A 103,567-nucleotide genomic window follows, 5' to 3' on the forward strand; every position below is an offset into this window, starting at 1 on the left:
CTGCACCACGGCGTAGTGGTTGCGGGTGGTGGTACGGGTGAACAGGTCGTACGACAGCCCCAGCGCCCGCAGGTCCTCGGCGATCACCCGGTTGTACCGGTCGGCCAGCTCGCGCGGGGTGACCCCCTCGGCGTCGGCCTGCACCTGGATCGGGGTGCCGTGCTCGTCGGTGCCGGAGACCATGAGCACGTCGTGACCGGCCATTCGCATGTACCGGGCGAAGACGTCGGAGGGAACGCCGAATCCGGATACGTGGCCGATGTGGCGCGGACCGTTGGCGTAGGGCCAGGCGACCGCGGCGAGAACGTGACTCATGAGCAGCAAGCCTAGCCCGGCGCCGGTTCGAGGTCCCGGCGGAGCCGCCGCCCCGCCGGGCTCCGTCAGCTGTGCACGACGGTGTAGACCTCGCGCCGGCGCAGCCCGTACTCGGCGGCCACCTCGGTGATGGCGTCCCGCCGGGACAGCCCGGCCGCCTCCCGCGCGGCCACCGCGGCGCGCAGCGTGTCGTCGTCGGGCCGGGCCGCAGCGGCCGGCGGCGCACCCGCCACGACCAGGGTGATCTCGCCGCGCGGCTCACCCGCCGCGGCCCACTCGGCCAGGTCGCCCAGCGGCCGGCGGACCACCTCCTCGTAGGTCTTGGTCAGCTCGCGGCAGAGCGCGGCCGGCCGGTCCGGGCCGAACGCGGCGGCCAGGTCGGCCAGCGCACGGGCGATCCGGTGCGGGGCCTCGAAGAGGACCAGGGTGCGCTCCTCGGCGGCGAGGGCCCGCAACCGGGACCGGCGGGCGGCCGGCGTACGGGGCAGGAATCCTTCGAAGCAGAACCGGTCGCAGGGCAGCCCGGAGAGCGCCAGTGCGGTGGTCACCGCGCTCGGCCCGGGGGCCGCGGTGACCGGGAAGCCGGCATCGAGGGCGGCCCGGACCAGCCGGTAGCCGGGGTCGGAGACGCTGGGCATGCCACCGTCGGTCACCAGCGCGACGGTGTAGCCGGCGGCGAGCACCTCGACCAGCTCCGGGGTACGCCGTTCCTCGTTCCCCTCGAAGTAGGAGACGATCCGGCCGGCCACGGTGACGCCGAGGTCCCGGGCCAGCCGGGTGAGCCGCCGGGTGTCCTCGGCGGCGACCACGTCGGCGGTGGCGAGCACCTCGCGGAACCGGGCCGACGCGTCGGCCGGGTTGCCCAGTGGGGCGCCGAGCAGCACGACCCGTCCGACCTCGGACATTTCACCCACGGAGTGCGCTCCTTCATCGACAGCCGTACCAATCTCGGGGACGACGGGCGCCACCGGGCACCTTCGCAGCCTACGATCGCCGGGTGACGAGTGCCTCGACAGCACAGAGCGCGGACGCCGGCCGGGCCGGATCGGACCGGACGGCCGCCGGTCAGCCGACCACCGATCAGGCCGCCGAGGCCGCGACCGGCGGCGGGGCCCCGGCCGTCGTCCGGCGGCGGCTCGCCACCGTCGACGCCCGCCTCGACGGGCACGCCTGGCTGGCCACCGCAGTCGTGGTGGCGATCGCGGCAATCCTGCGCCTTGTCGGGCTGAGCGGCCCCAAGGGCAAGATCTTCGACGAGATCTACTACGCCCGGGACGCCTACGGGCTGATCGACAAGGGCGTCGAGTGGAACTACAAGGACAACGGCCCGTCGTATGTGGTGCACCCGCCGCTGGGCAAGTGGCTGATCGGGTTCGGTGAGTGGGCCTTCGGCTACCAGGACGCGGAGACGAAGATCTCCGTGCCGGGGCACCTGACCACCACCGCCCCCGAGTTCGGCTGGCGGATCGCGGCGGCCGTCGCCGGCACCCTCTCGGTGCTGCTGCTGGTCCGGATCGCCCGGCGGATGTTCCGCTCCACCGCGCTGGGCTGCGCGGCCGGCCTGCTGCTCGCCCTGGACGGCTTCCACCTGGTGCTCTCCCGCACCGCGCTGCTCGACATCTTCCTGCTGCTGTTCGTGCTGGCCGCGTTCGGCGCGCTGGTGCTGGACCGGGACGCCCGGCGCCGCCGCTGGGCGCGGGCGCTGGAGGCGGGGCTCGACCCGTCGACACCGGGGCGGGCCGGCCGGCCGCCGTCGGGCTGGCGGAACTGGCCGTGGTGGCGGCTGGCCGCCGGGGTGCTGCTCGGCTGCGCCTGCGCGGTCAAGTGGAGCGGCGTGTACTTCGTGCCGGCCTTCGCGCTGCTGGTGATCTTCTGGGAGGTCGGCGTCCGCCGCTCGGCGGGGGTACGCCACCCGTGGCGGGACGCCCTGCTGGACGAGCTGCCCTGGCTGCTGCTGGCCGGGGTGCTGATGGTGGCCACCTACGTCGCCACGTGGTCGGGCTGGCTGTTCACCGACGACGGCTACTACCGGCTCGCCAGCCGCTACCCGAACACGCCGGGGCTGAGCGACACCCCGGTGATCGGGCCGCTGATCAACCTGTGGGAATACCACAAGGCCGCGTACGGCTTCCACACCCAGCTCGACGAGCCGCACAAGTACCAGTCCTGGCCGTGGCAGTGGCTGCTGCTGGGCCGGCCGGTGGCCTTCTACTGGTCCGGCGACGGCAACTGCGGCGCGCCGCAGTGCGCGAGTGAGATCCTGCTGCTGGGCACCCCGCTGCTCTGGTGGTCGTTCCTGCCCGCGCTGGCGGCGCTGGCCTGGTTCGGACTGGCCCGGCGGGACTGGCGGGCCGGGGCGATCCTGCTGAGCGTGGCCGCCGGCCTGCTGCCCTGGTTCTGGTTCGCGCTGGACGGCCGGACGATGTTCTCCTTCTACGCCGCGCCGGCGCTGCCGTTCCTGGTGCTGGCGGTGACCTACGTACTGGGCGCGATCGTCTCGCCGGCACCGGCCGCCGCCCCGAGCTCGGGGGCGCCACCGGGCGGGTCGGACGTCGCCGACCGCCGGCTGGTGGGCGGGATCATCGCGGGCGCGTACGTGCTGCTGGTGGGCCTCTGCTTCGCCTACTTCTACCCGGTTTTCGTGGGCCGCCTGATCACGTACGCCGACTGGTCGGCCCGGATGTGGCTGGACGGGCGCTGGATCTGACGCCCGGCGCTACCGGCGGTGGGCTGGAGAACACAAAGAAGCGCGCCCCGATCGCCTGCCACGGGGGAAGCGGGCGATTGGGGCGCGCAGAAGAAGCTTAACCACCCCGGATCAGCGGCACAACTGGTCGTCTCCGGTCAGATTCCCGACCGGCGAGCCCCCACGAGGATGATTCGCCCGCAGGTGGCGCCGACGGGCATGGCGCGAAGACCTTACGAGAGCATTACGGCTTCGTTCCGCGCCCGGCCGAGGGGCGCCCGCCCGGCCGACCCGCCGAGGGGAGCGCTTTCCGGACCGCGCGGGCCCGCAGCCGGTGTTGATCTCCGGAGTTTTCGTCATCGTTGACGGCCTTTAGGCCAGGACTCCCTTTTTTGTCCGTTAAAACCGCTACACAACCTGTAGTCCGGATATGCGAATGATGAAATATTCGTCGTCGACCAGTCTCACCGGATGCCCGGCCGCGCCGGCCCGACCAGCCACGGGAGGAGGTGATGTCCCGGCGATGATCGACAACCCACGACGAGCTGGATGATCATCCGGGTGCCACCACCCGGATGATCATCCAAAGTGGATCTCACTACACTTCGGCCGGTGATCAACAAGAGCAGATCGGCAGCTGTCCTCATCGGACTGCTGGCGACGACCGCGCTGATCGGTCCGGCGCCCGCCCGGGCCGGCGACGACACCCCCGAAACCCCCGCCGAGCCGCCCAAGGTCGAGCTGGTCCTCGACGTCAGCGGCTCGATGCGGGCCCGCGACATCGACGGGCGCAGCCGGATCTCGGTCGCCCAGCAGGCGTTCAACGAGGTCGTGGACGCGCTGCCGGACGAGACCCAGCTCGGCATCCGGGTGCTCGGGGCCACCTACCGGGGCAAGGACAAGAAGCAGGGCTGCCTGGACACCCAGCAGATCGTGCCGGTCGGCCCGGTGGACCGTACGCAGGCCAAGGCGGCCGTGGCCACCCTCCGGCCGACCGGCTTCACCCCGGTCGGGCTGGCGCTCCGCTCCGCCGCACAGGACCTCGGGACCGGCAGCACCGCCCGCCGGATCGTGCTGATCACCGACGGCGAGGACACGTGCGCCCCGCCCGACCCCTGCGAGGTGGCCCGCGAGCTGGCCGCCCAGGGCACCAAGCTGGTCGTCGACACCCTCGGCCTGGCCCCCGACGAGAAGGTGCGCCGGCAACTGCTCTGCATCGCCGGCGCGACCGGCGGCACCTACACGGCGGCACAGAGCGCGGACGAGCTGGCCGGCCGGATCAAGCAGCTCGTGGACCGGGCCCGGGATACCTACACCGCCACCCCGACGGTGGTCGGCGGGTCGGCCGAGTGTGCCAACGCGCCGCTGCTCGGCCCCGGCGTCTACACCGACCGGGAGGCGTTCTCCGAGCACCGCTGGTACCGGGTGCCGGTGCGTCCCGGCCAGGAGCTGCGAGCCTCGGTCAGCGTCGCACTGGACCGGCCGGTCAACCCCGACTACGGCGTACTGCTGCGGGCCACCGCCCCGGACGGACGGGAACTCGTCCGGGGCGTGGATGCCGGCAGCGGGCGTACCGACGTGATCTCCACCGGCCTGCGCTGGTCCGCGGCCGAGGACACCCCCACCCCGAGCCCCAGCGGTACGCAGACCGCCGAGACGGTGTGCCTGGTGGTCAGCAACTCCTTCGCCGCCCGCCCCGGCACCCAGGTCACCCCCGGCATGCCGGTGGAGCTGACCGTCGACGTGGTCGCCGCGTCCCCCGCCCCGGACGGGCCGGACCTCGGCCGCGGCTGGGCCCTGCTGCTCCTGCTCACCCTGGCCGGGCTGGTCACCGGGCTGGTCGCCGGGCTGCTCACCCGCTGGTGGGTCGCCACCTGGAGGGAGAACTGAGGATGCGTACCCTGATCCGCTCCGCGGCGGCGCTGGCCGCCGTCGGGCTGACCCTCAGCCCGGCCGCCGCCTCGGCCGAGCCCACCCCGTCGCCGGGTGCTGCCACGGTCACCAAGGCTGGCACCTCGTTCCTGACCGCCACCGCCATCGCCGCCGGCCAGCCGGTCCAGGTCGGCGCGTCGACCGGCGACCACCTCTACTGGTCGTTCCGCGCGGAGGTCGGGCAGACCCACGAGATCGGCGCCAACGTCGCCTTCCCGAAGGGCCGCACCGGCCCGTCCACCTGGACCGTCGAGGTCTTCGACGGGCTGCGCCGCCGGCAGGCCTGCACGGCCGGCGCGCAGACCCCGACCGCCGACGCGACCGCGACCGGCGTCACCCTCGGCTGCACGCTGCGCCGGGTCCGGCCCTGGGCCGAGCCGTGGTCCGGCGACCCGCTGCCGGGCACCTACTACGTCCGGCTCTCCGTGACCGAGCTGCCCGAGCCCGACCTGGGCCTGCCGATCGACGTGGACCTGCTGGTCAGCGTCGACGGCGATGGCGGCGCGTCCGGCGACGACGGGAAGCTGGCGGCACCGCTGGTGCCCAACACCCGGGCCGGGACGCTGCTCACCGCCGAGCCGGCACCCGAGCCGGTCGCCGAGGAGGGGCTCAGCCTCACCGGCTGGCTCCCCGAGGCCGGCTCGCGCTGGGTCTGGACCACCGCCGGTGGCGTGCTCGCCGCGGTGGCGGGCGTGGTCGGCTTCGCGCTCACCCGGCGACCCCGCCGACCCTGACCCGCAGCCGGTGGCCGCCGCGGACCCGAACGCGGCGGCTACCGGAGGCGACGGTCAGGTGGTGCGCGGGCTCCGCGGCACCCAACCGATGAACCGGTCCTGAAGCGACGACACCGGCACGGCCCGCAGGTCCCGCGTGGCGGCGGCCAGGCAGGAGCCGAGGTAGACGGTCAACGAGGCACGGTCCACCCGGTATTCGGCCAGCAGCCGGCTCCGCTTGGTGGTGCACGGCCAGTCGTCGCCGCAGGAGTTGCAGGTCCAGTCGGGGGTCACCGGCGTGTGCTCGTCCGGCTGCGGTCCCGACGCCTCCGCACCAGGCGTCATCGGCTGTTCCTTCCCATGTGGACGTATTTGCTCCTGAGAGATTCCCCGCCCCGTTAACTCCCCTACAGCGTCCCGGGACGCTCCGCCGTTACATCGCTGCGGTACGTTCACCGTCGATGGCCGCCGTCAACTTCTCCGAGGGGGCAGAAGTCCCTCCCTACCTGCGCCAACGCGCATCGGGGGCGAACGATGCGTGACCTCCTGCCATCGGCGGTCGCGGTGGCCGTGGCCGGCCCCGGGGACTGGTCCGGCACACTGCTCCCCGCCGAGTCGGCCTGCCTCAGCGACCACGCGGTGGAGAGCCGGCGCCGGGACTTCACCGCCGGCCGGATGTGCGCCCGCCGGGCCCTGGCCGGACTCGGGCTGCCGGCCGCCCCGGTCCCGTCGGCGCCCGACCGGTCCCCGGTGTGGCCGGCCGGGGTGGTCGGCACCATCACCCACACCCGGGGTTACTGCGCGGCGGCCGCCGCCCGGGCCACCGACGTCCGCTCGGTGGGCATGGACGCCGAGCGCCACCGGGAGCTCAACCCGGGGGTACGCCGGGCGATCTGCCTGCCCGAGGAGGAGGCGGACCTGGCCCGGCTGCCGGCCGGCGTTCCCTGGCCGACCGTGCTGTTCAGCATCAAGGAGACCGTCTACAAGGTCTGGCACCCGGTCGTCGGGACCTGGCTGGACTTCCACGACGCCCGGGTCACGATCGACCCCGAGGCCAGGACGTTCACCGCCCGGATCGCCCCGGCGCGGCTCGCCGCGGCCCCGGCCACCGATCCACCGGCATCGGTCACCGGCCGGTTCGCGGTGGACGCCGAACTGGTCCGCAGCGCCGCCGTTCTGGGACCCCGGTGACGTCCTGACGGACAACTTGGCGGCGGCTTGTACCGTCTTCCCGACTGAAGAGCTTCGAAGGCGCCAAGGAGACCGGTGAGCCACCCTCAGCCTCCGTTCGGGCCGCAGGACCCGAACCAGCAGCCCCCGGAACCGCCGACCCAGCCGTTCCCCACCGCGCCGATGCCACCGGTGCCGGACAACCCGTACGCGCCCCCGCCCGCGCCGGACAGCCCGTGGGCACAACAGCCGCCGGTCTCCGGAGCACCGCAGCCGCCGGTCTCCGGGGCACCGCAACCGCCGATGCCGGGGGCACCGTACCCGCCGCCGACCGCCCCGCAACCGCCGACCACGCCGTTCCCGCCGGTCGCGGGCACGCCGCAACCGCCGTACCCGCCGACCTCCGGGACGCCCTACCCGCCGCAGCCGCCGAGCTCCGGGACGCCGTACCCGCCGGCCGGGGCGTACCCGGCGGGTGGGGCATACCCGCCGGCGCCCGGCCAGCCGTTCGGCGCGCCGCCCGCCAAGCAGTCCAATAAGAACGTCTGGATTATCGTCGGCATCATCGCGGCGGTCCTGTTGCTGCTCTGCTGCGGCGGCGGCATCTTCGCGATCTACAGCGGCGCCAAGAAGGCCCAGGACGCGGTAGAGAGCCTGCCCACCCCGGCGGTGTCCTACGACGCGCCCACGCGTGGGGCGGAGCCGACGCCGGAGGCCGGGCAGACCGACGGCGAGACGTTCAACATGAAGCCGGGCGACACGCTGATCATCAACGACGACGACGGCACGGTCGAGATCACCGTCAGCAACTTCCGGACCAAGGACAAGGCCTGCCAGACGTACATGCCGGGGCCGAAGAACGGCATGTACCTGATCGCCGACGTGACCGCCGAGGTCACCAAGGGCACCGGTTCGATCAACCCGTTCTACTTCAAGTGGATCGGCGCCGACGGCAGCGAGGCGAACGGCGTGGCCGGGGCGCTCTCCGGGTGCGGCAAGCTGCTCGGCTCGGGCAACGACCTGGCAAGCGGCAGCAAGCGCACCGGCCAGCTCGTCTTCGACGTCAAGGACAAGAACGGCACCCTGGAGTACGAGCACCGGCTGGAGACGGCCGGCTCCTGGAAGCCCTGAGCCACGACGCCCCGCACGGGGGCCGTTTCCCGTCCCGGGAGCGGCCCCCGTCGCCGTTCTCCCGCGGCACGTCCAGCCGGGCGGGAGCCAGCCCGTCGAGCACGACCGCCGTCTCGTCGGCAATCCGGCGCACCAGGGCCCGACCAGCGCGGGTGCCGTCGATCGCGGTCACGCCGGCACCCCGGTCAGCTCGTCCACGCACCGCAGGGCCCGCGCCATAGCCGCCGGCGTCGCCGGCAGCAGCGGCGGACGGACCGCCGGCGTCGGGATGCGTCCTCGGGCGTGCAGTACCGCCTTGATCACCGACGGGTTGGGTTCGGCGAAGAGCGCCGCCGAGAGGGTGGCGAGCCGGTGGCCGAGCGGCCGGGCGCGGGCGACGTCCCCGGCCTGCCAGGCCGCGATCAGCGCGGCGTAGTCGGCGGTGGCGACGTGCGCCGAGGCGAGGATGCCGCCGTGTCCGCCGAGGGCGAGCAGCGGCGAGATGTACGCGTCCTCGCCGCCGAGCACCGCGCAGCCCGGCGGTAAGTCGGCGAGGAAGGCGACGGTGTCCGCGTCGATGCCGCCGACCGCGTGCTTGATCCCCACCACCCCGGGCAGTCCGGCCAGCCGGTGCAGCACACCGGCGGAAAGCTGCTGCCCGGTGCGGTACGGGACGTGGTAGACGACCAGCGGCAGCGGCGACGCCTCGGCCAGCCGGGCGAGGTGGGCGAGCACCGCCTCCTCGCCGGGCCGCACGAACGGTGGCACCAGGCAAAGCGCCGCCGTGACCTCGGGCCGTTCGGCGAGCGCCCGCAGCGCGTCGATGGTGTGCGCGCCGACGAGGAGGCCCGCTCGGCGCTCCCGGCAGACCGCGGCGACGGCGTCGACCACGCGACGCTGTTCGGCGTCATCGAGCGCGTGCGGCTCGCCGGTGGTGCCCAGGGCGACTAGGCCGGCGGCCCCGGCTGCCAGCACCTCGTCGGCGAGGGCGGTCAGCACGTCGACGGCGACGACGCCTCGCTCGTCGAACGGCGTGATCAGCGGTACGTACAGTCCCGTCGGTCTCATGCCTCCAGCCTGCGACCGCAGACAGTGAAGAACCAGTTCCGGTTACTCAACGGATACGTAAGCTGAGCTTATGCTCGACGTCCGTCGCCTGCGCCTGCTGCGTGACCTGGCCCGGCTCGGCACGATCGCCGCCGTCGCCGAGGCGCACACCTACACGCCGTCGGCCGTCTCCCAGCAGCTCGCCACGCTGCAACGGGAGGCCGGCGTCCAGCTGCTGGAACGCGCCGGCCGCCGGGTCAACCTCACCCCGACCGGAGAGACGCTGGTCCGGCACACCGAGGTTGTCCTCGCCGCTCTCGAGGCGGCCGACGCCACCCTCGCTGCCGCCCGCGGCGGGCTCTCCGGCACGGTACGCATCGGCGCGTATCCGAGCGCCGTGCGTACTCTGCTGCTGCCGGCCCTGGTCGCGCTGGCCCGCGACCATCCCGCGCTCGACCTGATGGTCACCGAGCTGGACCCGGTCGCCGTGCCCGATGCGCTGCGCGACCGCCGCCTCGACGTGGCCCTCGTGCACGACTACGACATCGTGCCGGTCGAGCCGGACCCGGCGCTGGACTCGGCGCCGCTCCTCGACGAGCTGGTGTTCCTCGCCCTACCGGCCGGAATGGACCGCGACCCGGACGGCGACCCGATGCACTCGGTGCGCGACGCGGAGTGGATCGTGGGTAGCCAGGGAACGCTGTGCCACTCGCTTGCCCTGCACGCCTGCGAGCTGGCCGGCTTCCACCCGACCGTGCGCCACCACGCCGACGACTTCGCCGCCATGCTCGCCCTGGTGGCCGCCGGCCAGGGCGTCGGGCTGGTGCCCCAGCTCGCCGTCGGACATCCGCCCACCGAGGTCCGCCTCGTACCCCTCGCCATCAAACGACGTACCCGGGTCGCGTACCGGAGGGGCGCGGGCGGCCACCCGGCGGTGGCTGCCTGCGTCGCGGCGCTGCGGGCCGTCAGCCACGCGTGACGAACAGGCGGCCGGCGGGGCAGTGGGGTGCGTCCGATTCGAGCATGATGGCCGAATGACTTCCCCCGCTCGTCTCGCGCTGGTCGGAGATCACCTGCTCGATGCCGCGGAACAGGCTCCGGTCGCCCGCGCCGTCGCCGGGCTCGGGCCGGACGTCGAGGCAACCTGGATCCCGACCACCAGGGTCGACGAGTCCCTGGCGGGCTTCGACGGGGTGTGGCTGACCGCCAGTCCCTACCAGAGCGAGACCGGGATTACGGCTGCCGCCGGCATCGCCCGCCGGGCCGGCATCCCCCTGCTGGGCACCTGCGGCGGGATGCAGTTGGCGGTCACCGAGTTCGCCACCGAGGTGGCCGGCCTGGCGGAGGAGGAGGTGCTGGTTCCGCTGTCGTGTTCCGTCGGCGGCGACGAATGCGTGGTCAGCGCGACCAAGGGCTCTCTCTTCGCACGGGCGCTGGGAGCGGAACGGACCACGGAGCGGTACCACTGCTCGTACGGGTTGAACCCGGCGACGACGCAGCGGTTGACCGAGCACGGACTGCGGTTCACCGGGTTCGACGAAGACCAGGTCGTACGGGTGGCGGAGCTGCCGGGACACCCGTTCTTCCTCGGCACCCTGTTCCAGCCCGAACTGGCGGACGGCGCCGAGGCGCACCCGATCATCCGGGCGTGGGCCGCCGCAGCCGCGGCGCGGAGGCGTGGTTAGCCGGCAATTTCCCACTGGGGTAGGGCAGCAGTGCCTGGTCGAGTGAGGCGATGATGCCGGCGGCATCCGTGCACCGCCAGACCAGCTCGCCGGTCCGCATCGTTCGCCCCGGGGCATGCAAGGTCGGGAAGGGGCCCTTCGAACGATTCGCCGTCCAGGCGCCCGGCAGCTCGATCGACCAGCCGCCGTCGAGCTTCACCCGCATCCCCTCAGTCTCCCGGCACGGTTCCGTCCGTGAAGCGGGGGAACCACTCTGCCTACTCTTGCCGCCATGCGCCACCTTCGAGACCTGGCCGTCCGCCTCGCCCTCGGCGAAGCGGTCGGTGACGAGCTGCCGATGGCTGCGGCGACGGCCCTGTGCGAAGGGGCCGACTCGCCGGCGTTGCGGGAGCTGGCCGGCCTGTCCAAGGGCGAGTCACGTGAGGCGGTGGACCTGTTCCGGGTGGCGATGGAGGAGCTGGGCGAGCCGGTCCCGGACGGGCGCCGAGCCCGGCTACACCGCATGCGGGAAGCGGCGGCGACCGTCCTCGACGGCGCCGGCGACCCGGAGGAACTGGCCCACGAGATCCACTGGCAGGCGTGCTACTCCGGGTCGCCCGAACTGCGCCGGGTGGGCGACCGCTTCCTGGAGCTGTACGCCGGCTGGGGTGTCACGCATGCCGACGCGGAGGCGTCGGAGGCGGCCATGCGGGCGGCGGCGGAGTCGTTCCTCCAGGCCCACCCGGCCTGAGTCTGGCCCACCGCGGCGCGCAGCCGGCTGGCATGCCACTCCGGTCGAAGCGCGAACGCAGATGATGTCCGATCGGCCGCTGCCGATTGTTTCGTCCGCAAGCACACTGGGTCGGTGACGCACCAACCCCCGCAGGACCCCGGGTACCGGCAACTGCCGCCACCCCCGCCCTACCAGGCGCCAACCGCCCAGTTCGAGGCAATCCCACCTGACCCGAAGGCGCAGGATCCGGCTGCTGCCGGGAACGAGCAACGAGGCTGGCTAACGACCCCGGGTCCGACCGAGGTCGTTCCTGACAACGGGCCGAAGCGACGCGTCACTTCCGGGCAGAAGGTCGCCTTGGGCTTCCTCGGACTGGCCCTGCTGTGCTGCTGCGGTGGCGGCCTGGCCGCCATCGGCAGTCCCGGCGACGACAAGCCAGCCGCGAAGCCGTCCGCTTCGGCGGAGCGGGCCATGGCTGACCCTGCTGTCTCCGACTCGCTGAGCCCCACGCCCACGACCGGGTCGCCGAGCCCGGCGGCCACCACCAGGTCGCCGAATCCCAGGGCTACGACCAGCAAGCCCAGCCCGACGCCGAAGCCGACGCGGAGCAGCCCCAAACCGGCGCCGACGCCGACCCCCAGTACGTCCCGCACGACCAAGCCGACGACGCCACCAATTCAAGTCGGCGTCCGTCCCGGCGCTTCCTGCAGTCCCGAGGGCGCTTACGGGCTCACCGACAAGGGCCGGCTGATGCGGTGCCAGAGGTCGGCCAAGGACGGCCGGCTGCACTGGAGCGCCGCTTGAGTTCACAGCAGCGGAATTTCCTCCGCGGAGGCCGCCCCCGTCCGGGCGGCCCAATCCCACCGCCGTACCCGTCAGTGGCCTCACCCTGCACCGCCGGCTCCGGGCGGCCTGACCGGCCGGCAGCTCACCGGCCCTGCCCGCGACCGCTACGCGATCGCCCGGCATTCCAGGCAGGGATAGCGGCATCCGCGACCGGGACCGCGAAGAATGCCGGACACCGGTAGCGTGCGCATCGTGCGCGAGGAAACGGGCGGGCAGCAGGTGTCTGGGTCGGCCGGCCAGCCGTCCGGCACGGGCGAGGCGCCCGTGATCGACCTGGACGCGCCGTCCAGGCAGGCGCAGCCGCCGCTTTCCCACCAGGATCCGCTACGGCACCCCTGGCGCAGTTTCCGATCGGCGCATGTCCCGCTGCCACTGGTCCTGGCGCTGCTTGCCGGCGCGGGAGCCGTGGCTGGCGTCGGCACCTATCAGTGGCAGGCGCGGCAACAGCGCTTGGCGGATGAGTCGGTCGCCGCGGTGCTGGTGCTCGGGAAGGGCGAGGTGGCGGGCGGCGAGCGCGAGGGTTCACTGGTCCGGGCGGAATCATCGGTCATCGTGGTGAACCATGGCCCCTTGCCGGTGGAGGTCACCGACATCCACGCGTCGAAGGGCGACCTCGGCCTCTCCTCGGTCAGATCAGATGTGGTGCGGCCAGGAGCACAACCGTTCAGCGTGCGGCTGACGCTCGATTGCACGGCCAGAGTGTCGAACGAACCGGTCCCGGTCGTGATATCGGTCCGCACGGAAGACGGCACGTCCCGTCAGGTCACCTCCAGAATGGCAGCCACACCCTGGCAGTTCGCCTTCGGCGGGATGTGCCCGCATCCCCCGCGCTGAGCCACTCCGCGTGACGATCACCTGTCGAGGTCAGAGTTGCCGCCCGTGACGCACGAACAGCTGAAGGACCACTTCGCGAAGCAGGGCTACCGCCGGTTCGACCTGCTCGGCGAGGGCATGGAAGGGATCGTTTTCGCCCTCGGCGACGGGCAGGTCGGCAAGCTGTGGTTCCGCCGGCAGCCAGCCGAGTTGCGGTTCATCAAGGACTTCTATGAGCACCTCGGGTCGCAGGGCCTTCCCTTCGCCCTACCCCGGATGGTCGACGTGGACGAGCTGCACGGCTGCGGGGTGACCATCGAGCGGGAGCTGGCCGGCCGCAACTTGAGGGAGGCCGTGGGGGCGGGCGCCGTCTCGGTCGACGCGGCGGCCACCTGCACGCTGACGGTGGTCACGGCGCTCGCGGAGACGACGGGCAGCGAGTCGGCCCGCCGGCTGACCGTGCTCGACGAGCCCGCGTCGATGTGGCAGGGCCACGACACCTGGGCCGCTGCCCTACGCGCCCTCGTGGACCGACGGGTCGCCGGTTCCCACCCCTACCTGCGGAACGCCGTCGACCGGTTCGACGAGAAGGTCGCCCGCGTCCGCCACCTGATCGACGGCCTCCGTCCGTCCCGCACCGTCACCATCCACGGCGATCTTGTACCGGCAAACGTCCTGGTCACGCCGGCCGGCGAGCCGGCGGCCCTGCTCGACTGGGGCTTCCTGTCCACGGAGGCGGACCCGGCCTTCGAGGCGAGCATCGCCGCGGGCGTCTTCGACATGTACGGGCCGGCCGCCCGCAGCCTGGACGACGAATGGGTCGAGACCCTGTGCCGGCTGTTCGGCCACACCACTCACGAGCTGCTCTTCTATCGCGCGGTCTACGCGCTGCTGACCAGCAACTCCTACGACGCGGAGGGAAAGGACGGGCATTTCGCCTGGTGCGCTGCGGCGCTCAACCGGCAGGACATCACTGAGTCTCTGTGGTGTGCCTGGTAAGCAACGGCAAGTCGGCCCTGCCCCGGTGTGATCCAGTAGTGCGGTGACGCGGATTCAGGGATCGGCTAGCCTCATGCTCTCGGACCCACCGTTTGACAAGGAAAAGCGTGAAGATTGCACGGGGAATTCGTGGGACCGCCGTAGCAGTTGTGTCGCTGCTCAGCATCTCCTTCACTTCGGCGAGCGCTGCCAGCAGGCAGGAGCCTCCGCCCGGGCCGACTCAGGCGGCAGCCGCTGGCAGCGACGTTCTCATCGAGGACGGCGGAAGGGACCGGATCGCCGCGCAGGCGCCGGGGAACGCGGCGGCGAATCCGACGCCCCGTAAGGTCACCGCCCGGCAGAGCACGGCGGCCGCGACACAGACGACGGAGGCGCCACAGACGACGGCGGCGCGTTCCGCTGTCCGGGCCAAGCCCAGGTTCGACATGGATGGTGACGGCAAGGACGAACTGGTCGTCGGCGGTTTCGCGAGTCCCGGTGGGATGGCCCTGCACGTCCTGTACTCCGGCCTATCCCGTCAGGACATCTTGACCGCGCCCGCCACCTCCGAGCCCCGGCACCGGTTCTCTTTCCCCTTCACCGCCGGCGATTTCAACGGCGACGGCGTCCAGGACCTCGCGGTCGCCAGCCAGCGGATGCTCTCCCAAGGTGTCTTCGAGCACGGGATCTTCGTCTACTACGGCGGCTCCAGCGGGCTTGACCGCGCCAACGTGAAATATCTGGCGGGGCCGCATGCCCTTGCATTCGCCGCAGGTGACCTCAACAACGACGGCAGGGATGAACTCGCCGTCAGCGACGGCGGCGCGACCGAGGACCGCGACGGCCCGTTCAGGGGTTCGGTGACCGTGCTGTCGGGCACGGAGAACGGCCTCACCAAGGACGGCTCGGTGACTGTTCGCCAGGTTGTGCCCCGCTGGTCAGGCTTGGTGAAGGAGCATTTCGGCACCGCCTTGGCGATGGGTGACTTCACCGGCGACGGCTACGACGACCTTGTGGTGAGCGGGTCCAGGCTCGGTGCGACCGAATTCGACTGGCACGGCATGGTGACGCTCTTCCCCGGCTCGGTCAACGGACCGAGCACCGCCAAGGTCACCAAAATTGAAGGCGCCATCGACACGTACGAGAGCCTTCCGGTCGACCTGATGGTAATGTCGGACATGGACCAGGATGGACGCGATGACCTCATCCTCGGGATGCCCCGGTACGCAGGCGGAAAGGTCGTCTATCTTCGCGGCGTGAACTCCGGCCTTGGATGGGCAGGGCACCGGGTGCTCGACCAGAACACCCCGGGGGTTCCCGGTGAACCGGACCTGGACAACGGCTCGGCCAACGGTCATTTCGGCTCCGCACTCGCGACCGGCGACGCCACCGGCGACGGCATACCGGACCTGTTGGTCGGTGCCATGGGGATGAACGTGGGAACGGTGGCGGACGCGGGCTCGGTGACGTTGATTCCCGGCACGCCGGAGGGCCCGACCGGGGCTAGCTCGGTCGCCTACACCCAGCGGGCTTCGGCCTCGATCCGCAAGCCCAAACCGCCGGCCGAGTTCGAGGACTCGACCCCGGCTGTCGGCGATCGCCCGGAACCCAACGACTACCTCGGGTCCTCGGTGGCGATCCTCGACCTGGACGGGACCGGTCCACTGGAAATGTTCGTCGAGTCGAAGTACGAGGACTTGTTTCAGCAACCGCCCGGCGAGCCGTCCGGCCTCATCACCACCCTGCAACTACTCCAACGCCAGAAGCTGCCAAACAGCTCTTCACCGCCGCCCGGGTCTCGCCTGGTGGCCGTGAAGCAGCAGCGCCCAGCGGACTTCTCGGATACCGAATTCCGGATTGTCCGCCTCACCTACGGCCTGCTGAGCGGTTGAGCAGCGGCGGGCCCCTCGGGTCCTGACCACGGCGTGGCGGCCGGCGCACCAGGGTGTCCGGCCGCCCTCGGGTCTGGTGGCTTGGTCGCGGCCCCGAGCCCCACAGCAACCGCCTGCTGGTGCCAGAGCCCATCAACTGGGAGGTAGGTAGGCGGCATCACGGTGGTCGCGGGCTCACTCTTCTGCCTTAAGCCGGAAGTAGAGGTATTCGGAATTGTCCGGGCCGCCACCTCGGCGCTTCCCATCAGGCTTCCAGCCATGCTTCGCATAAAAGGCCTGGGCCCGCGTGTTGCGTTCCCAGACTTCGAGCAAGCCAGTGCGAAGAGATGCGTCCGCCAGAAAACTCACAAAGGCAGAGTGCAAGGCGCTCCCGATGCCACTGCGCCACCTGTTGGGGACCACGTGGATCTGGTAGAGCTGGCCCACTACCCGCGCGTCCACGTCGGATGACAGCGGAGGTCCCATGGCAGCGATACCCACGACCTGATCGTCAGTGACCGCGCACAGCACCCGCTTCTCCGACGACTGCAGCGATGTGGTCCACCCCGACCGCTGCTGCTGCTCGACGGCCGGATCCCTGATGACGTCGAGCGCGATGCCTCCGGCACCGTAGTAGGCGGCGCGGGCCTGGCTGTGCACAGCTACGACGAAGTCGAGATCCGCGAGCGTGGCCTCACGCACTAAGAGTGAGCCGTTCATGCTGGCCAGCCCTTCTGGAGTTGCAGCCCTGGTGCCGAGCAACAGCAGCGCTGCCCAACCGGCGAAGTCAACTGCGACCGACCCGGATGATGCTTCCAGACCCCGACCGCTCTCGGCCATCCCCCGCCACCGATGACGGCACCCGTGCAGACGCCGATTCCGGCCGGGCGCCGCGAGCGCGGCGACGCCCGGCCGCCTTCGAGGTAGCGGTCAGTGGGCGTGATGGTAGTGGTGCACCACGGCGTGGCCCTTGCCCCGCGAGATCAACCACCGGTTGATCGGGGTGGTGAGCAGGAACGCGACCAGCAGTGACGCGGCCAGCGCGGTCCAGAACAGCAGGCTGGTCAGGCCGGCATCCATGGCGCCGGGCACGGCCACCATGAACGCGTTGTCCAGCAACTCCATCACGGCGATGGAGATCGTGTCAGCGGCCAGGGCGACCTTCAGCGCGGTACGAACGCCGACCCCGGCGCGCAGCACCCCGCGCATGGTCAGCCCGTAGCCGAAGACGAAAGCCAAGGCGATCGACAGCACCACGGTGGCGGCGTTGTGCAATCCCAGGCTGGTGCCGATGACCATGCCGAGCACCTCACCGATCGCGCAGCCGGTGAGGCAGTGCAGCGTCGCCGCCGCGGCCATCGCCCACGTCGCAGTCGTCTTCTCGCGCTGGCCGTGGTGAGCGTGTGGCTGCACCGCTGCCACCGCGGGGCTCACGCCCGCCGGGTCGTGCTGCTGGTGATTGTGAAGATCCATGTCCGCACCTCCCTGAGTCGACCTCACGATACCCCTAGGGGGTATGGGGATCAAGGTGTGCGCTGCCACTCGGCCGGACTGCTGTCGTCAGACGAGGCGCTGGAGACGCACCTTGGGCCGCTCGTTCCGCAGAGGCTGATGCTTGCGCTGGCGTACCTGCTCGTCCCAGACCTCCTGGTCGTAGTCCGGGTCCGGCGGGATCCACCGGCGGCGGCACCCGGGCATGCGTCACCCGGGAGCCCCGCGCCGGAGGGCCAGAGCAGTTCTACCTGAAGCTGGGCTTTCGGCCGACAGGCGAGCTGAGTGGTGGCCAGACTGTCGGCGTCCTGGACCTTTGAAGATCCGGGTTGGCCGCCGGCGGTGGCTCCCTCCCAGATTGAGGCTCTGCAGGGGCTCCAGGATCTACTGCGTGACGTGATCGCGGACATGGAGGAGCAGGGCGAGGAGGTGCCGCAGCCGTTCGCTGAACGTAGCTACTCAGGCAAGTTCAACCTTCGGGTGGGAGAGCCTGCACCGCGAACTTGCTACCCAGGCCGCCGAAGAAGGGATGAGCCTCAACCAGTACGTCCTGCGCAAGCTCACGGCAGCCTGATCAAGACGCCGAGCCCGGCTCCAGCCGGAAGCTGGGCCGGGTCGTTTTGTCAAAGCTTCACCAGGCTAGCCGGCGATCTCGTCGGAACGCCTTGCCTGGTCGATGGTGTTACTGGTGGAGCTGAGGGGATTTGAACCCCTGACCCCCTCGATGCGAACGAGGTGCGCTACCGGTCTGCGCCACAGCCCCTCCGCTGGCGTACCAGCGTCGGTCCCACCCGGCGTGCACCGGGCGGGCCGGCGACAAGGCTAACAGGTCACCGACCCCCGGCGCGAATCGCCCCACGGGACGAGGAGATCTTGGCAGGAAAAGGCCCTCAGAGGGGCCGAAACCTACCAAGATCTCGAAGCCACCGGGCCGCGAGGGCGAGCTAGGCCGGGGCGTATGTCAGGTTGAGCACCCCGCTCTTGAAGGTCTCCTGGCTCACCAGCCGCAGCGGGTACGTCGGCGTCTCCTCGAACAGCCGCTGCCCGCGTCCCACGGCGATCGGGTGGACCAGCAGTCGCAGCTCGTCCAGCAGCCCGTTGGCCAGCAGCCACCGGACGGTGGTGGGGCTGCCCGACATGGCGATCTCCCCGTCGGTCTGCTCCTTGACCTCCCGCAGCCGGGCGGCGACCTGCGACGAGTCGCCCGACAGCAGGGTCGAGTTCTGCCAGGTCGCCTCGGTGAGGGTGTTGGACAGCACGTACTTCGGCACCGAGTTGATGAAGTTCGCGAAGTCGGCGTCGAAGCCGTCGCCGGAGTGGTTCGGCCAGTATTCCGCCCACTCCTGGTACTGCCGGCGCCCCATCAGGAACGCCCTAGCCTGATCCACCCCACGGCTGACGGCGGCACCCATGTCGTCGTCGAAGTAGGGGAAGTGCCACTGGTCGGGCCGCTCCACGACGCCGTCCAGCGAGATGAAGAAGTTGGAAACGATCTTGGCCATGATGTGCGCTCCTGTGCGTCGGTGGCGGCCGGCCCAGCGCCGGCCTTCACCATCCCGTCGGACGGCCCCCGCCGGATTCGACAACCCGGTCCAAGATTTTCCGCTCCAGGTCGGGGAAGTTGCGGTGTCCCGGCCACCGGACACCGCAACGTCCCCGAAGTGGGGCCGACCATCACCCCGAAGTGGGGCCGACCATCGCCCCGAAGTGGGGCCGAGCAGGGTCGCCGAGGTGGCGTCAGGAGGGATCAGGCGCTGTGCGAGCCGCGGCCGGCCTCGTAGGCGCGGCCCCGGAGGCCGCCCGCCCGGCGGTAGGAGACCGAGCCGCCGCTGGCCGCCGGCGGCAGGTCCGTCGGACGGTCCAGCCCCATCGCCGTACGCCGGACCGCCTCACGTTGGGCGGCAAGGCGCCGCTGCGCCTCCCGGCGGGCCGCGGCGCGCCTCGCCTGCTCGCGGCGTACCTCGGCCTGACGGGCGGCCAGCCAGGCCGCCTCCCGGGCCTCCCGGCGCCGCCGCCGCTGGTCGGCCAGCGCGAGCTTCCGCAGGTGTACGACGTACGTCACGAGCAGGGTGCCGGTCACCGAGAAGCTGATCCAGAACCCGGGGCCGACCGCCACCACGCCGATCAGCTCGACGAAGTTGAGCAGCAGCAGCGCGGCCAGCACCCGGCGCCGGCGGTAGATCGCCGGGGTGTGCCGGCGGCGCTTCGGGGGGTGCCGCCGGCGGGACTTGGCCGGGGCGGGCGGCACCGACCGGAGGCGGCTCGACCGGCGCGGAGCGGGCGGCGCGGAGACCGGCTTGGTCAGACTCCCCGTGTCGGCATCCTCACTGAGGGTGACGACGAGGTGTCGGGGTGGGTGGATGGGCCGCCGCCCGGGCACGGTGCGCTGCCGCCGGCGGCGCTGGAGCACCCGCGCCGTCGACTGCGCCCGCTCCGCCACCAACCGCTCGGTGGCGTCGTACCGACGGACCAGCGCCGGCGCGAGGGCGAGCAGGCCGGCGGCGGCGAGGACGGCGAGGAGCACCGAGGTCGGCACCCTCACCCCTCCCGTCACCAGATTCGAGGCGAGCGCCACTCGACCGCACCTTGTTCCGCCGTACGTCGTTCACGACGCAGATCGTGCGAGGCCCGCCGCGCTTGCCCACAGCTTGCAGTTACTTGAGGTTACGGGCCGCCGACCGAGTTGACCGTGCGCCGCGCCGGGCGCGCCGGGTGGGACGCTTCACCCGCGGCTGTCACGTACGCGGTGCCAGCGGACCAGCAGCCCGCCCTCGGCCGCCACTTCCTCGCTGGTCATCGCGTATCCGATGTGGTCCCGCCAGGCGCCGTCGATGTGCATGTAGCGGACGTGGTACGCCTCCTCGCGGAAGCCCAGCTTCTCCACCACCCGCCGGGACGGCAAGTTCTCCGGCCGGATGTTCACCTCGATCCGGTGCAGCCCGCCGGGCCCGAACGCGTGGTCCACGGCCAGCGCCACCGCCGTGGGGATCACGCCGCGACCGGCCACCCGGGAGTCCACCCAGTAGCCGACGTAGCCGGAGCAGAACGCGCGGCGCACGATGCTGCCCACGTTGAGGTGGCCGACCAGCCGCTCCTGCCCGTCCTCGCGCAGGCAGACCGCGAACGGCATGCCCTCGCCGATCCGCGCCGAACGGCGCTGGTCGGCATGGACCAGGCGGAACGCGGCCGGCGAGTTCATCTCGTCCCAACTTCCCGGCAGGTGGGACTCCCACGGGGACAGCCAGGCCCGATTGGCGCGCCGGATCTCCGACCAGACGGCCGCGTCGGAACGCCGGTAGGGCCGCAGCACCACCGGACCGTCCACCAGCACCGCCGGCCACCCGGGCGACCGCCGAAACAGGCTCACCGGGCTAGCCTTGCGCTCGCGACCGCGGGGCTCGCAAGCTCACTCCTCGCGCTCACCTACGGCGATCCAGCAGGAGGACGTCCACCGTGGAGCCCGCGGCGGCGGTGGTGACCCGCTCGCCGAGGACCAGCAGGCCGTTCGCCTCGGCCAGGCCGGAGAGGGTGAACGGCCCGCCGGCCAGCGGCTGGACCGTGTAGCCGCCGCCCCGCCGCTCGGCCACGTGCGCGGGGCGGAACTCGCGCAGCCCACCCGGGGACGAGACCGTCTCCAGCAGGTGGGCCCGGACGCTCGGCCGGAACACCAGCTCGGCGCCGGCGAGCAGCTGGATGGCCGGGCGGGCCAGCACCTCGAAGCCGATCAGCGCCGCGCCGGGCTCACCGGGAAGACAGACCACCGGCACCTCCTCGGCGCCGACCGTACCGAATCCGAGGGCCGTTCCGGGATAGAGGGCCACCTCTGTGAAGGTCACCGGCCCGGCGCGGCCGCCCTCGCGGCGGGACAGGATCCGGCGGACCATGTCGCCGGGGCCGGTGCCGGTGCCGCCGGTGGTGATGATCAGGTCGGCCCGCAGGGTCTGGTCCTCCAGCAGGCCGCGCAGCCCTTCCGGGTCGTCGTCGCAGATCCCCACCCGGTAGGCGAGCGCGCCCGCCTCGGCCGCGGCGGCGGTCAGCGCGTGCGAGTTGGTGTCCACCACCTGGCCGGGCTGGCTGCCCCGGCCGACGTCGACCAGTTCGTCGCCGGTGGCCACGATGACCACCCGCGGGCTGGGTCGGACCACCACGTGCCCGATGCCGGTGGCGGCGAAGACGGCGACCAGGGCCGGCGAGACGTACGTGCCGGCGCGGGCGAGCAGGGTGCCGGCGGGCAGTTCCGCACCGGCGCGGCGGACGCCGTACCCGCGCTTGGGGGCGCGGAAGATCTCCACGGCGGCCATGCCCTGGTCGGTCCATTCCACCGGGACCACCACGTCGGCGCCGATGGGCAGCGGCGCACCGGCCGCCACCGAGAAACACGAGCCGGGGGTCAGCCGGACCGGCCGCCAGCTCGCCGCGCCCAGGTCGCCGACCACGTTCAGCCGGATGCTGCGCCCACCACGCGTACCGGAGGGGGCCGGGACGTAGCCCGGCCCCCGGCTTCCTCCGGAGATGTCCTCCCAGCGCGCGGCGTACCCGTCCACCGCCGCCTGGTCGAAGGCGGGGAACGAGTGCGGCGCGACGACATCCTCGGCGAGGACGTTGCCGTAGGCCTGGGTGAGGTCGAGGTCGAGCGGAGGCAGCGCGCGTAACCTGCGCAGCACGCTGCCCAGGTAGTCAGCGAGCGGCGTCAGCTCGTTCGCGGCCGCCTCGGCGTCGGCCGTCGCGGTCATGTATTGGGACCGCCCGACGCGTTGCGCACGCCCTCCAGGATCGCCGCGGTGACGGTCTCGTCGCCCTGGTTGACGAACTCGGCCAGCCACTTGCGGAACTCGGCGCCCAGGTCCTCCCGCTCGGCGGCGATCTGAACGACGGTCTGGAGATAGCCGAGCGGCATGCCGGTGTCGTAGCGGGTGCCCCGGTAGACGATGGCGTGCACCGGCACTCCCTCGTTGCGCAGGATCTCCATCGCGTCGGTCAGCTGGATCTCGCCGCCGCTGCCCGGCTCGGTACGCCGGATCGCGTCGAAGATCCGCCCCGGGAGCACGTACCGGCCGAGGACGGCGAGGTTGCTCGGGGCGTCCTCCGGCTTGGGCTTCTCCACCATGCCGGTGACCTTGACGATGTCGGCGATGTCGTTGTACTCCGGCTCGGCCGGCTCGACCGAGGCGATGCCGTACCGCTTGGTCTCGGCCGGGTCGACCTCGAAGAACGCCAGCACGATGCCGCCGGTGCGGGCCTGAAGCTCCAGCATGGCCGGCAGCAGCGGCTCGTCCATCTTGACGAACTCGTCGCCGAGCAGCACCGCGAAGGGCTGGTCGCCGACGTGGGACTCGGCGTACCCGACGGCGTGACCGAGGCCGAGCTGCTCGGGCTGCCGGCAGGTGTAGATCTCGGCCAGGTCCTCGGTGCGCTTGACGGCGGCCAGCAGCTCGGGCTTGTTCGCCAGCCGCTCCTCCAGGTCGGGCCGGCGGTCGAAGTGGTCCACCATGGCGGTCTTGCCGCGCCCGGTGATCAGCAGGACGTCGTTGAGCCCGGCCTGGGTGGCCTCCTCGACGATGTACTGCAACACCGGCCGGTCCACGACCGGCAGCAGCTCCTTCGGGACCGCCTTGGTGGCCGGCAGGAACCGGGTGGCCAGGCCGGCCGCCGGGATCACGGCCTTGACCGCACGGGGGCGACCGGTCGCGGCCGCTGAGGGGTTCGCTGAGTGCTCCGACATGTCGCGAGACTATCGGCCACGGCTCTGCCGCGGCGGGTGAGGACCGGAAGACGCGCCGCCCTGCCCTCCGCCGGAGGTGTCCGGGGTGCCGGCCCGGGGCAGTCCGTCGGGCGGGCTGACCGCGGCGACCACCACGGGGATCTCCCGGGTGGGTGGCGGGTCGGGCGGCTGGGCCAGCCGGTAGCCGTCCCGGCCGGCCGCCTTGGCCGCGTAGAGGGCGTCGTCGGCGGCGTCGAGCACCTGCTGCCCGCCGGCGGCGTGGTCGGGGTAGACGGCGATGCCGATGGAGACGGTCACCGCCACCCGGACCGGCTCGCCGCCGTGCCCGTCCACCGGCACTGGCTGGTCCCGGACCACCGCGCCGAGCCGCTCGGCGACGATGGTCGCGCCCCGGGCGTCCGTCTCCGGCAGCAGCACCACGAACTCCTCGCCGCCCTGCCGGAACGCCAGGTCCACCTCGCGGATCTCGCCGCGTACCCGGCGGGCGAACTCCACCAGGACGGCGTCCCCGGCGGCGTGCCCCCAGGTGTCGTTGACGTCCTTGAACCGGTCCAGGTCGAGCGCGAGGACGCTGAGCATCCGGCCGAACCGGTTGGCCCGTTCCACCTCCCGCCGGATCGACTCGCGCAGGTAGCGGTAGTTCCACAACCCGGTGAGCGGGTCGGTCAGGGAGAGCCGCTGGGTCTCCTCGTGCACCCGGACGTTCTCCACCGCCACCGCCGCGTGGGCCGCGAAGGTCCGCAGGGTGACCAGATCGTCGTCGGCGAACTCCTCGGCCCCCAGCCGGTCGTAGAGGGCCAGCACGCCGAGCGCGCCGGAACCCGCCGGAGCCGCGTCGTCGTCGGCCGGCGGGTGCCCGGGCCGGTCCGGGTCGCCGCGCCCGGCCAGCTCCGCCGCCCCGGGCGCGGCGAAGGGCACCGCGATGTACGTCTCGCAGGTCGGTTCCCCGGTCGGCGGGTCCGCCGGCTCCCACCGGCCGCACAGCGGCTCCCCGGTCGCGGCCACCGTGCCGACCACCCCCGTGCCGGCCGGTACCCGCAGCGTCGCCGGGTCGGACCCGTCGTCGCCGGGCCGGCGCCCGTCCAGCCCCTCGACGCACTGGCCGACGAGCACGCCGTCGCCGTCGAGCAGCAGCACCGCACCGGCCCGGGCGCCGGTCGCGGCGATCGCGCTGTGCAGGATCACCCGCAGGATGCGTTGCAGGTCGTGGGTGCTGGCCAGGGTGTCGCCGAGCACCGCCAGGTGCCCGCGCAACTGGTCCCGGCTGCTGGTCAGGGCAGCCACGTAGCTGCCGGTCTCCCTGGTCATCCGGTTGAACGCGCCGGCCAGCCGCCCGATCTCGTCCCGGCTGCGTACCGGCACCCGGGCGGTCAGGTCGCCGTGCGCCACCCGGTCCACCGCGCCGGCCAGCTCCATCAGGGGCCGCGTGGTCACCCGGGCCAGCCGCCAGGCGGCCAGCACGGCCAGCAGGGCGGCCAGCACCACCGCGCCGACCAGGGCGACGTGCAGGCCCGGCGGGCGCTCCGCGGGCACCGAGAGCACCAGCGGCAGCGGCTGCCCCGGGGACGGGCCGACCCGGCGCACGTACCGCCCGTCGACGGTCTCCGTGACCCGGTCCCCGTCGACCGTGCGGGCGGCGGCGAGCACCGCGGCGCGTACCTCCCGGGTCTCGGTGGTGAGGGTGACCGGGTCGGTGCCGGCGGGATCGTCGAGGAGGGTGACCGCGACCCCGGTCACCGCGGCGAGCCGCGCGACGAAGGCCGGGTCGACGGGCTGCGCGGCGGTGACCGTGCCCAGGTCGGCGCCGGCCGGGTCACGGAGCTGGACCTCGGCGGCGAGGGCGCGGACCGGGCCGGCGGCGGGCGGCTCGCTGGAGCACTCCTGCCAGGGCCGCGCCGGGCCGCCGGGGGTGGCGTAGCTGGTCGTGCCGGCGCTGTCGACGGTCAGCACGGCGGCGGCCAGGCCGCGGCCCACCACCTGGTCGGCCGCGCGGTGGCGGGCGGCGGGGTCGGTGACCAGCGCGACCGCGTCGGCCGCGGCGCGCAACTGCTGGCAGAGGGCGTCCACCGAGGTACGCACCCCGGCGGCGGCCAGGCCAAGCCGCTCGGTGGCGCGGCTGTCATCGACCGCTGCCATCGTGGCCCCGACGAAGAAGGCGCCGAGCAGGACGGGGCCGAGCACCACCGCGAGGAAGGCCGCCGTCAACCGCCCGCGTAGCGTCAAGCTTCCTCCCGGAAGTTCTGCGCCCCTTGCTGCGATGCTGACACAGAGCGACGGGGAGACAAGCGTTGCGTCAGGAGTGTTGCGTGCCGGAATTTTCGGATGAAGTGGATGCGACGCATGCTGCGAAGCGGGAGTTGCGGGTCACCCTGCTCGCCCACCGCCGGTCGCTGCCGGCGCCGGCCCGGGCGGCAGCGGCGGCGCGCGTCCAGGCCGAGCTGACCTCCCTGGTAGGCCGGCTCCGCCCGGCCTGGATGACCGCCTACGTGCCGGTCGGCTCGGAGCCGGGCGGGAGCGATCTGCCGGCGGTGCTGCGCGCGGCGCTGCCGCCCGAGGCGGAGCTGCTGCTCCCGGTGCTCCGCGACGACCTGGACCTGGACTGGGCCAGCTACACCGACCCGGGGTCGCTGCGGGCCGCCGGGCGGGGCCTGCGGGAGCCGGCCGGGCCCCGCCGCGGCCCGGACGCGGTGGCCGAGGCCGCTCTGGTGATCGTCCCGGCCCTGGCGGTGGACCGCCGGGGGATCCGGCTGGGCCGGGGTGGCGGCTCGTACGACCGGGCGCTCGCCCGGGTGCCGGCGGACACCCTGACCGTGGCGCTGCTGCACGACGGTGAGCTGGTCGAGGCGCTGCCCGCGCAGCCGCACGACCGACCGGTCCGCGCCGTGATCACCCCCACCGACGGCCTGCGTACGCTGGCCCGGGCGACGGTTGTCTGACGGCACACTTCCGCTGGACGAATCCTCGCCGATGACGCACCATTGGCACTCGGAAGCGTCGAGTGCCAACAGACCGTGCCAAGATCCGGAGGAGAACGTGCCCACGTACCAGTACGCCTGCACCGCGTGCGGCCACCAGCTCGAGGCGGTGCAGTCCTTCTCTGACGAGCCGCTGACCGAGTGCCCGGCGTGTGAGGGGCAGCTGCGCAAGCTCTTCAACTCGGTCGGCATCGTGTTCAAGGGTTCCGGCTTCTACCGCACCGACTCGCGCTCGTCGGGTTCCGAGACCGGCACGAGCAGCACGAGCAAGCCGGCCACGTCCGAGTCGTCGTCCGGCAGCTCGACCAGCTCGTCGAGCACGTCGAACGGCTCGAGCAACGGCTCGTCCGCCAAGACCCCGGCCGCGAGCACCTCTTCTTCTTCCTCCTCCTGACCCGAGGCGCCCTCGGTGGGGCGCCGCGGGGCCCAAGATCCGCAAGTTCCCCGAAAGAGTGGCTGTTCCTGCGGGAATGGCCACTCTTTCGTGACTGAGGCCGCCGGGGTGGGTGGTGGCTCGGCCGGGCGCTAGCAGAGCCGGGCGAGGTTTGGGGGTTATCCACAGGCGGATGGGTTTTCCACAGGGCGGCCTGCGGAGACGGCCGCTGCGCACGTCCAGCTCCTAGCCTGCTGGCATCTGATCGGGTGTCGTGCGGGTGGGAGGGGTGCGGGTGGCGGCGGGCGAGGGATCACTGCAGCCGGTGCGCTGGCGCGGGCTGCCGCGCGGCCGGACCCTGCTCCGGGTGGCGCTGGTCGCGGTGCTGCTCGGCCTGGCCGCCGCCGTCCTCCAGACACCCGCCGGCTGTCCGCCCGGCACCGCCCCGGCCGGCCCCACCCCGGCCGCGAGTCCCGCGAGCCCTGCCGCAAGGCCGCCGAGCGTCGCGCTGCCCCTGCCCAGCGGGTCGGTCGGCGTACCGGTCCGGCTGGCCGAGCCGGCCGCTCTCGCCGTGCTCCGCCCGGGTGCCCGAGTGGACCTGCTGGTCGTACCGGCCGATGGGGCCGGCAGGGAGGCGACCCTCCTCGCGCCGCGGGCGCTGGTGCTCGACGTGGTCGGCGCCGGTTCGGTCGACGGCTCCTCCGCGCTCTACCTGGCGCTCCGGCCGGAGCAGGCGCAGCAGGCCGTCGGCGTGCCCGAGGGCAGCCGCTTCGCGGTGGTGGTACGCGGATGACCGGTCGGCAACCCGTGGCGGACGTCACGGCGCCGGTCCTCGAAGAGGCCGGTCAGCCCCAGTGCGGCGGCCGCTCGGCCAGCAGCCAGTCGTCGTTGCCGCTGGGCCGCTCGCCCCAGCCACGGTCCGTGTCGTCGGTGGTCTGCTCGGGCAGCACCACGAAGTCGTCGCTGAGGTCGACCACGCGGTCGTCGTCGCCGTGCGCGCCACGCATCCCGGGATCCTCCACGAGCAGCAAGGATACCGGCGAAATCGGCACGGCTCGACCAGCCCGCGCACCACCCGGGCGTGGCTCGCCCGTCGCGTCCGGCAGGCCGAGCGGCCGGGGCGTTGGTAGCGTCGGACGGCGTGACGACGCCGAGCGGTGGCAGCCCCGAGGACGAGTTCTGGCGACGCCCGACACCGGACCAAACAACTGGCGAGGTCAACGGCCGTCAGTCCGGCGAGCCGGCGCCGAGTCCCGGGCCGTCCGCCGCTGCGGGCACCCCCGAGTTGACCGGCGCGGGCGCGGCCGATCATCCCCGCTCCGACACACCGCCACCTGGCGATCCCTGGTCCGGCGCGAGCCAGGACGACAGTCCCTGGTCCGGCACGTCGGCAAGTCCGTGGTCCAGGCCGGCCGCGATCGGCGAAACAGGCCCGGCACCGGCCGGCAGCAGCGGCCAGCCTGGTACGGGTGGCTGGCCCGCGAGCAACGCGGCGACCGGCGGATACCCGGGGCCGCCGCCGACCACCCCGCCCCCGCCCGGCTGGCGGCCGCCGGTGCACGTGCAGCCCGCGCCGCCCCGGCGGTTGCCTCCCCAGGACATGGCCGCCATGGATCAGGGGGAGCAGCAGGCCCAGCGACTCACCTACGGCATCGGGACGGTCGCCGGGGTCGTGCTGGTGATCCTGATGTGCCTGCTCTGCTCGCGGGTGATCTTCTGACCCCGGCCGTCCGGTGTCAGACCTGGCCGCTCCACACCAGTTGGGCACCGCTGTCGCCGGTCAGATAGACGTAGACCAGCGCGAACACGGACAGCACGATCACGACACCGGTCACCGGCCAGCTGAGCCAGGAAGGCAGCCGGGCCGCCCAGGGGGTGTTCCAGGTCACTGCCAACAGCACCAGGGCCGCCACCGCGAGGCCCAGGGTGAACCAGAGCAGCGTGTCGCCGTACTCGGAATGCTCGTGGATCTTCTGGAGGAATTCGCCACCCACGCCCCTCTTCCGCTGGACTTCCTCGAACGCCTCGCCCGATTCGGTGGCGAGGAAGGTCGCGATCGGGGCCACCACGGCGAGGACCGCGACCGCCCACCCGAAGCGGGACCGCCACCGGGGCAACAGCCCGTAGGCGGAGGCCAGCAGCGCCAACAGCGGGACGAACACCACGACGGCGTGCACGATCAGGACGTGGCCCGGCAGACCGTTGATTTCCTTGAACACCGACACCTCCGGCAATGGATGCGGCTTCCGCGGCAGCCAGCGTACGTCGATCAAATGCGCGTGACGCAGCTGACGAACCGGTACACGCGCAACCTGTCCGACCGGTTCAGTCCACCCCGGCGGCGTCCCCGCCCGACCTGTGGTCGCGGCCACCCCCTACCAGACTTCACTTGTCGGCCGTCGGGGGCCGTGCTGTCATTGCTGCATGTCCAGCGGTGAGGAACTGCTCCGGTCGAAGGGCCTGCGGGTCACCCGACCGCGGCTCGCCGTGCTGGAGGTGCTCGCCGCCGGCGGTCACCTGGAGGTCGACGAGATCACCCGTCGGGTCCGCGAGCGGCTCGACTCGGTGTCCACCCAGGCCGTCTACGACGTGCTCGGCGCGCTCTCCCGCGCGGGGCTCTCCCGCCGGATCGAGCCGGCCGGCAGCCCGGCCCGGTACGAGGCCCGCGCCGGCGACAACCACCACCACGTGGTGTGCCGGGGCTGCGGCGAGATCGCCGACGTCGACTGCGCGACCGGCCTGGCACCCTGCCTGGACCCGAGCCCCGCGCACGGCTTCGAGGTGGACGAGGCGGAAGTGACCTTCTGGGGGCTCTGCCCCGCCTGCCAGGCCCGCCGCTCCGCCGACGACTGACAGAAACGCACCCTCGTCGGGCCGCCGCCCCTTGCTGCCCGGCGACTGCGGCCCGGGACCGCGATGGTGGCCCGGAGCGTGGCACTCTTGGGCGGTGGACTCGGATGACCTCGGCCTCTTCGGTCCCGGATCGGTCACGTGGAAGGTGCACGAGGAGCCGGTCCTGATCGTCGCCGGCCTGCGCTCGCTCTACCTCCAGGCGCTGCACCCCCGGGCGATGGCCGGGGTCGCCCAGAACAGCAACTACCGCACCGACGCGTGGGGCCGGCTGGTGCGTACCGCCACCTACGTGGCGACGACGATCTACGGCACCACCGCCGAGGCGGAGGCCGCCGGCCGGCGGCTGCGTACGCTGCACGCCCGGATGCGAGCCACCGACCCGTCCACCGGGGAGGAGTTCCGGATCGACGACCCGGAGTTGCTGCGCTGGGTGCACGTCACCGAGGTCGAGTCGTTCGTCAGCACCGCCCGGCGAGCCGGGCTCGCCCTGACCGACGCCGAGATCGACGGCTACTACACCGAGCAGCGCCGGGCGGCGGCCCTGGTCGGGCTGGACCCGGCCGACGTGCCGGGCACCGCCGCCGAGGTGGCCGACTACTACCGGCGGATCCGTGCCGACCTGCGGATGACCAGGGAGGCGGCGGAGACGGCCCTCTTCCTGACCGCCCCGCCGATCCCGTGGAAGCTCAGCCTGCCGGTGAAGCTCGGCCTGCATCTCGGCCCGGCGCGCTGGGCGTACCTGGGGATCGCCGGCACCGCGATGGCGCTGCTGCCGGCGTGGGCCCGCCGGCTGTACGGCGGCCTGGGCCTGCCCACCACCGCGCTCTCGGCGGATCTCAGCGTCCGCGCGCTGCGGCTCGCCCTGGCGGCACTGCCCCGCCGCTACCGGGTGGGACCGTTGCAGCAGGCCGCGAAGGAACGCGCCGCCCGCCTCGGCCTCGCCGCCTAGTTGTCCTGACCGGGGACGTTGGTCGAGAACGGCGTCGCGCTCGGCCGGCGCCTCGACGGCGGGTCGCAGGCGTTCGTCAGGTGATCTCCATCGTCGGCAACGGCAAGGAAGCTGCGGGATCGAGACTCACGAGGCCAACCGCTCACCTTCGTAGCGACCTGATCTTGCGAGTTCGACCCCGCCGTCTGACTGGTTGATCTCCGACCACACCGCGTCGAGGGAAAGGCCGAGGACGTCGGCGATCGCAGCGATGGTGGGGAAGGCAGGGGTGGCTACGCGACCGGACTCGATCTTCCGAAGAGTCTCCGGCGAGACACCTGCGTCCAGCGCGGTGCCGAGCATCGAACGCTCTCCCCTGGCTCGACGCAGGAGGGCGCCGAGGCGCTGTCCGCGTTCGACCTCCGCGGGAGTGAGCGGCAACCTGACCATGGCCCGATTCTAGTACCGGGATAATATGGCCGGGATACTTATTGGGTTGCACGACGAGTAAGGGCGCCGCATGATCGAGATCCTGAACCCCACCGAACTGCCCCGAGCCAGGGAGGCAGGCGCCCTGGTCGCCGACATCTTGCAGACGCTGAGGAGTCGCTGTGAGGTAGGCACGAACCTCCGGGACATCAACCGGTGGGCCCGGGCCATGATCACCGAGGCCGGAGCGCAGTCCTGTTACGTCGACTACGAGCCGTCCTTCGGACGTGGGCCGTTCGGCCACTACATCTGCACCTCAGTCAACGACGCCGTGCTCCACGGATTGCCGTACGACTACCCGCTTGCCGACGGCGACCTGCTGACGCTCGACCTCGCCGTCTGCAAAGGCGGAGTCGTCGCTGACTCCGCCATCAGCTTCATCGTGGGCGACTCGAACCCCCCGGAGAGCGTTGCGCTGATCAGCGCGACCGAGCGTGCATTGAGCGCAGGGATTGCCGCGGCCGGACCAGGGGCTCACATCGGTGACATCTCCCATGCCATCGGCTCGGTCCTCAGCGAGGCGGGATATTCGATCAACACCGAGTTCGGCGGTCATGGCGTCGGATCGACAATGCACCAGGACCCGCACGTCCCGAACACGGGGCGGCCCGGTCGCGGATACCGGCTGCGCCCTGGGCTGTTGCTGGCATTGGAGCCCTGGGTCATGGCGGACACCGCCGAGCTGATCACCGATGCCGATGGCTGGACGCTCCGAAGCGCGACAGGCTGCCGGACAGCGCACAGTGAGCACACGATCGCCATCACCAGCGACGGAGCCGAAGTCCTCACCTTGCCGAAGCAGGCGCGACCGTGAGGTGACGGCCGTTCGCTTCCCCCGCTCCCAGCAACTCACCCGTCGTCGCTGAAATGGCGGTCCATGGCCGCCCAGGGGTCCTTGCCCGGGGTCTGCGCGCCGGCCGGGCAGGTGCGCCGGTAGTCGCACCAGCCGCAGCGGGGCCCCGGGGTGGCCGGAAACTCCTCGTCGGCGTCGGCGCCATCGGCGACCGCCCGCTCGGCGGCCATGATGTCCCGGGCGGTCTCCTCGGCCCGGGTCAGCTGCCGCTGCAGCGACTCGGGCGTGTGCTCGTGCGCGGCGACCGTGCCGGTGGGCAGGTGGTGCAGCTCGACCCGGTGGCACGGCCGGCGAAACACCCGCTCGGCCGCGTACGCGTAGAGGGCCAGGGCCTGCGAGCCGCGGGCGTCGTCGGCGTCCAGCCCGGTGCGGCCGGTCTTGTAGTCGACGATGACCAGCTCGGGTCGCCCGTCGGGGCCGGGACGCGAGTCGATCCGGTCGGCGCGGCCGTTGAGCGCGAGCACGGCGGTCTTCACGGCGACGACCCGCTCCACCCCGACGGGCTCGTCGGCCGGGTCGAGGCCGGCGACGTACGACTCCAGCCAGGCCAGCGCCCGGCGGAAGGCGTCCCGCTCCTGCTCGTCGTCGCGGTAGCCCTCGCGCACCCAGGTGCCCTTGAGCAGGGTGGCCAGCACCTCGGGGCGGCGGCGGTCCGGCGCGAGCGCATACCAGTTCTTCAGGGCGGTGTGGACGCTGGCGCCCAGCGAGTTGTGCGCCCACGGCGGGCCCTTGGGCGGCGCGGGCCGGTCGACGTACGCGTAGCGGTAGCGTCGGGGACAGTCCACATACGCCCCGAGCTTGCTGGGGGTGCAGACGAAGAGCCGCTCCGGCATGCCCTCGAAGCCGAGCTGCTCGGCCTGCTCGGCGCGGGGCCGGGGCGGGTGGCCACCGGTCGGTCGTCCGGTCGGGGAGGGTCGTCGCACGCCTGCGATCCTGCCATCCCGGTACGACAGCCCGCTTCCGGCGGGCCGACGACGCAGCCGGCAGCAAGGCGCCGGGGGTCAGCCCGTGGTGATGAAGTGGGTCACGAATGCGGCGATCGCGTCGGCGATGAGCTGCACCGCGATGGCGGCCAGCAGCAGGCCGGCGATCCGGGTGAGCACCTCGATGCCCCCCGGCCGCAGGATCTTGACGATCACGCCGGAGAAGCGCAGCGCCAGCCAGACCGTGACCATCACCGCGACGATCGCGAGGGCGATCGCGAGGTAGTCGGTGGGCCCGCCGGACCGCTGCACGAAGAGCATGGTGGCGACGATGGCGCCCGGTCCGGCCAGCAGCGGCGTGCCCAGCGGGACCAGGGCGATATTGGACGTGGCCGGCTGGCTCGGGTCGTCGGCCTTGCCGGTCAGCAGCTCCAACGCGACCAGCACCAGCAGCAGCCCGCCGGCGGCCTGCAACGCCGGCAGGGAGACGTGCAGGTAGGCCAGGAGCGTCTGCCCGGCCACGGCGAACACCACGATCACCCCGAGCGCCAGCGCCACGGCCTGCCAGGCGGCCCGGTTCCGGTCCCGGGCGGCGAGCGGGCCGGTGAGCGCCAGGAAGATCGGCAACATGCCGGGCGGGTCGACGATCACCAGCAGGGTCACGAAGACCTCGCCGAAGAGCTTGAGATCCACGCGGACACGGTAGCCGCGCCGCCCCGCGGCTTCAGCCTGAAGGGATCGGGGTCACTCCGGTGGCAGCGGCCACGATCCGCTCGTACGCCTCGGGATCGGTGGTGTGCGCGCCGAGCCGGACGGTCTTGTGCGTCCCGTGGAAGTCCGACGACCCGGTGACCAGCAGTCCCAGCTCGGCGGCGAGCCCGCGGACGTGGGCGGCTTCTGCCGGCGTGTGGTCCTCGTGGTCGGCCTCCAGGCCGGCCAGCCCGGCCGCGGCCAGCTCCGCGACCAGCTCGTCCGGCACGATCCGGCCGCGCCGGCTGGCCCGGGGGTGGGCGAAGACCGGCACCCCGCCGGCCGCCCGGACCAGCGCCACCGCCCGGAACACGTCGATGTCCTCCTTGGGCAGCCGGTACCGCTCCCCCAACCAGTCCGGCCCGAACGCCTCGCTGGTGGTGGCGACCAGCCCGGCCCGGATCAGCGCCTGGGCGATGTGCGGGCGGCCGACGGCCCCGCCGGCCGCGCCGGCCAGGATCTCCCGCCAGCTCACGTTGATCCCGTCGGCCTGCAGCAGCCGGACGATCCGCTCGCCGCGCTCCTCCCGGGCGCGCCGGACCCGGGCCAGCTCCGCGACCAGTTCCGGCTCCGCCGGGTCGAAGAGGTACGCGAGCAGGTGCAGCGGGAGCGCCGGCTCGACGCCGTGCCAGCGGCAGGAGACCTCCGCGCCCCGGACCAGGGTGAGCCCGGGCGGCAGCGCGCGAGCCGCGGCTTCCCAGCCGGCCGTGGTGTCGTGGTCGGTGATCGCCACGACGTCGAGACCAGCCTCGGCGGCGGCCCGGACCAGCTCGGCGGGGCTGAGGGTGCCGTCGCTGGCGGTGGAGTGCGCGTGCAGGTCGATCCGGGCGGCCGAGGTCACCCCGCCGACGCTACCGCCCGACCACGCCGCCCACCGCCGCGGGCGGTACGCCGGGTCAGGGGCGGGTGTCGGCCACCACCACCGGGCGCTCGCCCGCGGCGACCCCGTCGACCGGCAACCCGGTGGGGCGCTCGCCGGCCAGCACCCGGTCCGGGCGTACCCGGACCAGTTGGCTGGCGGCGTCGACGTGCAGGGCCACCCCGGCACGGCTCCACGCCACCGCACCGGCCACCGCCGGCCCGGCCGGGCGGGCCGACACGGTCGCGCCCAGGGTGTTCAGGTCGACCAGGAGGGCGTTCTTCCGCGTGCCGTTCACCAGCAGCCACCGCCCGTCGGCGGAGACCCCGCCGAGGCCGTCGGTGGCGAGTGCCGGCCCACAGCCGGTGCGGAGGATGCTGAGGGCGTGGGCCGGGTCGAGCAGGGCCAGGCAGGGGCGTCGGGGCGTACCGGCGGAGACAAGCCCGACCACCCGGCCGTCGGGCAGCGCGCCGTAGACGTTCAGCACGTCCCGGTTCGCGGCGCCCGGCACGCCGCCCGCCGCCCGGCGCCAGACGTTGAATCCGCCCGTGCCGGGCTGCCGGATCAGGACCGCGTCGCCGGCGAAGCCGACCGGCACCGCCCCGTCCGGGGCCGCCGCCTCGGTGGTCGCGACGAGCTGGCCACCGACCAGGCCGGCGGCGCGGAGTTCGGCACCGTCGCGCCAGGCCACCTGCCGCCCGTCCACCGCGACCGCGACGGCGTCCGCGCCGGCCAGCAGCACCTGCGGAGGGCTGCCGTTGGGCGGCAACCACCAGAGGGTACGGCCGGCCGCGGTGGCCGCCGAGGTGATCAGCCAGCCGCCGTAGTCGGGGACGCGTTGCGCCCGTTCGATCGGGCCCGCGCCGGTCAGCTCGCGGCGCTCGCCCCCGCTGGTGTGCAGCCAGGAGCCGATGAGCAGGTCCAGTTCGGCGCGGACCGGATCCGGCGGGGCCGGCGCGGCGGTGGACGGGGTGGAAAGCGGAGAGGGCGTGAAGCCGCGCGGGTCGCCGAGCACCACGGTGGGGGTGGTCCCCTGGCCGGTCGGCCCGCCGAGCTGGGCCATGCCGGTGGTGACCAGCACCGTGGCCATCCCGGCCAGGGCGAGGCCGGTCAGCGCGCGGCGCCGGCCGGTCCGGCGAGCCCGCCGGATGGCCAACCCGGCCGGATCGGCGGCGAGCGGGCGCGGCGTCGCGGCGCGACGGGTGAACGTCTCCCGCAGCGCCCGCTCCAGCTCGTCCTCGCTCACGGGGAATGAACGCTCCAGGCTGCCCGTCCGGTTGTCGCAGGAGTTCGGCGTACTGCTCATGACTTTTCCTCGCCGCGCTGGGGAGCGCCGTGCGCGCTGAGCCTGATGGATCGCTCGGTCATCGGGTCTCCACCGGGACGGTGGCGGCACGGCGGCCGGCGGCCGGGCCGCCGGAGAGCGGGGTCGGCCGGACCACCGGCGGGCGGCTGGCCGCCGGTGGTTCGACCGGCGGCGACGGCTGCACCGGCGCGGCGGCGGTACGCGGCGCGGGCCGGGCCGGTGCCGCCCCCGCCGGCTCGGCGGGCAGGCCCAGGGCCGCCTCGGAGCCCAGCCGGCGGCGCAGGGTGTGCAACGCGCGGGAGGTCTGGCTCTTCACGGTGCCCGGCGAGATCTCCAGCAGTGCGGCGGTCTGCGCCTCGGACATGTCCTCGTAGAAGCGCAGCACCAGCACGGCCCGCTGCCGGGCCGGCAGCGCCTGGAGGTGCCGCCAGAGCGCGTCCCGGTCGAGCTGCTGCTCGATCTCGTCGACCCCGGCCCGTTCGGGCAGCACCTCGGTCGGGCGCTCACCGTGCCACCGGCGTCGCCACCAACTCGTCGAGGTGTTGACCATGACCCGGCGGGCGTACGGCTCGATGGCCTCGATCCCGCCGAGCCGCTTCCAGGCCAGGTACGTCTTGGTCAGCGCGGTCTGGAGCAGGTCCTCGGCCGTCGCCCAGTCCCCGGTCAGCAGGTAAGCGGTGCGCAGCAGAGCGCCGGAGCGGGCCGCGACGAACTCGCGGAACTCCTCCTCCAGCGGGTCCCTGCTCGCCACGCTCACCTCCGCGCCCCCGTCCTGCTTGGCAGGCTGCCACGTGTCGGGGTGCCGGGTCGACGGCAAATGGTGTGCAGTTCATCCGATGTTCGGACGAAAAGTTTCAGGCGCCGTCGTCGGCCTTGGCCTCGTCCGCCTCCTTGCCCAACCGGGCCTCGACGGCCTGCGGCTCGTACATCTCCTCGACCACGCGCAGGTAGAGCTCGTTCGGGTTGGGCAGGCTCTTGATCTCACGGAGCGCCTGCTCCTGACCGGCCGACTCCAGCACGAAGGTGCCGTAGTTGAGCGCCCGGCCGGCCGGGGACTGCTCGTACTTCATGTCGGTCACCCGGACCAGCGGCATCATGGCCACCCGCCGGGTGACGATGCCGTCCACCACCATCACCCGTTTGTTGGTCAGGATGAAGCGGTTGTACCACCATTCGGCGACCTGCCAGGCGACCCAGCCGATCACGAGGAACCAGAGCAGCACGGCGACGGTGGTCAGCGCGCCGGTCTGCCGCCCGGCGAGGAAGCCGGAGAGGTAGCCGAGGATGAAGGTGGCCAGGATGCCGATGATCAGCGGCTTGGCGATGTAGACCCAGTGCCGCTTCCACTCGCCCCGGAACCGCTCGGTGGGGAACAGGTAGCGCGCGGCCAGCGGGCTCGGCTCGTCCTCCAGCGGCAGCACCCGGCGGGGCGCCCCGCCGGAGGCGTCGCCCCGCAGGCCGGCCAGCTCCTCCTCGCTGATCGGGGGCGGCTGGTAGCCACCCTCGGGGTCGCGGATCCAGGCGCGGCCGGAGCGGCCTTCACCGGCGTAGCCGGGGCCGTCACCGAAGGCGGCGTCCTCCGAAAGGGAGGGACCCTCGCCGTAGCCGGCCCCCGCGGCGAAGCCGGGACCGTCGTCGGGGTCGATTCGGGGGATGGGCTCGGTGTCGCGTTCCCGGCGCTCCCGATCGGGGTCGTCGGGGTCGAAGGGCGGACCGGAGGGGCTTCCCATCGGTGGCTAGGCGACCAGGCTGGTGAAGAAGTCGCCGAAGCCCTGGGCGATGTCCATGATGCCGCCGCCGAGGGACTTGAAGACGTCGGCGGCGGAGTTCGGCCGGTAGGCAACAAAGAAGATCAAGAATGCGATGCCGGCCCAGGTGAGGACCTTCTTGACCATGGCGGGCCATCCTCTCGCGCGGCGCCGGGTTTACCGCAGTGGCACCCAGAGTATCAGTATGGTGTCGTACAGTGAATATCTGCGTACGTTCCCCGACCCGTCCGTGCTGGCCGGTCAGGCCCGCCCGTGCAGGTACGGGGATGGTGCGCCGTACACGAGTTCGGGCGGAGTCCACTCGGTGAGGTCGCGCAGCACGACTTCTTCCGCGAGGAGGTGACCCGCACTCGCCGGCCAGGCTATCGCATGCAACCACATTCCCCGAGCCTCGCCGGCGTACGCACTTCGATCCGTGGGGGAATTCACGAGCCACAGTGGAGTGGGGTGGCCGCCCACCCGGATCTTGGCGTGCGGCACGCGTTCGGGGTGGCCAGGGCCCGGGTCCGTGAGCGCCTCCGCGACCTGCGGCCCCGGATCGGGACCGGCCAGCCCGGCGAACCGGGACCCGAGCCCGACGCCCGGCTCCTCGGCCACGAAGAGCAGGTCGGCCGGTCCACCGTCGAGGGGAGCCGGTCCGGCGCAGGCCACCGCCGTGGCACGCACCCCGCTCCGGTCGTCCCCCGCCCAGGCCACCCCGGTCAACGTCCACCCGGCGGGCAGCGGCCACGGGCACCACAGCGGCACCCCCCGCCGGTCGGTCGACTCACCGTCGGCGGCCACCCGCTCCACCACGCTGGTCAGGATCCCGGCGCCGATGCGCTCGGGAACGTGCAGCGGCGGCACGGGACCGCAGCGCAGGCACCGGGACTCACCGTGCATCAGGTCCGGCTCCCGGACCGGGCCCGCGCACCTCGGACAACTCACCGCGACACTCACGTTCCCACCGTCACCCCAGGGCGGCGGGCCGTCAAGCGGAGCGGCGGGATCCGGGAAACCGGTCAGTCCGGCGGTGGTCCGGCGTACGAGCGGATCCACGCGTGCATGGCGATGCCGCTGGCCACCCCGGCGTTGATCGACCGGGTCGAGCCGTACTGGGCGATGGAGAAGAGCTGGTCGCAGGCGGCACGGGCGACGTCGGACAGCCCCGGTCCCTCCTGGCCGAAGAGGAGGACGCAGCGGCGCGGCAGGGTGCTGGTCTCCAGCGGCTTCGAGCCGGGCAGGTTGTCGATGCCGACCACCGGCAGGCGCTGCGCCGCCGCCCACCCGACGAACTCGTCGATCGTCGGGTGGTGCCGGACGTGCTGGTAGCGGTCGGTCACCATGGCCCCGCGCCGGTTCCACCGCCGCCGCCCGACGATGTGCACCTCGGCGGCGAGGAAGGCGTTGGCGTTGCGGACCACGGTGCCGATGTTGAAGTCGTGCTGCCAGTTCTCGATGGCCACGTGGAAGTCGTGCCGGCGCCGGTCCAGGTCGGCCACCACGGCCTCCCGCCGCCAGTAGCGATAGCGGTCCACCACGTTGCGCCGGTCGCCCTCGCCGAGCAGCTCCGGGTCGTACCGCGGGTCGTCCGGCGGGTCGCCGGGCCACGGCCCCACACCCACGTCGAGCTGGTCGTCGGTCACGGTTTCCAGAGCGTACGGCCCGGACCGGCCGCGCCGCCGGTGACCCCGGTCAGCGCAGGTCGAGCGCGCCGGCGAGCCGGCCGAGAAAGCGCCGGTCGGCGGGACTCGCCCCGGCGTCCCCGGCCCGGCAGACCCGGGCCGCGACGGACTCCACCCACTGCCGGTAGGCCGCCCCGTCGGCGGGATCGGCGCGTCGCCGGAGCACCCGGACCGCGGCCCGGCAGGCGGCGAGCAGGTCGACCAGGTCGGTGAGGCGTTCGTCGCGGTCGGCGGCGCCGTCGTGGCGCGCGTAGATCGCGGAGACCACGGCCCGGACCAGGTCGCTGTCGAAGGCCCGGCCGGCGGCCACGGCGTCCAGGCCGGCGAGCCCGGCGGCGACCCCGCGCGGCGGGCGTCCGGGCCCGGGCGAGGCGGCGGCGACGAGGACCCGACCCGGCAGGTCGGTCAACAGGTCCCACTCGGCCGCGGAGTAGACGGCGGTGGTCAGCGGGGCGACCCGACGTCCGGAGGAGGGCGGCTCTCCGGCGACGGAGGGTCTCATACCGCCGCTCCGCTCCGCTCCGCGGCGCCCTGAAGCACCGACGCGCTGAGCCGGATGATTCGCTCGCTGCGCTCGCTCATCGGGGGACCTCCGGCGCCAGCATATGCCCCGGAACGGGAAAAGGACCCCTTCCCCACGGATCGGAAAGGGGTCCTTCGCGCCGTACGTCGGCAGGTCAGCGCGGCTCGGGGAAGCTGGGCCGCTCCGGATCGACGCCCTCGGGCACGGCGGCGGCCGCGTACTCCTTCTTCGGGACCATGACCTTGCGGCGGAAGACGCAGACCAGGGTGCCGTCCTGGTTGTAGCCCCGCGTCTCCACCGCGACCACACCGCGGTCCGGCTTCGAGGAGGACTCCCGCTTGTCCAGCACCGTGGTCTCGCCGTAGATGGTGTCGCCGTGGAAGGTCGGGGCGACGTGCCGCAGCGACTCGATCTCCAGGTTGGCGATCGCCTTGCCGCTGACGTCCGGCACCGACATGCCCAGCAGCAGCGAGTAGATGTAGTTGCCGACCACCACGTTCCGCTTGAACTGGGTCGCCGACTCCGCGTAGTGGGCGTCCAGGTGCAGCGGATGGTGGTTCATGGTGAGCAGGCAGAAGAGGTGGTCGTCGTATTCGGTGACCGTCTTGCCCGGCCAGTGCCGGTAGACCGCACCGACCTCGAACTCCTCGTAGTAGCGGCCGAACTGCATCCTTGTCCCCTTCGACGGGCGGCGATGGAGTTCGGCACAGCATGCCTTACCGCTTGTTAAGGCGGCGACAGGGGCGCTGGCGGCGAGGAAATGTCACACCGGGTCCCGCCCGGTGGGAGACGCAATGAGCGGCGGGGCCCTCCCCGGCACCCGCCGCCCACGCTCTGATGCCCAAGATTCTGCCGTACGGCAATGCCCCGCCAACAGAGACGGCCGTCACATTTACCTTTTTGTAACAACACCGTGCGTGACCGACGCACGCTCCGGAAGCGATCTCTGCACGTCGGATAGCTCCTTGTCAAGCAGCAAATTGCTGATTCGCAGGGCCCGATCGCGTTGATCTCCCTGGGAGCGCTCCCATCACGCCGGGTCACGCAAGTGCGACGTGCACTTGCGATCCGCACGCCCGATGGAAGAGATTCGGTTCGATATCCCCAGGGTCACCGAGGCACTGCGCTGCGTTTCGTCGCGTACGTCACGGGAATGGAAGGACGTCCGCCCTGGTTCCACCGGACGTAGGCAATCCGCGCTGATCGGAGAGTGCAATGGCAACGGTTGAGCTGACCACAGCCAACTTCGACGAGGTGACCGAGAGCGACGGCATCGTCCTGCTCGACTTCTGGGCAGACTGGTGCGGTCCGTGCAAGCGCTTCGCCCCCGTCTACGAGCGCTCGTCCGAGAAGCACCCGGACATCGTCTTCGGCAAGGTCGACACCGAGGCGCAGCCGGAGCTCGGCGCCAAGTTCAACATCCGCTCGATCCCCACGGTGATGGCGATCAAGGACGGCGTGATCGTCTTCGCCCAGCCGGGCGCGCTGCCGGAGTCCGCCCTGGAGAACCTGATCGAGCAGGTCGAGAAGCTGGACATGGACGAGGTCCGCAAGCAGATGGCCGAGCACAAGCACTGACCCACCGCTGATTCCGGCGGCGGCCGGGTCCCCGTTCCGGGGGCCCGGCCCTTGCCGTCGGCCCCTGGCGCGGGTACGACAGGCAGCGACACGGCCAGCGAGGACTGGACGACGGACGGAGGCCCAGGGAGGGTCCGGTCCCGTATCGTGACCAGCCGATGGAGACCTTGACCACCCGCGGGCGCGCCGTCCGGCTGGGCGCCACCGTGCTCGGGTTGGCGCTGCTCCTCGCCGGCACCGTCCGGGGCACCGACGACGACTTCCCGTTCGGGCCGTTCCGGATGTACTCCACCTCCGACCCGCCGGACGCACCCGCCCCGGACACCCGGGTCGAGGGGGTCGACCGCACCGGTGCGCTGGTCCCGCTCGGCCAGGACGCCACGGGCATCCGCCGCGCCGAGATCGAGGGCCAGCAGGACCGCTACGCCGCCGACCCGAGCCTGCTGCGCCGGGTCGCCGACGCGTACGCCGAGCGGCACCCGGCCGCCCCCGCGGTGGTCGAGGTCCGCATCGTGATCCGCTGGTACGACATCCAGGGCGGCCGCCCGACCGGCCGCTGGACCGACCAGACCGCCGTCCGCTGGCAGGCCAACCCGTGACCCGCTGGCTGACCGAGGCGGTCCCGCGTGGCCGGGTTGCCGCCTTCCGGACCCTCGTCTACCTCTTCGTCGCCGCCGACCTGGTCGTCTTCACCCCCTGGGTACGCACGCGGGTCGACGTGCCCGGCGACCTCTACCAGCCGCTGCTGATCGGCCGGCTGCTCCCGCTGCCCACCCCCACCCCGGCCCTGGTCGGCGTGATCTTCTGGGTGCTGGTGGTGGTCTCCCTGCTCGCCGCGACCGGGCGGGCGCCGCGACTGCTCGGCTGGACGGTCTTCGCCCTCTACTTCGAGTGGATGATCGTGGCGATGAGCTACGGCAAGGTCGACCACGACCGGTTCGGGCTCCTCGTCGCGCTGGCCGCCCTGCCCACCGCCGGCCGGGCCCGGCACGGCGACCCCACGCGTACCCAGGCGGGCGGCTGGGCGCTGCGGGTCACCCAGATCGCGGTGATCTGCACGTACTTCCTGGCCGCCTGGGCCAAGTTCCGCTTCGGCGGCCTCGACTGGGCGACCGGCTCCGTGCTGGCCCGGGCGATCATCCGACGCGGCACCGACCTGGCCGACCTGATCGCCCAGGTGCCGCACCTGCTGATCGTCGCCCAGTTCGGCATCCTCGCCTTCGAGTTGCTCAGCCCGCTGGTCTTCGTGCTGCCGGAGCGGTGGCGGCTGGCGGTGGTCGGCTTCTTCTACTCGTTCCATCTGGTGACCATCGCGACGATCACCATCTCGTTCGCGCCGCACCTGGTGGCGATGACCAGCTTCCTGCCGCTGGAGCGGGTCCGCCCGGTCAGCCTGCTGCGCCGCCGGCGGTCACCGGCCCCCCTCGGCCAACTCGGCGATCATCCCCTCGCAGCTGCGGACGACGACCTGAGCGCCGCGCCGCTGGCCCAGTCGTAGGAGCGGGTCCTCCGCGCGTTTCCGCCACCGCCACTGCGCCTCGGCGGCGACCTCCCAGAGCCGCTGCACGGTCGCGTCGTGCTCCACGCCGAGCCGGGCCGCCAGCCCGACCCCGTCGCCGCCGACCAGCCGCTGCGCCTCGGCCGCCAGCTCGGTGTCGAAGCCGAGCCGGTTGGTGCGCAGCGCGGCGAGCAGGCGCAGCTCACGGAACTCGTGCGCCCCGGCGAGGATCTGCTCGACCCGGCCGAGCAGCTCGTCCGCGCCCCGGACGGGCTCGGCCCGCAGCAGCGCCTCCACGGCGGCCAGCGCCGAGCGCGCCTTGAGCGTGTCCCGGCGGTCGATGAGGGAGCGGGCCATCGACTCGCGCAGCTCGGTCAGGCCGCTACGCCGGATCAGCTCGGCGGAAAGCTTCGCCCGGCTGTCGCAGCCGGTACGGACCAGCGTGGTGGCCAGCCGGAGCCCGAAGAGCCCGAGCCGGTCCAGCAGCGCGGCGCGTACCCCCGGGTCCAGCCGGATCGGCAGCTCACCGCGGACGAAGCGGTCGGCGGAGAGCAGGTGCGGGTCCAGCTCCGGACGAGCCACCCGGGCCAGCGCCGCGAGCACGGCGTAGTCCGACTCGCTGAGGATCCGACCGGCCAGGCCGAGCAGGCCGCTGCACGGGACGACCTGCACGCAGAGTGCGTTCACCCGCGGGTCGCGCTGCTGCCGCCGGGCGAGCTGACGGGCGGTGAGCAGCCCGTCGATCCGCCCGCCGCCGGTCTCGTCCACCCGGGACAGCACCATCACGACGTTCACGGCGGCGGCCTGCCCGACGGCACTCTCCCGGCTGGTCTCCAGCGCCCGCAGGTCGCTCTCGCGGCCGTCGCGGGTCAGGTACAGCACCGCGTCCGCGTCCCGCAGCACGCGCTCCATCACCGGCGCCCGGCCCTGCTCGTCGAGGCCGGTGGCCGGCGTGTCGATCAGCGTCACCTGGCGCAGGGTCCGGGTCGGCCACTGCACCACGATGTCCCGCAGCTCGCCCGCCCGCCAGCCGACGAGGTCCACCCGCATCCCGGTGGCCGACTTGGCGATCGCCAGCTCCTGCGGCGGATGGCTGGTCGAGTACGCGGTGGCGCTCGGCTGCGGTCCGTCCTCGTACCAGGTGAAGACCGTGCTGCCGTCCACCCCGTCGACCGGCGCGACCTCCTCGCCCATGATCGCGTTCAGCAGCGTCGACTTGCCGGACCGCCACGGGCCGACGACCGCGATCCGCAGCGGTTCCTCCAGCCTGGCCAGCTGGTGCCGGAGATGGTCGGTCGCCCTCGGGTCGTCACCGTAGAGCTGGAGGGCCTGGTTCAGCAGCCCCCACACCGCCTCGTCCAGCCGCAGCCCGACGGTCATGCCCGTGGCCCCAGCGACGCCGGGGCGGGCCGCCCGCCGGTCAACTGCTGGGCCTGCTCGAAGAGCGTGGCCAGCCGGGTCATCTTCAGCCGGATCTCGCGCTGCCGCTGGTCGCGGGCGGCCGCGTCGGTGTCGGCGGCCTGCTTGGCGCTGCGGAACGACCGGATGATGGCCTCCTGCAGTTCCTCGGTGAGCGCGCTGAAGTGGTCCCGCAGCATCCGCTGCACCTGCCGGGCACCGTCCCGGCGCTCCTTGGTCACCCGGACGAAGAAGTCGTCGACGTGCCGCTGGATCGCCGTCTTGACGGTCGCCTGGCGGCGGCGGAGCAGCTGTCGACTCTCGTCGTGGATGCTCTTGCCGCCGAACAGGGCACCGACGCCGATCGAGAGCGGGTTGATCATCGGCATCCCGGCCAGCGTCGTCGCGAGACCGACCATCAGCAGGCCGCCGTACGAGCCGCGCATGCCGGTGATCAGCTTCTGGCTCGGGGTGAAGCGGTCGATCTGCGGCCGTTCGATCTCCGGCAGCCGGTCAGCGAGGTCCGGTGGTGTCGCCAGGGACCACGGCGGCAGCACGTCACCGCCGTACCGGGCGAAGGTGTCGGCCACCCGGCGGGCGGCCCAGTCGCAGCGCTGGACCAGCCACTCGTGGTTCGCCTCCGCCGCCTCCACCAGGCTGCGCTCCAGCCACTCCTGGAAGGCGTCCCAGCCGACCAGCGGGTCGGCCTCGTCGAACGCCTCGTCGACCTGGCGCAGGATCTGCCGGGTCCGGTCGCGCAGGTCGTACTCGATGTCGGAGAGCAGGTCGGCCATCTCGTCGGCGAGCGTGTTCTGCCACCTCATCGAGCAGCGACGCAGCTCGTCGACCTCGCGCTGGGCCGCGTGCAGCCGGGAGATCGGACCGGACTGCTCCTCGGCCTCCTGGCTCGCCAACTCGGCCCGCAGCGGCGCGGCGAGCTGTTCCACCACGGTCCGGGCCACCACGCCGACCGCGGCCCGGGCCAGGCGGTCGGACTTGCCGGCGAGGTCCCGCTGCAACCGGGCGATCAGCAGGGGGAAGCCGGACTCGGCGTTGAGCTCCCGGTCGTCGACGACGGCCGCCCGCAGCCGCAGGACCGCCGAGACCGGGATGACCGGCGCCGGCACACCCGCGTCGGCCAGGTGCTGCCGGTTGCGCTCGGCGACCGCGCGCCAGTCCGGTACGAGATCGGTCTTGGTCTGCACCACCACCACGTTGGGGTGCGACCGGGCCAGGTGCAGCAGCATGGTCAGCTCGCCGGCCGAGAGTTCCCGGGTGGAATCGGAGACCAGCAGGACGGTGTCCGCCCAGGCCGGCGCGGCGGTCGGGCCGGCCGCGCCGAGCGCGGCGACCTCGTCGGTGCCCGGCGTGTCCACCAGCACCAGTCCGGTGCCGAGCAGGGCACGGGGCAGTCCGATCTCGACATGCGCGGCACCGCCGCCGGCCCGGCGGCCGAGCGTGCCGGCAACCCCCGCGGCGACCTTGTCCAGCGGTACCGGGATCCGCTCGGTGGTCACCGGGACCGCGCTGCCGGCGGACCGGCCCGGGGTCGCCGGCGGGGCTTGAACCACGGCGGCCGACGGCACCTCGGCGTGCTGCACCACGGTCGGTAGCACGGTGGTGCGGCCGTCGCCGACCGGGCAGGCCGGCGCGTTGATGATGGCGTTGATCAGCTGGCTCTTGCCCTGGTGCGACTCGCCGATGATGAGCACCCGCAACCTGGGGTCCAGCAGTTGGACCCGCTTCTGCCGCACCGTCTGGAGCAGGTCACCTCGCCCGTGTGCGCTGCACGTACGGGCGATCTCGTCGAGCACGTCCAGCCAGATCGCCGCGATCACCGCACCAAGTGTGCTGATTTCGGCTCAATTATCAAGAGGGGCCCGAACCAGCACAGGAGCGGAAGGCCGGCGAGCCGGCCTTCCGCCCCTGTTCGGGGGCCCTCCGTCAGAGCAGACCGCCCAGCAGACCGCCGTCGGAGGAGGCGTGCACGTCGCCGTGGACGGTGGCGCTGCCGTGGGCCCCGGAGTCGCCGGTCACCCCGGCGGTGAGGCCGCCGACCGTGCCGGAAACCCCGTTGACCGTGCCGGTGACGCCGGACAGCGTGCCGTTCACCTGCTGCGTGACGCCGTCCACGGTGGCCGGCACGTGGACCGGCGGGACGACCCCGCCCGCGCCGTCACCGAGGCCGAGCCCGCCCAGGGTCTGGTCGACGCCGAGCGAACCGACCACGCCGTCGACCTGCGCGTGGGCGCCGGAGAGGACGCCCAGGTCACCGCCGAGTGCGCCGTCGCCGGGCAGCACACCGGTGCCGGTGGCGGTGCCGAGCGGGTCGCCCGCCGTACCGGCGAGGTCCCCGACGACCGGGTCGACGGCGGTGTCCACCGCGCCCAGCACGTCGGAGTCGAGGGTGTGCGCGACGTCGTGCGCCCCGGTCAGGTCGGTCGCGAGGCCGCCCGGCCCGATGCCCAGTCCGATCCCCGGCAGCACGGCCGCCCCGGCGTACAGGCCGGCCGGGTCGACCGCGATGGCGCCCAGCGCACCGGCCGAGACGTCCACCCCGGCGTACGTGCTGTTGACGCTGAGCTGCTGCGGCGCGGCCGCGAGCTGGCCGACCACGTCGGTGGCGTCGCTCGCCAGCGGGTCGAGCCCGAGCTGCCCGGCCACCGGGGCCAGCGGCGCGAGCCCCGCCCCGGGGGCGGCGTAGTCGACCACCAGCGGCACCACGTCCTGCACGTCGGCGGCGGTGACGTCGGTGAGCCCCGCGGCCTGCAGCGCACCCTCCGGGTCGAGGTCGAAGGCCGACCGGGCGTCCGGGTCGGTGAGCAGGTTGAGCACGAAGTCGTGCAGCGTCTGGGACGAGTCCACCGACTGCTGCGAGTTGACGTGCAGGCTCTGTTGCGAATCCATGGGGGAGTTCTCCTCGAACGTAGCGTCAGCACCGTCGTGCTTCGACAGTGACGCTATGAGCGGGGGCCGCTGTGGTCATCGGGGAACGGCCCGAAACCGGCCGGGAGCGGATTAGGGCCTTTCCCCCCTCGTTCGTTAGGGGGAGAGGGGGAGCCGGGCCGGCCAGAGTTAGGGTACCGGGACGGAAGCGATCTCTGGTACGAAAGTAGGAGCCCACGGGGCTCGCCGGGGGTGGGTCGCCACGGTACCGACACCGTCGCCAGGGCCACTCACGGTGGAGGAAGAAACACATGCCGTACGTCCTCGGGATGGACATCGGAAGCACCAGCACAGTCGCGGCAGTCGCCCGACGGCGGGGTGAGACCTGGGCCCGACCTGAGGTGGTCGCGCTGGACGCCGGGGACCCCGTCGTACCGTCGGTGCTGCACCTGTCGCCGGACGGGTCGCTCACGGTCGGCCAGCCCGCCGTCGACGACCCCGGCCGCACCACCCGGGACTTCGTCCGCCGGATCGGCGACGACGTGCCCCTGCTGCTCGGCGGCGAGCCGTGCCCGCCGGAGAACCTGATCGCGGAGCTGGCGGCGTGGGTGGTGGAGCGGGTCGCCGCCCGGGAGGGCGGTTTCGCCGAGGCGGTCGTGCTCAGCCACCCCGCCGGGTGGGGCTCGCACCGGCGCGACCTGCTGCGCCGGGCACTGTGGCACCTCGACCTGCGCAACGTGACGCTGCTCCCGCACCCGGTCACGGTCGCCGAGAACCACGCGGCACGCGGCTTCCCGGGCACCACCGCCGCGGTCTACGCGCTGGGCGGCAGCACCTTCGAGGCGGCGCTGGTCCGCCGCAACCCGCAGGGCACCTACGAGGCGTTCGGCCTTCCCCAGGGCCTGGACCCCCTCGGCGGCACCGACTTCGACGAGGCGCTCGCCGAGCACGTCCGTACCGTGCTCGGCCGGGATTTCGCGGGCACGGCCCGCCGGGAGACCCACCCGACGCCGCACGGGCTGCTACTCGAGTGCGACCGGGTCAAGCGGGAGCTGACCGTCGGTACGGAGACCGACGTCATGCTGACCCTGCCGACCGGACCGGTCCGGGTACCGGTGACCCGGACCCAGTTCGAGGACCTGATCCGGCCGGCGGTGCGGGCGACCGTCGACCTGCTGGTGCGGGCCGTACACTCCGCCGGCCTGACCCCCGCGCAGCTCGACGGGGTCCTCCTCGCCGGTGGCTCCGCCCGGATCCCGCTGGTCCGCGAGTTGCTCGCCGCGGCCTTTCCGGTCCCCGTCGAGGTGGAGCCGGATCCCCAGCTGACCGCCGCCACCGGGGCGGCCCTCGCCGCCTGCCAGGTGGTGTCCCCGCGCCGCCGGCCGGTGCCGGCGCCCCCGTCCACGCCGGTCAGCGGCGCCGGGCCGGCCGCCGTCCCGGCGCGGCACAGCGAGCCGCATCATGCCCCCCACGGCGAGCCACCACCCCGCCCGCCGATCCGGATCGCCCCGCTGAACCTGCCGAAGCCGTCCCGCCTGGCGCTGGCCAGGGGCCGGGGACGCGAAGGATGACCATGATCATGAGTAGCGTGGCGGAGGCCCGGCTCGTGCTGGGCAAGCGGTCCACGGCCCTGCTAGGCGCGGTCGCGGCGGACCTGGGTACGCCGCTCGCCGTCGGCGTGACCGGTCCCGGCGGCCATGGCAAGACCGCCCTGCTCACCGAGCTGGCGCGGGCCCATCAGCGAGCCGGGGTCACCGTGCTGGAGGGCGTCCCGAGCCCGGCCGGCCAGGTCGACCCCGAGGCGGTGCTGCTGGTCGACGACGCGCACCTGCTCGACGACGCGCGGCTGGAGACGCTGCGCCGGCTGGTGGACGCCCGCCGGCACCGGCTGCTGGTCGGCTACCGTCCGTGGCCCCGGTCGGCGGCGCTCGCCGACCTGGCCGACGCGTTGAAGCGGGACGGGCAGCAGGTCGCGCTCACCCCGTTCACCCCTGAGCAGACCGGCGCATACCTCGCCGGCGTGCCCGAGCTGGGCCGGCGCAGCGATCTGATCGCCTTCGTGCACGCGCAGACCGGCGGCGTCCCGCGCGACGTCGAGCGGCTGGTCCGCGGGCTGCGCGGGCAGGAGGAACCGGTCACCGTCTCGGCCGAACCGCCCCGGCCGGCCGTCCTCCAGTTCGGGCCGGACCTGGAGGAGCTGCCGCCCGACGTCCGGCGGCTGCTGCTGGCCCTCGCCGCCGGCGTACCGCTCCCGATGGACCTGCTCGGCGTGCTGCTCGATCGGACGCCCGAGGCGGTGGAGGAGCTGGTCACCGCCACCCGGGCCGCCGGCCTGCTCGGCGCCGACGGCCGGCTCTCGCCGCTCGTACGGCGAGCCGTCGTCGCGCTCAGCCCGGCCACCGAACGCACCGCGGTCTGGCGCCGGCTCACCGAGCTGCAGCTCGGCCGTGGTGCCGCGGTGCTCCCGCTGGTCCTGTCGCTGCGCGCGGCCGGCGTGCTCGGCGACTGCCCGGCCCCGGCGCTGCGGGCCGCGGCCGAGGAGGCGCTCAGCGGGGAACCCACGCTCGCGGCTGAGCTGTTCGCGGCGGCCACGGCGGCGGGGCTACCGGCCGGCGCCCGGCAGGCGCTCGCCGCGGCGCTCGCCGGCGACCTGGACGCCGCCCTGCGGCTGGCGGACCGGCTGCTCGCGGCGGCCGCCCCGGAAGAGCGGGTGGCGGCGGCGACGGTGGCCGCGACGGCGCTCGCCCACCGCGGCCAGGTGAGCCGCAGCGTCGAGCTGTACCGGTGGTCGGGCAGCCCCTCGGCCGCCGCGTTCGCCGCCGTCGGCGCGCTGGCCGTCGGCCGCCCGACCGCCGCCGGGGACGGGCCCGGCGACGACCGGGCCGGCGGACCACCCACCCTGCACGCCAGCGCCGCCCGGCTGATGGCCGAGGGGGTACGGGAGAGCCTCACCGGCCCGCCGACCACCGCCCTGTCCACTCTCGTGCAGGCCGCCGCGCTGCTGGAACCGGACGGGCGGGCGGTGCTCCTGCCGGACAGTCCGGCCGCGCTCGCCGCGCTGACCGCGATCCACTGCGCCGAGCTGGACATCGCCGAAGGAGTGCTGGACCGGGCCGTCGCGACCGGCATCGGCGGCCCGCTCATGGCCCGCCGCCACCGGCTGTTGCAGGCCTGGATCCTGATGGTCCGGGGCCACACGGCCGCCGCGGCCGAGTGCCTCACGGCGGTGGCCGCCGACCAGCGCCCGCTGGAGTCCCGCGACCTGCTCCTGGCCAGCGCGCTCCGGCTGGGCATCGCCCGGCGCAACAGCGACCTCGGGGCGCTCCACCAGGGCTGGGTACCCGCGCTGGAGGCGGTGGTCCGACACCCCGTCGACCTGTTCACGTTGCTGCCGCTCGGCGAACTCGCAGTCGTGGGCGCCCGGCTGGGCGACCTGGCCCGGCTGGAGCCGTACCTGCGGGAGGCGTGGTCGCTGCTGGACCGGCTCGGCGGCCCGGCACTGTGGAGCGCCCCGCTGCACTGGACCGGGCTGCACGCCGCGATCCTGACCGAGGAGCCGGTGGTCGCCGACGAGCACGTCGCCGCTCTGCTCGCCGCAGCCGACCACAGCCGGTACGCCGCGGTGGTCGCCGCCGCCGCCGCGAGCTGGGTCGAGGTGCTCCGTGGCGTGGTCGACCCGGTGCGGGTGGAGGCCGCCGCCCGCGGGCTGTACGACGCCGGACTGTGCTGGGACGCCGCCCGCCTCGCCGGGCAGGCCGCGATCCGCACCTCCGACCGGCGGGCGATGACCAGCCTGCTGGAGTGCGCCCGGGTGCTCCAGGGCCGGCCCACCACGCCCCGGGGTGGCCAGCCGTCCGCATCGGGCGACGGGCCGGCCCCGGTCGCCGACGCTGTCACCGGCCCCGCGCAGCACCGGCTCAGCGACCGGGAGCACGAGGTGGCCGAGCTGGTGCTGGCCGGCCTGACCTACCGGGAGATCGGCGACCGGCTCTTCATCTCCGCCAAGACGGTGGAGCACCACGTGGCGCGGATGCGGACCCGGCTGAACTGCGCCAACCGGGCGGAGCTGCTGGCGCTGCTGCGCACCGTCGTCGCGGACCGGTCGAGCACCGCCGGCCGGCAGCCGTGGCCGGAACGGTCCGCCCGGTGAGCCACCCGATGGACCGGGCGGAGCGGGGCGTCCGGCAGCCCGGTGACGGGCGGATCCGGCTCAAGCTCGCCGCGCTGGCGGCCGTGCTGCTGACCCTCTGGGCGTACGCGGCGTTCCTGACCGGCCGGGACGCGGCCGAGCTGGTCCGGGTCCGGGTCCTGGCGGAAACCCTCGGCCAGCCCACCGACCTGCTGATCCTCAACCTGCAGGCCGAGCGCCGGCTCACCGCCGAGGCGCTGGCCGGGGCCGGCCGGGCCCGCGCCGATCTGGCCGGGGCGCGCGATCGGACCGACCGGGCCGCCGCCCCGGTGCACGCGTTCACCGAAGGCCACGACCTGCGGCTGCTCACCGCGAGCGCGGTCCGGGGCCGGGCCGGCGAGCTCGCCCGCCGGATGGCCGGGCTGGCCGCTCTCCGGTCCGAGGTGGACGCCGGGCGGCTCGACCGGGCCGGCACGGTCGCCGGTTACGACCAGCTGATAGATGCCGCCTTCGCCGTGTACGGCCCGGAGTGGGGCGGGCGCGGGGGCGCGCTGGCCGACGAGACCCGGGCGGTGATCGCGCTGGCCCGCGCCCGGGAACTGCTCGCCCGGGAGGACACCCTGCTCACCGCCGCCCTGACCGGCGGTCGGCTCAGCGCCGACGAGCGGCACCACCTGGCCGAGCTGGTGGCCACCCAGCGGTACGCCCGCACGACGGCCGCCGCGCAGCTGCCGTCCACCGGGCGGGACCAGCACCGACGGCTGGTGGAGGGCCCCCGGTTCGCCGGTCTGCTCGCACTGGAGGACCGGCTGCTGCGGACGGCGGACGCCGGCGCCACGACCGGGATCAGCGCGCAGAGCTGGCGGGCCGCGGTCGACCCGGCGCTGAGCGGCCTACGCGAGCTGGTGATCGCCACCGCCCGCAGCAGCGCCGAGCGGGCGGCGCCGGGCGCGGCACTGGTGGTCGCGCGGACTGGCGCGGTGGTGGGGCTCGGGCTCGTCGCGGTGCTCGTGGTGCTGGGCGGCTGGCCCGGCACGGTACGCCGGCTCATCACGGGGCTGGACGACCGGCCGGGCGGGCTCCGCCTCGCCGACGCCCCGACGATCCAGCTGCCGCCGGTCGCCGCCGGGCCCCCCGACGCCCGCCCGACCGGCCAGCACGACGTGCCGGGTCCGGGTGCCGCCAACCGGCGCGCCCCGGGGCCCGAAGCGGCCACCCGGGAACTGTTCCTGCGGCTCACCCAGCGCAACCAGGCCCTGCTGCGCGACCAGCTCGACCTGCTCGACACGATGGAGCGGCGCGAGCGCGCGGCGGAGGAGACCGCCGATCTGTTCCGGCTCGACCATCTCGCCACCCGGATCAGGCGCAACGTGGAGAAGGTGGTCACCCTCGCCGGCGCGACCCCGGCCCGCCGCTGGCGACGACCGGTGCCACTGCTCGACGTGGTGCGCGGGGCGGTCGCCGAGGTGCCGGACTACCACCGGGTCCTGGTCGCACCGCACTGGCCGTGGTCGCTCGCCGGGACCGCCGTCACGGACGTCGTCCACCTGCTGGCCGAGCTGATCGAGAACGGGCTGGCGTGCTCGCCGGAGCACGCCACCGTACGGGTCGCCGGTGAGCCCGGCCGGCAGGGCTGCTCCGTGGTGATCGTCGACGACGGGCCCGGCCTCACCGCCGCCGAGCTGGCCGAAGCGAACGAACTGCTGGCCCAGCCGCCACCGGACGGCCCGCCCACCGGCCGGGCCGGGCTGTACGTCGCCGCCCTGCTCGCCGCCCGCTGCGGCGCCCGGGTCTCGCTACGTCCCGGCCCCCGCGGCGGGATCGGGGCCGTCGTACTGCTTCCGGTCGGGCTGGTCGCCGGGGCCGGGCCCGAGGATGGCAGGCTTGCCGGGACGGGGCACCGGGCGGCGGGCGGCCTCCCGCACCCACGGACCTCGCCGGAGGGCGCCGAAAGCGGCGGGCTGCCGACGCGGGTCCGTCGCCCCGGGGTGAGCCGGCCCGCACCCGGCGCCACCGGCCCCGACACCGCCGGGATCCCGTTCGGGGAACGCAGCGAGAGGACGAGATGACACCTCCAGTGGTCACCATGGACAGCCTGACAGTCGCCCTGGACGGCCTGGTCGACCGGGTGCCCGGCGCCGAGTTCGCCGTCGTCCTCTCCCCCGACGGGCTGCTGCTCGCCCGGTCCCGTGCCGTGTCGGACGAGGTGGCCGAGCAGCTCTCCAGCGTGGTCAGCGGCCTGTACGCGTTGGGCCAGGCCGCCACCCGGGTGTGCGCCACCGGCACGCTGCGGCAGGTCGTCATGCAGATGTCGCGCGCGTTCGTGTTCATCGCCACCACCCGCGGCGGGGCCATCCTCACCGTCCGGATGGGCGGTGACGCCGATGTCGGCGACATGGCGTACGAGGTGGCGCTCTTCGCGGCGCAGGCCGAGCAGGACCTGCCGGTCTACCTTGAGCCGGCCCGGGTGGCGACAGGCGGGGACAGCGGTGCGGACCACTGGGGACCATGACGAGGCGTGGTACGACGACGCGGCCGGACCGGTGGCTCGCCCGTACACGATGACGCGCGGGCGGACCAGGTCCGACCACGGCCAGCTCGACGTCATCTCCCTGGTGGTGGCCCGACCGGCGGTTCCCGCCGCCGCGCAACTGTTTCCCGAGCAGGCCCGGATCCTCGAGCGGTGCCGGCGTCCACTGTCGGTGGCGGAGGTCGCTGCCGCACTGGACCTGCCGTTGGGTACCGTCCGGGTGCTGCTCGGTGATCTGTTGGGGACCGGGCTGATCGAGATGCACGAGCCGCCGACGCTGTCCGGGCGACCGTCCATGGAACTGCTTGAGGCGATTCTCGCCGGGCTCCGCGCGCTCTGACCCGGCGGGACCGGAGGGCGCGGACGCCGGTCCGTCGGACGATCTGAAGGGGGAAAGGTCCAGTGCCGGCACCACCGTCCCAGCCACGGCGGACCACGGCGATCATTCTGTTGGACGGGATCGTCGCCACAGCCCGGGCCGCGCGGCGCACCCTCGCGCGCCGGGGGAAGGGGTCGCGGCTCGCCCAGGTGGCCGGCGCCGCCGCACTGGGGGTGCTGCTGGCGACGGCGTACTCGGCCGTCACGGTGCTGCGTACGCCGGCTCGGCTGACCCCGGTGGCCGTCGAGCCGCCACCGGACCTGGTGGGGCCCGAGGCGCCGGCCACCGGGACGCCGGGCCGGCAACCCGAATCGGCCAGCGCCACCCCCCGGGCGTCCACGCACTCCGCGACCACCGCACCGACCGCCGCGCCGCCGGCCACCCCGCCGCCGGCCGGCGCACCGTCGGCGCCCACGACGCCGCCACCCGCACCGGCCGCGCTGCGCGCCGATTTCGCCGTCGAGGACAACGCCCTGCTCAGCTACGGCGCCGCGGTGACGATCACCAACCCGGGTACGGCCGGGGCGACGGACTGGCGACTCGTCATCGTGCTGCCCCGGGAGTCGCTCGAGGTCGGCTCCGTCACCGGGGCCCGGGCCAGCCGGGACGGCGCGACGTGGACGTTCACCCCGGACGGGAGCACCGCGACGGTGCCCGGCCGCGGCTCGGTCCGCGTGACGTTCCGGGTGAGCGGCGCGGCGATCAGCGCCACCCCCAGGGCGTGCACCATCGACGGTGCCGCCTGCACCGGTCTGCCGAGCTGACCGGCCGGCCCGGAGCCGGCGGGCGGGTCGGCCCCGCGGCGGGCGCCCGAGCGGCGGTCCCGGTCGGCGGGCGGCTCGGCGACGCGGTCAGGGCCGGTTGGCGGACGGCACGGCGCAGGCCGCCGTGCCGCCGGGCAACCGGTGGCGGTTGCGGGCCACCCAGCGGTACGCCGGCCAGGCGGCGGCCCGGACCGGGGGAAACCGCAGGCCGGCCCCGGCGATCCGCCACAGCGGGCCGCTCTCCCCGAGCAGCCGGGCGATGGCGTCCGGCCCTGCGGCGCGTACGCCGTCGGCGCCGACCCACTGGACCGCCTCCTCGCACTCCGCCTCGGTCAGCCCGAGCGCGGCGAGGTCGGCGAACTGCCACGGCAGCACCCGCGCGCGGGTCGGGATCCGGCGCTCGATGAACTCCGCGCAGCGGGTGCAGAACGCGCAGTCGCCGTCGTAGACGAAGGTCGACGTCTCCATGCCTCCATCCTGCACCCGCCGCCTCGGGTTCGGGCCCCGGTGTCCGGCGAGTCACTTGCGCTCTCCTCGTACACGTGTTCGAATAGTGGCTGTGCGCTGGGACAACCTTTCCGCTCCCCCGGACGAGGAGGTCCCTGGTCGGGCAGCGCCAGCGACTCCACCCCTGCCGCTGGCGCTGCCCGGCGCGGTTGCCCGCACCTTCGACACCCCCGGCTTCGCCGGGATGACCTTCTACGAGGTGCAGGCAAAGTCGATCATCAACCGGGTGCCCGGCGCGTCCCGCGTGCCGTTCGAGTGGACGATCAACCCGTACCGGGGATGCAGTCATGCGTGTGTCTACTGCATGGCTGGCGACACCCCGATCCTGATGGCGGACGGCCGCACGAGGCCGATCAGCGAACTGGAGCCGGGCGACCGGATCTACGGCACCGAGCGGCGGGGCGCCTACCGGCGATACGTGGTCACCACCGTCCTTGACAAGTGGTCGACGGTGAAGCGGGCCTACCGGGTCACGCTGGAGGACGGCACCACGCTGGTCGCCAGCGGGGACCATCGCTTCCTGTCCGACCGGGGCTGGAAGTACGTGACGGGCGCGATGAACGGTGTTGGGCAACGTCCCTACCTGACCACCAACAACCGCCTGATCGGCACCGGCCGCTTCGCGACCCCGCCGAAGCTCTCGGCCGACTACCGCCGGGGCTACCTCTGCGGAACGGTGCGGGGTGACGCCCACCTCGGTGCCCACTCGTACGCCTATGGGACGGTGCACCAATTCCGGTTGGCCCTCGTCGACGGCGAGGCGCTGGACCGCACGCAGCGATTCCTGACCGACGCGGGCGTCGAGACCAGTCGCTTCTCCTTCGCCCCTGCCAGTGCAACCCGGCGGGCGATAACCGCCATCCGGACGTCGAAGCGGCGCGACGTCGAGGCCATCACGGAGCTGATCCGGTGGCCGGACGCTCCCGGTGACGACTGGCGGCTGGGCTTTCTCGCCGGCATCTTCGACGCCGAGGGCAGTTGCAGCAGGGGCATCTTCCGGATCAGCAACGGCGACGACCGGATCCTCGAGGAGACCCGGGCCGCCATGAACCACTTCGGGTTCACCTGGGTGCTCGAGGATCCGGGCCTGCCGAACCGAGTGCGACAGATCCGACTGACCGGCGGTCTCACCGCCCGGCTGCGCTTCTTCCACCTGACCGACCCGGCCATCACCCGCAAGCGTTCCATCGAGGGAGCGGCGCTCAAGTGCCAGGCGGCGCTGCGGGTGGTGAGCATCGAGGACCTCGGGCTGGAGCTGCCGCTGTGGGACATCACCACGGGCACCGGCGACTTCATTGCCAACGGCGTGGTCAGCCACAACTGCTTCGCCCGTAACACCCACACCTACCTCGACCTCGACGCCGGGGCGGACTTCGACCGGAAGGTGATCGTCAAGGTCAACGCCGGCGAGCTGGTCCGGCGCGAGCTGGCCGCCCCGCGCTGGCGCGGCGCGCACGTCGCGATGGGCACCAACGTGGACTGCTACCAGCGGGCCGAGGGGCGCTATCGACTGATGCCGCCGATCATCGAGGCGCTGCGCGACTTCGCGAACCCGTTCTCCATCCTGACCAAGGGCACCCTGATCCTGCGGGACCTGCCGCTGCTCCGCCAGGCCGCCGAGGTCACCCGGGTCGGGCTCTCCTACTCGGTGGGCTTCGTCGACGAGGCGCTGTGGCGCGCGGTCGAGCCGGGCACGCCCAGCCCCCGCCGGCGCCTGGACGCCGTCCGGCAGCTCACCGACGCCGGGTTCGAGGTGGGGGTGCTGATGGCGCCGATCCTGCCGGGGCTCAGCGACGACGACGAGTCGATCGAGGCGACCGTGTCGGCGATCGCCGCGGCCGGAGCGACCAGCGTGACGCCGCTCGCCCTGCACCTGCGCCCCGGTGCCCGGGAGTGGTACGCACACTGGCTGGCCCGGGAGTTCCCCCATCTGGTCCCCCGCTACCGCCAGCTTTACCGGGCAGGCGCGTACGCGCCGCAGGCGTATCAGCGGGAGCTGACCGCGCGGGTCCGGATCGCGTCCCGCCGGCACGGACTGCACCGGGGCGAGCGAGGCGACAACCGCCGGTCGCCCGAGCCACCACCGCCCCAGGCGGAGCAGTTGACGCTGCTCTAGGTGTATCCGGCCACGGCGTCGGTCGAATCGCAGCGACATGACCGGGATTCACGGACCCGGCTTGACCCTCACGTCGCGTGAGGCCGGAGGGTGGGGTGCGTGAGTGACTACTACAACGCGTTTGAGATGAGTCCCGTGCCCCCTCCCGGCCCGGATGCGGTTCCGCCGGAGCCGTTCCGTGGCATCTACGGAATGCCCGCGTTCGTGACGATCCCCACGAGCGACTTGGCGGCGTCGGTGGACTTCTGGATTCGTGGGCTCGGGTTCTTCGAGCTGTTCAGCATCCCCGGCAAGCTTGTGCATCTGCGCCGGTGGGCGTTCCAGGACGTACTCCTCGTCCCCGCGGCGAGCGTTCCGGCGCAGGCACCAGCGATGAGCTTCAGTTTCGCGTGCGTGCTCAGCCAGGTCGATGCCCTTGTCGAGGCCTGTCGGGCGTTGCGCCCGAACTCGGTCGATGGCCCACGGGACACGCCCTGGAACACCCGCGATCTCGCGGTGATCACCCCCGAGAACGCACGGATCGTTTTCACTGCGGCGAAGCCCTTTGATCCGGCCAGTCAGGAGGCGCGAAACCTTGAAGCCGTCGGCATCACCCCACCGGGCGCCGGTCGCGGCGTCAATGAGGAGCATGCCTGATGCCACTGACGCCGATGGCCTGGCCGTCGGTCAGGTCTCGACGCGTCTGGGCGTGACAGTCCGCGCGCTGCACCACTGGGATTGCACCGGTCTGGCGCGACCGTCGCTGCGCACGGCTGCCGGATACCGGCTCTACACCGCCGGTGATCTGGAACGCCTACACCGCATCGTCGCCTACCGGGAGATCGGCCTCGGCCTGGACAGGATCCGGGCCATCTTGGACGACTCGACCGCAGACGTGCCCGGCGCGTTGCGCGCGCAGCGCACCCAGGTTGCCCAACGGATCGACCACCTCCAGCAGCTCAGCGCCGACCTGGATCGGATGATCGCCGCCCACGAGCGCGGCCTGCTGCTGACCGTCGAGCAGCAGGCCGCGATCTTCGGCCCCGAGTGGAACCCGGACTGGCCCGCCCAAGCCCGTCAGCGCTACGGAGACACGACGCAATGGCAGCAGTACGCCGAACGCTCAGCCTCTCGCGGTCCGGAGGAATGGCAGGCCATCGCCGACACCATTGCTGACCTCGACCGCGCCCTCGGGGACGCGATGGACGCCGGCGTCACCCCTGGCGGCCCAGAAGCGAATCAACTCGTCGAACGGCACCGCGAAGTTTTTGCTTCGTACTTTCCCCTCACCAGGCAGATGCAGGTCTGTCTCGGCCGCATGTATGAGGCCGATCCAGCATTTGCTGCCCACTACGACGGCATCCGCGCCGGCCTTGCCACGTGGTTCCGTCAATGCGTCGACGCCAGCGCACGCGCCCACAACATCGATCCCGACACCGCCACCTGGCAGTAGCGCGCGGGTCCGGGACACGGCCGGGCGATGGAATCGACCGCAGAACGCACGCGGGCAACGGTCGCCTGCGACTCCATCAAGGCGGCGACTGCGGAACGACAGGGGGCTAGCTGCTGGCGTGTCATGCATCGTTGGCGATCCCTGAGCGACTATGATGCTCACGTGAACTTGAAGGAATGGGCGGCGTCGCAGGGCATTGCGTACATCACCGCGCGGCGGCAGTACGCGGCCGGGACGCTGCCCGTTCCCACGTATCGGCTGGGCCGGTTGATCATGGTGGGTGAGCCGTTGCCTGCTGTGCGGGCGGGTGTGGGGCAGGTGGTGGTGTACGCCCGGGTGCCGTCGGTCGATCAGCGGCCCGACTTGGACCGGCAGGTCGCGCGGGTGACGGTGTGGGCGACCGGGCAGCGGTTGGCGGTGTCGCGGGTGGTGACCGAGGTGGGGTCCGCTGTGGACGGGCATCACAAGAAGTTCGTCGCACTGTTGCGTGACCCGTCGGTGGCGACGATTGTGGTGGAGCATCGGGGCAGGTTCGCCCGCTTCGGCGGCGAGTGCGTCGAGGCGGCCTTGGCTGCTTCGGGTCGTCGGTTGCTGGTGGTGGACCCGGCGGAGGTGGACGAGGACCTGGTGGGCGATGTCACTGAGGTCCTGACCGGTTTGTGTGCCCGCCTGTACGGGCGTCGGGGTGCTGCCGACCGGGCTCGGCGGGCCGTCGCGGCGGCAACGGGCGGGGGTGGCACCGGATGAAGGTGTTACAGGCGTACCGGTTCGCGCTGGATCTGACCCCGGGGCAGGAGCGGGCGGTGCTGGCGAACGCGGGCGCGGCCCGGGTGGCCTATAACTGGGCCCTGGCTCGGGTGAAGGCGGTCATGGACCAGCGCGCTGCGGAGCGCTCCTACGGTGTGCCTGAGGAGTTGCTGACCCCGACGGTCGGCTGGAGTCTGGCCAAGTTGCGGAAGGCGTGGAACCAGGCGAAGCCGGACGTGGCGCCGTGGTGGCCGGAGTGTTCCAAGGAGGCGTTCAATACCGGCCTGGATGCCCTGGCCCGCGGTTTGAAGAACTGGTCGGACTCCCGCGCCGGGAAACGCGCCGGGCCGCGGGTGGGGTTTCCCCGGTTCAAGTCCCGTCGCCGTAGCACCCCGTCCGTGCGGTTCACGACCGGTGCGATCCGGGTGGAGGCGGATCGCAAGCATGTGGTGTTGCCCCGGTTGGGCCGGTTGAAGTTGCACGAGTCTGCCCGTAAGCTCGCCCGCCGTTTGGAGGCGGGCACGGCCCGGATCCTGTCTGCGACGGTGCGTCGTGACGGCGGCAGGTGGCATGTCGCGTTCACCGTTGAGGTCCAGCGGGCCGAGCGCACCCCGACGCGCCTGCAGGCGGTGGTCGGGGTGGACGTCGGGATCACGCACCTGGCGGTGCTGTCGACCGGCAAGATGGTCCCCAACCCGCGTCACCTGGATGATGCGGCCCGCCGGATGCGGCGTCTGGCCCGGCAGATGTCCCGCCGCGTGGGCCCGGATCGGCGTACCGGACAGCAGCCGTCACAGCGGTGGGAACGGGCCCGCAGGCAGGCGGCCCGGGCGCATGCGCGGGTGGCGAACCTGCGCCGCGACGGCCTGCACAAGCTCACCACCCGCCTGGCGCGCAAGTACGGCACGATCGTGGTCGAGGACCTGAACGTGGCCGGCATGCTGCGCAACCGGCGGCTGGCCCGGCGTGTCGCCGACGCGGGGTTCGGTGAAATCCGCCGGCAGGTGACGTACAAGATCGAATGGAACGGCGGCCACCTGGTGGTGGCCGACCGGTGGTACCCCTCCAGCAAAACCTGCTCGGCATGTGGCACGGTGAAAGCCAAGCTGACCCTGTCCGCGCGTACCTACAAGTGCACGACCTGCGGCCTGGTCCTCGACCGGGACCTCAACGCCGCACGTAACCTCGCCGCGATCGCGCGTGAGGCCACAACCGCCGGGAGTGGCCCGGTGGCAGGACGTGGAGCCGACCGTAAGACCCGCCCCGGCGGGCCGGTGGCCGTGAAACGTCAACCCGGCATCACCCATGTGGTGGGTAAGACCGGGACCGTCCCACCGTCGGGCGGGACTGCCGACCGTGTGCTCGCTAGAGCGCACTGAGAGGTAACGGTTAGGCTCGCGTGGTGCGCTCAGCCCAGCAGATCCTCGCCGACTCCGCCGTGATCGCCGTCGTGGGCGCCTCCCGCGACCCGCACAAGGCCGCACGCCAGGTACCGGCCGAGATGCAGCAGTACGGCTGGCGGATCATCCCGGTGAACCCGACGGTGGACGAACTCTTCGGCGAGAAGGCGTACCCGTCGCTGGCCGACATCCCGCACCCGGTCGACCTGGTCGACGTGTTCCGTCCCGCGGCGGACGCGGTCGAGGTGGTCCGGCAGGCGGTGGCGGTCGGCGCGCCGGCGGTCTGGTTGCAGCTCGGGATCGTATCGGCGGAGGCGCGGCGGATCGCCGAGGAGGCCGGCATCGACTACGTCGAGGACCGCTGCCTCATCGTGGAGCGGGCCGCGGCGGGGCTGACCCGGCTCGGCTGACCAGCCAGGTCAGGGCGCCGGCGAGCGCCGGGGCGGCACCGCACGGCCGCGCTGTGCCGCAGGCTCGGGTCCGAGCAGCAGGTCCAACTGGGCGTCCAGCGCGGCGAGTGCCGTCTCCGGCGGGTAGTGCCCGCCGAGCAGGTAGACGCCCAGCCCTTCCATGACGGCGAGCAGCGCCACCGCGGCCCGGTCCGGGTCGACGTGCGTCGCGCCGGCGGCCTGCGCGGTGCGGATCTGCCCGGCGATGAAGGCCAGCAGCTCGGCCGAATCCTGATGCAGCCCGGCGGCGACGGCGGGGCGTACCGCGGTGTAGGCCAGGAACGCCAGCGCCACCCGGCCGTCCGCCCGGCGCGCCTCGTCGAGCGGCAGCAGCTCGGTCAGCATGGTCCGGAGCAGCGTACGCGGGGACGGCTCGTCCCCCAGGGCGGCGACGGCTCGGGTCACCCGGGCTTCGCTGCGGTCACGCACCACCGACAGGGCGAAGGTCATCATCTCGTCCTTGGTGCGGAAGTAGTGCTGCACCATCCCGGAGGAGACGCCGGCCTCGGCCGCCACGTGACGCAGGCTGACCGCCTCCAGCCCGCGTTCCGCAGCCACCCGCATCAGCGCGTCGGCGATCAGCTTCCGCCGCTCCCCGTGATCAACCCGCTTCGGCATCCCCCCATGCTTTCACAGTGCGACTGCATTGACACGCCCCCGGTCAACCAATTACGTTGCAACTGCAACGCAAAAGACGTGAAGGGCGGGTGAGCCGTGCGGAAGCAGAGTCCTCCGGTCGCGTTAGTGCGTCGCGTGTTCGCGTACGAGGTGGGGATGTGGCTCAGCCTCGCCCGCTGGCTGCTCCGGCGGCCCCCCGCGCTGGGGGCCGGGGCGGTGGCATTCAGCTACATCGGCGTAGTGCAGCCGATCCTCGTCGCCTTCATCGCGCTCTCCGCGATCGAGATCCCGATCTTCGACCTGATCCTCCGGCACACCGTTCCGTGGCCGCCGGTCCGGCACACCGCGCTCGTGCTCGGCATCTGGGGACTGCTCTGGATGTTCGGTCTCTTCGCCAGCCTGCGAATCCACCCCCACGTCGCCGGCCCGGCGGGGCTGCGGCTCCGCAACGGCATCTCGGTCGACTTCGTGGTGCCCTGGTCGGCCGTGGCCCGGGTCGAACACCGCTACCGGTCGCTGCCGTCCAGCCGCGCCGTCCAACTCGAGCAATTCGATGAGGGGACGATCCTGAACATCGGCGTCGGCAGCCAGACCAGCGTCGATGTCATGCTGCGCGAGCCGCTCTCAGTCCGGCTGCCGAAGGGCCCGAGCGGGCCGGTGCACGAGATCCGCCTCTACGCCGACGACCCGGCCGCCCTGGTCGCCCGGGCCCGCGAGCACCTGGCGGTACGGCTGCCCGGCTCCAACGGCTGACCCCACCCACCACCGCTGTCCCCGCACAGCGACCGCCTGCGTCCCGGTTGGTCGCGGCGCACGGGCGGGTGATGCTCAGGGTGGCGGACGGTCCGTACCCTGCGTTGATGCCCCTCCCCCTGCGGGGCCGGCTGCCCTCGCCCGGCGACGGCCTCTGGACACGCCGGCTGCTCGCCCTCGGCGCCGCTGCGGCGGTGGCGGTGCCGGTCGCGGCCGGGCTGCTCCGGGTGCCGCCCCGCGACGAGTTCGACCTCAGCTGTTTCCTCTGGCTGTTCCTAGGCGGGCGGTGGCTGACGCAGCGGTGGTGGCCCCGGCGCGACGGCCGCCTGATGTGGCGATCACGGGTAGCGGGCCGGCACTCGGTGGAGCCCGGCCTGGTGGCGCGGCGGTCCCTCGCCGGCTGGGTCGACCTGGTGGCCGAGACGATCGTGACGGCGACGATCGGGATGTGGCTGGTCGGCACGCTCCCCGAGGAGTCGTGGTGGGGCGTGCCCCTGCGGCCGCTGCTCGCGGCCGGCGTCGCCGCCTGGATCGGGCGGATGGTCCACGAGGAGGTCCGGTTCACCGGGCGGCTGGCGCTCACCGCGAGCGGCATCCGGCACGGCCGCCGGACGTACGGATGGACGAACATCGACCGGGTCATCCCGCACAAGCAGGACGGCAGGGTGGACGGGGTGCGGCTGCGACCGGCGAAGTGGATCTCGCTGGAGCCGGCGCCGGTGGTGGGTGGCCGGGACACGGCGGTGCCCGAGGAGCGGCTGGTCGCCGCGATCGAGCACTTCCGGACCCGGCCGGAGATGTTGGCGGTGGGGTTGCCGGTCACCGCACCGGAGCCGGCCGTGGAGCCGGCCGGCGGGTGACCGGGGCGCCGGTCAGAGCTTGTACTCCTTGAGCAGGCCCCGGGAGATGATGGTCTTCTGGATCTCCGAGGTGCCCTCGCCGATGAGCAGGAACGGGGCCTCCCGCATCAGCCGCTCGATCTCGTACTCCTTGGAGTAGCCGTAGCCGCCGTGGATGCGGAACGCCTCCTGGACGACCTCGGCGCAGTATTCCGAGGCGAGCAGCTTGGCCATGCCGGCCTCGACGTCGTTGCGCTGGCCGGCGTCCTTGAGCCGGGCGGCGTTGACCATGAGGGCGTGCGCCGCCTCGATCTTCGTACCCATCTCGGCGAGCTTGAAGGCGATGGCCTGGTGCCGGGCCAGCGGCTGGCCGAAGGTGCGGCGCTGCTGGGCGTACGCGACGGCCAACTCGAAGGCGCGGATGGAGATGCCGCAGGCGCGGGCGGCCACGTTGACCCGGCCCACCTCGATGCCGTCCATCATCTGGTAGAAGCCCCGGCCGACCTTCGCCTCGCCGCCGAGCACGGCGGAGGCGGGGACGGTGACCCCGTCGAGCACCATCTCGGTGGTCTCGACGCCCTTGTAGCCCATCTTGTCGATCTTGCCGGGAATGGTCAGGCCCGGCGCCGTCTCGCCGAATCCGGGCTCCTTCTCCAGCAGGAAGGTGCTCATGTTGCCGTACACCGAGTCGGCCCCGGTGTCGGTCTTGACCAGGGTGGCCACCACCGACGAGTACGCCCCGTTGGTCAGCCACATCTTCTGGCCGTTGAGGACGAAGGTGTCGCCCTCACGGACGGCCTTCGACTTGATCGCCGAGACGTCCGAGCCGCACTCCGGCTCGGACATGGAGAAGGCGCCGCGCACCTCGCCGGTGGCCATCCGGGGCAGCAGCCGGGCCTGCTGCTCCGCCGAGCCGTGCTGCGAGATCAGGTACGCCACGATGAAGTGGGTGTTGACGATGCCGGAGATCGACATCCAGCCCCGGGACAGCTCCTCGACCACCAGGGCATAGGTCAGCAGGGACTCACCCAGGCCGCCGTACTCCTCGGCGATGGTGAGGCCGAAGAGGCCCATCTCGCGCATCCCGTCGAGGATGTCGGTGGGGTACTCGTCGGCGTGCTCCAGCCGCTGGGCGTGCGGGATGATCTCCTTGTCGGCGAACTCCCGGACGGTCTCCAGGATCGACCGCTGCACGTCGGTCAGGCCGGGCGTCTGGGCGAGTCGGGCCATCTCAGCCTCCGGGGATCGGCGCATTACTCGTGGGTAACTGAACGCTCGGTCAGTATCGGTCCCGCGACCGGCGGAGCCAAGGTGACCAGTCCACACAACCGCTGTGAAAAGGTTCACCGCTGCGGGTAGCGTCCGCAAGAGAGAGGGTCGTCGACCTGCGACGGAGGGGGCGAGCGGGCGTGAGCCAACCACCCGGTGAGCCGGACCAGCCACCGTCGCCGTACGAGCCGCCGGCCTACGGCCAGCCGTACGGGCACCCGCAGCAGCCACCGTGGGGCCAGCAGCCGCCGTACGCCCCGCAGCCCCCGTACGGCCAGTACGGGCCGCCCGGGCAGGGGCCCCGACCGCGCGGCGGCGGGCCCAACGTGCTCGCCGTCCTGTCGCTGGTCTTCGCCTTCGTCTTCGCACCGGCCGGGATCGTCCTCGGTCACCTCGCCAAGCGGCAGATCCGGCAGACCGGTGAGGAGGGCGACCAGCTCGCCACCTGGGGGCTGATCCTCAGCTACATCTTCACCGCGCTCGGGCTGCTCGTCTGCTGCGGCTGGATCGGCCTGGCCATCTGGGCCAACTCCGACAACGGCAGCTACCGCTGACGGTCAGCGGAACTGCGCCTCCCGGACACTGTTGCCGCCGTCGACCACCAGCATCTGCCCGGTGATGTACGAGGCGGCCGGCGAGCAGAGGAAGGCGATCGCGGCGGCCACCTCGTCCGGCGTGCCGGGGCGCCCGACCGGGGTGCCCAGCCCCTGCTTGATCTCGGCCATGGTGGACGCCGCGGTGTGGATGATGCCGGGCGCGACCGCGTTCACCGTCACCCCGTCGGCGATCATCTCCATCGCCAGCGCCCTGGTCAGCCCCACCACGCCCGCCTTCGCCGCCGCGTATCCGGCCTCGGTGGGCAGCGCGTTGACCGGGCCTGCGGTGGCGGCGAGGTTGACGATCCGCCCCCAGCCGCGCTCGGCCATCCCGCCGATGAACGCGCGGCTGCACAGGAACGCGGTGCTCAGGTTGCGGTCGATCTCGCCGCGCCACTCGTCGTAGCTGAGCTGGGCCACCGGCCGCAGCACCTCCGGGCTGGCCCGGCTGGCGAGGCCCGCGTTGTTGACCAGCACCTCGACGTCGCCGAGCTGCTCGGCGACCGCGTCGGCCAGCGCGCCCACCTCGGACTCGTCCGTGAGGTCGGCGACGAACCCGGTCACGCCCAACTCGCCGGCGCGCTCGTGGATCCGCCGGGTGGTGGAGACGATCGCCACCCGGGCGCCGAGGTCGGCGAGGCGGCGCGCGGTCGCGTACCCGATGCCGTCCGGGCTGCCGGCCCCGGTGACCAGGGCGACCCGGCCGTCCAGGCGCATGGTGGCCGGCTCGGCGAGCGGCGCCGGCTGGTCCTGGTCGGCGGACCCGGCCGGGCCACCGCCGCGGTTGCGCCGCACCAGCCCTGGCCGGCTCACGTCCCGTCGCGACCGACCGCCGCGCGCGTCAAGTGCCATGCCGAGATCCTGCCCGCTGTGGACGTTGCGGGCAACGCTGGCACCCGGAAAGGGGGTCCTCGGCGCGGCGGCCCGCTGACTACCCTGACGACACCACGTCTACGGAGTTGATTCTGATGAGCTATCCCCCACCGTCCGGTGGCTGGCACGACCCGTCGGCGGCGGGTCAGCAGTCGAGCCCTCCGGCCGACCCGACGCTGCCGATGGGCAACCCGATCCCGAGCCAGCCGACCCCGGCCGACCCGTACGCGGCGCCCGGCTACCCGCCCGCGGGAGGCGACCCGTACGCCGCGCCCGGCTACCCGCCCGCCGGGGGCGCCCCGTACGCCGCGCCCGGCTACCCGCCCGCGGGAGGCGACCCGTACGCGGCGGCCGGCTACCCGCCGCCGGCCCACCCCGCGTACGGCCAACCCTCGAGCAAGACCAACACCCTGGCCATCGTGGCGCTGGTGCTCTCGCTGGTGGGCTTCACCTCCTGCATCACCGCCCCGATCGGCGCGATCATGGGACACGTGGCCCGCAAGCAGATCCGGGAGACCGGTGAGCAGGGCGAGGGCATGGCGAAGGCCGCCATCATCATCGGCTGGATCCTCACCGTGCTGATGGTGCTGCTGATCGCGGTCTATGTCGTGATCATCATCATCGCCATCGGCTCGGACACCGGCGGCAGCACGCCCACCTTCTGACCCGCGGTGCCGCCCCGGCTCCCGGGGCGGCACCGGCGGCCGGCGGTCAGTCCGTGGGCGGGGTGAAGGACGAGGTGCGCGTCATCCCGGCCGCGCGGCCCTTGGCGGCGACCACCAGCGCCATCTTCCGGGACGCCTCGTCGATCATTTCGTCGCCGAGCATCACCGCGCCGAGCTTGCCGCCCGCCTCCGACGTGTACCAGTCGTACGCGTCGAGGATCATTTCGGCGTGGTCGTAGTCGGCCTGGGCCGGCGAGTAGACCTCGTTGGCCGCGTCGATCTGGCCCGGATGCAGCACCCACTTGCCGTCGAAGCCCAGCGCTGCCGAGCGCCTGGCCACCTCGCGGAACGCGTCCACGTCCCGGATCTGCAGGAACGGGCCGTCGATCGCCTGCTTGTCGTGCATCCTTGCGGCCATCAGGATCCGCATCAGGATGTAGTGGTAGGGGTCGCCGGGGTAGTCCGGGATCAGCGCGCCGACCACCAGCGACTTCATGTTGATCGAGGCCATGAAGTCGGCCGGGCCGAAGATGATGGTCTCGACCCGGGGCGAGGCGGCCGCGATGGCGTCCACGTTGACCAGGCCGGCGGCGTTCTCGATCTGCGCCTCGATGCCGATCCGGCCGACCTCCAGGCCGAGGGTCTTCTCGATCTGGGTGAGCGTCAGGTCCAGCCACTGCACCTGGGCGGCGTCCTGCACCTTCGGCAACATGATGCAGTCCAGGTTGGCGCCGGCGCCCTCGACGACCTCGATGACGTCCCGGTAGGTCCACGGCGTGGTCAGGTCGTTCACCCGGACCACCCGGGTCTTGCCCGCCCAGTCGCCCTCGTTCAGCGCGGCGACGATGTTCTTCCGGGCGTCCGGCTTGGCCAGCGGAGCGACCGCGTCCTCCAGGTCGAGGAAGACCTGGTCCGCCGGGAGGCCCTGGGCCTTGCCGAGCATCTTGACGCTGGAACCCGGCACGGCGAGGCAGGACCGGCGAGGGCGACCGACAGCGGCCATGGATGGGCTCCTTCCAGCGTCTGCGGGCACGCCGACGCGACCAGACGGAAATCCGCGAACTTAACGATCCCAAAGGGCGTGGTGACGCCACGGTAACCTCGTGCCGTGACCGGGGTGAATGAACCTGTGGAAGATCTCACTGAGCGTCGGACCGTGGTGGTGACGGGCGCCAGCTCGGGCATCGGACTGGCCGCGGCGGTGGACCTGGCCCGTCGCGGTGACCAGGTCGTGCTGGTCGGCCGGGACCCGGCCCGGCTCCGGGCCGCCGGCGACCGGGTACGCGAGTGCTGCGGCGAACCGCCCGAGCTGTTCCGCGCCGACTTCGCCGTGCTGGACGACGTACGCCGGCTCGCGGACAAGCTGCGTGCGGCGTACGACCGGATCGACGTGCTCGCCAACAACGCCGGCGCGATCGTGCTCCAGCCGGTCACCACCGTCGACGGCTTCGAACTGACCGTGCAGGCCAACCACCTCGCCCCGTTCCTGCTCAGCAACCTGCTGCGGGATCGGATCGGGCGGATGGTGGTGACCGCCTCCGGCGCCCACCGCAGCGGCGTGCTCGACCCGGACGACCTGAACGTGGCGCTGCGCCGCTACCGGCCGATGCGCGCGTACGGCACCAGCAAGCAGGCGAACATCCTCTTCGCCGCCGAGGCGGCCCGGCGCTGGCCGGACGTGCCGGCGTACTCGTTCCACCCGGGCGTGGTGCGCACCCGGTTCGGCAACGAGAGCCCGCTGGTCGCCCTCGGCATGCGGCTGCTGCCGTTCCGCAGCCCCGAGCGGGGCGCGGAGACCCTGGTCTGGCTGGCCAATCAGGACCCGTCCCGGCTGGTCGACGGCGGCTACTACCACGACCGGCGGCCCCGTCGGCCGCTGCCGAAGGCGGCCGACCCGGCGCTCGCCGGCCGGCTCTGGACCGCCAGCGCACAGGCCGTCGGCCTCGACGGCTGAGGCGTTTTCCGCTGTCGCGCCGGCCCGGTCCGCGGGGATACTGCGCCGCATGACCGAGGACGAGGCAACCCTGCATGTCGGTGGCACGGACGACGATCTGGCCGCCCGGGTCGAACGGGAGCTCACCGCGTACAACAACGCGGCCACCGGCGCTGACGACGAGGCCGACATCTCGATCCGGGTCACCGGCGCGGGCGGCGAGTTGATCGGCGGGCTGACCGGCTGGACCTGGGGCGGCCGGGCCGGGATCAACACCGTGTGGGTACGCGCCGACCAGCGGCACCGCGGCTGGGGCGGACGAATGCTGCGGGCCGCCGAGGCGGAGGCCCGCCGGCGGGGCTGCACCGATATCTCGGTGGCGTCGTTCTCGTTCCAGGCGCCGGCGTTCTACCGAAGGCACGGCTACACCGACACCGGGATCCGGGACGGCATCCCGGGCGGACACGTCGACCATCAGTTCTGGAAACCGCTGGTCGACGACCCGGCGGGCGTGCTCCGGGTGGTCGCCCTGGTCGACCTGGGCACCGACGCCGAGGCCGGCCGGCGGTACGAGGACGCGGTGCTCGCCCTGCTCGGGCGGCACGGCGGACGGCTGGAACGGCGGCTGCGGACCGGGGACGGGCGGACCGAGGTGCACGTGATCCGGTTCGCCGCCCGGGCCGGCTACGACGGGTTCCTGGCCGACCCGGAACGGGCCGCGCTCCGCGCCGACCTGGGCGACGCCGCCCCCACCAGTCAGGTGCTGGAGGTCCAGGACGTGTGAGCCCTACTCGGCGACGTGAACCGGGACGCTGGTGACCACCACGCCGGGCAGGGCCCGCAGGGCGGCGCGCAGCCGTAGCTCGGCGCGGCTGTGCAGCAGCCGGTGCCAGCGGTGGCGGAGCACCACCTCCGGCACGATCACGGTCAGGGTCAGCTCCGGCCGGGTGGCGTGCAGCGCCTCCAGGTAGTGCGCGAGCGGCCCGATCACCGCCCGGTACGGCGACACGATCGTCTCCAGCCGCAGATGGTCGCCCCAGGCCCGCCACTGGTCGCGGAACCGGTCCGCCTCGGCGTCCTCGGGGGCGATGTGCACGGCCAGCGTCGGCTGGCCCAGCGACGCCGCGTACGCCATGGCGCGCAGCGACGCCCGGTTCAGCCGGGCCACCGGCACCACCACGAGATGGCGTACCTCCTGGGGCAGCCGCTCGCCCTCGGCCGACCCGCCGGGTCCCCGCGGCGCGTTACCTGACGTGGGCCTGGGGGGCGGCGGTGGATGCAGCGTCAGGTTGTCGTCCAGCCGGGCGTAGTGGCGGTGGATCCCGCGGCTGAGCAGCACCAGGGTGGGCACCGCGATCACCACCAGCCAGGCACCCTGGGCGAACTTGCCGATCGCGGCGGTCACCAGCACCAGCCCGGAGAGCGTGGCGCCGACCGCGTTGAGCACCAGTCGGCGTCGCCAGCCCGGGTCCCGGTGCCGGCGCCAGTGCACGACCATGCCGGCCTGCGACAGCGTGAAGGCGAGGAACACGCCGACGGCGTAGAGCGGGATCAGCGACGCGGTGTGCCCGCGGAAGGCGACGAAGATGAGCGCCGCGGCGACGGCGAGCGCGACCAGGCCGTTGTTGAACGACAGCCGGTCCCCCAGGTGCAGGAATCGCCGGGGGGCGTGGCCGTTGCGGGCCATGAAGAAGAGCAGCCGGGGAAAGTCGTTGAACGCGGTGTTCGCCGCCAGCAGCAGGATCAGCGCGGTGGCGGCCTGGAGGAACGCGTACCAGGGCCCGGTGGGGAAGGTGAGCCGGCCGAGCTGGGACAGGATCGTCTGGTCCGGCCGGGGCACCAGGCCGTTCAGGTGGATCAGGCCGATCAGCCCGGCGAAGAGCACCACCAGCATGGTGACCATCCAGCCGAGCGTGGTGCGGGCGTTGCGCCACTCCCTGGGCCGGAACGCCGGGATCGCGTTCGACACCGCCTCGATGCCGGTCATCGACACCGCCCCCGAGGAGAACGCCCGCAGCACCAGCAGCAGGCCCAGCCCCTCCGCCGCCGGCACGGGCGGCGGCGGCACCGGCGCGAAACCCCGGGCCGCCGCGCGCGCGTAGCCGACCACCAGCACCGCCAGGACCGCGGCCACGAAGGCGTACGTGGGCAGCACGAAGATGTTGCCGGCGGTACGCACCCCGCGCAGGTTCCCGGCGAGCAGCACGGCGATCACCAGCACCCCGAGCGGCACGGTGAACGGGGTGAGTCCGGGCATCGCCGAGGTGATCGCGCTCACCCCCGCCGCGATCGACACCGACACGGTGAGCACGTAGTCGAGCATCAGCCCGGCCGCGGCGGCGAGTCCCGCCGTCGTCCCGAGGTTGTCACCGGCCACGATGTACGACCCGGCGCCGTGCGGGTACGCGGGGATGGTCTGCCGGTACGACAGCCCCACCGCGATCATGAGCACCACCAGCACTGCGGCCAGCGGCAGGGAGAGCCCGAGCGCGCCGCTGCCGGCGAGCACCAGCACGACCAGCATCGCCTCCGGCCCGTACGCCACCGAGCTGAGCAGGTCGGAGGAGAGGATCGGCAGCGCGATCAGCTTCCGCATCCGCTCGTACAGCACGGCGGAGCTGGACAGCGGCGGGCCGAAGAGCGTCCGGCGCAGCCGGGTGAGCACCCGCCCGGTCCGGGAGCCGGGCTCGTGGGCCGGCCCGGTGGCGCACAGCTCGTCCGGTTCCTCGACGGTGAACATGCTGATCGGGGTCAGCCGCCCGAACCGGCTCGGCGCCGGACCGGGCCGATTGCGGCCCAGGGTCGGGTCGACGGGCAATTCGTCGGCGTGCCGGGGGGTCTGCCAGCGTTCCCCGATCCGGCCCAGTGCCGCCTGCTCATCGGGATCCAACGGCGGGAACTCGGCCGAGGGGGTGACGAGAGTGCCCCGATCGGGCTCGTCACCCTGCCGCTCCGTCTGCGCCCCCACCCTCCGCACTTTCATCGAAAGCGGCGGCTCGGGAGGCGGAATCGCCACACTCCCCGGAAAAGTGTGGCCGCCGCGTCACGGGCGGCCGGTGTCAGTCGGTGAGCGGGGCGGCGTCGGCGGGGACCGGAACCGGCTCGGCGCGGCGGCCGGCACGGGCGCCGCCGAGCACGACCACGGCCACGCCGGCCAGCAGCAGCCCGAGCCCCGGCAGGGCGAGCGGGCGCGGCAGTTGGCCCAACCAGGCCCAGGCGATCAGGGCCGCACCGGGCGCCTCCAGCAGGATCAGCACGCTGACCGTGGTGGCGGAGACCCGGTGCAGGGCGTAGTTGAACATCGAGTGACCGAGCAGTTGGGCGCCGGCCACCAGGCCGAGGATCGCCAGCCAGGTGCCCGCCGGGTAGCCGTGCAGGCGTACCCCGCCGAGCAGGCAGCCCACCAGCAGCACGGCGGCACAGACCCCGTAGCAGATGGTGGTGTAGGTGGTGGTGCTGATGGTGGCCCGGGCGCGCTCACCGAAGGCGGTGTAGACCGCGGCGAACATGCCGCCGGTCACGGCGAGCAGGTCACCGGCGAAGGCCCGGCCGGAGACGGCGAAGTCGGCGCCGGTTGCCAGCACCGCGCCGAGCACCGCCACGGCGATCCCGGCCCACATCGCCAACGGCAGCCGGCGGCCCTGCCAGCGGGCGATCAGCCCCTGCCACACGGGCTGGGTTGCGCCCAGCGCGGTGGCGGCGGCGACCGTGGTGAGCTGCGCGCTCGGCATCCAGGTGGCGAAGTGGGCGGCCAGCGCCACCCCGGAGAGTACGCAGTAGAGCCCCTCGCGCCGGCCGGCGCCCACCGTCAGCGCCCGAAACTCGGCCCGCCGCCGGGCCAGCGAGACCGGACCGAGCACGGCCACCGACAGCAGGTTCCGCCAGCAGGCGACGGCGAGGGCCGGCGCGGCGGCGAACGCGACCAGGGGGGCGGACGACGAGACGGCGGCGACCGCCAGCACGAGCGCGCCGAGAGTCAGCGCATCGGGGGGAGGGCGGTGCGGAGCGGGCGACACGGAGAGCAATCCTCACACGAACAGGGGACACCACGGATGGTCAGCACTCCGTTACGATCATGCGCGTCCCGGCGACTCCCCCCTCGACGTCCGGAGGCACTCCCCCATGCCCAGCTACCATGCGGTGCTGTTCGACTTCTTCGGCACCCTGACCCGCTGCGTCCAGCGTGGTTCCGCCCACCAGGCCACCGCCGAGTTGCTCGGCTGTCCGGCCGACACCCTGATCGAGGTGCTCGACCGTACCTACTACCAGCGCGCCAGCGGCCAGTTCGGCAACGCCGAGGCGACCCTGCGCTGGGTCTGTGACCAGGCGGGTGTCCACCCCTCCGACCTGGCGGTACGCGCCGCCGTCGCCTCCCGCCACCGGGCGATCCGCGCCGACACCCGGCTGCGGGACGAGGCGGTCCCGGTGCTGGCCGCGCTACGTCAGCGGGGCGTACGCACCGGGCTGATCAGCGACTGCACCCACGAGCTGCCCGCGTTCCTGCCCCAGCTCGCGGTCGCGCATCTGCTCGACGTACGGGTCTTCTCGGTGCAGTTCGGGTGCTGCAAGCCGGACCCGGCGCTCTACCTGGCCGCCTGCCGCCGGCTCGACCTCGCCCCGGCCGACTGCCTCTACGTGGGCGACGGAGGCAGCCAGGAACTCACCGGCGCGGAGCGGGCCGGAATGACGGCGGTCCGGCTGGCCGCCCCGGACCTGGCCGGGCACATGGTCTTCAACGCCGACCGGTGCTGGGACGGCCGGGTGCTGACCTCGCTGACCGAGGTGCTCGACCTGCTCGACCCGGTCCCCTACGCCGTTTCGGTCTGAGGTTCAGCGGCGGCGCACCTTGTGCAGCCGGAACGGCTTGCGGGTGGCCCGGACCACGGGGGCCTCCCGGGGCGGCTCGGCCAGCGACTCGGCCGGCAGGTCGGCACCCGCCACCGGGGTGCCCGCCGGGGCCAGCCGGTTCAGCGCGCAGCCCTCGGTGGCCCAGCGTCCGATCAGGTCGGCGGTGGGGCCGGAGGCGTTGAGCCGCTTCGCCGCGACCAGCGGTGCGGCGGCCTCCCACTCCTCCGTACCCGGTTGCAGCCGGGTGACCCGGGCCGGCCAGGTGACGATCCGGCCGCCGTGGTCGCCGCGCAGGGTCACCTGCGCCGCGTCGGCGTCGGCCAGCCCGGGAGCGGACTGCTCGCCGGGGCCGCTGACCACGAGCAGCGTCCCCTCCAGCGGCAGGCACCAGAGCGCCACCGCCGGACCATTCCCGACGCTCACCCAGCAGACGGCCGCCTTCTTCACCGCCTCGTCGACCAGCGGCGTCACCTCGCGGCTGTCCAACTCGTCCGTCACACCGGCATCCTCTCGTACGCGCGCCCGTCGGCGGTGGACGCTGGTCAGCCCACGAAGGGCGGGACGGCGATCTCGCCGCGGGCCACCGGCATCACCTGGCCGGAGACCGTCGCGCCCACGGCCACTCCACCGGCCGCGGTCACCGTGCAGGCCAGCGCGGACGGGCGGTTGATCTCGATGCCCTGGCGGACCGCGTACGCCGAGCGCCCCTCGCCGGGCAGCAGCCCGCTGGCGACCAGCCAGACCCCGAGGCCCAGCGCGGCCGAGCCGGTGGCCGGGTCCTCCGGAACGCCGAGCCCCGGCACGAACACCCGCGCGTGCGCGGTCTGCGTGGCCGGGTCCCAGGAGAAGACGCTCACGTGCTCCACGCCGTACCGCTCCGCCGCCGGCGGGTTCAGCTTGGCCCGGGCCACCACGTCGGGGCGTACCGGAAGGTAGGGGAACTCCAGGCCGCAGCCGGCCACCCGCGGTGCCGGGCCGGCGTGGTCGGCGGCGGTGAGGCCGACCATCTCCAGCAGCGGCTCCGGGTCGAGCTCGGGGCCGAGGGTGGGCGTGCCGCCGGTGAGGGTCGCGCCCGTCGCGGTCACCTCGATCGGCAGCACCCCGGCACCGCACTCCTGGCTGACCTGGCCCGCGTCGAACATGCCACGTCGGCTCGCGGTCACCGCCGCGCCCACGCTCGGGTGGCCGGCGAACGGCAGCTCCTCGGCCGGGGTGAAGATCCGCGCCCGGTACGTCGCCCCGACCTGTGTCGGCGGCAGCACGAACACCGTCTCCGACAGGTTGAACTCCAGCGCGAGCGCCTGCATCTGTTCGGTGGCCAGCCCTTCCGCGCCGAACACCACGGCCAGCGGGTTGCCGGCGAACGGGCGGTCGGTGAAGACGTCCACGATCTCGTAGGCCAAGGTCGACATGTTGATAAACACTAGGCCCTTAGGCTGGTGCTGTGAGCACGCCGAACCGGGTCTACCTCGCTCGACTCGCCGGAGTCGCCGTCTTCGACCCGAACGGCGACCAGGTGGGCCGGGTCCGCGACGCGGTCGCCCGGCTGCGGCCGAGCCCGCAGTCGCCGGAGGTGGTGGGTCTGGTCGCCGAGATGCCGATGCGCCGACGCATCTTCCTCTCCATCAACCGGATCACCTCCATCGACCCGGACGCCGTCGTCCTGGGCAGCGGCACCCTCAACCTGCGCCGCTTCGAGAAGCGCCCCAACGAGCTGCTGGTGCTGCAGGAGCTGCTGGACCGGCGGGTGCAGTTGGAGAACGGGCAGCCCGGCACGGTGGTCGACGTGGCGATGGAACGCAGCCGCGGCGGCGAGTGGCCGCTGACCCGGGTGGCCGTCCGCGAGCAGACCGGGCGGCTCACCCGCCGCGGCCACCTCCAGCAGGTCGAGTGGGACCGGGTACGCGGCCTCGGCGGGGTGGGCGACACCCGCGGTACGGCCAACCTCCTCGCCGTCCTGGAGGACATGCGCCCCGCCGACCTGGCCAACGCGTTGCAGGACCTGCCCGACGCCCGGCGCAACGAGGTGGCGGCCGCGCTGGACGACGAGCGCCTCGCCGACGTGCTCAGCGAGCTGCCGGAGCACGACCAGGTGGAGATCCTGGCCGCACTGGACCGGGAACGCGCCGCCGACGTGCTCGAGGAGATGGAGCCGGACGACGCCGCCGACCTGCTCAACGAGCTGCCGCCGCCGGAGCAGGACGTGCTGCTGGACCTGATGGAGCCGGACGAGGCCGACCCGGTACGCCAGCTGCTGCGCTACGCCTCGGGCACCGCGGGCAGCGTGATGACCTCCGAGCCGGTCATCCTGCCCCCGGACGCCACGGTGGCCGAGGCGCTCGCCCGGATCCGGGAGCCGCAGCTCTCCCCCGCCGTGGCCGCCCAGGTCTTCGTGACCCGCGCCCCGATGACCACCCCCACCGGCCGCTACCTGGGCATGGTCCACTTCCAGCGGCTGCTCCGGGAGCCCCCGGCCGACCTGCTCGGCGGGGTGGTGGTCAACGACATCGACCCACTGCGACCGACCACCCCGCTGCCCGAGATCACCCGCCGGATGGCCACCTACGACCTGGTCGCCATGCCGGTGGTGGACCGCAACAACCGGCTCGTCGGAGCGGTGACCGTGGACGACGTGCTGGACCACTCGCTGCCCCGCGACTGGCGCAACCGGGACGTCGTACCGGCCCCGGCCGCCGCCGAGGCGGAGACCCTGGACGGTGGCGATGGCTGACCAGCGACGGGCCGAGCGACTGGACCAGCCACGCGAACCCCGGGGCGTCCGGCTGCCCCGGGTCGACCAGGAGACCTTCGGCCGGTGGTCCGAGGGGATCGCCCGCGGCATGGGCACGGCCAACTTCATCGTCTACATGACGCTGGTCATCGGCGCGTGGTTCGCCTGGAACACCCTCGCTCCGCCGAGTTGGCGCTTCGACCCGTACACCTTCACCTTCCTCACCCTGCTCCTGTCCATCCAGGCCTCGTACGCGGCCCCGCTCATCCTGCTGGCACAGAACCGGCAGTCGGACCGGGACCGGATCGCGCTGGAGGAGGACCGGCGGCGCGCCACCATGCAGAAGGCCGAGACGGAATACCTGGCCCGGGAGATCGCCGCGCTGCGGATCGCCGTGGGCGAGGTGGCCACCCGCGACTTCGTCCGCTCGGAGCTGGCCCGGCTGGCCGAGGAGCTGGACGAGGCGGCGCAGCGGCGGCAGCGGCGGGAGCGGCGGCAGCGCCGGCAGCCGGGCCGGGAGCCCCGGCGGCACGGCGGCGAGCCACTCGACGAGCCGCAGGACGAACTGGACGGCGACTACGCCCGGGACCGGCGCCCGGAGGGCTGAGCCGGCCGGTGACCGGCACCGCCGCCCGGGCCGCCGGCAGCCGCGGGAAAGTATTGAACGCCGCGCGCCTCAAGGGGCCAGGCGAGCGGCGTTCGTCTCGATCGTCCCACTTCGCGGCACGGCCCGTCCACCCCTCGGTCGCGTCATCGATTCGCTCACACCGGCCCCCGCCAACGGCGGACGCCAATGACCAGCGACGTAGCATTGCGGGCATGTCAGCACCCGTCAGCACCGTCTCCGACGCGATCCAGGCCGCCCTGGCCACCGTCAACGACCCGGAGATTCGTCGGCCCATCACCGAGCTCGGCATGGTCCGTTCCGCCGAGGTCGGTGACGACGGCGTCGTCCGGGTCGAGCTGCTGCTCACCGTGGCCGGCTGCCCGCTGAAGGACAAGCTGCGTACCGACATCACCGCGGCCGTCGGCGCGGTGCCCGGCGTGACCGGCGTCGAGATCGAGTTCGGCGTGATGAGCCCGGAACAGCGCCAGGAGCTCCAGTCGAAGCTGCGCGGGGGCGGCGGCCAGGAACCGGTCATCCCGTTCGCCCAGCCCGGCTCTCGCACCCGGGTGTACGCCGTCGCCAGCGGCAAGGGCGGCGTCGGCAAGTCCAGCGTCACGGTCAACCTGGCCGCCGCGCTGGCCGCCCGTGGGCTCTCGGTCGGCGTGGTGGACGCCGACATCTACGGCCACTCGGTGCCCCGGATGCTCGGCGCCGAGGGCGCCCCGACCCGGGTCGAGGACATGATCATGCCGCCGCAGTCGCACGGCGTGAAGGTCATCTCGATCGGCATGTTCACCCCGGGCAACACGGCCGTCGTCTGGCGCGGTCCGATGCTGCACCGGGCGTTGCAGCAGTTCCTCGCCGACGTCTACTGGGGCGACCTGGACGTGCTCCTGCTGGACCTGCCCCCGGGCACCGGCGACATCGCGATCTCGGTGGCCCAGTTGCTGCCGAACGCGGAGATCCTGGTCGTCACCACCCCGCAGACCGCCGCCGCCGAGGTGGCCGAGCGGGCCGGCGCCATCGCGCTGCAGACCCACCAGCGGGTGGTCGGCGTCATCGAGAACATGTCCTGGCTGGAGCTGCCGGACGGGTCCCGGATGGAGGTCTTCGGGGCCGGCGGCGGCGAGGCGGTCGCCGAGTCGCTGACCCGGACCATCGGCGCGCAGGTGCCGGTGCTGGGGCAGATCCCGCTGGACACCCGGGTCCGCGAGGGCGGCGACGCCGGCACCCCGATCGTGCTGGCCCAGCCGGACGCGCCGGCCGCCAAGGCGATCCTGCAGGTCGCCGACCGGCTGGCCGTCCGCCGCGAGTCCCTGCTCGGCAAGCCCCTGGGCCTCAAGCCCGCCGGCCGCTGACCCCCTGACCCACCTCACCGACCCTCCCCGGCCTCCCGCCCGGGAGGGTCGCTGGCGTTCCGGCCCCGCCTCGTTGATCACGGGGTTGGCGGTGCGACACGCCGATCCGTGCGCCGCCAACCTCATGATCGACGGTGCCGGAAAGTCGGGAAGCCCTGGGGGCGGGCGGGTCAGGTGGCGTCGTCGTAGCTGGCGCGGGGGGCCGGGGCGGGGGCCGTGCCGCCGGTGGCGGTGATCGGACGGGTGGTGTTCCGCACGTCGGCCGCCTTCGCGACCTCCTTCAGGTCGTCGTGCACGCCGCTGACGTCCGCGCGCAGGCCGTCGTACATGCTCTGCAGCGGCTTCCGGATGGCCTGCTCGTCCTCCTCGCTGAGCAGGTGCTTCCGGATGAACGCCTTCGGGTGCAGGTCCTCCAGCTGGATGTCGGTGCCCAGCTCACGGCTCAGGTCGCCGGTGGCGTTCCGGGCCATGGCGCGCAGGTTACGGACCATCCGGAGGCCGTCGTTGATCACGGTGGGCAGCCGGTCGCCGAAGATCAGCAGCGCCAGGAGCAGCAGGGCGCCGATCTCCCACCAGTTCAGGTTCTCGAACACTCCGGCCTCCTCGTCCGCGTCCATGGCAAGACTACGCACGTCACCGGGCTGTCCGGGAGGGGGAGAGGGGTGCTCACTTCGCGTCTGCGGCCAGCGTTACCGAAGTGTTCTGCCGGGTTGTACCCCGCCGATACTCCACCGTCACCACCGATCCGGGGGCGTACTTGCGGACGAGTGCCACCAGATCGGTCGGGTCGGTCATCGGATGCCGGTTGAGCCGGAGCACCACGTCCCCGGCCCGCAGCCCGGCCGCCGCCGCCGGCCCGGACGGCTCGACGGCGTTGAGACGTACGCCACCGCCGGACACGCCGGTGCCGCCCACCTGGGCGCCGATCACCGTGCGCCGAGCCTTGCCGGTGCCGATGATGTCCTGGGTGATCCGCTTCGCCTGGTTGATCGGGATGGCAAAGGCGAGCCCGATGTTGCCGGCCTCCTGCCCGTCGGCGACCAGCGACTTGATGGTCGAGTTCACCCCGACCACCCGGCCGCCGGAGTCGACCAGCGGGCCGCCGGAGTTGCCGTGGTTGACCGCCGCGTCGGTCTGGATCGCCGCGTAGTAGCGCGTCGGGCCGCCCGGCTCGCCGGCCTGCATGGTCCGGTCCACCGCGCTGACGATGCCGGCGGTGACCGTGTTGGCGAGCGAGAGCGGCGAGCCGATGGCAAGCACCGGGTCCCCGACGGCGAGCCCCTCCGAGTCGCCGAACTCCACCGGCTGCAACCCGGTACGCGTCACCTTGATCACGGCAATGTCCGACTCCGGATCCTGCCCGACGACCGTGGCCGGCGCGGAACTGCCGTCGTTGAAGATCACCGTGGCCTTGCCGGGGCCGCCGGCGACGACGTGGTCGTTGGTGATGATGTGCCCCTCGGCGCTGACCACGAAGCCGGAGCCCTCGCTGGTGCCGCCCAGGCTGGCCACCCGGATGGTCACCACACTGGGCAGCACCTTCTCGGCGACGCCGGCCAGGGACTCGGGCTTGCGCTGGGCGAGCGCCGGAGCCGACGGGGACGGCGCGCCGAGGGTGGTCACCGCACTGCCGCGCAGGAAGGCGTACGTCAGGGCACTGCCGAGCGAGCCGGCCAACAGGGCGGTGATGAGCGAGACCAGCACCACCTGCCGCAGCTTCGGCCGGCCCTGCGCGTCCGGATCGGTCACCGGCTCCGGTTCGCCGGCGCCGACCGGGGCGGCGGGGACCACCACCGCGGCGGGTGCGTACGGGTCACGCCACGGATCGGCGAGCGCGTCGGACCACCAGGGCGAGGTCGTGCCGCCCCCGGCACCCGGAAGGCCCTGCGGCCAGCTCCCGGGGAGCGTGCCGCCCCCGGCGCCGTATGTGCCCTGGGGGCGCTGCGCCGGACTCCCGGGGGTCGTGCCACCCCCGGCGCCCGGTATGCCCGGGGGCGGACTCCCGGGCGCCGGCCCTCCCGCCGGTGCCGGGGTCCCGCCGGGCTGGCGCCAGTCCCAGCCGTCGGTCACGTCGGTGCCTCCAAGTCCGTCCCGCACGTCCCGTGGCGCGGGGCCAGCGAAGCCGGCCGTGCCGCACGGGACACCGTCCAGGATTGCACGAATGCCCCGAACGGAGTCAGGGGTTGCCCGGCCGTGATCGTCGCGCGGCATACTCGCGGCTGCGCGCCTTGGATCGCGCCTCTAGGCTCATAGCGCAAACCGACCCCTCGCACCACTCCCGCCGCCCGGAGGTGTCCCATCGCCACGGTCGCCAGCTCCGGCAACGCGACGGCCCAGGCGCTCCAGTTCGCCGAGTCGTACGTCACCGAGGATCTCGTGCTGCGGACGGCCCGCAGTCTCGCCCACGAGGTGGGCGTGGAGGCGGTGACACCGGGGGCCGGGGCCGCGCTGCGACTGCTCGCCGCCGCCGGCAACGCCCGGGCGGTGGTGGAGATCGGCACCGGCACCGGGGTCAGCGGCCTCTGGCTGCTGCGCGGCATGCGGCCCGACGGGGTGCTCACCACCATCGACCTGGAGGTGGAGCACCAGCGGATCGCCCGGCGGCTCTTCGTGGAGGCGGGCTTTCCGTCCGGGCGTACCCGGATCATCACCGGCCGGGCCCTCGACGTGCTGCCGCGGCTCGCGGACGGCGCCTACGACCTGGTCTTCGTCGACGCGGAGGCGACCGGCTTCTCCGCCTGTGTGGACGCCGCGCTGCGGCTGCTGCGGCCCGGCGGGGTGCTCGCGCTCAACGGCACCCTCGCCGGCGGCCGGATCGGCGACCCGGCCGCCCGGGACGTGGAGACGGTCACCGTCCGGGAGACCATCAAGGCGATCCGGGAGTCGGAGCACTGGATCCCCGCGCTGCTGCCGGTCGGCCACGGCCTGCTCGTCGCCGTGAAGGCCTGAACCGCCGGGCGGCCTCCCGCCGTCAGCCCAGGGTCGCCAGCCAGCGCAGCAGCCCGCGTACGCCCCAGCCGGTGGCGCCTCGGGTCAGCTCGCCGTGCACGTCCTCCGACCAGGAGGGGGCGGACATGTCCACGTGCACCCAGCGGTCCCGCAGGTCGCCGGTGAACTCGCGCAGGAACAGGGCAGCGGTGATGGACTTGGCCGGGTCCGGGGAGCTGTGCAGGTCGGCCACGTCACTGCCCAGATACTCGACGTAGTCGGTGGGCAGCGGCATCCGCCAGGCGCGCTCGCCGGCCGCCCCGATCGCCGCCAGCAGGTCGGCGGCGAGCTGATCGTTCTCGCTGTAGAGGGCGCCGTGCCGCTTGCCCAGCGCCACCGCGTTCGCGCCGGTCAGGGTGGCCAGGTCGACCAGCAGGTCGGGGCGGAGTTCGCGCTCCGCGTACGCCAACGCGTCGGCCAGCACCAGCCGCCCTTCGGCGTCGGAGTTGGTGCTCTCGCTGGTCAGGCCGCCGTAGTGGCGGATGATGTCGCCGGGGCGGAACGCCGAGCCACTGACCATGTTCTCGGCGAGCGGCGCGAGCGTGGTGATCCGCACCGGCAGCCGCAGCGCGGCGGCGCCCAGGGTCGCGGCCACCACGGCGGCGGCGCCCGCCATGTCCTTGCGCATCAGCTTCATGGCTGGCACCGGCTTGATCGAGATGCCACCGGTGTCGAAGGTGATCCCCTTGCCGACCAGCACCACGTGGGTACGCGCGTCCGCCGGCCGCCAGTCCAGCTCGACCAGGCGGGGGCCGCTGGCCGAGCCACCGCCGACGGCGAGGATGCCGCCGAAGCCCTCCGCCGCCAGCTCCTCCGGGCCGCGTACCCGCAGGTGCAGGTCGGGGCGGTCGGCCGCCGCGGCCTCGACCTGAGCGGCGAACCAGCCCGGGTTCTTGGTCGAGGAGGGGGTGTTGGTCAGGTCGCGGGCCAGCCGGGTCATCTCGGCGGTGGTCCGGGCCGCCGCCAGGGTCGGGGCGAGCCCGTCCGGGTCGCGCACCACGACGTCCACCTCGGCCAGCGCGGGCGTCCCGCCGGCCTCGGTCAGCCGGAACCGGTAGGAGCCCAGCAGCAGCCCCTCGACCAGGCCGCGCAGCGCCTCCGCCGCGTCCGCCGGGAGGGCCACCGTGACGTACGTCTCATCCTTGGCGGCGCGGGCCAGCGCCGCGCCCGCGGTCCGCCAGCCGTGCTCGTCGCCGTCGCCGACGCCGAGCAGCACCAGGCGTGCGGGCGTGCCGCCCGGGCGCAGGTGCTCCCGGACCTCGCCCGCGGCACCGGTCAGCCGGGCGGCGGGGAGCAGCGCGGTCGCCTCGGCCCGGACGTCGTCGCCGGGCGGCGAGGCGGTGGGGACCAGCGCGGGCGGGCGGTCCGGCCCAACGGGGCGAACGGGCAGGACGAGGGTGTCGAGCCGCTCGGGCTCGCGCACCAGACGAATGGCCAGCACGCTGGACCGCACCTCCGAAAAGTTCTCAAAACGGGATAACTCGCCGAAGCGAGCCGACGAAGGCCCTGAGCCACCGGCGGTGCCGGTGGCTCAGGGTAGGACGAACCGCTCGCGCGACCCGGGCCGCGCGGACCGCTCCTCGCTCAGCCGGCGGCCGCCTTCAGCGCGTCACCCAGCGCGGTGGCCTCGTCGGGAGTCATCTCGACGACGAGCCGGCCACCACCCTCCAGCGGGACCCGCATGACGATGCCCCGGCCCTCCTTGGTGACTTCCAGCGGACCGTCGCCCGTCCGCGGCTTCATCGCCGCCATGTTGTCTCCCCTCAGACCTACACCAGGGTCGGTGGGTTGCCCCACAGCCACTTCGCCATAACCACCCGCAACCATCGCGGGGGCGTCGACCAACGATTTTCCCTGATGAACACCGCCGGACCCAAACCGAAGCAGCATTGATGTAACAGCATCTAGCTTATCTTGGATAGGCCTGTCACAATGTGCGGTCATGCAGGCACGGTCGGCACTCTTCGACCTGTACGGCGACCACCTCCGGGCGAGGGGTGGGCGCGCACCGGTCGCCGCCCTGGTCAAGCTGCTGGCGCCGCTCGGGATCGCCCCTCCGGCCGTCCGCACCGCGGTCTCCCGGATGGTCCGCCAGGGCTGGCTCGAACCGCTCCGGCTCGCCACCGGACCCGGCTATTCGATCACGCCGAAAGCGGCCCGGCGACTCGACGAGGCGGCCTCCCGGATCTACCGCACCGGCCGGCACAGCTGGGACGGGCGGTTCGACATGCTGGTGCTGGAGGCGCCGACGGCCCGGCGGGACCGGCAGCGGCTCGCCGCAAACCTGACCTTCCTCGGCTACGGCACGCTCGACGACTGCACCTGGGTGGCCACCCGCCCCGGTGAGGACGTCGACGTCCTGCTCGCCGAGGCGGGCGTGCACTACGAGCGGTTCACCGCCGCCCACGCCGCCGGCAACCCCGGCGCGATGGGGGTGGTCCGCCGGGCCTGGGACCTGGCCGAGATCGGCCGGGCGTACGAGCGGTTCGTGGCGGAGCAGAAGCCCCTGCTGTCCGGCGTCACCGTGCGCAGCAGCGACGAGGAGGCGTACGCGGCCCGGTTCCGGCTCGTGCACGCGTGGCGTACCTTCCTCTTCCGGGACCCGCAGCTGCCCCCGGCGCTGCTTCCCGAGCGCTGGCCGGGCACCAACGCGGCCGGTTTCTTCGACCGGCACGCGGCCCGGCTCCGGCCGGCCGCCGACCGGTACGTCGAGCACTGCCTCGACGCCAGCAACCGCCTCGCCCGACAGAAGGGTCGTTAGAACGTGACCGAGCCGCTGCTCGTCGACCGCACCGACGCCGTCGTCACCCTGACGCTGAACCGCCCGAACGCGATGAACTCGCTGGACGTGTCGCTCAAGGAGGCGCTCCGCGACACCCTCGCCGAGCTGGAGACCGACCGGTCCTGCCGGGCGGTCGTGCTGGCCGGGGCGGGCGGCTCGTTCAGCGCCGGGCAGGACCTGCGGGAGCACGTGCAGACCCTCGAATCCGCCGACACCGACCAGCTGGCCACCGTGCGGGCCCACTACAACCCGATCGCCGCCCGGCTGGCCAACCTGCCCAAGCCGGTGGTCGCCGCGGTCCGGGGCATGGCCGCCGGGGCCGGCGCCTCGCTGGCGTTCCTCGCCGACTTCCGGATCGGCGGGCCGAAGACGAAGTTCCTGATGGCCTTCGCCGGAGTCGGGCTCGCCGCCGACACCGGCGCCTCCTGGACGCTGCCCCGGCTCGTCGGGCACGCCAAGGCCGTCGAAATGCTCATGCTCGCCGAGCCGGTGGGCGCCGAGGAGGCGGGCCGGCTGGGCCTGCTCACCCGCCTGGTGGACGACGACGAGCAGGTGCTGCCGGCCGCGCAGGAGCTGGCCGCCCGGCTCGCCGCAGGCCCGACCGTCGCGTACGGGGCGATCAAGCGCCAGCTCTCCATCGCCGACGCCGGCACCCTCGCCGACGCCCTCGCGGCCGAGGCGCAGGCGCAGTCGATCTGCGGCGCCACCGCCGACCACAAGGCGGCCACCATGGCGTTCGTCAACAAGCAGAAGCCCACCTTCGCGGGCCACTGACCCCCACCGGGGCTTCCCCGCACGCCGCCCTGGCGACGGTCAGTCGTCCTCTTCGGGATCCTGGTTGGCCGCCACGCCGAGCACGTACGCCTGCATGGCCAGCTCGTCGCCGGAGGGCGAGACGAAGGCGGGCAGCTCGCGGGGGCCCAGTTCCTGCACGTACGACCAGAAGAGCCGGACCGCCTCGGCGGGCGAGGCCGCCTCGATCGGCAGGTCGAGGCTGACCAGCCAGGACCGCCGGGCGGGCGGCGGGCCGAGCAAGGCGGCCAGCTGCCCCCAGGCCGCCAGGTCCAGCCCGGTCACCGGCCCGTCGAGGGCCACGTCGTGCACCGGCACCGGCTCGTCGAGCACCCGCCGGGTGTACGACACGACGAGTTCCCCCGGGCCGGCCTCGGACTGCGGGTCGTCCGGGTCCTCCCGGGTCTCCGCGGTGGCCAGGGCGACCCGGCCGAGCGCCACCAGCCGCAGCGGCTCGTCGACCAGCACGGCGACCGGGTCACCGGGCCGGGGCCGCGCGACGCCGTCCAGCCCGGTGAGCTCCAGGGTGTCGTGGTGCACCAGCCGCTCGGCCTCGTACCGTTCGGCGGGCAGCAGCACCGCCCAGGCGCCGGACACGGTGCTCTCGGTCGTCCCGCTCGTACGGAGCTCGGTGTCGGTCATGGCGTCAATCCCATCACGCGGGGACGGTGCTGGTCCCGGCACGTCCGCCGGACGCCGCCGGCGTCACGTCCCGACCGCGTCGAGGGTGACGTGGCAGCCGGCGAGGTGGTCGTCCACCATGCCGGTGGCCTGCATCAGCGCGTACGCGGTGGTAGGGCCGACGAAGCGGAAGCCCTGCTTCTTGAGCGCCTTGGCCAGCGCGGTCGACTCCGGGGTGAGCGCCAGCACCTCGGTGAACGACCGGGGCCGGGCCGGCCGGGGCGGCGGCGCGTAGGACCAGAGCAGCTCGGAGAGGCCGCCGGGCAGCTGCAGGGCGGCCCGGGCGTTGGCGACGGCGGCTTCGATCTTGGCCCGGTTGCGGACGATCCCGGCGTCGGCCAGCAGTCGGGCCACGTCGGCCTCGCCGTAGCCGGCGACCTTCTCGATCCGGAACTCGTCGAAGGCAAGCCGGAACGCCGGCCGCTTGCGCAGGATGGTCAGCCAGGACAGGCCGGACTGGAACGCCTCCAGGGTCAGCCGCTCGTAGAGCGCGTCGTCGCCACGCAGCGGCCGGCCCCACTCCCCGTCGTGGTAGACGGCGTAGTCCGGCGTGCTCGCTCCCCAGGCGCAGCGGTGCAGCCCGTCGGCGCCGATCACCAGGTCAGTCACGGCGTCAAGGCTAGGCCGACCCACCGACAACGAGCGACGACGCCCCGCGGGCTCAGGGCAGCCGGCCCTGCTCGACCAGCCGGGCGAACTTCTTCAGCGCCTGGGTGAGGCTGAACTTCGAGCCGGGCCAGAGCACCGGCCAGGCCACCCGGCCGGCGGTCCCGCCGGGCAGGTGGAACCACTCGTGCCAGACCACCTGGGTCCGGTCCTGCTCCACCGGGGTGCACCGCAGCACCCCGGGGCCGCGCAGCAGCTTGCCGCAGTGAACCACGCCGACCTCGTACGGGGCGTCCACCCGGACCACCCGCATCTCGTCCCGCAGCACCGCCGGGCCGAGCGTGGTGACCGCCTCGACCAGGCTCCCCTCGCCGCCGTCGCCCTCCACCACCCGCACCGTGGTGAGCGGGATCCAGTCAGACTGCCGCTCCCAGGCGGTCAGCGCGGCGAAGACCCGCTCGGCCGGCGCGTCGACGATCACCGTCGCGGTGACCTCGGCGGCACCGGGTTGGGCCGCCTCGCCGAGCGATTCGCCCTCCGGGCCGGTCACGCCGACTCCGAGCGGACCACCGCGCCGCGCTCCCGCTCGCCGTCGGGGACCGGGGCGGTCGCCCCGGTCGGGCCGGCGGCCGGGGTGCCGGCGGCCGGGGCGGAGGTGGGGCCGGCCGGCGGCTGGCCGGCGGCGGCCCGATCGGTCGCTGCCTCGTCGGCGGGTGCTGCGACCGGGGCCACCGGGCCGGGGGGCGCCGGGGTGTCCGAGGGGAGCATCGCCTCGTCCTCCACCGCCGCGGCGGCCGGTGCGGCGGCCAGCCCCGCCTCGGCGGTCAGCGCGTCCGTCGAACTGTCGGCGGCCGCGTCGACGGAGGTCCCGGTGGTCTCGCCGGCCCCGTCGGCCAGGGCGTCGCCGGGGCTGCTCCCGGCGGTCGGGCTGTCGGCCGGCTCCGTGCCGGCGGCCTGCTCCCGGGTCCGGCGCAGCGCGTCGGCCTCCTCGGTCCGCCCCGCCCGGAGCGCGGCGATCTCGGCCTCGAGCACGCCGATCAGCTCGGACTTGTAGCCGATGTCGTACGCGGCCCGGCGCATCGCCTGGTCGACCTGGGCCATCCGGTAGCCGCGCAGCGCGGTGTCGAAGCGCACCTCGGCGATGTCCGACTCGTCCAGCGGGCGGCTGCCCGGCAGGGGCACGGCCCACCCGTCCGGCTCGGTGGGCACCAGGCCCGGGTCCCGCCCGGAGACCAGCACCGTCACCCCGAACACCACCGCCGCGACGGTCAGCGCCACGACCAATAGGAGCAGAACGTCACCCATGGGGAGATCGTGGCATGCGGGCGCGCATCGGGCGAGCCCTCCACCCGCACCGATCATGATTCGAAACCCGGCGTACCGGGCGGGCCGGCCGGGGACCGACCGGATAGCGTCGGGGGCGTCCGGCGGACGACCGGGGCCGGGGCGGAGATCAGGAGGCGGGCATGACCGGGGCGCTGCGGCTCGGTGGGCGGACCTTCTCCCCCGGCGAGCTGGTGGTGATGGCGATCGTCAACCGCACCCCGGACTCGTTCTTCGACCGGGGTGCCACCTTCGCGCAGGACAGCGCGCTGCGGGCGGTGGAACGGGCGGTGACCGAGGGCGCCGGGATCATCGACATCGGCGGGGTGAAGGCCGGTCCGGGCGACGAGGTCGACGTGGCCGAGGAGATCCGCCGGACGGTGGACACCATCGCCGCCGTCCGGGCCGCGTTCCCCGACGTGGTCATCTCGATCGACACCTGGCGGGCCGAGGTGGCCGTGGAGGCGGTGGCGGCCGGCGCCGACCTGCTCAACGACACCTGGTCGGGGGCGGACCCGGCGCTGGCCCGGGTCGCCGCGGAGACCGGTGCCGGGCTGGTCTGCTCGCACGCCGGCGGGCTCACCCCGCGGACCCGGCCGCACCGGGCCGCGTTCGACGACGTGGTGGCCGACGTGGTGGCCACGGTGACCGGGCTCGCCGACCGCGCGGTGGCCCTCGGCGTACGCCCGGACGGGATCCTGATCGACCCGGCGCACGACTTCGGCAAGAACACCCGGCACTCCCTGGAGATCACCCGCCGGCTCGGCGAACTCACCGACACCGGGTGGCCGCTGCTGGTCGCCCTGTCGAACAAGGACTTCATCGGCGAGACGCTGGACCTGCCGGTGCCGGACCGGCTGGAGGGCACCCTGGCCGCCACCGCCGTCTCGGCCTGGCTCGGCGCCCGGGTGTTCCGCGCCCACCAGGTCCGCGAGACCCGCCGGGTGCTGGACATGGTCGCCTCGATCAAGGGGGACCGGCCGCCGACCCTGACCCGGCGCGGCCTGGCCTGAGCCAGGTCACGTCCAGCGGAGGATGTTCTTCCGCCAGGCGTAGAGGATGCCGAGCGCCACCACGGCGACGAAGACGGCCATCTCCACCACCGTCGTCACACCGAACCCCGGCCGGTCGAAGACCAGGGCCCAGGGGAAGAGGAAGACCGCCTCGACCGCGAAGAGCACGTACAGGTACGCGTAGACGTAGTACCTGATCTGCATCTGCGCCCAGTCGCCACCGACCGGGTCGAGGCCGCACTCATAGCTGGCCCGCTTCCCCCAGGGATCGGCCGGACGGCTGGGACGTAACACCCGATTGGCTGAGAACGCCGTGACAAAGAAGAGCACGGCGGCGAGCAGCAGGAGACCGAGGGTGGCGTACGAGCCGAGATAACCGGTCACGGTCGGGAGCCTACCGCTCCGCCCGCCGGGGGTCCCGAACGCAGGTTTGTTTCGTTTTGGGGCCAACGCCCGATGACAACCATGGCCGAAAAACGGAAACGAGCCTCACCGGAGGACAGATGACTCGCCCCCGCGTACGGCCCGCCGTGCACCGACGTACCTCGGTGCTGCTCCCGCCCGCGCTGGCCGCCGGCCTCGCGGCGGCGCTCGGCGTGGCGCCCGGGTGGGCCACCGCGTCGCCGACGGCAGCCGGCGTGGTGCGCGCGGCCACCGATCCGGCGACCGAGCCCGGCAGCGGCACCCCCACCGGGGAACCGACCACGACCGAGCCGGCACCGACCACGGCGCCGCCGACCGAGAGCGCACCCCCGGGGACCACGCCGCCGGCCCCGACCAGCACCGCTCCGGCTCCGACCAGCACCGCTCCGGGCAAACCCCCGCCCACCACCACCGCGCCGACCACCACCGCACCGCCGCCGGCCGCCCCGCCCGGTCAGCCGGCCGGCGCTCGGCTGGGGGTACGGGTCACCACCGAGGACGTCACGCTGACCTCGGCGTACTGGACCGCCGACCGCGCGGTGACCACACTGCGGGTGACCGTGACCAACACCGGCGGCAGCACCGCACGGATCCGGCTCGGCTACACGCTGCCGGCCGGCCTGACCGACGTGGGTACCGCGGGCTGCGCGCCCGCCGGGGGCGGCAGCTACCGCTGCGGCGAGTGGACCACCCCGCCGGGCGCCCGGTTCCGCAGCGCGATCCGGGTCCGGGTCGCCCGCACCGCCTGGCGGTCCATGCCGCTGGCCGGCTCGGTCCGGGTCACCGCCACCGCACCCGGGGTCAGCGGGTCGGCCACCGACGACGAGGGCTTCGCTGTCCTCTTCCCGCCCGGGCCGCCGGCGCCCGGCATCGCGCTCCGCGCCGAGGAGGTGCTCCTCGACGACAGCGGCGGCCCGACCACCCTGGCGGTACGCCTGGGCAACACCGGCCGGGTCGACGCCGCCGGCCGGGTCGACGTGGTCCTCCCCGACGGGGTGACCCCGGCCGGCCCGCCCGCCGGCTGCACCGCCGTGGCCCCGGACCGCACCCGGTGTGACCTGGGCACCGTGCCGGCGGGACGCACGGCCACCCTGCGGCTGCCGGTGGCGGCCACGCCGGAGGCCCGGCGCCGGGCCCCGCTGTCCGGCGCGGTCGCCGGCCGGCTGGAGCCCCGCAGCGGGCGGGACCGGCAGGTGCAGATGAGCTTCCGGATCACCTCCGCCGCCGCGCCGGCCAGCCCGGTCGGCGGTACGCGCGGCTCGCAGGGCGAGCTGGATCACGCGGGACGGGCCGGGGGCGAGGACGACGCCAGCCCGGTGCGGACGGCCGTCGTCCTGATCGCCGCCTCCGGACTCGTGGTGGTGCTCGCGCTGGTCCTGGCGACCGCCTCGCTGCGCCGCCGGATGAGCGGCGGCCCAGCCGCGGCAGCCGCCACCCGAAGTGATCCGCCGGACCACTCCAGGCGTGCGGTGATCTGAGTTACGGTGACGGTACTAATGCCGCAAAGCCGGGCATACAGCCGGCCGAGCAGGTCCCACACGTCGGACCTCCACCAAGGTGGCCCTAACGGACCGACGTAGGCTCTGACGTGAGAAATGGAGCGGGCCGAACCGGGCACGGACGGCTCGCGATAGCAGCGCGTCAAGGAGGGCACGTGGCCGGGCAAGGCGGGGTCACCATCATGTTCAGCCGCCCGTGTGACGGCGCTGAGCGAAGCGAGGTGCGGGCGTGACCAAGCAGATCCGTCAACTGGACCGGGTGGTCATCCGATTCGCCGGCGACTCCGGCGACGGCATGCAGCTCACCGGTGACCGGTTCACCTCGGAGACGGCCCAACTGGGCAACGACATCTCCACGTTGCCCAACTTCCCGGCCGAGATCCGGGCCCCCGCCGGCACCCTGCCGGGCGTGTCGAGCTTTCAGGTGCACTTCGCCGACTACGACATCCTGACCCCCGGCGACGCGCCGAACGTGCTGGTGGCGATGAACCCGGCCGCCCTCAAGGCCAACCTGGCCGAGCTGCCGCGCGGCGCGGACATCATCGTCAACACAGACGAGTTCACCAAGCGCAACCTGGCCAAGGTGGGCTACACGACCAACCCGCTGGAGGACGGCTCACTCTCCGGCTACGTGGTGCACCCGGTCGCGCTGACCTCGATGACGATCGGCGCGCTGGCCGCGCACGAGGTGTCCAAGAAGGACGCCGAGCGGGCCAAGAACATGTTCGCGCTCGGCCTGCTGAGCTGGATGTACTCCCGCCCGTACGACTCGACGCTGCGCTTCCTGGAGCGCAAGTTCGCGGCCCGCCCCGAGCTGGTCGCGGCGAACGTGGCCGCCTTCCGGGCCGGCTGGAACTTCGGCGAGACCACCGAGGACTTCTCCGTCCGGTACGAGGTCAAGCCGGCCAGCATGGCGCCGGGCACCTACCGGAACATCACCGGCAACGCCGCGCTGTCGCTGGGCCTGGTGGCCGCCGGCGTCCGCTCCGGGCTGCCCGTCTTCCTCGGGGCGTACCCGATCACCCCGGCCTCGGACATCCTGCACGAGCTGAGCAAGCACAAGCGGTTCGGCGTGATCACCATGCAGGCCGAGGACGAGATCGCCGCGGTCGGCGCGGCGCTGGGTGCGTCGTACGGCGGGTCGCTCGGGGTCACCACCACCAGCGGGCCGGGCGTGGCGCTGAAGGGCGAGACCATCTCCCTGGCCGTGGCGCTGGAGCTGCCGCTGGTGATCGTCGACGTGCAACGCGCCGGGCCGTCCACCGGCATGCCGACCAAGACCGAGCAGGCCGACCTCAACATGGCGCTCTACGGCCGGCACGGCGAGGCCCCGGTCGCGGTGATCGCACCGAAGTCCCCGGCGGACTGCTTCTACGCCGCCCTGGAGGCGGCGCGGATCGCGCTGACCTACCGCACCCCGGTGATCCTGCTCTCCGACAACTACGTCGCCAACGGCTCCGAGCCGTGGCTGCTGCCGGACGTGGCGAGCCTGCCCGACCTCCGGGTCGACTTCGCCAGCCGGCCCAACGGCGAGGACGGCACCACCTTCCTGCCGTACCTGCGGGACCCGGAGACCCTGGCCCGGCCGTGGGCCGTCCCGGGCACCCCCGGGCTGGAGCACCGGATCGGCGGCCTGGAGAAGGCCGACAAGACCGGCGACATCTCGTACGACCCGGCGAACCACGACTTCATGGTGCGGACCCGGGCGGCGCGGATCGAGACCATCCCGGTGCCGGACATCGAGGTGGAGGACCCGGACGGCGACGCCCGGGTGCTGGTGCTCGGCTGGGGCTCGACGTACGGCCCGATCGGGGCGGCCTGCCGTGGCCTGCGGCAGCGCGGGCTCTCCATCGCCCAGGCGCACCTGCGCCACCTGGCCCCGATGCCGGCCAACCTGGGCGAGGTGCTGCGCGCGTACGACCGGGTGGTCATCCCCGAGATGAACCTCGGCCAGCTCGCCCACGTGATCCGGGCGAAGTACCTGGTCGACGCGATCGGCTACAACCAGGTCCGCGGCCTGCCGTTCACCGCCGCCGAGCTGGAGACGATGCTGGAAGAGGTCCTGAAGAATGTCTGAGCCCATCGCCCTCAAGCTCACCGCCAAGGACTTCAAGTCCGACCAGGAGGTGCGCTGGTGCCCCGGCTGCGGCGACTACGCCATCCTGGCGGCCGTGCAGGGCTTCATGCCGGAGCTGAACATCCCCCGGGAGAACATCGTCTTCATCTCGGGCATCGGCTGTTCGTCCCGCTTCCCGTACTACATGAACACCTACGGGATGCACTCGATCCACGGCCGCGCCCCGGCGATCGCCACCGGCCTGTCGGTGACCCGGCCGGACCTGTCGGTCTGGGTGGTCACCGGTGACGGCGACGCGCTCTCCATCGGCGGCAACCACCTGATCCACGCGCTGCGCCGCAACGTCAACCTCAAGATCCTGCTCTTCAACAACCGGATCTACGGCCTGACCAAGGGGCAGTACTCGCCGACCTCCGAGGTCGGCAAGATCACCAAGTCGACCCCGGTCGGCTCGGCGGACGCCCCGTTCAACCCGCTGTCGCTGGCGCTCGGCGCGGAGGCCACCTTCGTCGCCCGGACCATCGACTCCGACCGCAAGCACCTCCAGTCGGTGCTGCGGGCCGCCGCCGAGCACCAGGGCTCCGCGTTCGTGGAGATCTACCAGAACTGCAACATCTTCAACGACGGCGCGTTCGACCAGCTCAAGGAGCCGGCCACCCGGGACGACTACCTGATCCGGCTGGAGCACGGCCAGCCGATCACGTTCGGCAAGGACGGGCAGTTCTGCGTCGTCCACCCGCCGGGCGGCTTCGGGCTGGAGGTCCGCGACACCGCGGCCACCCCGGCCGAGGAGATCGTGGTGCACGACGCGGGCGTCACCGACCCCGCGTACGCCTTCGCGCTGTCCCGGCTGCCGGGGGCGGACCTGCGAAACACCCCGATCGGCGTGTTCCGCTCGGTGACCCGCCCGGCGTACGACAGCGTGGTGCAGGAGCAGGTCGCCACGGCGAAGGCCACCGTCGACGAGACGCCGGAGCAGCAGCTCGCCGGCCTCCTCGCCAGCGGTGACACCTGGACGATCGGCTAGCGTCCGCCGCAGACGGGAAAAGGGCCCGCGACCTCCACGGTCGCGGGCCTTTCGTTGAGCTGTGGCCAGGATTCCGGACGCGCGCGGCACCCGACGGCAACCGGATCAGGGTGCGGCGGCCGTCGCCTGCGGGCGGTCGTCTCGGACGTACACGACCATGTCACCGGTCTCGATCTCCGCACCGGCCCGGTCGGTGAGCGTCACCACCCGGCCCCGCCGGACCAGCGCGATAACCAGGGAGTCCAGTTCGCGCGGCGACCGGCCCACCTCGTCGCGCTCCGCCGAGCGCATCGCCAGCGCCATGCCCTGCCCCGGGGTGAGCAGGTCCTCCACCACGTCGATCAGCGGCGGGGCGGAGGTGGAGAGGCCGAGCAGCCGGCCGGCGGTCGCCGAGGAGACGATCACGTGGTGCGCGCCGCTCTGCTTGAGCAGCGGGGCGTTCTCCGCCTCGCGTACCGCCGCGATGATCCGGACCTGGCCGGCGGTGAGCTGGCGCACGGTCAGCGCCACCAGCACCGAGGCGTCGTCACTGTCGGTCGCGATGATCACCGCGCGGGCAGTCCGGATGTGCGCCTGCTCCAGCACCGCCGACCGGGTCGCCGAACCCTCGATGGCGACCAGCCCGGCCGAGGTGGCCTGCCGCAGCGCGGCACCGCTCCGCTCCACCACCACGATCCGGGACTTGTCCGTCCCGTTCTCCAGCAGCGCGGAAACCGCACTGCGGCCCTTGGTGCCGTAGCCGCAGATGATGACGTGGTCCTTCACGGTCCTCCTCCACCGCGACAGGCGACGGCCGGTCCGGTACTGGTCGGTCAGGACTTCCAGGGTGGTGCCGACCAGGATGATCAGGAAGAGCACCCGGGCCGGGGTGACGAAGACGACGTTGACCAGCCGGGCCGAGGGGCTGGCCGGGGTGATGTCGCCGTAGCCGGTGGTGGAGAGCGAGACCACCGCGTAGTAGAAGCAGTCGAGGAGGGTCATCCCGTCCTCGTTGACGTCGCGGTAGCCGTCCCGGTCGAGCCAGACCGCGGCCACCACGGCGCAGACCAGGGCCAGGGCGGCGAGCAGGCGCAGACTGAGCGCGCTCAGCGGCCCCCGCCGCTGCGCGGGAAAATGGATCACTGGCGGTCCTGCTCCGGCACGGTCACCTGCACGAGCACAAGATAGCCGTTGCGGCGAGCGCCGGCCTCCCGGGTCGCGGTCCGCGCCCGCGTGACGTGCCCGGCCGTCGGACGGGGCATGATGGGGACGTCCCGGGACGACGACCGCGAGGAGGCCCGCATGTCGTTGCTGCGACGGGTGATCGGTGGGGTGCTCCGCCGGGTACGGCTGCGGCAGGGCCGGACGCTGCGCGAGGTGGCCCAGGCGGCCGGGGTGTCGCTGCCGTACCTCTCGGAGGTGGAGCGCGGCCGCAAGGAGGCGTCCTCGGAGGTGTTGGCCGCCATCTGCCGGGCCCTCGGGATCCACCTCTCCGACCTGCTCGAGGAGGCCCGCGACGAGCTGCGGCAGGTCGAGCGGCGGACGCCGGTGACGTCGGGGGTGGCCCTGGCCCGGCTGGACCGGGTGCCGGCGGCGCACGGCCCCCGCACCGGTCCGCACGTGCGGGTGGGTGGTGGACCCCGGCTGCACGTCGCCCGGCGTCCCGCCCTGCCGGCGCCGCTGCTCGGCGGGTCGCTGCGGCTGCCGGAGGCCGCGTTCCCGCTCGGCGGCGCGAGCCTCGGATACCCGTCGCCGACGACCGTCGGGTCCGGCACCCGGATCTGGCTGTTCCCCGCGCCGACGGAGGCGCGGCGTCGCCCGCGTACCTCGGCCACGCTGGCCAGGCGGCGGGCCCGGGCGGGCTGGCGGCGACTGGCCGCGGCCTAGGGCCCGCCGGTTCTGCCCACGGCGGATCTGCCCCGGGCAGAAACCCTGGGCCCGGAGCCACCGGCCGCCGGACGCTGGAGACCACCGGTTCCCGGGCGGCCCGTCGCCCGCCGGTGGCACGGAGGGTGGTCAGGTCATGGGGTACGGCATCTGGATGCTGGACGAGGGGCAGCCGTCCCTCGGCGATCGGGTCTTCGAGCGGCTGCTCGCCGAACGCATCATCTTCCTCGGCACCGAGGTCACCGACGCCTCGGCCAACCAGATCTGCGCGCAGATCCTGCTGCTCGCGGCCGAGGATCCGGAGCGGGACATCTTCCTCTACATCAACTCGCCGGGCGGCTCGGTCAGCGCCGGGATGGCCGTCTACGACACGATGCAGTACGTCAAGAACGACGTGGCGACGCTGGCGCTCGGGATGGCCGGCTCGATGGGGCAGTTCCTGCTCTGCGCCGGGACGGCCGGGAAGCGGTTCGCCCTCCCTCACTCGCGGATCATGATGCACCAGCCGTCGGGCGGCTTCGGTGGCACGGTCGCCGACATCAGCATCCAGGCGGAGAACATGCTGCACGTGAAGCGGACCATGCAGGAGCTGATCGGCCGGCACAGCGGGCGCCCGCTGCCGGAGATCCAGCGCGACTGGGACCGGGACCGCTGGTTCACCGCCGAGGAGGCCCGCGAGTACGGCCTCATCGACCAGGTCGTCACCCGAGCCGAGCAGCTCGCCGCCTGACCACCGCCGGTCGGCACGGGGGCGACCGGTCGGGCGCGCGTGGCGCAGTTCGCCCGGAACGTGCGCGGGCAGCGGCGACGGCCGGTGCCGGACACGCCCCCTCGATCGCGTCCGACACCGGTCGCGGGTGGCCGCGAAGGCTCGATATGCACCGGAGCCTATGGTCGGGACGGCGCCTGTGCACGGTGGAGCGGGCGCAGCGCGTTCCGGTGAATTTTTGTTACCTCACCGGCGCGCCGCGCCCGCGCCCCGTCTCACGGGTAGCTGATCACCGGGCTGGTGCCGTACGAGCCGACGACCGGCGTGCCGGCCTCGTTGACGGTGCGTTCGATGCCGCCGCTGCCGTCGAGGAAGACGGTGATCGCGTCGTGGAACCGCACACCGGCCCGGCGCGGCGCCTCGATCGCCCGGTCACAGCGGATGTCGACGCCCTGGTTGAAGTACGAGTAGACCCCCAGCCCCCACGCCTCGTGCGCGCGGACGTGGTCGGCGACCCGGTACGACGCCCAGCCCCGCCCGGTCGGGCTGTGCCAGGCGGCCTGGCTCGGCGGGTCGTACGGCAACTCGCTCTGGTAGAACACGGTCCGGCCGCGCTCACCGTTCCAGACGGTCTGCCACCGCTGGTAGTGCTCGACGAAGAGCCCGTACGCGGTCACGTCGTCGCCGTTGACCACCACCCCGGTGCCGGCGGTGTTGACGGTCCAGCCGATGGTGCCCGGCTTGCCGTGGTCGCCGCGCCAGGCCCAGATGTTGTCGATCAGGGTGTGCCGGCTGTTCACCACCAGGCTGGTGACCGCCCGGCCGGCCGAGGGGCCGCCGATCCGGAAGAAGACGTCCTGGAGCGAGATCGGGTTGGTCGCGTGCGACCGGTGGCTGTTCCGCTTGCCGACCTCGACCAGCACCTCCGACTCGACCGGCCCGGCGTCGACCAGTACCCCCGCGATGCGTACCCCGTCCACGTCCTCGATGCGCAGGGCCGCGTCGCCGGTGGTCGGGGCGAGGCTGGGCATGCCGAGGCCGAGCACGACGGTGTCCGAATGCTTTACCCGCAGGGCCCGGTCGAGGTGGTAGACGCCCGGGGTGAGCAGCAGGTGTCGACCCCGGGACAGCTCCTGGTTGATCCGCTGCGCGGAGTCGGTGGGCCTGGCGACGAAGAAGGCGGACAGCGGCAACGAGGGTACGACCGCGCCCCAGCTGGTGCCGGCGGTGTCGTGCCGGAGCCCGGGTACGGCCACCCGCCAGCGGCCCGCGCCGTCGACGAAGAGGTAGGGCTTCTCCCGGGTGACCGGGCTGGTCGGCAGGGTGGTGTACGGCGGGTTCGGGAAGCCCTGCGCGGGCGCGCCGAGCACGCCGGAGAAGACCTGGTTCCAGACCCCGTTGGTCCAGTCGCCGCCGAGTTCGCTGTCCCGGGTCAGCCACTGCTGTTGAGAGCCGTTGATGGTGATGCCGTCCACCTTGGAGTCGGCGATGTAGCCGCCGCTGGAGTAACCGCCGTTGCCCGGCTCCAGCCAGAGGATGCCCTTGATGTGCACCCGGCGCATCGGGGACGCCTGGGAGACCGCCCACTGGTTCGACCAGTCGGTCGGGGTCACGGCGAGGTTCTCCACCGAGCGCCAGAAGTTCGTGAGGGCGGAGATGCCGGCCGGCGAGTTCGGGTCGGGCTGCCCGATCACCCGTACCGCGCCGTGGATCTCCACGTCGTCCGGGTGGGTGCCGAGCCCGGCGATGGTGGTGTAGTAGCCGAGCTTCGCGTTGACCTCGTACCGGCCGGGCTTGAACAGCACGGCGTACCGGTCGGCGCCCATCTCGTTGCGTTCCTGCGCGGCGAAGAGACGGTCCAGGGTGGACTGGATCTCCTCGATCGGGGTGGTCGGGTCGTACACGAACACGTTGGGGCCGAGGTCCGGCTCGGCGTCCTCGGGACGGCCGGGCGCGGCGGCGGCCGGGAGAACGGGGAGCCCGAGGCCGGTGAGGGACGCGGCCGAGGCGGCGGTCAGGGTGAGGAAACGGCGGCGGGAGGGGTCGAGTGGTCTCATCTGCCTGCCCTGTCGGTGGTGGGGTAGGGATCGGCCGGGGAGCCGTGAGAGCGCTCTCCGGGACGGGACGCCCTGTTCCTACCCCATCGACACCGATCGCGCCAGGGTGCGCCGGTTCCGGAACCGTCAGCGGGCGTCGTAGCGGGCCCGGGCGGCCTCCACCTCGTCGAGGTGGGTGGTGGCCCACGCCTCCAGGCCGGCGACCAGGTCGAGCAGGCTGCGACCGAGGTCGGTGAGCGCGTAGTCGACCCGGGGCGGCACGCTGGCCTGCACGGCACGGGTGACAAGGCCGTCGCGTTCCAGCCCGCGCAGGGTCTGGGTGAGCATCTTCTGGCTGATCCCGTCGATCCGCTCGGCCAGTTCGCCGTAGCGCTTCCCGCCGTCGGCGAGGGTGAGCACGATCAGCACGCTCCAGCGGTCGCCGATCCGATCGAGGACCTTGCGGCTACCGCAGTTCCGGTTGAACGGGTCCGCCTGCACGGGCTTCACTCTCTTTCGGTGCGTATCGAACTTGAAGGTGCCTACTCTCCAACGGGAAGTAAGGCTGCGATGTTCCCGTTGTTGTGCGAAGACAGTGTTCTCAGCACCGACCGCAGGGAGTTCCCATGTCCATCGTCGTCACCGGCGCCACCGGCCACCTCGGCCGCCTGATCGTCCAGTCGCTGCTCGACCGGGGCGTACCGGCCGACCAGATCGTGGCGGCCGGCCGCGACGTCGACCGGCTGGCCGGCCTCGCCGGGCGCGGCCTGGTCACCCAGCGGGTGGACTACGACGACGCCGAGTCGTTGCAGGCCGCCTTCGCCGGCGCGGAGCAGCTGATGTTCGTCTCCGGCAGCGAGGTCGGCCGGCGCGTGGTGCAGCACGGCAACGTGATCACCGCCGCCAAGGCCGCGGGCGTCGGGCTGGTCGTCTACACCAGCATCGCCAAGGCGGACACCTCCAGCCTGGTGCTCGCCGCCGAGCACAAGGCGACCGAGCAGCTGATCCTGGACTCCGGCCTGCCGCACGTCTTCCTGCGCAACAGCTGGTACCTGGAGAACTACACCGGGCAGCTCCCCACGTACCTCCAGCACGGGGTCGCCGGCGCGGCGAACAACGGCCGGGTCAGCGCCGCCACCCGCGCCGACTACGCCGAGGCCGCCGCCGTCGTCCTCACCACCGAGGGGCACACCAACCGGGTGTACGAGCTGGGTGGCTCGCCGTTCACCATGACCGAGCTGGCCGCCGAGGTCTCCCGGCAGAGCGGCAACAGCGTGTCGTACCTCGACCTGCCGGTCGACAAGCTCACCGAACTGCTGGTCGCGGCCGGCCTGCCCGAGGGGTACGCGGCCGTGCTCGCCGACGGCGACCGCGGTCTCGCCCAGGGCGACCTGGAGGTCGGTGACGACCTGGCGAAGCTGCTCGGCCGCACGCCGACCACGCTCGCCGAGGCGATCCGCGCAGCGCTCTGAGCCGCCTGGACAGCGGGGCCTCAGCACGCGCTGGGGCCCCGGTTCCGGGCTCGGCGGTTACGCCCGCTGGGCGTGCCGCCGGACCAGGTCGTCGACGAGCACCTGCACGTAGTCGGCCGTCTCCTCCCAGCAGGTGACGGCGTGGCACTGGATGCCCATCGCCTTGACCGGGTAGTCGTTGCCGCCGTGGTCCAGCCGGTCGCCGACGAAGAGCACGTTGTCGTGCTTCAGGTCCAGGCACTCCAGCAGCTTGCGCATGCCGTACGCCTTGTCCACGCCCTTGAGGGTGACGTCGATCGAGGTGGAGCCGCCGCCGCGTACCTCCAGGTCGGGCAACTGCTCGGCGACCGCGTCCCGGAGCCGCTTCTTCTTGCTGCCGTCCGGGTCCCAGCCGTACTTCTCCTGCGGTGGGGCGGACTGACCCAGCGCCGAGAAGGTGATCTGGCTGCCCCGGTCCTCGATGATGTCGCCCCAGGTCCGGTCCTCCCAGAGGCCGAGCGCCTTCGCCGACTCGGTGAGCGCCGCGACGATCCGGACCTTGTCCGCCTCGCTCAGGTCCTCGGCGTAGACCAGCCGCCAGTCGCCGTCCCGCCAGCGGTAGTAGCGGGTGCCGCAGGTCGGCATGAGGTGCAGCCGGTTGCGCTGCTCCTCGGTGAGCTCGAGGTGGGCCAGCACCTGCGCCTCGAACTGCTCGAACCGGCCACCGGAGATGATCAGAACGTCCACCTCGGTGAGCAGGTGGCCGAGGAGTTCCGCCATGCGAAGATCGATCTGCGACTTGGAGACGGCCAGGGTGTCGTCCAGGTCGAACGCCACCACTCGAAGATCGTTCATCAACAAACCACCATGTCGTCGCGGGCAGGCCAGGACTAGCAGGGTACCGATGTGACACCCTCCGCCGGCCGCGAGTCCAGAACGTGACGGTACGCAGTCCTCCCGCGCGGAGCGTAACAGCGCGGGGAGTATGACCGGGCCCGGACAACACGGCAGCACCCGATCGGCGTCACGCCGCACCGCCGGCAACCGGCCAGCCGGCCGTGCCGACACAGGCCTCGTTGCCCTCGGGGTCGGCCAGCACCCAGTTCGACGGCGCGTCCGCGTCGCTGACCAGCCGCCCGCCGGCCGCCAGCGCCGCCGCCACCCGGGCCTCGGCCTGGTCGTACGGGACCCAGACGTCGACGTGGACCCGGTTGCGTTGCGGTCGCGGCGCGTCCATCGCCTGAAACCAGAACGCCGGCCCCCGGCCGCGCGGGTCGACCAGGTCCTCAGGGCTGCCGGCCCGGTGGACGTAGCCGAGCAGGGCGCGCCAGAACGGCGTCACCTCGGGGCCGACCAGCGCGTCGATGGTGACCTGCACGGTCTGCACGGCCGACGGGTCGGCGGGTACGCCCAGCTCCCGGGCCACCGCCGAGATCCGCCGGGCCAGCTCGAGGTCGCGCCCGGTCAGCCCGTAGTAGTCGGAGGTGAGAGTGATCAGCCGGACGGCCACCCCGCCGTGCCGCAGGTCGACGTCCGGATGGTGGTCGTCGAGGCCGGGCAGCTCGCCGATCGCCCGGACAAGGCGGGCACCGGCCGCAAACGAGCCGGTACGGAACCAGGCACACGCCCCTTCGCCCAGCACCCGCCATTCCTCGACCCCGGCGGCCGCATGGAACTGCCCCGGCGTGATCCGCTCCGACAACGTCTTCTCCCTCGGTGATGCGTCTCGGTCCACCGAGTCTCACCCGAGTTCCCGACACCCTCTGTCGTATACGTCGGCAATCATGGGACCGTGCGTGCGTCGCGGATGATGACCCTGCTGTTGCAGCTCCAGGTGCGCGGCCAGGCCAGCGGGCGGGAGCTGGCCCGGCAGTTGCAGGTCAGCGAGCGTACGGTGCAACGCGACGTCGAGGCGCTGGTGGCCGCCGGCATTCCGGTGCGGTCGAGCCGCGGGCCGGCGGGTGGCTACCGCCTCGACCGCGGCTACCGGACCCGGCTCACCGGCGTCGGCCTGGACGAGGCCGGCGCGTTGGCGTTCCTCGGGCTCGCCGGCCCGGCCGAGCAGCTCGGGCTCGGCGAGCTGCTGGAGGGCGCCCGGGTCAAGGTGTGGGCCAGCCTGACCGGCGAGGCCCGGGAACGCGCCGGCCGGACCGCCGAGCGCTTCCACCTCGACCCGACCCGCTGGTACGGCGCCCCCGAGCCGGTGCCCTGCCTCCCCCAACTCGCCGACGCGGTCTGGCGCGACCGCCGCGCCCGCATCGAGTACGTCCGCGACGGGCGGCCCACCACCCGCGAGGTCGGCCCGCTCGGGCTGGTGCTCGCCGCCGGTGACTGGTATCTGGTCGCCCTGCGCGACGGCCGGCGACGCACCTACCGGGTCTCCCGGATGCGCGCGGTGGACGTCCTTGACGAGCCGGTCGCCCGCCCGCCCCGGTTCGACCTCGCCGGATCGTGGACCGAGGCGCGCCGGGCCCTGGAGGACGAGGAGCCCGCCGTCGAGGTCACCGTACGCGTCGCCGCCCGGGCCCTGCCCCGCCTGCGTCGGCTGGTGCCCGGCCCCGGGAAGGACCGGGTCCCGGTCACCGCGACCGGGGCGGTCGAGCTGACCATCCCGTTCGAGAACGAAGGGTGGGCACTGTCGGCACTGCTCAGCCTCGGCACCGCCGTAAAGGTGCTGGCACCGGGCCACCTTCGGGAGCGGGTGGTCGAGGAGCTACGCGCTGCTGCGGCTCAATACTGATCACGTGGCGCTGTCGCGCCGGCCCATGATCAAGCCCGCTGGCCACCTTGCCGGTCGGTGATGGCGGACCATTCCCCGTCCGGCGGGAGTTTCTGAAGCCGCCTATGTGGCGACAACAGAGCTGGGAGGCTGGCGTAGACCCCTACGTCGGCAGGACCAGGCGACCGTGAGGAGAGCCCGATGGTGGACCGCGACGATCTTCCCGCGCCACGGCAGGGTCTGGTTGTCACACACTTCCTCACCGTGCGCGACGTCGCCGTCTCGCGGAAGTTCTACGCCGACATCTTCGGTGGGCAGATCGTTCTCGCCGAGAATCCGACAATCGTCAAGATCGCCAACAGCTGGATCATCATGAACCCCGGCGGCGGGCCCACCCCAGACAAGCCCGACATCACCCTGACCCCGCATGAGCCGGGCGACCCGGTCTCCGCGTTCCTCAACGTCCGGGTGGCCGACATCGCCGCCTTCTATGCCGACACCCGGGCCAAGGGCGGGCAGTTCCTGACCGAGCCGCTCGACCGCAAGGCCGAGGTGCGCTGCTACCTCCGCGACCCGGACGGCTACCTCATCGAGATCGGGCAGGCCACCGGGATGCTGCAGGGCGTCTACGCCGACAAACCCGCCAGTTCGAGCTGAGACGCTCCCACCTGGTTAGCACCGACGAGCAGCGCCGACCTTGGCAGGGTTTCATGAGCGAGTCGCCTCGTAGTCGGGGAGCGTGGCCGCGGTGGTCCGGGTTGGCGGGCGCATGGTCAGGACCAGTACGGCCAGCCCGGCGCCGAACTCACCAGCCCACCCGCGATCGCGGTCGGCTGCCTCATCCGCCAAGTCAGCACCGACACGGCCATGGTGCCGACTGCGGAGGCCAGGCCCATGGGTGCGAACAGCACCGCCGACGCGACCGGCGAGAAGCCCAGCACACTCTGCAGGTACTGAATCACCATCAGGCCCGTACCCGCCATGACGACCCCGGCGAAGGCCAGCGCGACGAGTACGACCGTGAACGGGCGGTTGCGAAACAGCCGCAGGTCCAGCAGCGGCGTCCCCAGCCGCAACTGCCGGCGTACGAACAGCAGTCCGACGACTGCCCCGACGACGAGGGCCACGGCCGGCACGACCGGCACGCTCTCGACGGTCAGCTGCTTGATGCCGTCGACCATAGCGCGCCCACCGATTTTGCCGTCCTCTTTGGATTACAGGGGCTCTTCGAAGTTGAGCGGGGTTCGCTGCTGGAGCCGGCCCGAGCGTGAAGGGCTCGCAGCTCATCGGTGATCATCTGAGTGTCGAATTCGGAT

110 protein-coding genes and 1 tRNA gene (1 of these 111 running past the window's edge) are annotated in these 103,567 nt (G+C 73.1%); 55 read left to right on the plus strand and 56 right to left on the minus strand.

The window, feature by feature from the left end:
• Positions 1 to 315: the start of a methionine--tRNA ligase gene (gene metG, locus ACFYML_RS24590; RefSeq protein WP_387422871.1), read on the minus strand. Its footprint begins 1,488 nt before the window's first position; only the first 315 of its 1,803 coding nucleotides appear in the window; the start codon lies at positions 313 to 315; the stop codon falls past the left edge of the window.
• 65 nt (positions 316 to 380) lie between these two features.
• A complete protein-coding gene (gene rsmI, locus ACFYML_RS24595; protein WP_387422961.1) occupies positions 381 to 1,220 on the minus strand; it encodes a 16S rRNA (cytidine(1402)-2'-O)-methyltransferase in 840 nt (279 codons plus the stop codon).
• A 92-nt stretch (positions 1,221 to 1,312) separates the two neighbouring features.
• On the opposite strand from rsmI, the gene ACFYML_RS24600 reads away from it, so the two are divergent.
• The 3 genes from ACFYML_RS24600 to ACFYML_RS24610 all read left to right on the plus strand — a co-directional run bounded on the left by ACFYML_RS24600 (position 1,313) and on the right by ACFYML_RS24610 (position 5,667).
• Positions 1,313 to 3,022, plus strand: coding sequence for a dolichyl-phosphate-mannose--protein mannosyltransferase (locus ACFYML_RS24600; RefSeq protein WP_387422872.1), 1,710 nt, complete (start codon positions 1,313 to 1,315; stop codon positions 3,020 to 3,022).
• A 591-nt stretch (positions 3,023 to 3,613) separates the two neighbouring features.
• On the plus strand, positions 3,614 to 4,891 hold the full coding sequence (locus ACFYML_RS24605; RefSeq protein ID WP_387422873.1) for a VWA domain-containing protein: 1,278 nt from the start codon (positions 3,614 to 3,616) through the stop codon (positions 4,889 to 4,891).
• Positions 4,892 to 4,893: 2 nt separating this feature from the next.
• On the plus strand, positions 4,894 to 5,667 hold the full coding sequence (locus tag ACFYML_RS24610; RefSeq protein ID WP_387422874.1) for a peptidase: 774 nt from the start codon (positions 4,894 to 4,896) through the stop codon (positions 5,665 to 5,667).
• Between the two features lie 54 nt (positions 5,668 to 5,721).
• Here the strand turns inward: ACFYML_RS24610 and ACFYML_RS24615 are convergent, their stop codons facing one another.
• Positions 5,722 to 5,991 carry a hypothetical protein gene (locus ACFYML_RS24615; protein WP_357437439.1) on the minus strand — a complete coding sequence of 90 codons (270 nt, stop codon included), beginning with the start codon at positions 5,989 to 5,991 and terminating at the stop codon, positions 5,722 to 5,724.
• A gap of 189 nt (positions 5,992 to 6,180) precedes the next feature.
• On the opposite strand from ACFYML_RS24615, the gene ACFYML_RS24620 reads away from it, so the two are divergent.
• Positions 6,181 to 6,837: a 4'-phosphopantetheinyl transferase gene (locus ACFYML_RS24620; protein ID WP_387422875.1), complete on the plus strand. Its 657-nt coding sequence runs from the start codon at positions 6,181 to 6,183 to the stop codon at positions 6,835 to 6,837.
• Positions 6,838 to 6,912: 75 nt separating this feature from the next.
• A complete protein-coding gene (locus tag ACFYML_RS24625) occupies positions 6,913 to 7,947 on the plus strand; it encodes a DUF4352 domain-containing protein (RefSeq protein WP_387422877.1) in 1,035 nt (344 codons plus the stop codon).
• A 168-nt stretch (positions 7,948 to 8,115) separates the two neighbouring features.
• Here the strand turns inward: ACFYML_RS24625 and ACFYML_RS24630 are convergent, their stop codons facing one another.
• On the minus strand, positions 8,116 to 8,994 hold the full coding sequence (locus ACFYML_RS24630) for a dihydrodipicolinate synthase family protein (protein ID WP_387422878.1): 879 nt from the start codon (positions 8,992 to 8,994) through the stop codon (positions 8,116 to 8,118).
• Between the two features lie 70 nt (positions 8,995 to 9,064).
• Here ACFYML_RS24630 and ACFYML_RS24635 point away from each other — a divergent pair, with 70 nt between their 5' ends.
• The 6 genes from ACFYML_RS24635 to ACFYML_RS24660 all read left to right on the plus strand — a co-directional run bounded on the left by ACFYML_RS24635 (position 9,065) and on the right by ACFYML_RS24660 (position 15,899).
• Positions 9,065 to 9,952, plus strand: coding sequence for a LysR family transcriptional regulator (locus tag ACFYML_RS24635; RefSeq protein ID WP_387422879.1), 888 nt, complete (start codon positions 9,065 to 9,067; stop codon positions 9,950 to 9,952).
• A gap of 55 nt (positions 9,953 to 10,007) precedes the next feature.
• Positions 10,008 to 10,658 (plus strand): hypothetical protein, encoded by a 651-nt coding sequence (locus tag ACFYML_RS24640; protein WP_387422880.1) that lies wholly within the window; start codon positions 10,008 to 10,010, stop codon positions 10,656 to 10,658.
• 271 nt (positions 10,659 to 10,929) lie between these two features.
• The gene (locus ACFYML_RS24645; RefSeq protein ID WP_387422881.1) at positions 10,930 to 11,388 is read left to right on the plus strand and encodes a hypothetical protein; all 459 of its coding nucleotides are present in this window, start codon (positions 10,930 to 10,932) and stop codon (positions 11,386 to 11,388) included.
• A gap of 1,020 nt (positions 11,389 to 12,408) precedes the next feature.
• On the plus strand, positions 12,409 to 13,050 hold the full coding sequence (locus ACFYML_RS24650) for a hypothetical protein (protein ID WP_387422882.1): 642 nt from the start codon (positions 12,409 to 12,411) through the stop codon (positions 13,048 to 13,050).
• Positions 13,051 to 13,095: 45 nt separating this feature from the next.
• Positions 13,096 to 14,028 carry an aminoglycoside phosphotransferase family protein gene (locus ACFYML_RS24655; RefSeq protein WP_387422883.1) on the plus strand — a complete coding sequence of 311 codons (933 nt, stop codon included), beginning with the start codon at positions 13,096 to 13,098 and terminating at the stop codon, positions 14,026 to 14,028.
• A gap of 107 nt (positions 14,029 to 14,135) precedes the next feature.
• Positions 14,136 to 15,899 (plus strand): FG-GAP and VCBS repeat-containing protein, encoded by a 1,764-nt coding sequence (locus ACFYML_RS24660; RefSeq protein WP_387422884.1) that lies wholly within the window; start codon positions 14,136 to 14,138, stop codon positions 15,897 to 15,899.
• A 174-nt stretch (positions 15,900 to 16,073) separates the two neighbouring features.
• Here ACFYML_RS24660 and ACFYML_RS24665 read toward each other — a convergent pair whose 3' ends face one another.
• The 3 genes from ACFYML_RS24665 to ACFYML_RS24675 form a co-directional block, all read right to left on the minus strand.
• A complete protein-coding gene (locus tag ACFYML_RS24665; protein WP_387422885.1) occupies positions 16,074 to 16,718 on the minus strand; it encodes a GNAT family N-acetyltransferase in 645 nt (214 codons plus the stop codon).
• Positions 16,719 to 16,808: 90 nt separating this feature from the next.
• On the minus strand, positions 16,809 to 17,351 hold the full coding sequence (locus ACFYML_RS24670; RefSeq protein ID WP_387422886.1) for a DUF4396 domain-containing protein: 543 nt from the start codon (positions 17,349 to 17,351) through the stop codon (positions 16,809 to 16,811).
• 87 nt (positions 17,352 to 17,438) lie between these two features.
• Positions 17,439 to 17,576 carry a hypothetical protein gene (locus ACFYML_RS24675; RefSeq protein ID WP_387422887.1) on the minus strand — a complete coding sequence of 46 codons (138 nt, stop codon included), beginning with the start codon at positions 17,574 to 17,576 and terminating at the stop codon, positions 17,439 to 17,441.
• A 283-nt stretch (positions 17,577 to 17,859) separates the two neighbouring features.
• On the opposite strand from ACFYML_RS24675, the gene ACFYML_RS24680 reads away from it, so the two are divergent.
• On the plus strand, positions 17,860 to 17,943 hold the full coding sequence (locus ACFYML_RS24680; RefSeq protein ID WP_387422962.1) for a toxin-antitoxin system HicB family antitoxin: 84 nt from the start codon (positions 17,860 to 17,862) through the stop codon (positions 17,941 to 17,943).
• Between the two features lie 112 nt (positions 17,944 to 18,055).
• Here ACFYML_RS24680 and ACFYML_RS24685 read toward each other — a convergent pair.
• The 7 genes from ACFYML_RS24685 to ACFYML_RS24715 form a co-directional block, all read right to left on the minus strand.
• Positions 18,056 to 18,132 (minus strand) — tRNA-Ala (locus ACFYML_RS24685).
• Positions 18,133 to 18,313: 181 nt separating this feature from the next.
• Positions 18,314 to 18,871, minus strand: coding sequence for a dihydrofolate reductase family protein (locus tag ACFYML_RS24690; RefSeq protein ID WP_387422888.1), 558 nt, complete (start codon positions 18,869 to 18,871; stop codon positions 18,314 to 18,316).
• A 245-nt stretch (positions 18,872 to 19,116) separates the two neighbouring features.
• Positions 19,117 to 19,911, minus strand: coding sequence for a hypothetical protein (locus tag ACFYML_RS24695; protein ID WP_387422963.1), 795 nt, complete (start codon positions 19,909 to 19,911; stop codon positions 19,117 to 19,119).
• 180 nt (positions 19,912 to 20,091) lie between these two features.
• A complete protein-coding gene (locus tag ACFYML_RS24700) occupies positions 20,092 to 20,700 on the minus strand; it encodes a GNAT family N-acetyltransferase (RefSeq protein WP_387422964.1) in 609 nt (202 codons plus the stop codon).
• A gap of 88 nt (positions 20,701 to 20,788) precedes the next feature.
• Complete coding sequence (gene glp / locus ACFYML_RS24705) at positions 20,789 to 22,102, minus strand: gephyrin-like molybdotransferase Glp (protein ID WP_387422889.1); 1,314 nt, start codon at positions 22,100 to 22,102, stop codon at positions 20,789 to 20,791.
• Entirely contained in the window at positions 22,099 to 23,091 is a 993-nt protein-coding gene (locus ACFYML_RS24710) for a UTP--glucose-1-phosphate uridylyltransferase (protein ID WP_387422890.1), read from the minus strand. Before ACFYML_RS24710 ends, glp begins: the two co-directional genes overlap by 4 nt.
• Before the next feature lie 9 nt (positions 23,092 to 23,100).
• Entirely contained in the window at positions 23,101 to 25,314 is a 2,214-nt protein-coding gene (locus tag ACFYML_RS24715; RefSeq protein ID WP_387422891.1) for a diguanylate cyclase, read from the minus strand.
• A gap of 83 nt (positions 25,315 to 25,397) precedes the next feature.
• Here ACFYML_RS24715 and ACFYML_RS24720 point away from each other — a divergent pair, with 83 nt between their 5' ends.
• The 3 genes from ACFYML_RS24720 to ACFYML_RS24730 all read left to right on the plus strand — a co-directional run bounded on the left by ACFYML_RS24720 (position 25,398) and on the right by ACFYML_RS24730 (position 27,232).
• Positions 25,398 to 26,027: a 5-formyltetrahydrofolate cyclo-ligase gene (locus ACFYML_RS24720; RefSeq protein WP_387422892.1), complete on the plus strand. Its 630-nt coding sequence runs from the start codon at positions 25,398 to 25,400 to the stop codon at positions 26,025 to 26,027.
• Between the two features lie 97 nt (positions 26,028 to 26,124).
• Positions 26,125 to 26,460 carry an FmdB family zinc ribbon protein gene (locus ACFYML_RS24725; RefSeq protein WP_387422893.1) on the plus strand — a complete coding sequence of 112 codons (336 nt, stop codon included), beginning with the start codon at positions 26,125 to 26,127 and terminating at the stop codon, positions 26,458 to 26,460.
• Between the two features lie 259 nt (positions 26,461 to 26,719).
• The gene (locus ACFYML_RS24730) at positions 26,720 to 27,232 is read left to right on the plus strand and encodes a flagellar biosynthesis protein FlgA (protein ID WP_387422894.1); all 513 of its coding nucleotides are present in this window, start codon (positions 26,720 to 26,722) and stop codon (positions 27,230 to 27,232) included.
• A 52-nt stretch (positions 27,233 to 27,284) separates the two neighbouring features.
• On the opposite strand, the gene ACFYML_RS24735 is transcribed toward ACFYML_RS24730, so the two are convergent.
• On the minus strand, positions 27,285 to 27,467 hold the full coding sequence (locus ACFYML_RS24735) for a hypothetical protein (protein WP_387422965.1): 183 nt from the start codon (positions 27,465 to 27,467) through the stop codon (positions 27,285 to 27,287).
• Positions 27,468 to 28,175: 708 nt separating this feature from the next.
• Entirely contained in the window at positions 28,176 to 28,658 is a 483-nt protein-coding gene (locus ACFYML_RS24740) for a DUF2231 domain-containing protein (RefSeq protein WP_387273033.1), read from the minus strand.
• A 205-nt stretch (positions 28,659 to 28,863) separates the two neighbouring features.
• Between ACFYML_RS24740 and ACFYML_RS24745 the strand changes: the two genes are divergently transcribed.
• Together ACFYML_RS24745 and ACFYML_RS24750 are read left to right on the plus strand one after the other, a co-directional pair.
• The gene (locus tag ACFYML_RS24745; protein ID WP_073840009.1) at positions 28,864 to 29,292 is read left to right on the plus strand and encodes a Fur family transcriptional regulator; all 429 of its coding nucleotides are present in this window, start codon (positions 28,864 to 28,866) and stop codon (positions 29,290 to 29,292) included.
• Between the two features lie 94 nt (positions 29,293 to 29,386).
• Positions 29,387 to 30,241: an oxygenase MpaB family protein gene (locus ACFYML_RS24750; protein ID WP_387422895.1), complete on the plus strand. Its 855-nt coding sequence runs from the start codon at positions 29,387 to 29,389 to the stop codon at positions 30,239 to 30,241.
• A 126-nt stretch (positions 30,242 to 30,367) separates the two neighbouring features.
• On the opposite strand, the gene ACFYML_RS24755 is transcribed toward ACFYML_RS24750, so the two are convergent.
• Positions 30,368 to 30,670 (minus strand): helix-turn-helix transcriptional regulator, encoded by a 303-nt coding sequence (locus ACFYML_RS24755; RefSeq protein WP_387422896.1) that lies wholly within the window; start codon positions 30,668 to 30,670, stop codon positions 30,368 to 30,370.
• A gap of 70 nt (positions 30,671 to 30,740) precedes the next feature.
• On the opposite strand from ACFYML_RS24755, the gene map reads away from it, so the two are divergent.
• Complete coding sequence (gene map / locus ACFYML_RS24760; protein ID WP_387422897.1) at positions 30,741 to 31,523, plus strand: type I methionyl aminopeptidase; 783 nt, start codon at positions 30,741 to 30,743, stop codon at positions 31,521 to 31,523.
• 35 nt (positions 31,524 to 31,558) lie between these two features.
• On the opposite strand, the gene ACFYML_RS24765 is transcribed toward map, so the two are convergent.
• From ACFYML_RS24765 to ACFYML_RS24815, 11 genes are all read right to left on the minus strand, one after another.
• Complete coding sequence (locus tag ACFYML_RS24765) at positions 31,559 to 32,395, minus strand: RecB family exonuclease (protein ID WP_387422966.1); 837 nt, start codon at positions 32,393 to 32,395, stop codon at positions 31,559 to 31,561.
• A 168-nt stretch (positions 32,396 to 32,563) separates the two neighbouring features.
• Entirely contained in the window at positions 32,564 to 33,178 is a 615-nt protein-coding gene (locus tag ACFYML_RS24770) for a MarC family protein (RefSeq protein WP_357437356.1), read from the minus strand.
• 31 nt (positions 33,179 to 33,209) lie between these two features.
• Positions 33,210 to 34,076, minus strand: a complete 867-nt coding sequence (locus tag ACFYML_RS24775; RefSeq protein ID WP_387422898.1) for a PHP domain-containing protein — start codon at positions 34,074 to 34,076, stop codon at positions 33,210 to 33,212.
• Between the two features lie 55 nt (positions 34,077 to 34,131).
• Entirely contained in the window at positions 34,132 to 35,400 is a 1,269-nt protein-coding gene (locus ACFYML_RS24780; protein WP_387422899.1) for a hypothetical protein, read from the minus strand.
• 58 nt (positions 35,401 to 35,458) lie between these two features.
• The gene (locus ACFYML_RS24785) at positions 35,459 to 36,151 is read right to left on the minus strand and encodes a SigE family RNA polymerase sigma factor (RefSeq protein ID WP_387422900.1); all 693 of its coding nucleotides are present in this window, start codon (positions 36,149 to 36,151) and stop codon (positions 35,459 to 35,461) included.
• Positions 36,152 to 36,254: 103 nt separating this feature from the next.
• Positions 36,255 to 37,130, minus strand: coding sequence for a PH domain-containing protein (locus ACFYML_RS24790; protein ID WP_387273020.1), 876 nt, complete (start codon positions 37,128 to 37,130; stop codon positions 36,255 to 36,257).
• Positions 37,131 to 37,136: 6 nt separating this feature from the next.
• Positions 37,137 to 37,295 (minus strand): hypothetical protein, encoded by a 159-nt coding sequence (locus ACFYML_RS24795; protein WP_007455302.1) that lies wholly within the window; start codon positions 37,293 to 37,295, stop codon positions 37,137 to 37,139.
• Between the two features lie 114 nt (positions 37,296 to 37,409).
• Positions 37,410 to 38,108: a DUF6758 family protein gene (locus ACFYML_RS24800; RefSeq protein WP_387422901.1), complete on the minus strand. Its 699-nt coding sequence runs from the start codon at positions 38,106 to 38,108 to the stop codon at positions 37,410 to 37,412.
• A 62-nt stretch (positions 38,109 to 38,170) separates the two neighbouring features.
• On the minus strand, positions 38,171 to 38,794 hold the full coding sequence (locus ACFYML_RS24805) for a TrmH family RNA methyltransferase (RefSeq protein WP_387422902.1): 624 nt from the start codon (positions 38,792 to 38,794) through the stop codon (positions 38,171 to 38,173).
• A gap of 49 nt (positions 38,795 to 38,843) precedes the next feature.
• Positions 38,844 to 39,335, minus strand: a complete 492-nt coding sequence (locus ACFYML_RS24810) for a hypothetical protein (protein WP_387422903.1) — start codon at positions 39,333 to 39,335, stop codon at positions 38,844 to 38,846.
• A 175-nt stretch (positions 39,336 to 39,510) separates the two neighbouring features.
• Positions 39,511 to 40,026, minus strand: a complete 516-nt coding sequence (locus ACFYML_RS24815; protein ID WP_073840021.1) for a MaoC family dehydratase — start codon at positions 40,024 to 40,026, stop codon at positions 39,511 to 39,513.
• A 545-nt stretch (positions 40,027 to 40,571) separates the two neighbouring features.
• On the opposite strand from ACFYML_RS24815, the gene trxA reads away from it, so the two are divergent.
• The 3 genes from trxA to ACFYML_RS24830 all read left to right on the plus strand — a co-directional run bounded on the left by trxA (position 40,572) and on the right by ACFYML_RS24830 (position 42,432).
• On the plus strand, positions 40,572 to 40,934 hold the full coding sequence (trxA, locus tag ACFYML_RS24820; RefSeq protein ID WP_357437338.1) for a thioredoxin: 363 nt from the start codon (positions 40,572 to 40,574) through the stop codon (positions 40,932 to 40,934).
• Between the two features lie 158 nt (positions 40,935 to 41,092).
• Complete coding sequence (locus tag ACFYML_RS24825; RefSeq protein WP_387273012.1) at positions 41,093 to 41,533, plus strand: hypothetical protein; 441 nt, start codon at positions 41,093 to 41,095, stop codon at positions 41,531 to 41,533.
• A complete protein-coding gene (locus ACFYML_RS24830; RefSeq protein ID WP_387422904.1) occupies positions 41,530 to 42,432 on the plus strand; it encodes an MFS transporter permease in 903 nt (300 codons plus the stop codon). Before ACFYML_RS24825 ends, ACFYML_RS24830 begins: the two co-directional genes overlap by 4 nt.
• Here the strand turns inward: ACFYML_RS24830 and ACFYML_RS24835 are convergent.
• From ACFYML_RS24835 to ACFYML_RS24845, 3 genes are all read right to left on the minus strand, one after another.
• Positions 42,346 to 43,812 (minus strand): dynamin family protein, encoded by a 1,467-nt coding sequence (locus ACFYML_RS24835; RefSeq protein WP_387422905.1) that lies wholly within the window; start codon positions 43,810 to 43,812, stop codon positions 42,346 to 42,348. The two genes, ACFYML_RS24830 and ACFYML_RS24835, sit on opposite strands and share 87 nt — an antisense overlap.
• The gene (locus ACFYML_RS24840) at positions 43,809 to 45,668 is read right to left on the minus strand and encodes a dynamin family protein (RefSeq protein ID WP_387422906.1); all 1,860 of its coding nucleotides are present in this window, start codon (positions 45,666 to 45,668) and stop codon (positions 43,809 to 43,811) included. The genes ACFYML_RS24835 and ACFYML_RS24840 overlap by 4 nt, the downstream gene beginning before the upstream one ends.
• A gap of 106 nt (positions 45,669 to 45,774) precedes the next feature.
• Positions 45,775 to 46,737 carry an IniB N-terminal domain-containing protein gene (locus ACFYML_RS24845; RefSeq protein ID WP_387422907.1) on the minus strand — a complete coding sequence of 321 codons (963 nt, stop codon included), beginning with the start codon at positions 46,735 to 46,737 and terminating at the stop codon, positions 45,775 to 45,777.
• Positions 46,738 to 47,027: 290 nt separating this feature from the next.
• On the opposite strand from ACFYML_RS24845, the gene ACFYML_RS24850 reads away from it, so the two are divergent.
• The 6 genes from ACFYML_RS24850 (at position 47,028) to ACFYML_RS24875 (ending at position 54,518) form a co-directional block, all read left to right on the plus strand.
• Complete coding sequence (locus ACFYML_RS24850; RefSeq protein WP_387422908.1) at positions 47,028 to 48,287, plus strand: Hsp70 family protein; 1,260 nt, start codon at positions 47,028 to 47,030, stop codon at positions 48,285 to 48,287.
• Between the two features lie 8 nt (positions 48,288 to 48,295).
• Positions 48,296 to 50,866 carry a LuxR C-terminal-related transcriptional regulator gene (locus ACFYML_RS24855; protein WP_387422909.1) on the plus strand — a complete coding sequence of 857 codons (2,571 nt, stop codon included), beginning with the start codon at positions 48,296 to 48,298 and terminating at the stop codon, positions 50,864 to 50,866.
• Entirely contained in the window at positions 50,863 to 52,914 is a 2,052-nt protein-coding gene (locus tag ACFYML_RS24860) for a nitrate- and nitrite sensing domain-containing protein (protein WP_387422910.1), read from the plus strand. The genes ACFYML_RS24855 and ACFYML_RS24860 overlap by 4 nt, the downstream gene beginning before the upstream one ends.
• Positions 52,915 to 52,931: 17 nt before the next feature.
• A complete protein-coding gene (locus ACFYML_RS24865) occupies positions 52,932 to 53,357 on the plus strand; it encodes a roadblock/LC7 domain-containing protein (protein ID WP_387422911.1) in 426 nt (141 codons plus the stop codon).
• A complete protein-coding gene (locus tag ACFYML_RS24870) occupies positions 53,335 to 53,715 on the plus strand; it encodes a DUF742 domain-containing protein (RefSeq protein WP_387422912.1) in 381 nt (126 codons plus the stop codon). The genes ACFYML_RS24865 and ACFYML_RS24870 overlap by 23 nt, the downstream gene beginning before the upstream one ends.
• A 62-nt stretch (positions 53,716 to 53,777) precedes the next feature.
• Positions 53,778 to 54,518, plus strand: a complete 741-nt coding sequence (locus ACFYML_RS24875) for a cellulose binding domain-containing protein (RefSeq protein WP_387422913.1) — start codon at positions 53,778 to 53,780, stop codon at positions 54,516 to 54,518.
• 87 nt (positions 54,519 to 54,605) lie between these two features.
• Here ACFYML_RS24875 and ACFYML_RS24880 read toward each other — a convergent pair whose 3' ends face one another.
• Entirely contained in the window at positions 54,606 to 54,986 is a 381-nt protein-coding gene (locus tag ACFYML_RS24880; RefSeq protein ID WP_073840033.1) for a thiol-disulfide oxidoreductase DCC family protein, read from the minus strand.
• On the opposite strand from ACFYML_RS24880, the gene ACFYML_RS24885 reads away from it, so the two are divergent.
• The 6 genes from ACFYML_RS24885 to ACFYML_RS24910 all read left to right on the plus strand — a co-directional run bounded on the left by ACFYML_RS24885 (position 54,985) and on the right by ACFYML_RS24910 (position 61,130).
• Positions 54,985 to 57,141: an intein-containing Rv2578c family radical SAM protein gene (locus ACFYML_RS24885; protein WP_387422914.1), complete on the plus strand. Its 2,157-nt coding sequence runs from the start codon at positions 54,985 to 54,987 to the stop codon at positions 57,139 to 57,141. The genes ACFYML_RS24880 and ACFYML_RS24885 overlap by 2 nt on opposite strands.
• A gap of 99 nt (positions 57,142 to 57,240) precedes the next feature.
• Positions 57,241 to 57,777, plus strand: coding sequence for a VOC family protein (locus ACFYML_RS24890; protein WP_387422915.1), 537 nt, complete (start codon positions 57,241 to 57,243; stop codon positions 57,775 to 57,777).
• Entirely contained in the window at positions 57,770 to 58,573 is an 804-nt protein-coding gene (locus ACFYML_RS24895) for a MerR family transcriptional regulator (RefSeq protein WP_387422916.1), read from the plus strand. The genes ACFYML_RS24890 and ACFYML_RS24895 overlap by 8 nt, the downstream gene beginning before the upstream one ends.
• A gap of 162 nt (positions 58,574 to 58,735) precedes the next feature.
• A complete protein-coding gene (locus ACFYML_RS24900; RefSeq protein WP_387422967.1) occupies positions 58,736 to 59,320 on the plus strand; it encodes an IS607 family transposase in 585 nt (194 codons plus the stop codon).
• The gene (gene tnpB, locus ACFYML_RS24905) at positions 59,317 to 60,699 is read left to right on the plus strand and encodes an IS607 family element RNA-guided endonuclease TnpB (protein WP_387422917.1); all 1,383 of its coding nucleotides are present in this window, start codon (positions 59,317 to 59,319) and stop codon (positions 60,697 to 60,699) included. The genes ACFYML_RS24900 and tnpB overlap by 4 nt, the downstream gene beginning before the upstream one ends.
• Before the next feature lie 23 nt (positions 60,700 to 60,722).
• Entirely contained in the window at positions 60,723 to 61,130 is a 408-nt protein-coding gene (locus tag ACFYML_RS24910) for a CoA-binding protein (protein ID WP_387422918.1), read from the plus strand.
• 9 nt (positions 61,131 to 61,139) lie between these two features.
• On the opposite strand, the gene ACFYML_RS24915 is transcribed toward ACFYML_RS24910, so the two are convergent.
• Positions 61,140 to 61,787, minus strand: coding sequence for a TetR/AcrR family transcriptional regulator (locus tag ACFYML_RS24915; RefSeq protein WP_387422919.1), 648 nt, complete (start codon positions 61,785 to 61,787; stop codon positions 61,140 to 61,142).
• A 126-nt stretch (positions 61,788 to 61,913) separates the two neighbouring features.
• On the opposite strand from ACFYML_RS24915, the gene ACFYML_RS24920 reads away from it, so the two are divergent.
• The gene (locus ACFYML_RS24920) at positions 61,914 to 62,540 is read left to right on the plus strand and encodes a hypothetical protein (RefSeq protein ID WP_387422920.1); all 627 of its coding nucleotides are present in this window, start codon (positions 61,914 to 61,916) and stop codon (positions 62,538 to 62,540) included.
• Positions 62,541 to 62,647: 107 nt separating this feature from the next.
• Entirely contained in the window at positions 62,648 to 63,400 is a 753-nt protein-coding gene (locus tag ACFYML_RS24925; RefSeq protein WP_387422921.1) for a hypothetical protein, read from the plus strand.
• A gap of 12 nt (positions 63,401 to 63,412) precedes the next feature.
• Here the strand turns inward: ACFYML_RS24925 and ACFYML_RS24930 are convergent, their stop codons facing one another.
• The gene (locus ACFYML_RS24930) at positions 63,413 to 64,609 is read right to left on the minus strand and encodes an acyl-CoA dehydrogenase family protein (RefSeq protein ID WP_387422922.1); all 1,197 of its coding nucleotides are present in this window, start codon (positions 64,607 to 64,609) and stop codon (positions 63,413 to 63,415) included.
• 179 nt (positions 64,610 to 64,788) lie between these two features.
• Between ACFYML_RS24930 and ACFYML_RS24935 the strand changes: the two genes are divergently transcribed.
• Positions 64,789 to 65,202 (plus strand): DUF4190 domain-containing protein, encoded by a 414-nt coding sequence (locus tag ACFYML_RS24935; protein ID WP_387422923.1) that lies wholly within the window; start codon positions 64,789 to 64,791, stop codon positions 65,200 to 65,202.
• Positions 65,203 to 65,205: 3 nt separating this feature from the next.
• On the opposite strand, the gene ACFYML_RS24940 is transcribed toward ACFYML_RS24935, so the two are convergent.
• Complete coding sequence (locus ACFYML_RS24940; protein WP_387422924.1) at positions 65,206 to 66,096, minus strand: SDR family NAD(P)-dependent oxidoreductase; 891 nt, start codon at positions 66,094 to 66,096, stop codon at positions 65,206 to 65,208.
• Between the two features lie 116 nt (positions 66,097 to 66,212).
• Between ACFYML_RS24940 and ACFYML_RS24945 the strand changes: the two genes are divergently transcribed.
• Positions 66,213 to 66,782 carry a DUF4190 domain-containing protein gene (locus ACFYML_RS24945; protein ID WP_387422925.1) on the plus strand — a complete coding sequence of 190 codons (570 nt, stop codon included), beginning with the start codon at positions 66,213 to 66,215 and terminating at the stop codon, positions 66,780 to 66,782.
• A gap of 46 nt (positions 66,783 to 66,828) precedes the next feature.
• Here the strand turns inward: ACFYML_RS24945 and ACFYML_RS24950 are convergent, their stop codons facing one another.
• Entirely contained in the window at positions 66,829 to 67,785 is a 957-nt protein-coding gene (locus ACFYML_RS24950; protein ID WP_387422926.1) for an HpcH/HpaI aldolase/citrate lyase family protein, read from the minus strand.
• Positions 67,786 to 67,911: 126 nt separating this feature from the next.
• On the opposite strand from ACFYML_RS24950, the gene ACFYML_RS24955 reads away from it, so the two are divergent.
• The gene (locus tag ACFYML_RS24955; RefSeq protein WP_387422968.1) at positions 67,912 to 68,736 is read left to right on the plus strand and encodes an SDR family NAD(P)-dependent oxidoreductase; all 825 of its coding nucleotides are present in this window, start codon (positions 67,912 to 67,914) and stop codon (positions 68,734 to 68,736) included.
• A gap of 49 nt (positions 68,737 to 68,785) precedes the next feature.
• The gene (locus tag ACFYML_RS24960; protein WP_387422927.1) at positions 68,786 to 69,499 is read left to right on the plus strand and encodes a GNAT family N-acetyltransferase; all 714 of its coding nucleotides are present in this window, start codon (positions 68,786 to 68,788) and stop codon (positions 69,497 to 69,499) included.
• 3 nt (positions 69,500 to 69,502) lie between these two features.
• Here the strand turns inward: ACFYML_RS24960 and ACFYML_RS24965 are convergent, their stop codons facing one another.
• Complete coding sequence (locus tag ACFYML_RS24965) at positions 69,503 to 71,683, minus strand: APC family permease (RefSeq protein ID WP_387422928.1); 2,181 nt, start codon at positions 71,681 to 71,683, stop codon at positions 69,503 to 69,505.
• 91 nt (positions 71,684 to 71,774) lie between these two features.
• Positions 71,775 to 72,740 carry a DMT family transporter gene (locus ACFYML_RS24970; protein ID WP_387422929.1) on the minus strand — a complete coding sequence of 322 codons (966 nt, stop codon included), beginning with the start codon at positions 72,738 to 72,740 and terminating at the stop codon, positions 71,775 to 71,777.
• Positions 72,741 to 72,837: 97 nt separating this feature from the next.
• On the opposite strand from ACFYML_RS24970, the gene ACFYML_RS24975 reads away from it, so the two are divergent.
• The gene (locus ACFYML_RS24975) at positions 72,838 to 73,542 is read left to right on the plus strand and encodes an HAD family hydrolase (protein WP_387422930.1); all 705 of its coding nucleotides are present in this window, start codon (positions 72,838 to 72,840) and stop codon (positions 73,540 to 73,542) included.
• A gap of 3 nt (positions 73,543 to 73,545) precedes the next feature.
• On the opposite strand, the gene ACFYML_RS24980 is transcribed toward ACFYML_RS24975, so the two are convergent.
• Positions 73,546 to 74,061 carry a hypothetical protein gene (locus ACFYML_RS24980; RefSeq protein ID WP_387422931.1) on the minus strand — a complete coding sequence of 172 codons (516 nt, stop codon included), beginning with the start codon at positions 74,059 to 74,061 and terminating at the stop codon, positions 73,546 to 73,548.
• A 44-nt stretch (positions 74,062 to 74,105) separates the two neighbouring features.
• A complete protein-coding gene (locus ACFYML_RS24985) occupies positions 74,106 to 74,975 on the minus strand; it encodes a PhzF family phenazine biosynthesis protein (protein WP_073840049.1) in 870 nt (289 codons plus the stop codon).
• Positions 74,976 to 75,007: 32 nt separating this feature from the next.
• Between ACFYML_RS24985 and ACFYML_RS24990 the strand changes: the two genes are divergently transcribed.
• The 3 genes from ACFYML_RS24990 (at position 75,008) to ACFYML_RS25000 (ending at position 78,259) form a co-directional block, all read left to right on the plus strand.
• The gene (locus ACFYML_RS24990; RefSeq protein ID WP_387422932.1) at positions 75,008 to 76,294 is read left to right on the plus strand and encodes a magnesium transporter MgtE N-terminal domain-containing protein; all 1,287 of its coding nucleotides are present in this window, start codon (positions 75,008 to 75,010) and stop codon (positions 76,292 to 76,294) included.
• Complete coding sequence (locus ACFYML_RS24995) at positions 76,287 to 76,901, plus strand: DUF1003 domain-containing protein (protein WP_387422933.1); 615 nt, start codon at positions 76,287 to 76,289, stop codon at positions 76,899 to 76,901. The genes ACFYML_RS24990 and ACFYML_RS24995 overlap by 8 nt, the downstream gene beginning before the upstream one ends.
• 212 nt (positions 76,902 to 77,113) lie before the next feature.
• Positions 77,114 to 78,259, plus strand: coding sequence for an Mrp/NBP35 family ATP-binding protein (locus ACFYML_RS25000; protein WP_387272950.1), 1,146 nt, complete (start codon positions 77,114 to 77,116; stop codon positions 78,257 to 78,259).
• Positions 78,260 to 78,429: 170 nt separating this feature from the next.
• On the opposite strand, the gene ACFYML_RS25005 is transcribed toward ACFYML_RS25000, so the two are convergent.
• The gene (locus ACFYML_RS25005; RefSeq protein ID WP_387422969.1) at positions 78,430 to 78,852 is read right to left on the minus strand and encodes a preprotein translocase subunit TatB; all 423 of its coding nucleotides are present in this window, start codon (positions 78,850 to 78,852) and stop codon (positions 78,430 to 78,432) included.
• Positions 78,853 to 78,925: 73 nt separating this feature from the next.
• Complete coding sequence (locus ACFYML_RS25010) at positions 78,926 to 80,329, minus strand: S1C family serine protease (protein WP_387422934.1); 1,404 nt, start codon at positions 80,327 to 80,329, stop codon at positions 78,926 to 78,928.
• 228 nt (positions 80,330 to 80,557) lie between these two features.
• Here ACFYML_RS25010 and ACFYML_RS25015 point away from each other — a divergent pair, with 228 nt between their 5' ends.
• Positions 80,558 to 81,208: an O-methyltransferase gene (locus ACFYML_RS25015; RefSeq protein ID WP_387422970.1), complete on the plus strand. Its 651-nt coding sequence runs from the start codon at positions 80,558 to 80,560 to the stop codon at positions 81,206 to 81,208.
• A gap of 22 nt (positions 81,209 to 81,230) precedes the next feature.
• On the opposite strand, the gene ACFYML_RS25020 is transcribed toward ACFYML_RS25015, so the two are convergent.
• Together ACFYML_RS25020 and ACFYML_RS25025 are read right to left on the minus strand one after the other, a co-directional pair.
• Entirely contained in the window at positions 81,231 to 82,688 is a 1,458-nt protein-coding gene (locus ACFYML_RS25020) for a leucyl aminopeptidase family protein (protein ID WP_387422935.1), read from the minus strand.
• Positions 82,689 to 82,831: 143 nt separating this feature from the next.
• Positions 82,832 to 82,999: a DUF3117 domain-containing protein gene (locus ACFYML_RS25025; protein ID WP_013283866.1), complete on the minus strand. Its 168-nt coding sequence runs from the start codon at positions 82,997 to 82,999 to the stop codon at positions 82,832 to 82,834.
• A gap of 190 nt (positions 83,000 to 83,189) precedes the next feature.
• Here ACFYML_RS25025 and ACFYML_RS25030 point away from each other — a divergent pair, with 190 nt between their 5' ends.
• Together ACFYML_RS25030 and ACFYML_RS25035 are read left to right on the plus strand one after the other, a co-directional pair.
• The gene (locus ACFYML_RS25030) at positions 83,190 to 84,008 is read left to right on the plus strand and encodes a PaaX family transcriptional regulator C-terminal domain-containing protein (RefSeq protein ID WP_387422936.1); all 819 of its coding nucleotides are present in this window, start codon (positions 83,190 to 83,192) and stop codon (positions 84,006 to 84,008) included.
• Positions 84,009 to 84,011: 3 nt separating this feature from the next.
• Complete coding sequence (locus ACFYML_RS25035) at positions 84,012 to 84,803, plus strand: enoyl-CoA hydratase/isomerase family protein (RefSeq protein WP_387422937.1); 792 nt, start codon at positions 84,012 to 84,014, stop codon at positions 84,801 to 84,803.
• A gap of 39 nt (positions 84,804 to 84,842) precedes the next feature.
• Here ACFYML_RS25035 and ACFYML_RS25040 read toward each other — a convergent pair whose 3' ends face one another.
• The 4 genes from ACFYML_RS25040 to ACFYML_RS25055 form a co-directional block, all read right to left on the minus strand.
• The gene (locus ACFYML_RS25040; RefSeq protein WP_387422938.1) at positions 84,843 to 85,463 is read right to left on the minus strand and encodes a hypothetical protein; all 621 of its coding nucleotides are present in this window, start codon (positions 85,461 to 85,463) and stop codon (positions 84,843 to 84,845) included.
• A gap of 63 nt (positions 85,464 to 85,526) precedes the next feature.
• Positions 85,527 to 86,111: a DNA-3-methyladenine glycosylase I gene (locus tag ACFYML_RS25045; RefSeq protein ID WP_387422939.1), complete on the minus strand. Its 585-nt coding sequence runs from the start codon at positions 86,109 to 86,111 to the stop codon at positions 85,527 to 85,529.
• Positions 86,112 to 86,163: 52 nt separating this feature from the next.
• Positions 86,164 to 86,658, minus strand: a complete 495-nt coding sequence (locus tag ACFYML_RS25050) for an SRPBCC family protein (protein WP_387422940.1) — start codon at positions 86,656 to 86,658, stop codon at positions 86,164 to 86,166.
• Positions 86,655 to 87,413: a DivIVA domain-containing protein gene (locus ACFYML_RS25055; RefSeq protein ID WP_387422941.1), complete on the minus strand. Its 759-nt coding sequence runs from the start codon at positions 87,411 to 87,413 to the stop codon at positions 86,655 to 86,657. The genes ACFYML_RS25050 and ACFYML_RS25055 overlap by 4 nt, the downstream gene beginning before the upstream one ends.
• Before the next feature lie 161 nt (positions 87,414 to 87,574).
• Between ACFYML_RS25055 and folP the strand changes: the two genes are divergently transcribed.
• Positions 87,575 to 88,444 (plus strand): dihydropteroate synthase, encoded by an 870-nt coding sequence (folP, locus tag ACFYML_RS25060; protein WP_387422942.1) that lies wholly within the window; start codon positions 87,575 to 87,577, stop codon positions 88,442 to 88,444.
• 6 nt (positions 88,445 to 88,450) lie between these two features.
• On the opposite strand, the gene ndhC is transcribed toward folP, so the two are convergent.
• On the minus strand, positions 88,451 to 88,828 hold the full coding sequence (ndhC, locus tag ACFYML_RS25065) for an NADH-quinone oxidoreductase subunit A (RefSeq protein WP_073840061.1): 378 nt from the start codon (positions 88,826 to 88,828) through the stop codon (positions 88,451 to 88,453).
• Positions 88,829 to 88,947: 119 nt separating this feature from the next.
• On the opposite strand from ndhC, the gene ACFYML_RS25070 reads away from it, so the two are divergent.
• From ACFYML_RS25070 to ACFYML_RS25080, 3 genes are all read left to right on the plus strand, one after another.
• Positions 88,948 to 90,345, plus strand: coding sequence for a hypothetical protein (locus tag ACFYML_RS25070; protein ID WP_387422943.1), 1,398 nt, complete (start codon positions 88,948 to 88,950; stop codon positions 90,343 to 90,345).
• 250 nt (positions 90,346 to 90,595) lie between these two features.
• Entirely contained in the window at positions 90,596 to 92,443 is a 1,848-nt protein-coding gene (locus tag ACFYML_RS25075; protein ID WP_387422944.1) for a 2-oxoacid:acceptor oxidoreductase subunit alpha, read from the plus strand.
• Positions 92,436 to 93,470: a 2-oxoacid:ferredoxin oxidoreductase subunit beta gene (locus tag ACFYML_RS25080; protein ID WP_387422945.1), complete on the plus strand. Its 1,035-nt coding sequence runs from the start codon at positions 92,436 to 92,438 to the stop codon at positions 93,468 to 93,470. The genes ACFYML_RS25075 and ACFYML_RS25080 overlap by 8 nt, the downstream gene beginning before the upstream one ends.
• Before the next feature lie 105 nt (positions 93,471 to 93,575).
• Here the strand turns inward: ACFYML_RS25080 and ACFYML_RS25085 are convergent, their stop codons facing one another.
• A complete protein-coding gene (locus tag ACFYML_RS25085; protein ID WP_387422946.1) occupies positions 93,576 to 94,592 on the minus strand; it encodes a potassium channel family protein in 1,017 nt (338 codons plus the stop codon).
• Positions 94,589 to 94,711 (minus strand): hypothetical protein, encoded by a 123-nt coding sequence (locus ACFYML_RS25090; RefSeq protein ID WP_387422947.1) that lies wholly within the window; start codon positions 94,709 to 94,711, stop codon positions 94,589 to 94,591. Before ACFYML_RS25090 ends, ACFYML_RS25085 begins: the two co-directional genes overlap by 4 nt.
• A 40-nt stretch (positions 94,712 to 94,751) precedes the next feature.
• On the opposite strand from ACFYML_RS25090, the gene ACFYML_RS25095 reads away from it, so the two are divergent.
• Positions 94,752 to 95,336, plus strand: coding sequence for a helix-turn-helix domain-containing protein (locus ACFYML_RS25095; RefSeq protein WP_387422948.1), 585 nt, complete (start codon positions 94,752 to 94,754; stop codon positions 95,334 to 95,336).
• A gap of 136 nt (positions 95,337 to 95,472) precedes the next feature.
• The gene (locus ACFYML_RS25100) at positions 95,473 to 96,066 is read left to right on the plus strand and encodes an ATP-dependent Clp protease proteolytic subunit (RefSeq protein WP_387422949.1); all 594 of its coding nucleotides are present in this window, start codon (positions 95,473 to 95,475) and stop codon (positions 96,064 to 96,066) included.
• A 254-nt stretch (positions 96,067 to 96,320) separates the two neighbouring features.
• Here the strand turns inward: ACFYML_RS25100 and ACFYML_RS25105 are convergent, their stop codons facing one another.
• Positions 96,321 to 98,102 (minus strand): adenylyl cyclase, encoded by a 1,782-nt coding sequence (locus tag ACFYML_RS25105; RefSeq protein ID WP_387422950.1) that lies wholly within the window; start codon positions 98,100 to 98,102, stop codon positions 96,321 to 96,323.
• Between the two features lie 126 nt (positions 98,103 to 98,228).
• A complete protein-coding gene (locus tag ACFYML_RS25110; protein ID WP_387422951.1) occupies positions 98,229 to 98,591 on the minus strand; it encodes a winged helix-turn-helix transcriptional regulator in 363 nt (120 codons plus the stop codon).
• Positions 98,592 to 98,707: 116 nt separating this feature from the next.
• Here ACFYML_RS25110 and ACFYML_RS25115 point away from each other — a divergent pair, with 116 nt between their 5' ends.
• Positions 98,708 to 99,553, plus strand: a complete 846-nt coding sequence (locus ACFYML_RS25115) for an SDR family oxidoreductase (protein WP_387422952.1) — start codon at positions 98,708 to 98,710, stop codon at positions 99,551 to 99,553.
• 57 nt (positions 99,554 to 99,610) lie between these two features.
• On the opposite strand, the gene ACFYML_RS25120 is transcribed toward ACFYML_RS25115, so the two are convergent.
• Together ACFYML_RS25120 and ACFYML_RS25125 are read right to left on the minus strand one after the other, a co-directional pair.
• Positions 99,611 to 100,387, minus strand: coding sequence for an HAD-IIB family hydrolase (locus tag ACFYML_RS25120; protein WP_387422953.1), 777 nt, complete (start codon positions 100,385 to 100,387; stop codon positions 99,611 to 99,613).
• Between the two features lie 169 nt (positions 100,388 to 100,556).
• Positions 100,557 to 101,234: a VOC family protein gene (locus ACFYML_RS25125; protein ID WP_387422954.1), complete on the minus strand. Its 678-nt coding sequence runs from the start codon at positions 101,232 to 101,234 to the stop codon at positions 100,557 to 100,559.
• A gap of 90 nt (positions 101,235 to 101,324) precedes the next feature.
• Here ACFYML_RS25125 and ACFYML_RS25130 point away from each other — a divergent pair, with 90 nt between their 5' ends.
• A complete protein-coding gene (locus ACFYML_RS25130) occupies positions 101,325 to 102,272 on the plus strand; it encodes a helix-turn-helix transcriptional regulator (RefSeq protein WP_387422955.1) in 948 nt (315 codons plus the stop codon).
• Positions 102,273 to 102,452: 180 nt separating this feature from the next.
• Entirely contained in the window at positions 102,453 to 102,908 is a 456-nt protein-coding gene (locus ACFYML_RS25135) for a VOC family protein (RefSeq protein WP_387422956.1), read from the plus strand.
• A 116-nt stretch (positions 102,909 to 103,024) separates the two neighbouring features.
• Here the strand turns inward: ACFYML_RS25135 and ACFYML_RS25140 are convergent, their stop codons facing one another.
• Positions 103,025 to 103,432 carry a hypothetical protein gene (locus ACFYML_RS25140; protein WP_387422957.1) on the minus strand — a complete coding sequence of 136 codons (408 nt, stop codon included), beginning with the start codon at positions 103,430 to 103,432 and terminating at the stop codon, positions 103,025 to 103,027.
• Positions 103,433 to 103,567 lie beyond the last annotated feature (135 nt).

Source organism: Micromonospora sp. NPDC007230 (assembly GCF_042869115.1).
Classification (GTDB): Bacteria; Actinomycetota; Actinomycetes; order Mycobacteriales; family Micromonosporaceae; genus Micromonospora.

Excerpts from the sequence above, each read along its gene's own strand:
- rsmI (WP_387422961.1), bottom strand. The coding sequence starts at position 1,220 with ATGTCCGAGGTCGGACGGGTCGTGCTGCTCGGCGCCCCACTGGGCAAC.
- ACFYML_RS24610 (WP_387422874.1), top strand. The coding sequence starts at position 4,894 with ATGCGTACCCTGATCCGCTCCGCGGCGGCGCTGGCCGCCGTCGGGCTG.
- ACFYML_RS24615 (WP_357437439.1), bottom strand. The coding sequence starts at position 5,991 with ATGACGCCTGGTGCGGAGGCGTCGGGACCGCAGCCGGACGAGCACACG.
- ACFYML_RS24620 (WP_387422875.1), top strand. The coding sequence starts at position 6,181 with ATGCGTGACCTCCTGCCATCGGCGGTCGCGGTGGCCGTGGCCGGCCCC.
- ACFYML_RS24630 (WP_387422878.1), bottom strand. The coding sequence starts at position 8,994 with ATGAGACCGACGGGACTGTACGTACCGCTGATCACGCCGTTCGACGAG.
- ACFYML_RS24635 (WP_387422879.1), top strand. The coding sequence starts at position 9,065 with ATGCTCGACGTCCGTCGCCTGCGCCTGCTGCGTGACCTGGCCCGGCTC.
- ACFYML_RS24640 (WP_387422880.1), top strand. The coding sequence starts at position 10,008 with ATGACTTCCCCCGCTCGTCTCGCGCTGGTCGGAGATCACCTGCTCGAT.
- ACFYML_RS24645 (WP_387422881.1), top strand. The coding sequence starts at position 10,930 with ATGCGCCACCTTCGAGACCTGGCCGTCCGCCTCGCCCTCGGCGAAGCG.
- ACFYML_RS24665 (WP_387422885.1), bottom strand. The coding sequence starts at position 16,718 with ATGGCCGAGAGCGGTCGGGGTCTGGAAGCATCATCCGGGTCGGTCGCA.
- ACFYML_RS24670 (WP_387422886.1), bottom strand. The coding sequence starts at position 17,351 with ATGGATCTTCACAATCACCAGCAGCACGACCCGGCGGGCGTGAGCCCC.
- ACFYML_RS24675 (WP_387422887.1), bottom strand. The coding sequence starts at position 17,576 with ATGCCCGGGTGCCGCCGCCGGTGGATCCCGCCGGACCCGGACTACGAC.
- ACFYML_RS24690 (WP_387422888.1), bottom strand. The coding sequence starts at position 18,871 with ATGGCCAAGATCGTTTCCAACTTCTTCATCTCGCTGGACGGCGTCGTG.
- glp (WP_387422889.1), bottom strand. The coding sequence starts at position 22,102 with ATGACCGCGACGGCCGACGCCGAGGCGGCCGCGAACGAGCTGACGCCG.
- ACFYML_RS24710 (WP_387422890.1), bottom strand. The coding sequence starts at position 23,091 with ATGTCGGAGCACTCAGCGAACCCCTCAGCGGCCGCGACCGGTCGCCCC.
- ACFYML_RS24745 (WP_073840009.1), top strand. The coding sequence starts at position 28,864 with ATGTCCAGCGGTGAGGAACTGCTCCGGTCGAAGGGCCTGCGGGTCACC.
- ACFYML_RS24755 (WP_387422896.1), bottom strand. The coding sequence starts at position 30,670 with ATGGTCAGGTTGCCGCTCACTCCCGCGGAGGTCGAACGCGGACAGCGC.
- map (WP_387422897.1), top strand. The coding sequence starts at position 30,741 with ATGATCGAGATCCTGAACCCCACCGAACTGCCCCGAGCCAGGGAGGCA.
- ACFYML_RS24765 (WP_387422966.1), bottom strand. The coding sequence starts at position 32,395 with ATGCCGGAGCGGCTCTTCGTCTGCACCCCCAGCAAGCTCGGGGCGTAT.
- ACFYML_RS24780 (WP_387422899.1), bottom strand. The coding sequence starts at position 35,400 with ATGAGCAGTACGCCGAACTCCTGCGACAACCGGACGGGCAGCCTGGAG.
- ACFYML_RS24790 (WP_387273020.1), bottom strand. The coding sequence starts at position 37,130 with ATGGGAAGCCCCTCCGGTCCGCCCTTCGACCCCGACGACCCCGATCGG.
- ACFYML_RS24795 (WP_007455302.1), bottom strand. The coding sequence starts at position 37,295 with ATGGTCAAGAAGGTCCTCACCTGGGCCGGCATCGCATTCTTGATCTTC.
- ACFYML_RS24810 (WP_387422903.1), bottom strand. The coding sequence starts at position 39,335 with ATGAGACCCTCCGTCGCCGGAGAGCCGCCCTCCTCCGGACGTCGGGTC.
- ACFYML_RS24815 (WP_073840021.1), bottom strand. The coding sequence starts at position 40,026 with ATGCAGTTCGGCCGCTACTACGAGGAGTTCGAGGTCGGTGCGGTCTAC.
- trxA (WP_357437338.1), top strand. The coding sequence starts at position 40,572 with ATGGCAACGGTTGAGCTGACCACAGCCAACTTCGACGAGGTGACCGAG.
- ACFYML_RS24825 (WP_387273012.1), top strand. The coding sequence starts at position 41,093 with ATGGAGACCTTGACCACCCGCGGGCGCGCCGTCCGGCTGGGCGCCACC.
- ACFYML_RS24835 (WP_387422905.1), bottom strand. The coding sequence starts at position 43,812 with ATGACCGTCGGGCTGCGGCTGGACGAGGCGGTGTGGGGGCTGCTGAAC.
- ACFYML_RS24845 (WP_387422907.1), bottom strand. The coding sequence starts at position 46,737 with ATGGATTCGCAACAGAGCCTGCACGTCAACTCGCAGCAGTCGGTGGAC.
- ACFYML_RS24850 (WP_387422908.1), top strand. The coding sequence starts at position 47,028 with ATGCCGTACGTCCTCGGGATGGACATCGGAAGCACCAGCACAGTCGCG.
- ACFYML_RS24855 (WP_387422909.1), top strand. The coding sequence starts at position 48,296 with ATGAGTAGCGTGGCGGAGGCCCGGCTCGTGCTGGGCAAGCGGTCCACG.
- ACFYML_RS24865 (WP_387422911.1), top strand. The coding sequence starts at position 52,932 with ATGGACAGCCTGACAGTCGCCCTGGACGGCCTGGTCGACCGGGTGCCC.
- ACFYML_RS24885 (WP_387422914.1), top strand. The coding sequence starts at position 54,985 with ATGCCTCCATCCTGCACCCGCCGCCTCGGGTTCGGGCCCCGGTGTCCG.
- ACFYML_RS24880 (WP_073840033.1), bottom strand. The coding sequence starts at position 54,986 with ATGGAGACGTCGACCTTCGTCTACGACGGCGACTGCGCGTTCTGCACC.
- ACFYML_RS24895 (WP_387422916.1), top strand. The coding sequence starts at position 57,770 with ATGCCTGATGCCACTGACGCCGATGGCCTGGCCGTCGGTCAGGTCTCG.
- tnpB (WP_387422917.1), top strand. The coding sequence starts at position 59,317 with ATGAAGGTGTTACAGGCGTACCGGTTCGCGCTGGATCTGACCCCGGGG.
- ACFYML_RS24915 (WP_387422919.1), bottom strand. The coding sequence starts at position 61,787 with ATGCCGAAGCGGGTTGATCACGGGGAGCGGCGGAAGCTGATCGCCGAC.
- ACFYML_RS24925 (WP_387422921.1), top strand. The coding sequence starts at position 62,648 with ATGCCCCTCCCCCTGCGGGGCCGGCTGCCCTCGCCCGGCGACGGCCTC.
- ACFYML_RS24930 (WP_387422922.1), bottom strand. The coding sequence starts at position 64,609 with ATGGCCCGACTCGCCCAGACGCCCGGCCTGACCGACGTGCAGCGGTCG.
- ACFYML_RS24940 (WP_387422924.1), bottom strand. The coding sequence starts at position 66,096 with ATGGCACTTGACGCGCGCGGCGGTCGGTCGCGACGGGACGTGAGCCGG.
- ACFYML_RS24945 (WP_387422925.1), top strand. The coding sequence starts at position 66,213 with ATGAGCTATCCCCCACCGTCCGGTGGCTGGCACGACCCGTCGGCGGCG.
- ACFYML_RS24950 (WP_387422926.1), bottom strand. The coding sequence starts at position 67,785 with ATGGCCGCTGTCGGTCGCCCTCGCCGGTCCTGCCTCGCCGTGCCGGGT.
- ACFYML_RS24960 (WP_387422927.1), top strand. The coding sequence starts at position 68,786 with ATGACCGAGGACGAGGCAACCCTGCATGTCGGTGGCACGGACGACGAT.
- ACFYML_RS24975 (WP_387422930.1), top strand. The coding sequence starts at position 72,838 with ATGCCCAGCTACCATGCGGTGCTGTTCGACTTCTTCGGCACCCTGACC.
- ACFYML_RS24985 (WP_073840049.1), bottom strand. The coding sequence starts at position 74,975 with ATGTCGACCTTGGCCTACGAGATCGTGGACGTCTTCACCGACCGCCCG.
- ACFYML_RS24995 (WP_387422933.1), top strand. The coding sequence starts at position 76,287 with ATGGCTGACCAGCGACGGGCCGAGCGACTGGACCAGCCACGCGAACCC.
- ACFYML_RS25000 (WP_387272950.1), top strand. The coding sequence starts at position 77,114 with ATGTCAGCACCCGTCAGCACCGTCTCCGACGCGATCCAGGCCGCCCTG.
- ACFYML_RS25025 (WP_013283866.1), bottom strand. The coding sequence starts at position 82,999 with ATGGCGGCGATGAAGCCGCGGACGGGCGACGGTCCGCTGGAAGTCACC.
- ACFYML_RS25030 (WP_387422936.1), top strand. The coding sequence starts at position 83,190 with ATGCAGGCACGGTCGGCACTCTTCGACCTGTACGGCGACCACCTCCGG.
- ACFYML_RS25040 (WP_387422938.1), bottom strand. The coding sequence starts at position 85,463 with ATGACCGACACCGAGCTCCGTACGAGCGGGACGACCGAGAGCACCGTG.
- ACFYML_RS25055 (WP_387422941.1), bottom strand. The coding sequence starts at position 87,413 with ATGGGTGACGTTCTGCTCCTATTGGTCGTGGCGCTGACCGTCGCGGCG.
- folP (WP_387422942.1), top strand. The coding sequence starts at position 87,575 with ATGACCGGGGCGCTGCGGCTCGGTGGGCGGACCTTCTCCCCCGGCGAG.
- ACFYML_RS25070 (WP_387422943.1), top strand. The coding sequence starts at position 88,948 with ATGACTCGCCCCCGCGTACGGCCCGCCGTGCACCGACGTACCTCGGTG.
- ACFYML_RS25080 (WP_387422945.1), top strand. The coding sequence starts at position 92,436 with ATGTCTGAGCCCATCGCCCTCAAGCTCACCGCCAAGGACTTCAAGTCC.
- ACFYML_RS25090 (WP_387422947.1), bottom strand. The coding sequence starts at position 94,711 with ATGCCCCGTCCGACGGCCGGGCACGTCACGCGGGCGCGGACCGCGACC.
- ACFYML_RS25095 (WP_387422948.1), top strand. The coding sequence starts at position 94,752 with ATGTCGTTGCTGCGACGGGTGATCGGTGGGGTGCTCCGCCGGGTACGG.
- ACFYML_RS25100 (WP_387422949.1), top strand. The coding sequence starts at position 95,473 with ATGGGGTACGGCATCTGGATGCTGGACGAGGGGCAGCCGTCCCTCGGC.
- ACFYML_RS25105 (WP_387422950.1), bottom strand. The coding sequence starts at position 98,102 with ATGAGACCACTCGACCCCTCCCGCCGCCGTTTCCTCACCCTGACCGCC.
- ACFYML_RS25115 (WP_387422952.1), top strand. The coding sequence starts at position 98,708 with ATGTCCATCGTCGTCACCGGCGCCACCGGCCACCTCGGCCGCCTGATC.
- ACFYML_RS25120 (WP_387422953.1), bottom strand. The coding sequence starts at position 100,387 with ATGAACGATCTTCGAGTGGTGGCGTTCGACCTGGACGACACCCTGGCC.
- ACFYML_RS25135 (WP_387422956.1), top strand. The coding sequence starts at position 102,453 with ATGGTGGACCGCGACGATCTTCCCGCGCCACGGCAGGGTCTGGTTGTC.
- ACFYML_RS25140 (WP_387422957.1), bottom strand. The coding sequence starts at position 103,432 with ATGGTCGACGGCATCAAGCAGCTGACCGTCGAGAGCGTGCCGGTCGTG.